General features: G+C 36.4%; 107 protein-coding genes (2 of these 107 running past the window's edge). 63 read left to right on the top strand and 44 right to left on the bottom strand.

The annotated features are described in order from the left end of the window. From D0817_RS04625 to D0817_RS04600, 6 genes are all read left to right on the top strand, one after another. Positions 1-839: the final stretch of an OstA-like protein gene (locus D0817_RS04625; protein ID WP_167470926.1), read on the top strand. It extends 841 nt beyond the left edge of the window; 839 of the gene's 1,680 nt are visible here — the last part of the coding sequence; its start codon lies off the left edge, out of view; the stop codon is at positions 837-839. Between the two features lie 317 nt (positions 840-1,156). Then, a complete protein-coding gene (locus D0817_RS04620; protein ID WP_127337231.1) occupies positions 1,157-2,347 on the top strand; it encodes an aspartate aminotransferase family protein in 1,191 nt (396 codons plus the stop codon). Between the two features lie 161 nt (positions 2,348-2,508). After that, the gene (locus tag D0817_RS04615) at positions 2,509-3,906 is read left to right on the top strand and encodes a tetratricopeptide repeat protein (RefSeq protein ID WP_127337230.1); all 1,398 of its coding nucleotides are present in this window, start codon (positions 2,509-2,511) and stop codon (positions 3,904-3,906) included. Then, entirely contained in the window at positions 3,906-4,655 is a 750-nt protein-coding gene (locus D0817_RS04610; protein WP_127337229.1) for a shikimate dehydrogenase family protein, read from the top strand. Before D0817_RS04615 ends, D0817_RS04610 begins: the two co-directional genes overlap by 1 nt. Before the next feature lie 432 nt (positions 4,656-5,087). Then, positions 5,088-7,079: a DUF349 domain-containing protein gene (locus tag D0817_RS04605; RefSeq protein ID WP_127337228.1), complete on the top strand. Its 1,992-nt coding sequence runs from the start codon at positions 5,088-5,090 to the stop codon at positions 7,077-7,079. Positions 7,080-7,549: 470 nt separating this feature from the next. Further along, complete coding sequence (locus D0817_RS04600) at positions 7,550-7,969, top strand: OsmC family protein (protein ID WP_127337227.1); 420 nt, start codon at positions 7,550-7,552, stop codon at positions 7,967-7,969. A 267-nt stretch (positions 7,970-8,236) separates the two neighbouring features. On the opposite strand, the gene D0817_RS04595 is transcribed toward D0817_RS04600, so the two are convergent. Together D0817_RS04595 and gyrA are read right to left on the bottom strand one after the other, a co-directional pair. Then, positions 8,237-9,505 (bottom strand): tetratricopeptide repeat protein, encoded by a 1,269-nt coding sequence (locus tag D0817_RS04595; RefSeq protein WP_127337226.1) that lies wholly within the window; start codon positions 9,503-9,505, stop codon positions 8,237-8,239. Between the two features lie 46 nt (positions 9,506-9,551). Continuing rightward, the gene (gyrA, locus tag D0817_RS04590; RefSeq protein WP_127337225.1) at positions 9,552-12,191 is read right to left on the bottom strand and encodes a DNA gyrase subunit A; all 2,640 of its coding nucleotides are present in this window, start codon (positions 12,189-12,191) and stop codon (positions 9,552-9,554) included. A 257-nt stretch (positions 12,192-12,448) separates the two neighbouring features. Between gyrA and D0817_RS04585 the strand changes: the two genes are divergently transcribed. The 3 genes from D0817_RS04585 to D0817_RS04575 all read left to right on the top strand — a co-directional run bounded on the left by D0817_RS04585 (position 12,449) and on the right by D0817_RS04575 (position 17,026). Beyond that, on the top strand, positions 12,449-14,995 hold the full coding sequence (locus D0817_RS04585) for an ATP-dependent Clp protease ATP-binding subunit (RefSeq protein ID WP_127337224.1): 2,547 nt from the start codon (positions 12,449-12,451) through the stop codon (positions 14,993-14,995). A gap of 143 nt (positions 14,996-15,138) precedes the next feature. Further along, positions 15,139-16,506: a 30S ribosomal protein S6--L-glutamate ligase gene (gene rimK / locus D0817_RS04580; protein ID WP_127337223.1), complete on the top strand. Its 1,368-nt coding sequence runs from the start codon at positions 15,139-15,141 to the stop codon at positions 16,504-16,506. Positions 16,507-16,510: 4 nt separating this feature from the next. Further along, on the top strand, positions 16,511-17,026 hold the full coding sequence (locus D0817_RS04575) for a DUF421 domain-containing protein (protein WP_127337222.1): 516 nt from the start codon (positions 16,511-16,513) through the stop codon (positions 17,024-17,026). 182 nt (positions 17,027-17,208) lie between these two features. On the opposite strand, the gene D0817_RS04570 is transcribed toward D0817_RS04575, so the two are convergent. From D0817_RS04570 to hutH, 3 genes are read right to left on the bottom strand one after another with little or no spacing between them, the layout of a single operon-like run. Then, positions 17,209-18,543 carry an inorganic phosphate transporter gene (locus tag D0817_RS04570; protein WP_127337221.1) on the bottom strand — a complete coding sequence of 445 codons (1,335 nt, stop codon included), beginning with the start codon at positions 18,541-18,543 and terminating at the stop codon, positions 17,209-17,211. 32 nt (positions 18,544-18,575) lie between these two features. Beyond that, entirely contained in the window at positions 18,576-19,220 is a 645-nt protein-coding gene (locus tag D0817_RS04565; RefSeq protein WP_056250900.1) for a DUF47 domain-containing protein, read from the bottom strand. Positions 19,221-19,268: 48 nt separating this feature from the next. Further along, the gene (gene hutH, locus D0817_RS04560; RefSeq protein ID WP_127337220.1) at positions 19,269-20,783 is read right to left on the bottom strand and encodes a histidine ammonia-lyase; all 1,515 of its coding nucleotides are present in this window, start codon (positions 20,781-20,783) and stop codon (positions 19,269-19,271) included. 632 nt (positions 20,784-21,415) lie between these two features. On the opposite strand from hutH, the gene thrA reads away from it, so the two are divergent. From thrA to D0817_RS04530, 6 genes are all read left to right on the top strand, one after another. Next, positions 21,416-23,863, top strand: coding sequence for a bifunctional aspartate kinase/homoserine dehydrogenase I (gene thrA / locus D0817_RS04555; protein ID WP_127337219.1), 2,448 nt, complete (start codon positions 21,416-21,418; stop codon positions 23,861-23,863). A 141-nt stretch (positions 23,864-24,004) separates the two neighbouring features. Next, on the top strand, positions 24,005-24,940 hold the full coding sequence (locus tag D0817_RS04550) for a homoserine kinase (protein WP_127337218.1): 936 nt from the start codon (positions 24,005-24,007) through the stop codon (positions 24,938-24,940). 286 nt (positions 24,941-25,226) lie between these two features. After that, complete coding sequence (thrC, locus tag D0817_RS04545) at positions 25,227-26,516, top strand: threonine synthase (protein ID WP_127337217.1); 1,290 nt, start codon at positions 25,227-25,229, stop codon at positions 26,514-26,516. Positions 26,517-26,653: 137 nt separating this feature from the next. After that, complete coding sequence (locus D0817_RS04540; protein WP_127337216.1) at positions 26,654-27,715, top strand: DUF4062 domain-containing protein; 1,062 nt, start codon at positions 26,654-26,656, stop codon at positions 27,713-27,715. A gap of 8 nt (positions 27,716-27,723) precedes the next feature. Continuing rightward, the gene (locus tag D0817_RS04535) at positions 27,724-28,131 is read left to right on the top strand and encodes a toll/interleukin-1 receptor domain-containing protein (protein ID WP_262708212.1); all 408 of its coding nucleotides are present in this window, start codon (positions 27,724-27,726) and stop codon (positions 28,129-28,131) included. A 193-nt stretch (positions 28,132-28,324) separates the two neighbouring features. Beyond that, positions 28,325-28,996 (top strand): hypothetical protein, encoded by a 672-nt coding sequence (locus D0817_RS04530; RefSeq protein WP_153188210.1) that lies wholly within the window; start codon positions 28,325-28,327, stop codon positions 28,994-28,996. 164 nt (positions 28,997-29,160) lie between these two features. Here the strand turns inward: D0817_RS04530 and D0817_RS04525 are convergent, their stop codons facing one another. Further along, positions 29,161-29,631, bottom strand: coding sequence for a JAB domain-containing protein (locus D0817_RS04525; protein WP_127337213.1), 471 nt, complete (start codon positions 29,629-29,631; stop codon positions 29,161-29,163). A gap of 471 nt (positions 29,632-30,102) precedes the next feature. Between D0817_RS04525 and D0817_RS04520 the strand changes: the two genes are divergently transcribed. Together D0817_RS04520 and D0817_RS04515 are read left to right on the top strand one after the other, a co-directional pair. Next, complete coding sequence (locus D0817_RS04520) at positions 30,103-30,654, top strand: HutD family protein (RefSeq protein WP_127337212.1); 552 nt, start codon at positions 30,103-30,105, stop codon at positions 30,652-30,654. 98 nt (positions 30,655-30,752) lie between these two features. Continuing rightward, positions 30,753-31,259, top strand: coding sequence for a GNAT family N-acetyltransferase (locus D0817_RS04515; RefSeq protein WP_127337211.1), 507 nt, complete (start codon positions 30,753-30,755; stop codon positions 31,257-31,259). A gap of 246 nt (positions 31,260-31,505) precedes the next feature. On the opposite strand, the gene D0817_RS04510 is transcribed toward D0817_RS04515, so the two are convergent. Further along, positions 31,506-32,075, bottom strand: coding sequence for a Crp/Fnr family transcriptional regulator (locus D0817_RS04510; protein ID WP_127337210.1), 570 nt, complete (start codon positions 32,073-32,075; stop codon positions 31,506-31,508). A gap of 229 nt (positions 32,076-32,304) precedes the next feature. On the opposite strand from D0817_RS04510, the gene D0817_RS04505 reads away from it, so the two are divergent. Further along, a complete protein-coding gene (locus tag D0817_RS04505; RefSeq protein WP_127337209.1) occupies positions 32,305-33,411 on the top strand; it encodes a pectate lyase family protein in 1,107 nt (368 codons plus the stop codon). 387 nt (positions 33,412-33,798) lie between these two features. On the opposite strand, the gene D0817_RS04495 is transcribed toward D0817_RS04505, so the two are convergent. From D0817_RS04495 to D0817_RS04485, 3 genes are all read right to left on the bottom strand, one after another. Next, positions 33,799-34,182, bottom strand: coding sequence for a DUF3037 domain-containing protein (locus D0817_RS04495; RefSeq protein ID WP_127337208.1), 384 nt, complete (start codon positions 34,180-34,182; stop codon positions 33,799-33,801). Further along, positions 34,172-34,954, bottom strand: a complete 783-nt coding sequence (locus D0817_RS04490) for a HipA family kinase (protein WP_127337207.1) — start codon at positions 34,952-34,954, stop codon at positions 34,172-34,174. Before D0817_RS04490 ends, D0817_RS04495 begins: the two co-directional genes overlap by 11 nt. A 69-nt stretch (positions 34,955-35,023) precedes the next feature. Further along, entirely contained in the window at positions 35,024-35,872 is an 849-nt protein-coding gene (locus D0817_RS04485) for an NAD(P)H-hydrate dehydratase (protein ID WP_127337206.1), read from the bottom strand. A 234-nt stretch (positions 35,873-36,106) separates the two neighbouring features. Between D0817_RS04485 and gcvT the strand changes: the two genes are divergently transcribed. The 3 genes from gcvT to D0817_RS04470 all read left to right on the top strand — a co-directional run bounded on the left by gcvT (position 36,107) and on the right by D0817_RS04470 (position 40,459). Then, positions 36,107-37,189 carry a glycine cleavage system aminomethyltransferase GcvT gene (gene gcvT, locus D0817_RS04480; protein ID WP_127337205.1) on the top strand — a complete coding sequence of 361 codons (1,083 nt, stop codon included), beginning with the start codon at positions 36,107-36,109 and terminating at the stop codon, positions 37,187-37,189. A 217-nt stretch (positions 37,190-37,406) separates the two neighbouring features. Continuing rightward, entirely contained in the window at positions 37,407-39,437 is a 2,031-nt protein-coding gene (locus D0817_RS04475; protein ID WP_127337204.1) for a S41 family peptidase, read from the top strand. Between the two features lie 308 nt (positions 39,438-39,745). Next, entirely contained in the window at positions 39,746-40,459 is a 714-nt protein-coding gene (locus D0817_RS04470; RefSeq protein ID WP_007811539.1) for a YebC/PmpR family DNA-binding transcriptional regulator, read from the top strand. 286 nt (positions 40,460-40,745) lie between these two features. Here D0817_RS04470 and D0817_RS04465 read toward each other — a convergent pair whose 3' ends face one another. From D0817_RS04465 to D0817_RS04455, 3 genes are all read right to left on the bottom strand, one after another. Next, positions 40,746-41,657: a LamG domain-containing protein gene (locus D0817_RS04465; RefSeq protein WP_127337203.1), complete on the bottom strand. Its 912-nt coding sequence runs from the start codon at positions 41,655-41,657 to the stop codon at positions 40,746-40,748. A gap of 631 nt (positions 41,658-42,288) precedes the next feature. Beyond that, the gene (gene capA / locus D0817_RS04460; RefSeq protein WP_127337202.1) at positions 42,289-43,329 is read right to left on the bottom strand and encodes a cysteate synthase; all 1,041 of its coding nucleotides are present in this window, start codon (positions 43,327-43,329) and stop codon (positions 42,289-42,291) included. 70 nt (positions 43,330-43,399) lie between these two features. Next, positions 43,400-45,460 (bottom strand): S9 family peptidase, encoded by a 2,061-nt coding sequence (locus tag D0817_RS04455; RefSeq protein ID WP_127337201.1) that lies wholly within the window; start codon positions 45,458-45,460, stop codon positions 43,400-43,402. A 143-nt stretch (positions 45,461-45,603) separates the two neighbouring features. Between D0817_RS04455 and D0817_RS04450 the strand changes: the two genes are divergently transcribed. Next, a complete protein-coding gene (locus D0817_RS04450) occupies positions 45,604-45,924 on the top strand; it encodes a YbaB/EbfC family nucleoid-associated protein (protein ID WP_127337200.1) in 321 nt (106 codons plus the stop codon). A gap of 145 nt (positions 45,925-46,069) precedes the next feature. Here the strand turns inward: D0817_RS04450 and D0817_RS04445 are convergent, their stop codons facing one another. Beyond that, positions 46,070-47,089 (bottom strand): threonine aldolase family protein, encoded by a 1,020-nt coding sequence (locus D0817_RS04445; RefSeq protein ID WP_127337199.1) that lies wholly within the window; start codon positions 47,087-47,089, stop codon positions 46,070-46,072. Between the two features lie 150 nt (positions 47,090-47,239). On the opposite strand from D0817_RS04445, the gene prfB reads away from it, so the two are divergent. The 8 genes from prfB (at position 47,240) to hemN (ending at position 55,413) form a co-directional block, all read left to right on the top strand. Further along, positions 47,240-48,338, top strand: a protein-coding gene (gene prfB, locus D0817_RS04440) for a peptide chain release factor 2 (protein WP_127337198.1) whose coding sequence is annotated in 2 segments (ribosomal slippage) — positions 47,240-47,302 and positions 47,304-48,338 — 1,098 coding nt in all. Because the reading frame shifts where the segments join, the coding sequence is not laid out codon by codon here. Positions 48,339-48,449: 111 nt separating this feature from the next. Beyond that, the gene (gene msrB, locus D0817_RS04435) at positions 48,450-48,896 is read left to right on the top strand and encodes a peptide-methionine (R)-S-oxide reductase MsrB (RefSeq protein ID WP_127337197.1); all 447 of its coding nucleotides are present in this window, start codon (positions 48,450-48,452) and stop codon (positions 48,894-48,896) included. 645 nt (positions 48,897-49,541) lie between these two features. Then, complete coding sequence (gene lpxD, locus D0817_RS04430; RefSeq protein ID WP_127337196.1) at positions 49,542-50,540, top strand: UDP-3-O-(3-hydroxymyristoyl)glucosamine N-acyltransferase; 999 nt, start codon at positions 49,542-49,544, stop codon at positions 50,538-50,540. Between the two features lie 166 nt (positions 50,541-50,706). Next, entirely contained in the window at positions 50,707-52,335 is a 1,629-nt protein-coding gene (locus D0817_RS04425) for an acyl-CoA carboxylase subunit beta (RefSeq protein WP_127337195.1), read from the top strand. A 120-nt stretch (positions 52,336-52,455) separates the two neighbouring features. Then, entirely contained in the window at positions 52,456-52,878 is a 423-nt protein-coding gene (locus tag D0817_RS04420) for a DoxX family protein (RefSeq protein WP_127337194.1), read from the top strand. Positions 52,879-52,999: 121 nt separating this feature from the next. Next, complete coding sequence (locus D0817_RS04415) at positions 53,000-53,347, top strand: hypothetical protein (protein ID WP_127337279.1); 348 nt, start codon at positions 53,000-53,002, stop codon at positions 53,345-53,347. Between the two features lie 104 nt (positions 53,348-53,451). Beyond that, positions 53,452-53,922 (top strand): hypothetical protein, encoded by a 471-nt coding sequence (locus D0817_RS04410; protein WP_127337193.1) that lies wholly within the window; start codon positions 53,452-53,454, stop codon positions 53,920-53,922. Between the two features lie 126 nt (positions 53,923-54,048). Further along, on the top strand, positions 54,049-55,413 hold the full coding sequence (gene hemN / locus D0817_RS04405; RefSeq protein ID WP_127337192.1) for an oxygen-independent coproporphyrinogen III oxidase: 1,365 nt from the start codon (positions 54,049-54,051) through the stop codon (positions 55,411-55,413). Positions 55,414-55,425: 12 nt separating this feature from the next. Here hemN and D0817_RS04400 read toward each other — a convergent pair whose 3' ends face one another. The 8 genes from D0817_RS04400 to D0817_RS04365 all read right to left on the bottom strand — a co-directional run bounded on the left by D0817_RS04400 (position 55,426) and on the right by D0817_RS04365 (position 64,050). Further along, entirely contained in the window at positions 55,426-56,127 is a 702-nt protein-coding gene (locus tag D0817_RS04400; protein ID WP_127337191.1) for a sulfite exporter TauE/SafE family protein, read from the bottom strand. Positions 56,128-56,139: 12 nt separating this feature from the next. Beyond that, a complete protein-coding gene (locus D0817_RS04395; protein WP_127337190.1) occupies positions 56,140-56,589 on the bottom strand; it encodes a FixH family protein in 450 nt (149 codons plus the stop codon). Between the two features lie 12 nt (positions 56,590-56,601). After that, the gene (gene ccoG / locus D0817_RS04390; RefSeq protein ID WP_127337189.1) at positions 56,602-58,020 is read right to left on the bottom strand and encodes a cytochrome c oxidase accessory protein CcoG; all 1,419 of its coding nucleotides are present in this window, start codon (positions 58,018-58,020) and stop codon (positions 56,602-56,604) included. 8 nt (positions 58,021-58,028) lie between these two features. Beyond that, the gene (locus D0817_RS04385; protein ID WP_127337188.1) at positions 58,029-58,964 is read right to left on the bottom strand and encodes a cbb3-type cytochrome c oxidase N-terminal domain-containing protein; all 936 of its coding nucleotides are present in this window, start codon (positions 58,962-58,964) and stop codon (positions 58,029-58,031) included. Positions 58,965-58,982: 18 nt separating this feature from the next. Then, positions 58,983-59,159 carry a CcoQ/FixQ family Cbb3-type cytochrome c oxidase assembly chaperone gene (locus D0817_RS04380; RefSeq protein ID WP_127337187.1) on the bottom strand — a complete coding sequence of 59 codons (177 nt, stop codon included), beginning with the start codon at positions 59,157-59,159 and terminating at the stop codon, positions 58,983-58,985. Positions 59,160-59,171: 12 nt separating this feature from the next. Beyond that, positions 59,172-61,355: a cytochrome-c oxidase, cbb3-type subunit I gene (gene ccoN / locus D0817_RS04375; RefSeq protein ID WP_127337186.1), complete on the bottom strand. Its 2,184-nt coding sequence runs from the start codon at positions 61,353-61,355 to the stop codon at positions 59,172-59,174. 2 nt (positions 61,356-61,357) lie between these two features. Continuing rightward, positions 61,358-61,549 (bottom strand): cbb3-type cytochrome oxidase assembly protein CcoS, encoded by a 192-nt coding sequence (gene ccoS / locus D0817_RS04370; protein WP_127337185.1) that lies wholly within the window; start codon positions 61,547-61,549, stop codon positions 61,358-61,360. A 113-nt stretch (positions 61,550-61,662) separates the two neighbouring features. After that, positions 61,663-64,050, bottom strand: a complete 2,388-nt coding sequence (locus tag D0817_RS04365; RefSeq protein ID WP_127337184.1) for a heavy metal translocating P-type ATPase — start codon at positions 64,048-64,050, stop codon at positions 61,663-61,665. Between the two features lie 202 nt (positions 64,051-64,252). On the opposite strand from D0817_RS04365, the gene D0817_RS04360 reads away from it, so the two are divergent. After that, entirely contained in the window at positions 64,253-64,933 is a 681-nt protein-coding gene (locus D0817_RS04360; RefSeq protein ID WP_127337183.1) for a Crp/Fnr family transcriptional regulator, read from the top strand. Here the strand turns inward: D0817_RS04360 and mazG are convergent, their stop codons facing one another. The 3 genes from mazG to def form a co-directional block, all read right to left on the bottom strand. Continuing rightward, positions 64,934-65,704, bottom strand: a complete 771-nt coding sequence (mazG, locus tag D0817_RS04355) for a nucleoside triphosphate pyrophosphohydrolase (RefSeq protein ID WP_127337182.1) — start codon at positions 65,702-65,704, stop codon at positions 64,934-64,936. Between the two features lie 103 nt (positions 65,705-65,807). Then, positions 65,808-66,308, bottom strand: a complete 501-nt coding sequence (locus D0817_RS04350) for a DUF5606 family protein (RefSeq protein WP_127337181.1) — start codon at positions 66,306-66,308, stop codon at positions 65,808-65,810. A gap of 61 nt (positions 66,309-66,369) precedes the next feature. Continuing rightward, entirely contained in the window at positions 66,370-66,960 is a 591-nt protein-coding gene (gene def, locus D0817_RS04345; protein WP_127337180.1) for a peptide deformylase, read from the bottom strand. Positions 66,961-67,158: 198 nt separating this feature from the next. Here def and D0817_RS04340 point away from each other — a divergent pair, with 198 nt between their 5' ends. After that, entirely contained in the window at positions 67,159-69,381 is a 2,223-nt protein-coding gene (locus D0817_RS04340; protein ID WP_127337179.1) for an FUSC family protein, read from the top strand. Between the two features lie 39 nt (positions 69,382-69,420). Here D0817_RS04340 and D0817_RS04335 read toward each other — a convergent pair whose 3' ends face one another. The 3 genes from D0817_RS04335 to D0817_RS04325 all read right to left on the bottom strand — a co-directional run bounded on the left by D0817_RS04335 (position 69,421) and on the right by D0817_RS04325 (position 72,213). Next, entirely contained in the window at positions 69,421-70,917 is a 1,497-nt protein-coding gene (locus tag D0817_RS04335) for a malate:quinone oxidoreductase (protein WP_127337178.1), read from the bottom strand. Between the two features lie 125 nt (positions 70,918-71,042). After that, positions 71,043-71,459, bottom strand: a complete 417-nt coding sequence (gene ruvX / locus D0817_RS04330; protein ID WP_127337177.1) for a Holliday junction resolvase RuvX — start codon at positions 71,457-71,459, stop codon at positions 71,043-71,045. A gap of 133 nt (positions 71,460-71,592) precedes the next feature. Further along, positions 71,593-72,213 carry a PAS domain-containing protein gene (locus D0817_RS04325; RefSeq protein WP_127337176.1) on the bottom strand — a complete coding sequence of 207 codons (621 nt, stop codon included), beginning with the start codon at positions 72,211-72,213 and terminating at the stop codon, positions 71,593-71,595. Positions 72,214-72,502: 289 nt separating this feature from the next. On the opposite strand from D0817_RS04325, the gene D0817_RS04320 reads away from it, so the two are divergent. Beyond that, on the top strand, positions 72,503-73,318 hold the full coding sequence (locus D0817_RS04320; RefSeq protein WP_127337175.1) for a 2,3,4,5-tetrahydropyridine-2,6-dicarboxylate N-succinyltransferase: 816 nt from the start codon (positions 72,503-72,505) through the stop codon (positions 73,316-73,318). 91 nt (positions 73,319-73,409) lie between these two features. Here the strand turns inward: D0817_RS04320 and D0817_RS04315 are convergent, their stop codons facing one another. Continuing rightward, entirely contained in the window at positions 73,410-74,156 is a 747-nt protein-coding gene (locus tag D0817_RS04315) for a glycosyltransferase family 2 protein (protein WP_127337174.1), read from the bottom strand. Between the two features lie 127 nt (positions 74,157-74,283). On the opposite strand from D0817_RS04315, the gene D0817_RS04310 reads away from it, so the two are divergent. Both D0817_RS04310 and D0817_RS04305 read left to right on the top strand, forming a co-directional pair. Then, positions 74,284-75,360 (top strand): glycosyltransferase family 9 protein, encoded by a 1,077-nt coding sequence (locus tag D0817_RS04310; RefSeq protein ID WP_127337173.1) that lies wholly within the window; start codon positions 74,284-74,286, stop codon positions 75,358-75,360. Between the two features lie 10 nt (positions 75,361-75,370). After that, positions 75,371-76,150, top strand: coding sequence for a glycosyltransferase family 2 protein (locus tag D0817_RS04305; RefSeq protein WP_127337172.1), 780 nt, complete (start codon positions 75,371-75,373; stop codon positions 76,148-76,150). On the opposite strand, the gene D0817_RS04300 is transcribed toward D0817_RS04305, so the two are convergent. Further along, positions 76,131-76,895 (bottom strand): lipopolysaccharide kinase InaA family protein, encoded by a 765-nt coding sequence (locus tag D0817_RS04300; RefSeq protein ID WP_127337171.1) that lies wholly within the window; start codon positions 76,893-76,895, stop codon positions 76,131-76,133. The genes D0817_RS04305 and D0817_RS04300 overlap by 20 nt on opposite strands. A gap of 80 nt (positions 76,896-76,975) precedes the next feature. Here D0817_RS04300 and D0817_RS04295 point away from each other — a divergent pair, with 80 nt between their 5' ends. The 4 genes from D0817_RS04295 to D0817_RS04280 all read left to right on the top strand — a co-directional run bounded on the left by D0817_RS04295 (position 76,976) and on the right by D0817_RS04280 (position 80,942). Next, positions 76,976-78,052 (top strand): glycosyltransferase family 4 protein, encoded by a 1,077-nt coding sequence (locus D0817_RS04295; RefSeq protein WP_127337170.1) that lies wholly within the window; start codon positions 76,976-76,978, stop codon positions 78,050-78,052. A 133-nt stretch (positions 78,053-78,185) separates the two neighbouring features. After that, entirely contained in the window at positions 78,186-79,148 is a 963-nt protein-coding gene (locus D0817_RS04290) for a WaaS/CpsH family glycosyltransferase (RefSeq protein WP_127337169.1), read from the top strand. Positions 79,149-79,150: 2 nt separating this feature from the next. Then, positions 79,151-80,116: a hypothetical protein gene (locus tag D0817_RS04285; protein ID WP_127337168.1), complete on the top strand. Its 966-nt coding sequence runs from the start codon at positions 79,151-79,153 to the stop codon at positions 80,114-80,116. A gap of 10 nt (positions 80,117-80,126) precedes the next feature. Continuing rightward, entirely contained in the window at positions 80,127-80,942 is an 816-nt protein-coding gene (locus tag D0817_RS04280) for a glycosyltransferase (protein ID WP_127337167.1), read from the top strand. Positions 80,943-80,994: 52 nt separating this feature from the next. Here D0817_RS04280 and D0817_RS04275 read toward each other — a convergent pair whose 3' ends face one another. The 6 genes from D0817_RS04275 to D0817_RS04250 are packed head-to-tail and all read right to left on the bottom strand — an operon-like array spanning position 80,995 to position 85,764. Beyond that, on the bottom strand, positions 80,995-81,630 hold the full coding sequence (locus D0817_RS04275) for a PglD-related sugar-binding protein (protein WP_127337166.1): 636 nt from the start codon (positions 81,628-81,630) through the stop codon (positions 80,995-80,997). Further along, positions 81,630-82,640: a ketoacyl-ACP synthase III gene (locus D0817_RS04270; protein ID WP_127337165.1), complete on the bottom strand. Its 1,011-nt coding sequence runs from the start codon at positions 82,638-82,640 to the stop codon at positions 81,630-81,632. The genes D0817_RS04275 and D0817_RS04270 overlap by 1 nt, the downstream gene beginning before the upstream one ends. Before the next feature lie 7 nt (positions 82,641-82,647). Then, positions 82,648-83,391, bottom strand: coding sequence for an SDR family NAD(P)-dependent oxidoreductase (locus tag D0817_RS04265; RefSeq protein WP_127337164.1), 744 nt, complete (start codon positions 83,389-83,391; stop codon positions 82,648-82,650). Next, a complete protein-coding gene (locus D0817_RS04260; RefSeq protein ID WP_127337163.1) occupies positions 83,391-84,476 on the bottom strand; it encodes an aromatic ring-hydroxylating oxygenase subunit alpha in 1,086 nt (361 codons plus the stop codon). The genes D0817_RS04265 and D0817_RS04260 overlap by 1 nt, the downstream gene beginning before the upstream one ends. Next, positions 84,473-85,528 carry a 3-oxoacyl-ACP synthase III family protein gene (locus D0817_RS04255; protein WP_127337162.1) on the bottom strand — a complete coding sequence of 352 codons (1,056 nt, stop codon included), beginning with the start codon at positions 85,526-85,528 and terminating at the stop codon, positions 84,473-84,475. The genes D0817_RS04260 and D0817_RS04255 overlap by 4 nt, the downstream gene beginning before the upstream one ends. Before the next feature lie 5 nt (positions 85,529-85,533). After that, positions 85,534-85,764, bottom strand: coding sequence for a phosphopantetheine-binding protein (locus D0817_RS04250; protein WP_127337161.1), 231 nt, complete (start codon positions 85,762-85,764; stop codon positions 85,534-85,536). A 256-nt stretch (positions 85,765-86,020) separates the two neighbouring features. Between D0817_RS04250 and D0817_RS04245 the strand changes: the two genes are divergently transcribed. Both D0817_RS04245 and D0817_RS04240 read left to right on the top strand, forming a co-directional pair. Beyond that, the gene (locus tag D0817_RS04245) at positions 86,021-87,097 is read left to right on the top strand and encodes a DegT/DnrJ/EryC1/StrS family aminotransferase (RefSeq protein WP_127337160.1); all 1,077 of its coding nucleotides are present in this window, start codon (positions 86,021-86,023) and stop codon (positions 87,095-87,097) included. Positions 87,098-87,142: 45 nt separating this feature from the next. After that, positions 87,143-87,715 (top strand): L-threonylcarbamoyladenylate synthase, encoded by a 573-nt coding sequence (locus D0817_RS04240; RefSeq protein WP_127337159.1) that lies wholly within the window; start codon positions 87,143-87,145, stop codon positions 87,713-87,715. A 209-nt stretch (positions 87,716-87,924) separates the two neighbouring features. Here D0817_RS04240 and D0817_RS04235 read toward each other — a convergent pair whose 3' ends face one another. Continuing rightward, the gene (locus D0817_RS04235) at positions 87,925-89,049 is read right to left on the bottom strand and encodes a cysteine desulfurase family protein (RefSeq protein ID WP_127337158.1); all 1,125 of its coding nucleotides are present in this window, start codon (positions 89,047-89,049) and stop codon (positions 87,925-87,927) included. An 83-nt stretch (positions 89,050-89,132) separates the two neighbouring features. Between D0817_RS04235 and D0817_RS04230 the strand changes: the two genes are divergently transcribed. Beyond that, on the top strand, positions 89,133-90,125 hold the full coding sequence (locus tag D0817_RS04230) for a hypothetical protein (protein WP_127337157.1): 993 nt from the start codon (positions 89,133-89,135) through the stop codon (positions 90,123-90,125). Positions 90,126-90,279: 154 nt separating this feature from the next. Here the strand turns inward: D0817_RS04230 and D0817_RS04225 are convergent, their stop codons facing one another. After that, on the bottom strand, positions 90,280-90,831 hold the full coding sequence (locus tag D0817_RS04225; protein ID WP_127337156.1) for a DUF8465 domain-containing protein: 552 nt from the start codon (positions 90,829-90,831) through the stop codon (positions 90,280-90,282). Continuing rightward, the gene (locus D0817_RS04220) at positions 90,821-91,006 is read right to left on the bottom strand and encodes a hypothetical protein (RefSeq protein WP_127337155.1); all 186 of its coding nucleotides are present in this window, start codon (positions 91,004-91,006) and stop codon (positions 90,821-90,823) included. Before D0817_RS04220 ends, D0817_RS04225 begins: the two co-directional genes overlap by 11 nt. A gap of 103 nt (positions 91,007-91,109) precedes the next feature. On the opposite strand from D0817_RS04220, the gene D0817_RS04215 reads away from it, so the two are divergent. Further along, positions 91,110-91,388: a DUF2752 domain-containing protein gene (locus D0817_RS04215; RefSeq protein ID WP_127337154.1), complete on the top strand. Its 279-nt coding sequence runs from the start codon at positions 91,110-91,112 to the stop codon at positions 91,386-91,388. A 142-nt stretch (positions 91,389-91,530) separates the two neighbouring features. Here the strand turns inward: D0817_RS04215 and D0817_RS04210 are convergent, their stop codons facing one another. Then, positions 91,531-92,232 carry a DUF1003 domain-containing protein gene (locus tag D0817_RS04210; RefSeq protein WP_127337153.1) on the bottom strand — a complete coding sequence of 234 codons (702 nt, stop codon included), beginning with the start codon at positions 92,230-92,232 and terminating at the stop codon, positions 91,531-91,533. Between the two features lie 191 nt (positions 92,233-92,423). Here D0817_RS04210 and epsC point away from each other — a divergent pair, with 191 nt between their 5' ends. The 4 genes from epsC (at position 92,424) to D0817_RS04190 (ending at position 96,383) form a co-directional block, all read left to right on the top strand. Further along, entirely contained in the window at positions 92,424-93,215 is a 792-nt protein-coding gene (epsC, locus tag D0817_RS04205; protein WP_127337152.1) for a serine O-acetyltransferase EpsC, read from the top strand. Position 93,216: 1 nt separating this feature from the next. Beyond that, positions 93,217-94,104: a cysteine synthase CysM gene (gene cysM / locus D0817_RS04200; protein ID WP_127337151.1), complete on the top strand. Its 888-nt coding sequence runs from the start codon at positions 93,217-93,219 to the stop codon at positions 94,102-94,104. Between the two features lie 376 nt (positions 94,105-94,480). Further along, positions 94,481-95,467, top strand: a complete 987-nt coding sequence (locus D0817_RS04195) for an aldo/keto reductase (protein ID WP_127337150.1) — start codon at positions 94,481-94,483, stop codon at positions 95,465-95,467. A gap of 472 nt (positions 95,468-95,939) precedes the next feature. Continuing rightward, the gene (locus D0817_RS04190) at positions 95,940-96,383 is read left to right on the top strand and encodes a hypothetical protein (protein WP_127337149.1); all 444 of its coding nucleotides are present in this window, start codon (positions 95,940-95,942) and stop codon (positions 96,381-96,383) included. Here the strand turns inward: D0817_RS04190 and D0817_RS04185 are convergent, their stop codons facing one another. Further along, complete coding sequence (locus D0817_RS04185) at positions 96,384-97,214, bottom strand: sensor histidine kinase (protein WP_238160813.1); 831 nt, start codon at positions 97,212-97,214, stop codon at positions 96,384-96,386. It abuts the gene before it with no gap. Positions 97,215-97,590: 376 nt separating this feature from the next. Here D0817_RS04185 and rlmD point away from each other — a divergent pair, with 376 nt between their 5' ends. From rlmD to D0817_RS04170, 3 genes are read left to right on the top strand one after another with little or no spacing between them, the layout of a single operon-like run. Then, the gene (rlmD, locus tag D0817_RS04180) at positions 97,591-99,003 is read left to right on the top strand and encodes a 23S rRNA (uracil(1939)-C(5))-methyltransferase RlmD (RefSeq protein WP_127337147.1); all 1,413 of its coding nucleotides are present in this window, start codon (positions 97,591-97,593) and stop codon (positions 99,001-99,003) included. 12 nt (positions 99,004-99,015) lie between these two features. After that, positions 99,016-99,543, top strand: coding sequence for a DUF6452 family protein (locus D0817_RS04175; RefSeq protein WP_127337146.1), 528 nt, complete (start codon positions 99,016-99,018; stop codon positions 99,541-99,543). Continuing rightward, positions 99,515-100,324, top strand: coding sequence for a DUF6048 family protein (locus tag D0817_RS04170; RefSeq protein ID WP_127337145.1), 810 nt, complete (start codon positions 99,515-99,517; stop codon positions 100,322-100,324). Before D0817_RS04175 ends, D0817_RS04170 begins: the two co-directional genes overlap by 29 nt. 164 nt (positions 100,325-100,488) lie before the next feature. On the opposite strand, the gene D0817_RS04165 is transcribed toward D0817_RS04170, so the two are convergent. Next, on the bottom strand, positions 100,489-100,728 hold the full coding sequence (locus D0817_RS04165) for a hypothetical protein (protein ID WP_127337144.1): 240 nt from the start codon (positions 100,726-100,728) through the stop codon (positions 100,489-100,491). A 183-nt stretch (positions 100,729-100,911) separates the two neighbouring features. Further along, positions 100,912-102,075, bottom strand: a complete 1,164-nt coding sequence (locus D0817_RS04160) for a THUMP domain-containing class I SAM-dependent RNA methyltransferase (protein WP_127337143.1) — start codon at positions 102,073-102,075, stop codon at positions 100,912-100,914. A gap of 159 nt (positions 102,076-102,234) precedes the next feature. Between D0817_RS04160 and D0817_RS04155 the strand changes: the two genes are divergently transcribed. The 13 genes from D0817_RS04155 (at position 102,235) to D0817_RS04095 (ending at position 113,691) form a co-directional block, all read left to right on the top strand. Further along, entirely contained in the window at positions 102,235-102,999 is a 765-nt protein-coding gene (locus D0817_RS04155) for a class I SAM-dependent methyltransferase (RefSeq protein ID WP_127337142.1), read from the top strand. A 92-nt stretch (positions 103,000-103,091) separates the two neighbouring features. Further along, a complete protein-coding gene (locus D0817_RS04150) occupies positions 103,092-103,760 on the top strand; it encodes a ZIP family metal transporter (protein ID WP_127337141.1) in 669 nt (222 codons plus the stop codon). Between the two features lie 206 nt (positions 103,761-103,966). After that, a complete protein-coding gene (gene murQ / locus D0817_RS04145) occupies positions 103,967-104,779 on the top strand; it encodes an N-acetylmuramic acid 6-phosphate etherase (protein WP_127337140.1) in 813 nt (270 codons plus the stop codon). Between the two features lie 75 nt (positions 104,780-104,854). Continuing rightward, positions 104,855-105,076, top strand: coding sequence for a DUF6095 family protein (locus D0817_RS04140; RefSeq protein WP_127337139.1), 222 nt, complete (start codon positions 104,855-104,857; stop codon positions 105,074-105,076). A gap of 27 nt (positions 105,077-105,103) precedes the next feature. Beyond that, a complete protein-coding gene (locus D0817_RS04135; RefSeq protein ID WP_127337138.1) occupies positions 105,104-105,334 on the top strand; it encodes a hypothetical protein in 231 nt (76 codons plus the stop codon). After that, positions 105,319-105,633 (top strand): type II toxin-antitoxin system RelE/ParE family toxin, encoded by a 315-nt coding sequence (locus D0817_RS04130; protein WP_127337137.1) that lies wholly within the window; start codon positions 105,319-105,321, stop codon positions 105,631-105,633. The genes D0817_RS04135 and D0817_RS04130 overlap by 16 nt, the downstream gene beginning before the upstream one ends. Continuing rightward, positions 105,621-106,193 carry a pentapeptide repeat-containing protein gene (locus D0817_RS04125; protein WP_127337136.1) on the top strand — a complete coding sequence of 191 codons (573 nt, stop codon included), beginning with the start codon at positions 105,621-105,623 and terminating at the stop codon, positions 106,191-106,193. The genes D0817_RS04130 and D0817_RS04125 overlap by 13 nt, the downstream gene beginning before the upstream one ends. Before the next feature lie 99 nt (positions 106,194-106,292). Continuing rightward, complete coding sequence (locus D0817_RS04120; RefSeq protein WP_127337135.1) at positions 106,293-106,868, top strand: DUF1572 family protein; 576 nt, start codon at positions 106,293-106,295, stop codon at positions 106,866-106,868. Positions 106,869-107,108: 240 nt separating this feature from the next. Then, positions 107,109-107,480: a DNA topoisomerase IV gene (locus tag D0817_RS04115; protein ID WP_127337278.1), complete on the top strand. Its 372-nt coding sequence runs from the start codon at positions 107,109-107,111 to the stop codon at positions 107,478-107,480. Between the two features lie 154 nt (positions 107,481-107,634). Continuing rightward, positions 107,635-109,554, top strand: a complete 1,920-nt coding sequence (locus tag D0817_RS04110; RefSeq protein ID WP_127337134.1) for a DUF294 nucleotidyltransferase-like domain-containing protein — start codon at positions 107,635-107,637, stop codon at positions 109,552-109,554. Positions 109,555-109,556: 2 nt separating this feature from the next. Further along, complete coding sequence (locus D0817_RS04105; protein ID WP_127337133.1) at positions 109,557-110,183, top strand: 3'-5' exonuclease; 627 nt, start codon at positions 109,557-109,559, stop codon at positions 110,181-110,183. A gap of 162 nt (positions 110,184-110,345) precedes the next feature. Next, on the top strand, positions 110,346-111,830 hold the full coding sequence (locus tag D0817_RS04100) for an alkaline phosphatase PhoX (RefSeq protein ID WP_127337132.1): 1,485 nt from the start codon (positions 110,346-110,348) through the stop codon (positions 111,828-111,830). A 70-nt stretch (positions 111,831-111,900) separates the two neighbouring features. Then, entirely contained in the window at positions 111,901-113,691 is a 1,791-nt protein-coding gene (locus tag D0817_RS04095; protein ID WP_127337131.1) for a cytochrome-c peroxidase, read from the top strand. 1,079 nt (positions 113,692-114,770) lie between these two features. Here the strand turns inward: D0817_RS04095 and D0817_RS04090 are convergent. Next, positions 114,771-115,343, bottom strand: partial view of a JAB domain-containing protein gene (locus tag D0817_RS04090; RefSeq protein ID WP_127337130.1) — the 3' portion only. Its footprint extends 75 nt past the window's final position; only the last 573 of its 648 coding nucleotides appear in the window; the start codon falls outside the window, past its right edge; its stop codon occupies positions 114,771-114,773.

The raw sequence follows: 115,343 nt of genomic DNA, 5'->3' as shown, positions 1-115,343 counted from the left end.
CCATGTTTGTCACCAAAAGAGCTGTTGCTGTGAACTTTGTAGATAATGATTCGGTTTATATTCACGGAAAAAAACTAATGGTTACCGGAAAAACGGGCGAACGAATCCTGAGAGCTTTCAATAATGTGCGTTTTTATAAAACAGATATGAGCGGAAAATGCGATTCGATTCATTCCAATTCGAAAACCGCTTTGACAAAACTGATCGGAAATCCAATCCTATGGAACGGTGAAAGTCAGATTACCGGAGATGTTATGCATCTCATCGGCGATAACAAGACCCGGAAAATAGATTCCTTAAAAGTACTCAACAACACCTTTATCGTCTCGCGGGATACACTCGGAACCGGATTTAATCAGGTCAAGGGCCTCAATTTATTCGGAAAATTCAGGGAAGGCAAATTACACGACGTCGATGTGATCAAAAATACCGAAGTCATTTATTACATGAGGAATGATACGAATGAACTCATCGGTATCAATAAAAATGTGAGCAGTAAAATCAATATGATTTTAGAAAATAATGCCATAGAAACGATTACATTTTTCAATAAAGTCGACGGAGATATTTATCCTGAAGCCGATTTACCCGAAAATGCACGTAAATTAAGAGGTCTGGTCTGGCGTGGTGATGAAAGGATAAAGTCTAAAGATGATATCTTTACCGCCGAAGAAAATGAACTCAATGACAAATTAATCAAAGAAGGAAAAGACGAAGACGCCAAAGAAAACGTCCCGATGAAAGTCAGGAAAGAAACATTGGATTACGATAAAAAGAAACCGGCTGTGAAAACAAGTACAGCTAATCCATCGACTACCAAAGGTACTTCTAAAAAATAGTCGCGGTTTTTAGTCGCAGTCTCAGAATCGCAGTCTCAGAGTCGCAGTTTCAAAGTCGCAGTTTCAAAGTCGCAGTTTTCAGTTTTCAGTTTATAAAGCTCGCTCTTTGCATTTTAATAATCTAAACTTGATTCCAAAATTTGCGAACATTGCGTAAACTTTGCGATCTTTGCGGTTAAATTTAGTCGCAGTTAGACAGTCACAGTTAGACAGTCGCAGTGACGGTTTTCAGTTTTGACTGAGGCTGCAAACTGAAACTGAGACTGAAAAAACTCAGAACCTTAGCCTCTCAGCCACTTAGACCCTTAAGAAAAAAAATGAATTCAGATTTTATAAAATACCAGGCGCAGACTTCCCCATACCCTTTAGGAATGGAAGTTTCACATGCTATTGGTTCTTACATATACGATACCAGCGATAAAAAATATTTAGACTTTGTTGCAGGCGTTTCCGCTTGTACCTTAGGTCACCAGCATCCGAGAGTCAATCAGGCTATAAAAGACCAGTTAGACAAATATTCGCACGTGATGGTGTATGGTGAATATTCACAAAGTCCGGCCGTTCAGTATTGCAAATTACTCGCTTCACTCCTGCCGGAATCCCTGAACAAAACCTATTTGGTCAATTCAGGTACAGAAGCGATCGAAGGAGCCCTTAAACTCGCGAAGCGAACCACAGGCCGTAGTCAGCTTATTTCTTGTCATAATGCCTATCATGGCAATACGATGGGATCTATGAGCGTAATGGGTTTCGAGGAACGTAAAAGGGCTTTTAGGCCATTGCTTCCTGACGTAGATTTTATTACTTTTAACAACGAAGAAGATTTACAGAAAATAACAACCCGAACCGCAGCTATTCTTTTGGAAACTATCCAGGGAGGTGCCGGATTTATTCAGCCTCATGATAATTTTCTTCAGAAAGTGCGCCAACGCTGCGATGAAGTTGGAGCGATGATGATTGTTGATGAAATTCAGCCCGGCTTTGGAAGAACCGGAAAACTTTTCGGCTTTCAGAATTATGATGTTGTTCCTGATATTGTGGTAATGGGAAAAGGCATGGGAGGCGGAATGCCGGTGGGTGCTTTTACGGCTTCGGCGGAAAAAATGGATCTTTTAACCGAAAATCCTAAACTAGGGCATATCACCACTTTTGGAGGTCATCCTGTCATTGCGTCAGCTTGTTTAGCTACTTTGCAGGAATTAACTGAAACAAACTTGATGCAGGAAGCTGTAGAGAAGGAAAAACTGTTCAGATCTCTTTTGGTACATCCTTTGATAAAGGAAGTTAGAGGAAAAGGATTAATGCTTGCCGCAATGACCGAAACTGCCGAAATAACCAATGAGGTTATTTTAACTTGTCAGGACAAAGGGCTTATATTATTCTGGCTGCTGTTTGAAGGATGCGCCATACGAATAACACCGCCATTAACCATTTCTGAAGATGAAATAAAAGAAGGTTGTGCCATAATTTTAAACGTTATGGATGAAATTATGAAAAAAGAATCATAATCAAATTAATCTCTTTTACAATCAAAAGATTAAAACTTAAAACAGTACTAAAATTCTGTCCATATTGTTAATTAAATTGTTCAAAACAATTGATTCCCGTTCCTCTCAACACTAATATGGTTGCCTAATTTTATAACAGGCTAATTTCAAATAAACAAAGTATGCAATTAAGCAACGAAGAAGAAGATTATAACCTATCCTTATCCAAATTTGAGTCTATGTTAAAAACTAACAAAGTACTCTTTTTTGATTCTGAAGAATTTGAAGAAATTATTCTTCATTATTTAGATATAGGCAAGGCTAATTTAGCAAAAAAGGCCTTAAAACTTGCATTAGACCAACATCCGAAATCTACGGGCTTAAAATTAGTACAAGTAGAAATGCTGGTTTACGACGACAAACTCGAGATTGCTGAAAAGCTTTTGAACGAGTTGTATGCAATTGAACCGAACAACGAGGAAATATACATCCAGAAAGCCAATATTTGTTCCAAGAGGGATCAGCACGAAAAAGCGGTAGAATTACTTAAAATCGCCCTGCAATATACAGACGATTACGCCGACGTGTACAACTTAATCGGAATGGAGTATCTTTTCATGGATAACCTCGAGATGGCGAAAGACAGTTTCATCAAATGTCTTGAAGAAGATTTAGAAGATCAGTCTGCCCTGTATAATGTAGTTTACTGTTTTGAATTTTTAGATCAAAATCAGGAAGCTATTTTATATCTTAACGATTACATCAATAAAAACCCGTACAGCGAGATTGCATGGCACCAGCTTGGACGCTTGCATTACGGTGTAAAAGAATATGAAAATGCCATTCGTGCTTTTGATTACGCTACCCTTATTGACGATGAGTTTCTGGGCGCTTTCATGGAAAAAGCAAAAGCTTACGAACGCCTTAAAAAATACACCAAGGCTATCGAAAGCTATAACCGCACCATTGAGTTAGACGATGCGACTTCCTATGCTTTATTGCGTATCGGAAAATGCTACGAAAAACTAGGCAATTCCGCCAAAGCCCTGCAATATTACAATCAGACCGTACATGAAGATCCACTTTTGGATAAAGGATGGATTGCCATCACTGATTTTCACGTTCGCCAGAAAAACTTTCAAAAAGCCTTATTCTTTGTCAACAAAGCATTGGCAATCGATAATCAGAACCGTTTGTACTGGAAACGTTATGCCACGATAAACAAACAAATGAACTTCTTTGAGGAAGCCGAATTTGGATACAGAAAAGCGGTTGAATTTGGCGATTATGCATTAGACACCTGGTTATTCTGGGTAGATATCCTGCAATTTTTAGGTGAATTTGACAGTGCTATTCAGACCTTATTACAGGCATCCGAATATTTTCCTGAGGAAAACGAGATTGAATATCGTCTGGCAGGACTGTATTTCATGATTCAGGACAATACAAAAGCAAAATTTCATTTAAGCAACGGATTACGTTTAAATTTTGACAATTACATTCTGATCGAAGATTTGTTTCCGGTAGTGTGGTCAAAAAAGATGGTGAAAAATTATATTGAAAAACACAGAAAAGAATAATGATTGATATTTTAAAAAGACGTTTTGGCTTACTGGGCCGTAATATTAGCTACTCTTTTTCGAAAGGATATTTTACAGAAAAATTTAATGATGAAGTTTTTGCAGGCAACACCTATGAAAATTTTGACATCTCTGAAATTAACCATTTCTCCGGACTGGTTAAAAATAACCCCGACTTAAAAGGCCTGAATGTTACGATTCCGTACAAAGAACAAGTCATTCCCTTTTTAGATAAACTTTCAAAAAAAGCCACTTTAATCGGTGCTGTCAATACCATTAAATTTACCAAAAAAGGAAAATTAAAAGGATACAATACGGATTATTACGGTTTCAAAAAATCATTAAAACCGCTCTTAGAACCACATCATAAAAAAGCACTTATTTTAGGAACCGGCGGCGCCTCAAAAGGAGTTGCTTTTGCCCTTGATGAACTTGACATTCTCTATACTTTTGTGTCAAGGGAAGCTAAGGAAAACATTATTGATTATGACCTGATCAATGCCACAACTTTTGATAATTTTCAAATTATCATCAACTGTACCCCGGTAGGAACAAGTCCGAATATCGAAGCTTGTCCCAATCTTCCTTATGAGTTTTTTACCAATAAGCATATTGCTTACGATTTAATTTACAATCCGGAAGAAACTCAGTTTCTAAAGAACGCAAAGGCACAGGGAGCCGTTATAAAAAATGGTTATGACATGCTTATTTTCCAAGCCGAAAAAGCCTGGAAGATCTGGAACAAATAAAACAGCCACACAACACAATATAATTACGAATCTTAGAATCTTTAGTGATTTTAAGATTCGTTCTTTTTTATGCGTTTACCGAAATACATGCTGCAAGCAAAGCTCCCGGTTACTGCTGCGCTTTTTGGTACTGTCCTTTTTATTTGAATTAGAAATAAAAAGTATTCTAATTCAAAAATGATTTCTAAATAAAATCAGAATCGAAAGATTAAAAACAATCATTAAATATGATTTTTCTAAAAATTCTGACAAATGAAATTTTATATTAAGTTCAAAAAAAAGGATAAAAAAATCAATATCATATTTGCAAAACAGGGCAATAAATAAGAATTTCATTGCAAAATAGCGTATAAACAAACGATTTATTTTGTATTTAGAAACACCTTTACTATCTTTCGCTCTGTTTAAAACAATAAACCTTATACATTTAAAATGTTAGAAGAAAAGAATGATAACCTGCAGGAAGCAGACGGAAAACCAGGAATCGAATTAAGTGATTCTGTACAGGATGATGCAACTGAAACATCAGATACTGAAACAACAGCGCAGGACACGGTTTCACAAACTGAAACTGAATCTGAAAATACGGCTGAAGCAACAGAAACTGACCATCAGGAAGCACTGGATGCCATAACAAATTCAAATGCGGAAGAGAGTGAAGATGAAACGCTGAAAGAGCGCCATGATATTCCTATGCAGGATTACGATACTTTTTCGTTAGATGCACTTGTTGATGAGTTGAAAGAACTCGTGCACTTAGATAAGGCAATGTCTGTAAAAGATCATATCGAAGAAATCAAAAAGGCATTTTTATTACAATACAACCATCTGATTGAGGAGAAAAAAGAAGAATTTAATGCTTCGAAACAAGATCCGAATGAAGAGTTTGAATACCATTCTCCGTTAAAATCTAAATTTGATGAATACTATAATGTTTTCAGAGAAAAGAGAAACGTTCATTTTAAACACTTACAAACCAATTTAAAATCAAATTTAGACCATCGACTTGCTATTGTCGAAGAGCTAAAAGAACTTATAAACCCGCAGGAAAACATTAAGGACACCCTTAAACATTTTAATGATTTAAGAGAAAGATGGAAAAATGCAGGACCCATTCCAAAAGACAAATACAATCACGTCTGGAATAATTACCATTTTCATGTAGAAAATTTCTATGATTATCTGCATCTGGACCGTGAAGCCAGGGATCTGGATTTCAAATACAACCTGGAGCAAAAGCAAAAAATCATTACCCGCGTTGAGGAATTGGTAAATGAAACGGATATTAGCAAAGCTTTCCGTGAACTACAGGATTTACACCGAATCTGGAAAGAAGATATCGGCCCTGTTTCAAAAGAACACCGTGATACCATCTGGAATAAATTTAGTGAACTGACTAAAAAAATCCACGATAAAAGAGAAGTTTTATTTGAAAGCCAGCGCGCAAACGAGCAGCAAAATCTTGATCTTAAAAAAGAAATTATTGCTAAAATAGAAGTTTTAGGGACTGAAAAAGTAAACTCCCATTCGCAGTGGCTGGTTCAGATTCAAAAAGTAGAAGCTTTACGAAATGAATTCTTTGCTGCAGGAAAAGTTCCTTCTGAAGTAAATGAAGAAACCTGGGCTGCTTTTAAAACTGCCGTTAGAAATTTTAATTCTTTCAAAAATTCATTCTACAAAGATATTAAGAAAGATCAAAACGATAATTTAAACAAAAAAATGGCGCTTGTAGCCAAAGCCAAAGAATTACAGGAAAGTACCGATTTTACTGCCACTACTCCAATCATGAAGCAAATTCAGGATGAATGGAAACAGATTGGCCACGTTCCAAAGAAATATTCAGATAAGATCTGGAAGGAATTTAAGGATGCCTGCAATCATTATTTTGATAAATTAAAAGAACACAAATCCGAAGAAAATGTTGACGAGGTAGCTGCTTTTGACCATAAAAAAGCGTATCTGGATATCCTTAGAGCCTATCAGCTTACCGGAGACCACAAAACAGATTTGGATGCCATAAAATTGCATATTGAAACCTGGAAAGGATTTGGAAAAGTACCATTTGCAAGACGTCATATTGAAGGTAAATTCAATAAAATCCTGGATGCCCTTTTTGAAAAATTAAGTTTGAGTAAAAAAGAAACGGAGATGATGCGTTTTTCTAACCGTATCGATTCCTTATCTGAAAGTAATGACACCCGAAAACTGGATAACGAAAAAATCTTCCTGATGCGTAAGATTGAAGAAGTTCAAAATGAAATTTTCCAATTAGAAAATAACATTCAGTTTTTTACGAATACTAAAAATGCAAAAAAAGAGAATTCAATCGTTCTTGAAGTTCGCAAAAATATTGCTATTCACAAAGAAAGCCTTGAGGTCTGGAAAGATAAACTAAAACAATTACGTAACCTGAACCAGGAATAATAATTGTCCGGTTGACATTCGAAACCATTTAAATATAAAAGCTGTAGTGAAATATTCATTACAGCTTTTTTATGAAATGAGTTGATTTTACCGCAAGAAACGCAAAGGTTTATTTACACCCGAGATCCTAAAACGCAAAGTCCGCAACGCTATATCAATATCAGCCTTGCGGACTTTGCGTTTATAAGCGTAATCAAAAAAACAAAAAAAACTTGCGTACTTTGCGGTTAACTTTTTCACTCCACTTCATTTCAACCTGAAACATGAAACTCGAAATTCGAAACCTCAAACCTGAAACATGGAACTTGAAACCTAAGACCTGAAACCTGAAACTTAAATCCCGAAACCCTAAACTTAACATTTTTCCTCAATTTTCATAAAACAATTCTGTAAAATATTGATTATATTTGATAGTCTATGTTTGAACTAAAATTCAATAATACGATTATTAATTCTAAAAAATTACCGATATGAAATTTACAAGAAAAGCAAATGCCAACTGGAAAGGAACGGGCATGGAGGGAAAAGGAACCATCAGTACGCAAAGTACAACACTTGACAACGCTCAATTATCATTCAAAACGAGATTTGCAGATGGTGTCGGAACAAATCCTGAAGAACTTGTTGCTGCAGCGCATTCCGGCTGTTTTACCATGCAATTAAGTTTTTTACTGAACGAAGGCGGATTTACCGCAGATGATTTGGCTACGGAAGCGACAGTGACTTTTGAAGACGGAACAATAACGTTGATTCATTTGGACCTGAAAGGAAAAGTGCCTTCCATTTCAGCGGAAGAGTTTGAAAAAACAGCTCTTAAAGCAAAGGAAATTTGTCCGATATCCAAACTTTTAAATACTACTATTACACTTTCTGCTACATTAATCAGTTAAGGAACATTATCTTTAAAGATCAAGCTTCAAAAAAAATCCAAATAAAAAATTCCAAATCCCAAAAGATGCTGAGCATAATTGGAATTTGGAATTTTTAATTATTGCAACTTTCATAAATTGTTTGCAGTAACACCTACTCTTCCTAAGCAACAAATTTTGGGAATCATACTGGAAAATCACAATAAAAAAATTCCAAATCCCAAAAGATGCTGAGCATAATTGGAATTTGGAATTTTAAATATTGGAATTTTTAAACTGTAGTCAAAACTACATTGTAGCTTTTAAAGCTTTTGCTTCTGCTGTCATTTCCAACGCTTTATAAACACCTAATAATGTTTTGGCAACGTCTTCATTTTTAGGATCTAATTCGTTTGCTTTTTTAAGGTAAGGAATCACTCCTTTAAAAACAGACTCTCTTTGCGCTTTCAATACATCGTAACGCTTCATATCTTTTGCAGAATTACCCAATTTATTCATTTCATCGATAATTGGTTTTTCAGCTTCTAATTTTAATGCCGCAAGATTCAGGTAAGCATTTGTATAGGCCGGATTAATTTCGATCGCTTTCAAATAGTATTTTTCAGCATCAGCAGGATTTTTAGCATTTCCGCTAATTACTCCAAGATTGAATAAAAGATCAGCATTGTTCGGATCTTTTTGCAAAGCCTCACCAACTAATTTTTTGTAAGTATCGAAATCTTTGGTTTCAAGATATAAATTTGCTTCTGTAAGTAACAAAGAAGAATCTTCCGGGTTTGTTTTTCTTGCATCGGCGATTGCTTTTTTAGCATCTTCGATACGGCCTTTCTGAACTAAAATCAAAGCAAGATTTTTATAAATCTCTCCTCTTTTAGAAGGAATAGTTTCTGTTTTAGGTTTTTCGTGTGTTCCTAATTTTACAGCTAAATCTCTTTCACTGGCAGTGTTAAATCCGTCTTCATTTCCAGACGCTTTATTCAAAGCTGTATAACTAGTCCCTTTTCCTGAATAGTTAAGTTTTTTCAACTCTTCGTACATTGGTAAAGCTGCATCATAATCCTGAGCATTTACAGATGTTGAAGCCGCATAATACAAATTGATTGTATCTTTTTTATCCAACAAATAGGCATCATATAATTTTTTTGCTCCCTCAGCATTTTTGTTCGTCTGAGTATCTGCAATAGCTGAATTAATTAAGTTTCCTTTAATCTGAGCAATTGAAGTAGCGGCCTGAGTAGAATATTTTAACTTCCCGGACTCTTTTTCAAGGTCAATCAGTTTTTTATAACTTTCAGCGGCAAGAGATAAACTTTTACTTTCATCTACTTTTTTAGTAGCCAAATCAAGGTAAGCATTCCCTTTTACAAAATAGTATTGTGCCTGTTCAACATCTTTGGCATTTACTACCAGGTTTTCAGCATCTTTCAATATAGAAATTGCTCCCTGAGCATCTCCGTTTTTTAATGCTTTCTCTGCACTTTTAATCTGATCTTTTTGAGCAAAAGTAGCTACTGAAATCAGTAATGCTGACGCAAGTATTACATATTTACTTTTCATAGTATTCAATTTGTATATTTAATTTTCTTTTTTTGTGACTTTATTTTTATTCTTCAGATTCTTCTTCTTCAGAATCATCTTCCTCTTCTGCTTCTTCTTCAGAATCGTCATCATCATCTTCTACTACAGTATCATCTTCAAGAACTTCAAGATCCGGTTTTACTCGCTCTATAACTGATTCTATAACGTTACCATCTTCGTCAACAATAACTTCTGCTACGTCATCTTTCATAACTTTCGTTACGGCAGCGATAGAATCTTTACCTTTCAGGTTAATCAATCGGACTCCCTGAGTAGCACGACCCATTACACGTAAATCTTCGATAGCCATTCTGATGGTCAATCCTGATTTATTGATAATCATCAAATCATCAGCATCTGTTACTGCATTAATAGAGATTAGTTTTCCTGTTTTCTCCGTGATGTTAAGGGTTTTAACCCCTTTTCCTCCACGATTTGTAATTCTGTACACATCTTCTCCGTCATCATCGACTAATTTGGTACGTTTACCGTATCCGTTTTCGGTAACAACCAAAATTTGTGAATCGTTCACATTTTCTTTATCAACAGTAACCATACCAATTACTTCATCAGTATCGTCTTTTAGCGTAATTCCGCGAACTCCGGAAGCTGTTCTTCCCATTGGACGTGTTTTAGTTTCCTCAAAACGAACTAATTTACCCGATTTAACAGCCAAAATAATCTGACTTTCTCCGTTAGTTAATTTCGCTTCCAGTAATTCATCACCTTCCTTAATAGTAATGGCAGCAACACCATTAACCCTTGGCTTAGAATATTTCTCTAAAGACGTTTTCTTCACCTGACCTTGTTTTGTTACCATTACAAGGTTATGACTGTTGATATAGTCTTTGTCTTTTAGGTCCTGCGTACAGATGAAAGCTTTTACTTTATCATCGCTTTCAATATTTACCAGGTTCTGAATCGCTCTTCCTTTTGCTGTTTTGCTTCCTTCCGGAATTTCATAAACACGCATCCAGAAACATTTTCCTTTTTGCGTAAAGAACATCATGTATTGGTGATTGGTTGCCACGAACATGTGCTCAAGGAAATCCTGATCTCTTGTTCCTGCGCTTTTTTGACCCACTCCACCTCTGTTCTGTGTTTTGTACTCTGTCAAGTTGGTACGTTTGATGTAACCGGCATGCGAAATAGTAATCACCACATTTTCATCGGCAATTAAATCTTCGATACTTACATCTCCACCGGAATATTCAATTTGGGAACGACGGGCATCTCCGTATTTCTCACGAATTTCTTCCAGTTCTTCTTTGATTAAAGCAGTTCTTAAATTAACATCTTCCAATAAAGCTTTTAAGTGCTCGATTAATTTCATTAATTCTTCATACTCCGCTCTTAACTTATCCTGCTCCAGACCTGTTAACTGACGTAAACGCATCTCAACAATGGCACGGGCCTGAATATCGGACAAATTGAATCTTTCGATTAATTTCTCACGGGCTTCTTCTGTATTTTTCGAACCTCTGATAATCGCAATTACTTCATCAATATTATCAGACGCAATGATTAAACCTTCTAAGATGTGCGCTCTTTCCTCTGCTTTACGCAATTCAAAACGGGTTCTTCGAACGACAACATCATGGCGGTGCTCAATAAAGTAGTGAATCATGTCTTTCAGATTCAGCATTTGAGGACGCCCTTTTACTAATGCAATATTATTGACACTAAAAGAAGATTGTAAGGATGTAAATTTATATAAGGTATTCAAAACTACGTTTGGCGTAGCATCACGTTTCAGAATGTAAACGATACGCATACCATTTCTGTCCGATTCGTCACGAATATTCGCGATACCTTCAATTTTTTTATCGTTAACCAGATCAGCCGTACGTTTGATCATTTCGGCTTTGTTGACCTGATATGGAATCTCGGTAACAATGATACATTCTCTTCCGTCCACTTCTTCAAAACCAACTTTGGCACGCATGACAATACGGCCTCTACCGGTTTTAAAAGCTTCACGAACACCTTCATAACCATATATTATACCTCCAGTTGGAAAATCCGGAGCTTTAATATGCGTCATTAATTCGTCAACTTCAATATCGTTATTATCAAGGTAAGCTAAAGTACCATTGATAACCTCTGTTAAATTGTGTGGCGGCATGTTGGTTGCCATACCAACTGCAATACCTGTAGCTCCGTTTACTAGTAAAGTAGGAACTCTTGTCGGCATTACTTTTGGCTCATATAATGTATCGTCAAAGTTTAGTTGAAAATCAACTGTTTCTTTTTCGATATCTGCCATGATGTCTTCTGAAATCTTGCGCATTCTGGCCTCCGTGTAACGCATTGCTGCCGGACTGTCACCATCGACAGAACCAAAGTTACCCTGACCGTCTACTAATAAATAACGCATGCTCCATTCCTGAGCCATACGAACCATTGCATCATACACAGATGTATCTCCGTGCGGGTGATACTTACCCAAAACCTCCCCTACGATTCTCGCAGATTTTTTGTGGGCAGATCTTGAAGTTACTCCTAAGTCATACATTCCATAAAGAACTCTTCGATGTACCGGTTTCAGACCATCTCTGACATCAGGAAGTGCTCTCGATACAATAACCGACATCGAATAGTCGATGTAAGCTGATTTCATTTCATCTTCTATGTTAATAGGAATTAACTTTTCTCCTTCAGACATAAGTTGTTATATTAAATAATTATATTAGTTTCAAAACGTGCCAATATACGCCTTTTTGAAATTTTTATAACGATTTCCCCACACTTATTTCAATGATTTATTAACAACTTTATTTTAAGTTTTAGTTAATAAATTAAGCGTTTTTTAACGCTTTTATTGTCTTTTTTTTTGTCTCTTAGCTGTCATGAGATTCTGAAGGGTATGGTTTTTGTTTTTCATAGAGTAATTCACTAAATTTACAATACAATTAATATATTATGGATGATAATTTTTCACCAAGAGTAAAAGATGTTATTACCTACAGTAAAGAAGAAGCCTTACGTTTGGGTCACGACTTTATTGGTACTGAACATCTTATGCTGGGCATTTTGAGAGATGGAAACGGCAAAGCCATTCATATTCTCAATAACCTTGCTGTTGATTTAGATCATTTACGCAGAAAAGTAGAAGTACTCAGTCCAGCTAATCAAAGCGTTGAAATCAATGCTGAAAAGAAGAATCTTCATCTTACCCGTCAGGCGGAAAGGGCACTGAAGACCACTTTCCTTGAAGCAAAGGTTTTCCAAAGCTCATCGATTAGCACGGCGCATTTGCTGTTATGTATCTTACGAAACGAAAACGATCCAACAACCAAGCTGTTGAATAAACTAAAAATAGATTATGACATAGCTAAAGAACAATATTTAAATATGACTCCAAGCGAAGAAGAATTCTTAGAAAACTTGCCAAGAAACGAATCGTATAATGACGATTCAGGACAAGATGACAGTCTTAAAGAAAGTAGTTTTAATAATCCGGCCAATAAGTCAAACAAAAAATCCAAGACTCCGGTTTTAGATAATTTTGGGAGAGATTTAACAGAAATGGCCGAAGAAGGAAAACTGGATCCGGTAGTAGGACGCGAAAAAGAAATTGAACGTGTTTCTCAGATCCTGAGCCGTAGAAAAAAGAACAACCCGCTTCTTATCGGAGAACCCGGAGTTGGTAAATCTGCCATTGCAGAAGGATTAGCATTACGCATCATTCAGAAAAAAGTATCGCGTATTCTTTTCAACAAACGTGTGGTAACCCTGGACCTGGCCAGTTTAGTAGCCGGAACAAAATACCGCGGTCAGTTTGAAGAAAGAATGAAAGCCGTTATGAACGAGCTTGAAAAAAACGACGACATCATTCTTTTCATTGATGAAATTCATACTATTGTAGGTGCCGGCGGAGCAACAGGCTCCCTTGACGCTTCCAACATGTTCAAACCTGCTTTGGCAAGAGGAGAAATCCAATGTATCGGAGCTACAACTCTTGACGAATACAGACAGTATATTGAGAAAGACGGTGCGTTAGAAAGACGTTTCCAGAAAGTAATTGTGGAACCGACTTCTGTTGAGGAAACGATTGCTATCCTAAACAACATTAAAGACAAATACGAAGATCACCATAATGTAACCTATACGCAGGAAGCCATTGAAGCTTGTGTTAAATTGACCAACAGATATATGTCTGAGCGTTTTTTACCGGACAAAGCTATCGATGCCCTTGATGAGGCTGGTTCCCGTGTACACATTACCAATATCGATGTTCCGAAACAGATTTTAGATCTGGAGCGTCAGTTGGAAGAAGTGCGCGAAAACAAAAATATGGTTGTTAAAAAACAAAAATATGAAGAAGCAGCCAAACTTCGCGATGATGAAAAACGTATCGAAAAAGATTTAGCTGTCGCACAGGAACAATGGGAAGAAGATTCTAAAAACAACAGAATTGAAGTTACCGAAGATAATGTAGCAGATGTTGTTTCTATGATGACCGGAATTCCGGTAAACAGAATTGCACAAACAGAAAGCAACAAACTGGCTAAATTACCTGAATTGATTCAGAACAAAGTAATTGGTCAAAACGAAGCTGTTCTTAAAATTGCACGTTCTATTCAGCGTAACAGAGCCGGACTTAAAGATCCGAACAAACCAATTGGTTCGTTTATTTTCTTAGGGCAGACCGGAGTTGGTAAAACACAGTTAGCAAAAGTTTTAGCAAAAGAATTATTCGATTCTGAAGATGCGTTAGTTCGTATCGACATGAGTGAATACATGGAGAAATTTGCGATCTCCCGTTTAGTGGGAGCGCCTCCGGGATATGTTGGTTACGAAGAAGGTGGTCAGCTGACTGAAAAAGTCCGCAGAAAACCATATTGTGTGGTACTTTTGGATGAGATCGAAAAAGCACACCCGGATGTATTCAACATGATGCTTCAGGTTTTGGATGACGGATATCTGACAGACAGTTTAGGCCGCAAAATCGACTTTAAAAACACGATCATTATCATGACTTCTAACGTTGGTGCACGCCAATTGAAAGATTTCGGACAAGGTGTCGGATTCGGTACTGCTGCTAAAGTAGCCCAGGCTGATGATAATTCAAAAAGCATTATCGAAAATGCATTGAAAAAAACTTTTGCTCCTGAATTCTTAAACAGAATTGATGATGTTATCGTTTTCAATGCATTAGAAAAAGCTGACATTGATTTGATTATCGAAATTGAACTTAAAAAACTATATTCCCGTATTGCTGAATTAGGATACACTTTAAATCTTACCGATAAAGCGAAAGCATTTATCGCTGAGAAAGGTTTTGACAGACAATTTGGTGCGAGACCTCTAAAAAGAGCAATCCAGAAATACGTTGAAGATTTACTGGCAGAAGAAATCATTACTTCAAAAATACATTCCGGTGATGAAATCTTAATGGATCTGAAAGATGATTCTCAGGAACTTTCTGTAGAAATACACAAAGCCGAAGAGCCAACTAATCCATAAATTAGTTTAAATTTATAACAATGTTAATTTACCCGTTACGTTTTCATAACATAACGGGTATTTTTTTTAGATAAATTACTACCTTTAGTAAAAGCAAATAGCTATTTTTGGCTATTAAATACTATAAAAACAAATCATACTATATGCTTCAAAACAAAGTCATTTTAGGTAGCGAAGAGTGGTGCTCATTCCCTGAATTAGGGATCCCAACAATCAAAGCTCGTGTAGATTCCGGTGCCAAAACCTCGGCAATGCACGCTATAAACATAGCTCCTTTTATAAAAAATGATGCCAATTGGGTAAAATTTGATATTAATCCGATTCAGAATAATATCAAAACTATCATACATTGTGAAGCTCCGCTGGTCGATAAAAGAATTGTAAAAAGCTCAAGCGGTTTTAGGGAACATCGCTATGTAATACAGACCAACCTTAAAATTGGTGATGTAAAATGGCCGATAGAAATGACGTTGACCAATCGTGATTCAATGGGTTTCAGAATGCTTTTAGGCCGAGAAGCCATGAGCGGGCGCGTACTTGTTGATCCGGAAGAAAAATATTTATTAGGACAACCCACTACGGAATCATTAAAAGAATTATATCAAAATTCGGAAAAAGCCACTTCCGGTTTACGAATCGGACTTTTAGCCAGTAATCCTGAATTGTACAGCAATAAAAGAATTATGGAGGCCGGTGAAATGCGCGGCCATGAGATGCATTTTCTAAACATTAAGGAATGTTATATGAAACTGGATGCCAAGACTCCTGAAATTCATTACAGAGGCGGAAAAATCCTGAATCAGTTTGACGCTATTATTCCGAGAATCAGACCGAGTATTACCTTTTACGGCTGTGCGTTAACGCGTCAGTTTGAAGCTTTAAAGGTTTTCTGTTTGAATTCTGCTACTGCCATCACACAATCACGCGATAAACTATATTCGCTGCAATTGTTATTAAACAGCGGTGTTGACATTCCAACAACCGGTTTTGCCAATTCTCCTTTAGATACTGACAATCTGATCAAAATGGTGGGCGGCTCTCCGTTAATCGTAAAATTACTGGAAGGAACCCAAGGGAAAGGCGTTGTTTTAGCTGAAACCAAAAAAGCGGCAGAAAGTGTTATTAATGCATTCAAAAGTTTAAATGCAAACATTTTAGTTCAGGAATTCATCAAAGAAGCCAACGGAAAGGATATTCGTTGTTTTGTTATCGACGGAAAAGTAGTTGCTGCCATGCAGCGTGAAGCAATGCCGGGCGAATTCAGAGCCAATATACATCTTGGAGGAACGGCGTCTGTTATAAAAGTAACAGCTGAAGAGAAAAAAATAGCCATAAAAGCCGCAAAAGCAATGGATTTAAAAGTGGCCGGTGTAGACATCATTCGTTCTTCCAAAGGCCCTTTATTGCTTGAAGTAAATTCATCGCCGGGTCTTGAAGGAATCGAAGGTGCAACTAACAAAGATATTGCAGGGGAAATGATCAGAGCGATTGAGAAGAACTTTAAGTTATAATTCAATGACATTATTCCCATATCTTGATATTATTGGCAGAAGTGCGGCGGTCTATTTTTTTATGACCATCGCGCTTCGCATTTTTGGCAAAAAGGAACTTTCCCAGCTCAATACAGCCGATATTATCCTGATTTTACTCATTAGTAATTCGGTTCAGAATGCGATGGTTGGCCCTGATACCAGTCTTTGGGGAGGTTTGGTTGCTGCGCTGGTTCTATTTGTAATCAATTTTATCATCAAAAAACTAACACACAAATACCAGATCCTGAACAATCTTTTGCTAGACAAACCTGAAATTTTAATTCACGACGGAAAATTAGATTTTAAATCATTAAGCAAATTAGACATTTCCAACGACGAATTAAAAGAAGCGATGCGTGAGCATGGATTGGAGCATTTTAACGATGTAAAGCTTTGTATGCTCGAAATTGACGGTACAATTAGTGTAATTTCAAAAAGTAAAGATTTAAAACAGACCCATTACAAACGAAAACACAATCATAAGAATTTCAGGAAATAACAAAATTGAAATTTCAATATTTAAAATTCCAAATTCCAATGCTTGCCGTGTGTTTCATTTTTGGAATTTGGAATTTTAAATATTCGAATTTCACATAAAAAAAAGCTGGTTTCAAATCGAAACCAGCTTTTTTTTTATGTTGACAAAATGCGATTTACATCTCACATTTTACAATAATCATTTTACGAAATAAAGACGCTTAGAATAAAATAAACCAATCCCGCCAATAATGCTGAAATAGGAATAGTCAAGATCCACGCCCAAATCAAACTCACGGTAACTCCCCAGCGAACTGCAGATACACGTTTTGTTAAACCAACCCCGATGATAGAACCTGTAATGGTATGTGTTGTACTTACCGGAATTTTTAAATGCTCTGTAAAATAAAGCGTTAAAGCTCCTGCAGTTTCAGCAGCTACCCCTTCAAATGAAGTTACTTTTGTGATTTTAGATCCCATTGTTTTCACAATCTTCCATCCACCACTCAAAGTTCCGGCTGCAATGGCAGAATAACACGCTAACGGAATCCATCCCGGCATTACTCCTTTTATACCCAAATCATCGTTTGGCAATACAACATCTAACCAGGATGCCATATGAACACCCGGATTAGTGTGGATATATACCGCTACGGCTGCAGCAATAATACCCATTACTTTTTGAGAATCATTTCCACCATGTCCTAAACTAAAGGCCGCAGAAGACAATAATTGCATTTTCTTCAAAGCTGCATCTGCCTGATGTAAATTCAGACTACTGAATATCAAACAAAATGCACTTACGGTTAAGATGATAAAAGCCACCAGAAACCATTTAATATTATGCGGATCGAAAGCTACACTCCAAAAATGGGAGTCGAATCTTGGTTTATCAATTTCAGAATAAGGAACCATTAAGCTGCTTACCAGCCAAACAGTGGCAATCATTAATGCTACTGTAAATATTTTAGGATAGATACTTTTACGAGATGCATTTAACAACCAGATCGAGATCAAATACGAAGCCAGGGCTCCTAATAAGGGTGCTAAAACAATAAAAGCAATAATAATCAAAACTCCCGAAGGCATTCCGCCATCTTTACCAGCTTTATACCAGCTTACAATTTCGTACCAGTAATGTGTAGTTCCATCTTCGCCTGCATAACCCGAAAAACCGTGTACTGCTATAGCATGAGCCACCGCAGCTCCGGCAAAACCACCAATAAGAGTATGTGAAGAGCTGGAAGGAATTCCAAGCCACCAGGTCAATAAATTCCAACAAATTGCTGCAATGACACCGGCCAGGATTACAACCAGGTTAATTTCCATGGTATGCGCTGTTTTTGCAACAGTATCCGCCACACCAAATCCGAAAACCCAGTAAGCCAGGAAGTTAAAAAATGCTGCCCAAAGTACGGCCTGAAAAGGCGTCAATACCTTTGTCGCAACAACTGTAGCAATAGCATTTGCCGCATCATGAAAACCATTGATGTAATCAAAAATTAAAGCTAATACTATAATAATTATAAGTAGCGTCATAAATTATAACTTCAGAATGAAATAAATTGAATTTAAGAATGTTTTACAGAAATAGACTCCAGTATGTTCGCAACGCTCTTACACTTGTCTGTAGCTGATTCTAAAACAGATAAAACTTCTTTATATTTAATAATATTTTTAGCGTCTGTTTCGTTTTCAAAAATTTCAAAAACTGCTTTGTTATAAACGTTATCTGACTTGTTTTCCAGTTTGTTAATTCTGGCACAAGCATCTTTAATGACTTTAAAATTCTTTAAATTTCTCAATTCTTTTACGGCACTATCAATGTTCTGACAAGCTTCAAGATTGATTTCTGTCATTTTTCTGATAGATTTTGTAATCTTGTCTACCTGATACAGTCTCATTCTGCTCGCAGCACCATGCAAATAATCGGCTACGTTATCGATGGAAGTAATTAACGTGTGAATGTCCTCTCTGTCAAACGGAGTAATAAAATTTCTGCTTAATTCCAAATTGGTCTGACGTGTAATGTCTTCTCCCCTTTGCTCTAATTCGTCAATTTTCTGAAAAAGAACTTCTCTTTCTTTTAATGGAAGGTTTACAGCTTCGTGTAAATTAGAAGCTAATTCAATTAAATTGCTTGAAGCCTCTTCAAAAAGTGGAAAGAATTTTTTGTCTTTCGGCACTAAAAATTGGAATATACTGTTTATTGACATTTTTTTATTTTTGATAGTGCAAAATTACTTCAATATTATTTTGCAATGTTAAGCCATTGTTAACAAATCATTTTCAATTTGGAAACTATTGAGGAATTCAACGGTTTTCTGAATGTCATAATGCAGGATTCTGTCTTCCTTAACCAAAGGCACTACTTCCCGGTAACTTCCTAAAAACATTTCAATAAATTCACTTGATTTCAACGGCTCTCTGTAAGCGATAGCCTGAGAAGCATTCATCAATTCAATTGCCAGAATGCGCTCCAGATTATCCATCACACGCAACGCTTTTGTCGCTCCGTTCGCTCCCATACTCACGTGATCTTCCTGACCATTACTGGAAACAATACTATCTACACTGGCTGGCGTTGCCAGTTGTTTGTTCTGGCTTGCTATACTTGCCGCTGTATATTGCGGAATCATAAATCCTGAATTCAATCCCGGATTGTCTACCAGAAATGCCGGAAGATTTCGCAATCCTGAAATCAGCTGATAGGTTCTTCTTTCAGAAATACTTCCCAATTCCGCCAAAGCAATTGCCATAAAATCTAAGGCTAAGGCCAAAGGCTGTCCGTGGAAATTCCCTCCTGAAATAATCTGATCTGCTTCTATAAAAATATTCGGATTATCGGTAACCGAGTTGATTTCTGTTTTGAATACTTTTCGAACATAATCAATGGCATCTTTTGAAGCACCGTGAACCTGCGGCATACAACGGAAAGAATACGGATCCTGAACATGTTTCTTTTCCTGAACAATAATTTCGCTTCCATCCAGAAATTCGTTAATGCGCTGTGCCGTTACAATTTGTCCTTTGTGAGGACGGATATAGTGAATCAATTCGTTGAAGGGTTCTATTCTTCCGTCAAAACCTTCGAGAGAAATGGTTCCGATTAAATCTGCCAGGTACGAATATTTATACGCTTTGAGTAAAATATGCGCTCCGTAAGCACTCATAAATTGTGTTCCGTTTAATAAAGCCAGACCTTCTTTAGACTGTAAAACAATTGGTTCCCAGTTAAAATGTTTTAAAACTTCACCTGAATGTACTTTTCTGCCTTCAAAAAGGACTTCGCCTTCTCCTAATAAAGGCAAAGATAAATGTGCCAACGGAGCTAAATCTCCTGAAGCTCCAAGCGATCCCTGCGTATATATTACAGGTAAGATATCATTGTTATAAAAATCGACTAAACGATTTAAGGTCTGCAACTGAATTCCGGAATGTCCATAGCTTAAGGATTGAATTTTCAGTAACAACATCAATTTTACAATTTCAGCAGGCACTTCTTCCCCGGTTCCGCAAGCATGTGACTTTACCAGGTTTTCCTGAAGTTTTGATAAATTTTCGGAAGAAATTTTTACACTATAAAGTGATCCGAAACCTGTATTGATCCCGTAAATCGGCTCAGAGTGTGTCGCCATCTTTTTATCTAAATAATCACGGCACTTCTGAACATTTACTTTTGCTTCCTCAGATAATTCAAGCGTTTTCTGATTGACGATTATCTCTTGTAAAGCTTCTAAACTTAAGGTTTCTGTACTTATATAGTGGATTTCTCTCATGGTGTTTATAATTTAAGACGCCAAAATTCAGCAAATCAATATTAAAAAGCAACATTTGTTCATAATAATTAAAATTTGGCAGAAACAAATTCTTCTCTTTTATTTATTTCATAATACTAATTATAGACAATAAGTGCTTTTTTACTATAAAACTGAAATAACAAAAAAGCTAAAACGACAATTTCCTATTAGTCTTATAGACTAAACCTGTCTTATTGTCAAACATTTTTATTAAAAATCAACCGGTTAACTTCTTCAAACACCAAATAAAACAAGTCTAAATATACGAATCCATCAATTTATGATATTCAATCCTGACAAATACTCAATATTAATTTCATGAGATTTAAATTATTAAAATATTCGTAAAAAGAAAATTAAGGTTCTTAACTTTTATAAAAAACTGTACTTTTGAAAAACCAAAATGAAAAGTAACAGCGTAAAATATCAATCTGCAATGACAACTCAAACAAGAGTTGCAATTGCTGTTACCACAATTTCTACTACAACAACTACTACCCCTTAGGGGTATACATTTTTACATATAATCCTGGTTATCTATACTTTTTTCTAAAAAGAAGAAAGGTATTGGATACATAAAAATATTTGCATAAAAGAAAAAAAACATCAAAATGAAAGTATTAAAATTTGGCGGAACTTCGGTTGCCAATGCACAAAATATAAAACTCGTTCTCGAAATTATAGACCAGAATTCTAAGCAGGGAAAATTAGTAGTTGTGGTTTCTGCTTTAAGTAAAGTAACTGATTTACTTCAGCTGGCGGCTGCAAAAGCGGCGGCTAATGATGAAAGTTTCCGTGAAATCGTTGCCGAGATCGAAAAAACACACCTCGACACCTTAAAAGAATTGATTCCGGTAAGCGGGCAAAGCAGTTTGCTGAGCCATGTAAAAAGAATCATCAACCACTTAGAAACACTATTAGACGGCTGCTTTTTATTAGGGGAATTATCCCCAAGAACAGCTGACACTATTTTAAGTTTCGGAGAATTGCTTTCGTCCTATATCATTGCACAGGCGTATCAGCAAATCAATAAAAGTGTAGTGTATAAAGACAGCCGCGAAATCATTAAAACAAATGCTGACTTTGGAAAAGCAGTCGTAAACTTTGAAATTTCAAATCAGCTGATTCAGGAATACTTTGCCGAAAATGAAACACAAATCAACATTATACCGGGATTTATCGCTTTAACGCTGGACGGAATTACAACAACTTTAGGCCGTGGCGGTTCTGATTACACTGCTGCTATTATTGCCGGCGCGCTTGATGCCGAACAACTGGAAATCTGGACTGACGTCAACGGAATGTTTACCGCTAACCCGAAAATTGTAAAGCAGGCACAGCCTATTGCCACTATCTCCTATCAGGAAGCAATGGAATTGTCACATTTCGGAGCGAAAGTGCTGTATCCGCCAACCATTCAGCCTGTTTTAAGAAAAAATATTCCCATTTTAATCAAAAATACTTTTGAACCGGAAGCGGAAGGAACTTTAATTTCGAGCCACATTTCGTCAAAAGATACCGTTGTAAAAGGAATCAGTCATATCGACAATATCTCATTAGTAACACTGGAAGGCCCTGGAATGATTGGAGTTGCGGGTTCCTCAAGACGTTTGTTTGAAGTATTATCGCAGGAAAAAATCAATGTTATCTTTATCACTCAGGCGTCTTCTGAGCATTCGATTTGTATCGGAATCTTAAATTCAGATGCAGAAAGTGCCGAAGCAGCCATCAACAGGGCTTTTGAAGTAGAGATTCTTCAAAACAAAATTGATCACGCAATTGTAGAAAAAGACCTTTGTATTATTGCTTTAGTGGGCGAAAACATGAAAAATCACCAGGGATTAAGCGGTAGAATGTTTAGTACTTTAGGTAAAAATAATGTAAACATCCGTGCCATTGCGCAAGGTGCTTCTGAGCGAAATATCTCGACCGTAATTAACGAAAGAGACGTTAAAAAAGCGTTGAATACACTACACGAAAATTTCTTTGAAGAAAACACCAAACAGCTGAATTTATTTGTGATGGGCGTTGGAAATGTGGGTGAAAAATTCATCGAACAAATTCACAACCAGAAAAAATTCCTAAAAGACAACCTGAAGATTAATGTTCGCGTAATTGCGCTATCCAACTCCAGAAAAATGCTATTCGATGAAGACGGAATTTCCTTAAAAGAATGGCAGGCGGATTTAGATAATGGTGAACCAGCTAACAAAGAAGCTTTCATAGAGCGCGCCAAAGAACTGAATTTACGTAACAGCATTTTTGTGGATATTACAGCAAATGCAACTGTTTCTGAAACTTACGAACAGTTTCTGAAACAAAGTATTGCGGTGGTAACTTGTAACAAAATTGCCTGTTCTTCGGCCTATGACAATTACAAAAAACTAAAAAACCTATCACGTCAATATAATGCCCCGTTTTTGTTTGAAACCAATGTTGGAGCGGGTTTACCTATTATTGACACCGTTAAAAACTTAATCGCTTCGGGTGATAAAGTGCATAAAATACAGGCGGTTTTATCCGGAAGTCTGAACTTCATTTTCAACAATTTCGACCAGGATAATTCTTTTCACGATGTGGTGAAAGAAGCCGGAGTTCAGGGATTTACAGAACCTGATCCGAAAATTGACTTAAGCGGAATCGACGTTGCCCGTAAAATCCTGATCCTTATTCGCGAAAGCGGCTACGAAATGGATATTGATGCCATTGCCAACGAATCCTTTTTGCCCGCAGAATGTTTAGCGACAACGAATAACGAAGACTTTTTTGCTTCATTAATCAAACACGCTCCACATTTCGGGGACATCTATGAAGAAGCACTAAATAAAGATTCCAGATTAAAATATGTAGCGAAATTCGAAAACGGAAAAGCAAGCGTTGGCCTGCAATTCATTCCGAAAGATCATCCTTTCTACAATTTGGAAGGAAAAGACAATATCGTATTGTTCTATACAGATCGTTATGTAGATCAGCCGCTGCTTATAAAAGGAGCCGGAGCCGGCGCTGCTGTTACCGCATCCGGGATTTTTGCGGATGTAATTCGAATTGGAAATAATTAATTTGAGGGACAAAGATGCAAAGGGACAAAGGGACAAAGTTAAAATCTTTGAGCCTAGGAAACTTTGCCACTTTGAACCTTTAAATATAGTCGCAAAAGACCTCTGAACCTTTGAGCCTTTGCCACTTTGAACCTATAACAAATGACACAAATTAAACTATTTTGCCCGGCAACTATTGCAAATCTCTCCTGCGGATTTGACGTACTTGGACTTTGCTTAGACAATGCCGGGGATGAAATGATTGTTCGAAAAGTAAATGAAAAAGGAATCCGCATCACAAAAATTACAGGTGCCGATTTGCCTTTAGAAACCGAAAAAAACGTTTCGGGTGTTTCGGCTGTTGCCATGCTGGAAGCCTACGAAAGAGATTTTGAACCCATCACTGTTGGATTTGAGATCGAAATCTACAAACATATCAAAGCCGGAAGTGGTATCGGAAGCAGTGCCGCAAGTTCTGCCGGAGCTGTTTTCGGAATTAATGAATTATTGGGAAAACCTTATTCGCGCAAAGATCTGGTGCAATTTGCCATGCAGGGCGAGAAATTAGCCAGCGGAAACGCGCACGCAGACAACGTTGCTCCTGCCCTTTTAGGAGGTTTTACTTTGGTGAGAAGCTATAGTCCGTTGGATATTATTCTGATTGATAGTCCTGAGGAATTGTTTGCTACAGTAGTTCACCCTCAGATTGAGCTGAAAACTTCGGATGCGCGTTCGGTCCTTAAACAAACTGTTTCCCTAAAAAGCGCTATTATGCAATGGGGAAATGTGGGCGGATTAATCGCCGGCTTATACACCAAAGATTACGATCTGATCGGAAGATCGCTTCATGACGAAATTGTAGAACCTTTGCGAAGTGTTTTGATTCCGGGTTTTGATTTAATCAAACAAACGGCTCTGGAAAACGGTGCTTTAGGATCCGGAATTTCCGGTTCGGGTCCGTCGATTTTTGCTTTAAGCCGCGGAAAAGAAACCGCCGATAAAATTGCAAAAGCGATGAGCGAAGTGTACGAAAAAATGAATTTGCCCTATGAAATTCACGTCTCGAAAATTAATCCGGATGGCGTTAGAATTTTATAATTCTTGAAAGAAATTAAAAATTATGCCCGCGTTTGTCAGACTGAGCGAAGTCGAAGTCCCCGCAAAGTGAGACACAAAGCATAAAAATACAACATAGACATAAAGTTTGTCATTTCGACGAAGGAGAAATCTTCGCAAAATATTTCCATACTGTGAGGAGCTTCTTATGAAGATTTCTCCTTCGTCGAAATGACACAAAACCGAATACTAATTATTGGAATTTGACCGTAAGAAAAGTCTATTTTCTATACTCTATTCTCTTTCTTCTAAAATCTAAAATAAACCAATGAAATACTACAGTTTAAACCACAACGCACCCGAAGTTTCGTTTAAAGAAGCTGTCATACAAGGACTAGCAAGCGATAAAGGATTGTATTTTCCGCAAATAGTTACGCCTTTAAATCCTGCTTTTTTTAATGTAATCGAAAACCTGACCCATCATAATATTGCTTTTGATGTGATTCAGCAATTTGTAGGCGATGATATCCCGGAGGATCATTTAAGAGAAATCATAGCCGACACTTTATCCTTTGATTTTCCGCTGGTGGAAGTGGAAAAAGACATTTATTCGCTGGAATTATTCCACGGACCGACTATGGCTTTTAAAGACGTTGGAGCGCGATTTATGTCCCGTTGCCTGGCGTATTTTAACAAAGACAAAAAAGACAGTAAAAATACGGTTCTGGTAGCGACTTCCGGAGATACGGGCGGAGCTGTTGCGAGCGGATTTTTAGGCGTTGCAGGTGTCGATGTCGTGATTTTATATCCATCCGGAAAAGTGAGTGATATTCAGGAAAAACAATTGACGACTTTAGGCAAAAATATTAAAGCGCTTGAAGTTGACGGTGTTTTTGACGATTGCCAGGATATGGTCAAAAAAGCGTTTTTGGACGAAAGTTTAGCGCATAAAAACCTGACTTCGGCAAATTCGATTAATATTGCGCGCTGGCTGCCGCAAATGTTCTATTTCTTCTTTGCGTATAAAGCACTGAAAAGCCAGAACAAACCCTTGGTTTTCTCTTGCCCAAGTGGAAACTTCGGAAATATCTGCGCCGGAATTATGGCAAAAAAATTAGGTTTGCCTATCGAACATTTTGTAGCGTCTACCAACGTAAACGATACCGTACCAAGATTTTTAGAAAGTGGAAAATACGAGCCAAAACCTTCCAAAGCGACTATCTCAAACGCTATGGACGTTGGAAACCCAAGTAACTTCATCAGAATTCAGGAATTGTATAACAATGACTTAAAAGCTTTCGAAAAAGATTTCTCCTCCTACAGTTATACCGATGAAGAAACGCTTGAAGCCCTAAAACAAATTTACAAAACCGATGGTTATATCGCAGAACCCCATGGTGCTGTTGGCTATTTAGGTTTGAAAAAAGAGTTACAAAAACACGAGAATGCCATTGGCGTTTTCTTAGAAACGGCGCATCCTATTAAGTTTCTGGATGTGGTTGAACCTGCCCTGGGCATTACACTTCCGATTCCGGAACAAATTGAGAGTGTTATGAATGAGGAGAAAGTTAGTGTGAAGATTAAGACTTATGAGGAATTGAAGGCATTTTTGGGGTAAATTACTCTTCTTAAAAAATATTTAAACCACAGATTAAACAGATTTATTGTATACTTAATTTGTAGTTTCTTGATAGGTTAATTGTAAATTAAATTGTTATTTTGGATTAAAAAATAAAACTAACATTCAAACTTAAAATGGCAAATCCTAGAATTTTTATTAGTTCAACTTGTTATGATTTATCGCAAATTAGAGACAATCTTTCTGAATTTATTACAAGTTGCAATTATGAAACTGTTTTAAGCGAAAGGGGAGATATTTTTTATCACCCTGATTTACATACACATGAATGTTGCGTTAATGAAATAGAAAACTGCAATATGTTTATTTTAGTTATTGGAGGCAGATTTGGAGGAAACTATATTTCAGATCCTAAAAAATCGATTACTAATGCAGAATATGAAGCCGCTCGCGTAAAAAATTTACCTGTATTTACTTTCATAAAAAGAGAAGTATATGAAGATCACCGTCTTTATCAAAAAAATAAAGATAATCAAGATATTATCGACAAAATAATTTTTCCATCAATTGAAAATCAAAAGCATGCTAAGAAAATTTTTGAGTTCATAAATACAGTACGACTTTCATCGGTAAATAATGGTTTTTTTCCTTTTGAATTTGCTAGAGAAATTGAATTAAGCTTAAAAAAGCAATGGGCTGGCATGATGTTTAATTTTCTTAATGAAAGACTAAAGCAAAATGAAACAAAAATAGTCTTAAATACTCTCGATAACTTAACATTACTCAATAAAAAATCGGAAGAATTATTAGAAAATATATTGAGAAAAGTTAATCCTGAAGAAGGAAATAATCAGATTGATAAAATTGATAACTCTATTAAAGCATCAAAATTTTATAATCTATTATTTAAAACTTTTAAAGTTAATGTAGAAAAATTGGATTTTAATATAATTTCAGATACAAATCCAGAAGGAAAAATTTGGTATGAGTATGTAGCTAAAATTGATGGTTTTAGAATATCCAATGAAATCTATCAAGAATTAAGCTTCGTAGACTTTGATATTACAGATATGGAAATACTTTTAATTTATAATGATAGTGTTTATTGGAATGTTAAAAATAAAAGCGGATATAAAGATAAGCAAGTAAAATTATTAGAAGAAACTTATCAAAATATAATAGGTTCAAATAAAACTGAAAGATTAAATGCGTTAAATTTAACAGTTCAAGACCGCTAGTTTCCTTCGTGCAAGAGCGGGGAGAACGTAGGGTTTTCATAATATACTCACATTTGGATAAAGAAAAAGTAATGGAAATTGAAAAAGGACTTGTAGATTTTGGTATAAAGGTATTAACTGATTATAATACAATAAACATTGGCGAAAACATTCAAGAAGAGATAAAGAAAAACATACAGAATGTTAATAAAATATTATTAATTACCTCTCAAAATTCTGAAAAATCAGAGTGGATAGAGAATGAGTTAGAAATTGCAAAATCATTAAACAAACAAATATTACCTGTAATATTTGATGATGTAATGCCTTCTAAATTACTTACAGGAATTAAATATATAAAATTAAAAGAAATAAATAGTGATACACTTTATCCGATATACTTATCAATAAAAAAACAATATAATATTACAAATTAAAGTTCCCCTGCTAGGCGAGCGTCTCGCTCGTGAACATAAAGTACATACGAGCGAGACGCTCGCGTTAACAGAAAAGTGACTCATATACCTGCGATTTAATCAACTCTTGTCTTTAATGAAAAAATGTGCATATTGTGATATAAAAACCAAACTTACGAAGGAACATATTTGGCCTAAATGTTTAATTACAAGAATGCCAAACCTAACATTTAGATACATTGGTAGCCAAGATAAATTTGTTACATCGGAACTTGTAATTTCTGATGTTTGTTCAAAATGTAATAACGAAAAACTCTCAAAACTCGATTCTTATTTTTGCTCTCTTTACGATAAATATTTTAAAAACTTTCATGAAGAAAAGAAACAGTTTATTTTTGAATATGATTACGATTTACTTCTAAGAAGTTTATTAAAAACCATTTTTAATTCTTCGAGAACAATCAAGAGTGAAGATAACTATTTTGAAAATTTTAAGCATTTCATTCTTAATGGCAATGAAACTTGGGGAAATGTAATACTAATATTAGACATAATTACTCCTTGGATCACAAATGGTATAAAAATATATCCTACATCTATGAGATGTGGTGCCGTAGACGTAGGAATTAAAAATGAAAATTTCATAATTTGGGCTGTTTCTGTAAACTCCTATTATTTTTATATTCTTATTTCTAAGGAAAAAAAAATATCCGAAACTTTGGTTGAGGAATTGAATAATGTATATAATAGAATTCCTGGAACAATTATTCATCCATACAAAACACAAACATTAATTTCTGATTTTTCTAATCAAAATAGCTACGATGCTCATGTAGAATTTGTTATGAACACGTCTGAAGCCTTTTATAAATTATACAAAAAATAGCAAGTAACTCTCGATAGCAATTAAGAAACTAAAAAAAGAGACCTCATCAAAGGTCTCTTTTCAATTTAATATATCTTCAAACGTTTACTTCCCATTCAATAATTTCTCTGAAAAAATCATAATGGCCACTGCGGAGTAACATTTCAATTAAAACTCATAGATGTTTAGATATTACCATTATCCGCAAAAAAATAATAGCTTTCCGGGCTAATAATTAAATGATCTACAACTTCTATATCCAGAATAATACCTGCTTCCTTTACTTTTTTAGTAATCTGTTTATCGGCAGCAGAAGGGCGTGTTTTACCCGATGGATGATTGTGCAGCATAATCAGAGCGGTAGCATTTGCTTTGAGTGCCGCAGTAAATAATAATCTCAGGTCTACAATAGTTGACGTTATGCCTCCTGTGGATACTTCATAAATCCCCAGCACTCTATTTGACTTATTCAGCAGAAGAATTTTAAACTGCTCTAAAAACTCTATTTTATTAGGATTCCAGGATTTTAAAGCCAGTTTATAAGCTGCTACCGACGAAATGATGTGAGGTCGTTCAGAGGCTTTTATTTTGGTTTTGTAAATCAGTTCAACTTCTGATGCAATTCTCCAATCTTGTTTTTCCTTTATCGTTTCCATAATAATAAAGCTTTACAAATTAATTACAACAGTCTCTCAAAGTTATAAATGACTGTTTTTTTTTTGCAAGTTAAATGTTCCAAACTAGAAAAGCGTGGCTCTATAATACCACACTTTAGATTTTTCTGGAAATTCCAATGATTGTGTGACCTCTTATTTGGGGAAATATTATTAAATTAACGCTTAGCTTTTTTGAATTGCCTCCTGCTTTAGCTGGAGGTCAATAAATGAAATCTCAAAATGGCTTTAGCCAAAAAACTAGCAATTTCGGCTAAAGCCAAACCTGAATATCATAATTTTGTTCCTCCAGCTAAAGCAGGAGGCTATTAAATAAATACAGCATCATATACCATGATTTTGAAACTAACAATACAATATATTCCATCATTAATATTGCAGACGGTTGTCAAGCTCGTGAACGCAAAAAGAGAAACTTTCAAAATCCCGACATTCATTTCAAAATACTAAAAAATGAACCTACGTCTTTTTCCTAAAAAAGAAACTACAGCCTCTGTTTGGAGTGGCGGATTGACATATGAATATATGATATATCCGGAAACAGCAAACTATAGCGATAGGGATTTTGTATTCAGAATAAGCAGTGCTGTAATAGCGGAAGTGCCTTCAGTGTTTACCAAATTTAAGGGCTATCACCGATATCTGGTTATGCTTGATAACTCCTTACCTATTGAGATAAACAAAGAGAAAAAAGTATACGAGAAATATGAAATCATGGAATTTAATTCGGATGATGAAGTAACTTCTTATACAAAAGGGATTGATTTTAACTGGATGGTTTCTAAAAAAATATCGAATCCTAAACTCAAAATAACAGATCGTAATCAGAATTGTAATGCTCAGATCATAGTTTTATTTTCTTTACAAACAACAGTTATTAAAATTAATGACAAGCCGTATTATTTGGAACCTTATGATTTATTAGCTATTGAAAATCAAAAAAAGGAAAATATTACGATTCAATTTTCTAATAAATGCCTCTATGGAATATTGGAATCCCTGTAGTTAATTCGAAAATTTCGGCTAAATCCAATCCTAAATATCCTAATTTTGTTCTTCGCGTTAAGTAAGAACAATTAAATAAATACAGCATAATAATTACCATGATTTCAAAAGCAACCTTACAAGACATTCCGGCATTATTAACCTTAATCAATTCCGCTTACAGAGGTGAAACTTCCAAAAAAGGCTGGACTACCGAAGCCCATTTATTAGAAGGAAAAAGAACCACTGAAGAAGAATTAACTGAAATCGTTTTAAATCCTAAAAATACATTTCTGAAATATACAGCCAACGACAAGATCATCGGTTCGGTTTTACTGGTGGAAAAAGAACATCAATTGTATTTGGGAATGCTGACCGTTTCACCGGAATTGCAAAATGGCGGTATCGGCAAAAAGATGCTGGCTGAAGGCGAAAAACATGCTAAAGCTTTGGGGTTGTCCAGTATTCTTATGACGGTTGTGTCGGTTCGTTCGGAGCTTATTGCGTGGTACAAACGCCACGGTTATGTTGAAACCGGAGAAAGGGAAGCTTTTCCGGCAAGCGATATTCATATTAATATTTCTAATGAGCCTTTGGAGTTTATCTTTTTAGAAAAGAAAATCTAGTAGGGTTTAACCGCAAAGTTCGCAAAGGGTTACGCAAAGATTCGCAAAGTTTTTTTATACTGAATTTTATATTCACGCAAAGACGCAAAGTCGCAAAGTTTTATTTTCTTGGCGGCTTTGCGTCTTTGCGTGATTATTTATCAATACGTTGGATTTCTGTGTGCCTCTATAGTTAGACGCACTGCTGTGCGTCTCTACAGAAAACCTTTGAACCTTTGTGACTCTGTACCTTTGAACCTTAGCACCTTAGCACCTCTTTTTAATCTTCGACAAAAATTCATGTGAAACTCCCAGATAGGAAGACAAATTTCTGTTGTTGATCTTATCTATTTTGTGTGGATACCTATCAATAAACTCCAGATACCTCTGTTTGGAGGTTTTGTTTAACACATCTAAAAGTCTTTGCTGAATCGCAATATTGGCTTTTTCGACCATAATAATATGAAACTGGATTAGCTTGGGCACCTGCTCAAACAATAGTGTTTTATTGGCCTTGCTAATGACCAGGATCTCGCTGTCTTCAATTGCCTTGATGTTGTAGGTGGTAGGCTTTTGATGATAGAAACTTTCGAGATCACACATCCATTCGTTTTCGAAGGAGAAAAAAATAACACTTTCGGTGCCGTTGTCATTCAAAATGTAGGTTTTGAAAGCTCCTTTTAAAATAAAGCCTTCATAGGAACTGTTGGAATCCTGAACTTGCAGGAATTCATTTTTTTTGAGTTTGATAAACTCGGCTTTTTCAACGACAAATTTCCATTCTTCATCTGTTAATGGAATTTTGCGTTCAATACTTAATCTGAGGGGTTTGTACATGTGTTTTTACTTTTATTCTTACTTGGGGCGTAAGTATTGGAATGAATTAAAAAATAATGTAATCGATTACGTAAAAGTACTTTTTTTAGACGTTTTTGTCACTTTCCAATTGTTAAAAAAACGCTTTTTGCAAATATTTTTTCAAAACATTGAACTTGTTCAACTTTTTTAGGTGCAATTATCCGCAGATTTGTACTGTTAAAATATTATAAACCCCCAAACTTAAATTATGAAACTTAAATCAAAAATCTCAATGTTTTTGTTAACATTGGTACTCGGTTTTACAGCCTGTAATACCGAAGAAATTGGTTCATCACAAAATGATGAAAACAGTATTACTGCAACTTCTGCGGGAAGCGGCTTAACAGCGAAAGTAGGAAACTGTGCCCAGGTTCCGGGATGGGCCTCCCAAAATGGGGGAACAACCGGCGGAGGAACTTCGGCAGAAACAACGGTTACCACTTACGCACAATTGAAATCCGCTATAGAAAATGCGGCTGTAAAGGTTATTAAAGTGAGTGGAACGATTACAGTTACGACAAGATTGTCCTTTCAGGATCAGACCGGTAAAACCATTTACGGTGCAAGTGGTGCAAAACTGGTTTCTACGAATCAAACCAAAGATGCTTCCGGAATTATCAATATTAAAAGATGTAAAAATATCATTATCAGAAACCTGATTTTTGAAGGTCCCGGTGCTTATGATACTGACGGTTGGGATAATGCGATTCTTGACGAATGTACAAATGTATGGGTAGACCACTGCGAATTCAGGGATGGTGTTGACGGAAACTTTGACATCAAAAACAAATCCGATTATATTTCAGTAACGTATTCTAAATTTCATTACCTAAAACCACCAAAAGCAGGAGGTTCAGGAGGTTCAGACGATCACAGGTATTCCAACCTGATTGGTTCAAGTGACGGTGCTACGGGAGACCGTGGAAAATTGAGAATTACTTTTGCCCGTTGCTGGTGGGCTCCTGGCTGTAAAGAAAGAATGCCAAGAGTTCGTTTTGGAAAAGTACATATTATCAACAGTTATTTCAACAGCACCGTAAGCAATAAATGTATTGCAGCTGGTTTTGAAGCTGATATCCGAGTAGAAAAGAATGTTTTCGAAGGTGTAAAAACGCCTATTGATCTAATGACCGGATATACAGCGGTTACAGCGGTTGATAACATTTTTACAAGCACAAGCGGAAATACCGCAGGAAGCAAAACCGCTTTCACACCTCCCTACTCTATTGTAACACTGGCTGCATCAGCGGTTAAAGCAGATGTTAGCGGTGGTGCGGGCGCAACATTAGGAGGAAATACCTGCGGTTCGTTTTAATTGAAAGAAATCTTTATTGCCCAATTTCAATCCTATACCTGAAAAATGATGGCAATAAGAATCTGAGTTAGTTAGTTTTAGTTTTAACCACGGATTACACAATCGTAAGGTTATTGTAATTCGTGGTTATTTTTTTAGAAAGAAAACATCCAGTTTTCCTCTTTCCTCTATACTCTTTATTCTATACTCTTTATTCTATACTCTTTATTCTATACTCTTTATTCTATACTCTTTATTCTATACTCTTTATTCTATACTCTTTCCTCTATACTCTTTATTCTATACTCTTTATTCTATACTCTTTATTCTATACTCTTTATTCTATACTCTTTATTCTATACTCTTTATTCTATACTCTTTATTCTATACTCTTTATTCTAAACTCTCCTAAAGCACCAACTCAGCAAACAACCGCTGTATCGTATTTTCCAGATCCTCACAAAGTCCCGGATGCGGCCTCGAAGTCTGAATTGCCGAACTTCTGATAGCCGTTAACCAGCGAAAACGGGATGGAATATCCATTTCTGCAATCGGACCGCCATCTTTGGCTCCGTTGGCGATTTTCGCTAGTGACGTTAAATTACATTCCAGTTGTTCGATATCAAAATCATCCGAAAGTGCTTCAATCTTAGCGGTATTAATGTGAAAAAGTACCTTTATAAATTTAGCTCTTTTGCAGAACAAAATGATCCCGATATTTAGAAATTCTTCGCGCTCCACCCTTGGTACCACACGAATTACGGCATACTCATATAAGTGATTATCTTGCATTTTGAGCCTGGTTTACAAAGATTTCTGAATGATTTAATCGGGTCAGCAAAAACTGTAAATATACATTTCGCAAAGCCTCGGGTGTTTCGTCGGTATCTTCCCATTGCAGCCATTCCAACGGAATTGTATTGGTAATTTCCTCCAGGATTTCCGGAGTCAGCAAGGCTTTATATTCGGCGTCGACTTCCTTTAAAAGTGAAGCCTGCGGTAATAAAACGTGGTCTTTTATCAAAGCAAACGGACTTTTGGCATGCTGTTCCCAATTATTCCAGGAATGATGAAAATACAAACATGCACCGTGATCGATAAGCCATAATTCTTTATGCCAGATCAGCATATTGGTATTTTTAAAAGTACGGTCAACATTGGTAATATAAGCATCCAGCCAGACAATCTGTGACGCTAATTTCGCATCAACAGTAGTTACGACAGGATCAAAAGTAATGGCACCGGATAAAAAATGAAGCGCCAGATTCAGTCCCTGGCTTCCCTGCAGCAAATCCTGAATTTCTTCGTCGGCTTCGGTTCTTCCAAAAGCTTCATCCAGGTTGGCAAAAACCAATTCCGGAAGCTGCAATTTTAAGGCTTTGGCAATTTGTCCACCGACTAGTTCGGCAATCAAAGCTTTCACCCCATGTCCGGCTCCTTTAAATTTCAGGACATATTTAAAATCATCGTCGGCTTCTGCCAAAGCAGGTAAAGAACCGCCTTCACGTAAAGGTGTAATATAACGTGTTACATTTACCGTTCTCAGGTCGAAATTGTTTTTCATAAGCAGTATTTACTGAAATACAAACTTACGAATTTAGATTTCTGATTTTATATTTTAAAAATTCAAGTTTTAAAAATCCAGAGACAAAAAAGCCTTCCCCAGATTTTTAATGATATCTGACGCGATAAAAGACTGATAACCTGTTTCCGGAAGGGCGATATCTGCTGTTAATCCGTGAATAAAAACGCCTAACCGTGCAGCCTGATCCGGTGAATATCCCTGCGCTAAAAAACTGGTAATAATTCCAGTCAGAACATCTCCGCTTCCTGCCGTTGCCAATGCTGCATTTCCCGTTGTATTCTGGTAAATTTTACTTTGATTGATAATAAAGGTCGGTGCGCCTTTCATAACAATAATAATTTTATACTGCTCTGAAAAGGCGATCGTATTTTCGAATTTTTCATTCTCTGATTCCCATTTTCCTATGAGCCTTTCCAATTCTTTCGGATGTGGTGTTAAGATGGTGTTTTCCGGTAATAACTCAAGCCAGGATTTATGGAGTGACAAAATATTTAAGGCATCGGCATCTAAAACCAGCGGACATATATTGGTGCTTAAAAACTCGAAAAATGCTTTTTGCGTTTCTTTCTCCTGCCCCAGACCGGGACCAATTCCAATTGCCTGCGGTTCTGATTCAAAATTTATTCTGGAAATAAAATTTTCACTCTCATCCGTCACTACCATTACTTCAGGATTGCTTATTTGAAGGATGGCATAACCACATTTTGGAATAAAAGCAGTTACCAGCCCACAACCTGATTTCAGACAGGCTCCAGAGGCCAAAACCGCTGCTCCTATCTTTCCGTAACTTCCTCCTACAAGCAGTGCATGGCCCTGAATCCCTTTATGCGTTAGAGGATTTATATGTTTATAAAAAGTTAGGATTTCCTGTTTTGTGATCTGCAGTGGTACTTTCATTTGATTTTCTTTATGCTTTTAAAATTACAAAAAAAAGTAGTAAGAAGAATTTTCTTATATAAAAAAGTTTTACTTATGAGGATAAATGTGTTATACTTTTTCGGTTCAAAAAAAGCGAAAGAAATAGCGAATTACCAATAAATCAGACTTAATCTTTACGAATTTTATAATTTGGACTAGTATATTTCGATATTTTTTAAATAAATTTGCGTCACAATTTTATAAAACAACACAATGAAAAATACTGCGCTTACGCAAATACATGAAGGTTTGGGAGCAAAAATGCTGCCGTTTGCCGGGTATAATATGCCAATTACTTATGAAGGTATTAATGCTGAACATGAGACAGTTCGTAACAGTGTGGGCGTTTTTGACGTTTCACACATGGGCGAATTTCTGCTTACAGGACCGAATGCCCTGGCTTTAATCCAAAAAGTAACTTCAAATGATGCTTCGACTCTAACCATCGGAAGAGCGCAATATTCCTGTCTGCCAAATAATGATGGTGGAATTGTGGATGACCTTATTGTCTATAAAATGAAAGAAGAAGAGTATTTGCTTGTTGTAAATGCTTCTAATATAGAAAAAGACTGGAACTGGATTACCTCACACAATGATTTGGGTGTTGAAATGAAAAACCTTTCTGACGACTATTCCTTATTGGCCATTCAGGGACCAAAAGCCGTTGAAGCCATGCAGTCTCTATCATCTATCGATTTGTCTGCTATCGCTTATTACCATTTTGAAGTAGCGGATTTTGCAGGTTTCAATGATGTCATTATTTCTGCTACAGGTTACACCGGTTCCGGCGGATTTGAAATCTATTGTAAAAATGCTGATGCCGAAGCGATCTGGAATAAAGTTTTTGAAGCCGGAGCAGCTTTCGGAATCAAACCAATCGGACTTGCTGCCCGTGATACGTTGCGTCTTGAAATGGGTTTCTGTTTATACGGAAATGATATTAACGACACGACTTCCCCACTGGAAGCCGGTTTAGGATGGATTACAAAATTCAACAAAGAATTTACCAATTCTGACAACCTGAAAAAACAAAAAGAGGAAGGTGTTACTAAAAAATTAGTAGCTTTTGAAATGCAGGAACGTGCGGTACCAAGACATGACTACGAAATTGTTGATGCATCCGGTGCTGTAATTGGCGTGGTAACTTCGGGAACTATGTCTCCTTCAATGAATAAAGGAATTGGTTTGGGATATGTGACCGTAGACAATAGCGCGGTTGACAACGATATCTTCATCAGAATCAGAAAAAATGATGTGCCTGCCAAAGTGGTAAAATTACCATTTTATAAAAAATAGAATTATTTAAAACTCAAATCTCCACAACTATTTGAGTTTACTATATAAAATGCATTACACTTATGGTGTAATGCATTTTTTTTTATTATAATTCACGTATAGAGGGCTTTAAATGTTCATAATTATCAAATTTGAAAGGTCGCCGATATTTTAAAGAAATTACTGTCTTTTATCAAAAAATAACCGTAATTTTAGTGTAAACGATGACTTTCTCCCTATGAAAAAAATACTATTAGCATTTATATTGACAACAAGTACCTTATTTAGTCAGACCAGCGACAAAACCTGCGAAATACTAAATAAGATAAATGCATTGATTCAGACCGAGCATGTTCGTCCTAAACCGGTAAACGACAGCTTGTCTCTATTTGTTTTTGATAATCTTATTAATGAACTGGATCCTTCCAGAAATATCTTTTTCCTGAGTGAATACAATGAACTGTCTCAAAAATATCGTCTCAATTTAGATGATTTGATTCTGCAGAATGATTGCAGTTTTTTAGCCGATATCACTTCAAAATATAAAGCCGGACTGATCAGAACCAAAACTGTTTTGCAAAAGATCCAGGGGGAACCGATCGATTATACTAAAAAAGATACCATTCGGTTTTACAAAAAAGCATTCGCGTTCTATCTTCAAAAAGAAAACGTAGAAAAAGTATGGCTTAAAAAATTACGCTATCAAATTTTAGATGATGTCGCAGAAACCAGTGATAATTTAGATTCTTTAAACACCAATTTCAAATCCATTGAAACGGCTTCCAAAAACATAATTTTATCTAATGAAATCTGCCGGATAAATACCCTTTTGGAAGAAAAAAGCACACAGGACGAAAAGCTGTTTAATTTCTTCTGTACTTATTTTGATCCTCATACCGCATATTTTAGCGATGATTCCAAGTCAAGTTTTGTTGCTTCCTTATCGAAAGAGCATCTATCGCTTGGAATGACCGTGAATCTGAACGAGAAAAATGAAATCATAATTGATGAAATCGACCCAAATGGCCCGGCTTTTAAAACCGGGCAAATCAAAAAAGGAGATCAGATTGTTTCGGTTTCCAATCAAAAAGAAACGCTGCAGGTTTCCTGTTCTTCTTTAGAATCGGTTTCAACAATGATTTTATCGGAATCGAATAAAAATATCGTCCTTACCTTAAAACGGAATTCCGGTAAAAGCTTTGATGTCTTTATTGAAAAGCAGGTTATGAAAGATGAAGATAATTCTGTTTTTAGTTTTATAATTGGCAAAGACAGTAAAATTGGCTATATCAAAATTCCAAGTTTTTATGCTGATTTAGACGGAAATAGCCGAAAAGGCTGTGCCGACGATGTAGCACGTGAAATAATAAAACTCGAAAAAGACAACATAAAAGGTTTAGTCATTGATTTGATTGACAATGGCGGCGGCTCTATGGAAGAAGCCATAAAATTAGCCGGAATGTTTATTGATTACGGCCCCCTTTCTATTGTGGTTGACAATAAACAAGGCGCATCTGTGATCAATGATCCGTATAAAGGACTTATCTACAAAGGTCCAATCGTAATTTTGGTAAACAGCAATACCGCTTCAGCCAGTGAATTTTTCTCTTCTATTCTACAGGATTACAACCGGGCTTTACTATTAGGCAGTACTACCCTGGGGAAAGCTACCATGCAGACGATCCTTTCGCTTGACGAAAATAAAAACACGGACTACCTGAAAATTACCATCAATAAATTCTACAGGGTTACTGGCAAAAGCCATCAATATGTGGGTGTTACCCCGGATGTAGTGCTCCCGGAATTCTATGAAGATGTCTACCAAAAGGAAAGCGATTTTCCGACTGCCATTAAAAATGACAGCATTGCCCCTTTCTTAAAATACAAAACTTATGTAAAGCGAAACGTCATCGATAAAATTGCGAAAAACAGCTCGATCCGATTGGCCGATAATTATTATTTTAATGACATCAAAAAGATCAACCAGAAAATTGACATGATGATAAATGTTCCCAAAACAGAAATTGCAATGACACTGGATGCTATTTTTGAGCAGAAAAAGGTAATAAACTCCCTTTGGACAGAAATTCATACGTTCAACGATGATAACAATCCATTAGATGTTTATAATTCAACCGTAAATCAATTTTTGCTGGGCGTTTACCCAACCGAAAAAACCATCAATCAATACCAGATAGATAATCTTAAAACGAATCCGTACCTAAATGAAGCCGTGAATATTATTACGGAGTTTAACGGGTCGAAATGATTCTTAGATTCTTAGATTCTTAGATTCTTAGATTCTTAGATTCTTAGATTCTTAGATTCTTAGATTCTTAGATTCTTAGATTCTTAGATTCTTAGATTCTTAGATTCTTAGATTCTTAGATTCTTCCTAAAAAATCCATTCGTTCTACGAATGGATTTTTTATTTTATTGTTTCCCGCAAAACCTGAAACATGAAACCTGAAACTTTTTAATCTATAAACTTCTAACTATCTCCAAAAAAGAATAGTTTTGATTTTGGAAAAATTAAGGAATAACCGTATTTTTGCATCACAAAATAAAAAATCAGTAATGGGAAGAGCGTTCGAATTTAGAAAAGGAAGAAAAATGAAACGTTGGTCTGCAATGGCCAAAACATTTACCCGAATTGGTAAAGACATCGTTATGGCCGTTAAAGAAGGCGGACCTAACCCTGATGCCAATTCCAGATTAAGAGCTGTAATACAAAACGCTAAAGCGGCCAACATGCCTAAAGATAATGTTGAACGCGCTATAAAAAATGCCAGCAATAAAGATACTGCCAACTATAAAGAAATTTTGTTCGAAGGATATGCACCTCACGGAATTGCCATTTTGATTGAAACAGCATCTGACAATAATAACAGAACAGTGGCCAATATCCGAAGCTATTTTAACAAATGCAACGGAACGATGGGGACTCAGGGTTCTGTAGAGTTTATGTTTGACCATACTTGTAATTTCAGAATTGCAAAAGGCAATCTTGATCCTGAAGAATTGGAATTGGAGTTAATTGATTTTGGTGCAGAAGAAGTATTTGAAGACGAAGACGGAATCTTAATCTATGCTCCATTCGGAAGTTTTGGTGCTTTACAAAAAGAACTGGAAAACAGAGGTCTGGAAATTTTATCTTCAGGTTTTGAACGTATTCCTCAAATTACCAAAGAACTTACTGAAGCTCAGATCGCAGATGTCGAGAAATTAATCGAAAAAATCGAAGAAGATGATGACGTAATGAACGTATATCATACGATGAAAGAAGAATAAAAGCACCTGCATAAAAATAAAAAGCCCTGAAATTTCAGGGCTTTTTTTGTTTTACATTGTTTTAATTATGAAAAACCAGATTAACTATTATATTTGCAACAGTCAAAATTCTTTAAATTAAAAACCAATCCAATGAAATCATCAAAATACACCAAATTCGCCGTAATCATTCTGGTAATACTATTTGTAGTGCTTAGTGTAATAAGCTAAAAAAAATCAAATTAAAAAAGTAAAAGCCTTCTGAAGTACAACTTCGGAAGGCTTTTTTACTATAAAACGAACTGATTTATTTTTTCGAGGGATTGTTGGTTATCTTCAGTAAATAAGTCCCTTCGGGCAAATCACCAATATTTGCAGCGTTGCTTCCCATTATTTTTTTGCCCTGTGAAAAAACCTCAATAGTTTTAGAACCACTATTAGCCTCGGTTGTCGGGGTTACTGCGGCTGTTGTTTTTGCCGGAATAACAGGTTTCGTAGTGACAGCAACAGCTTTTTTTACTGTATTGAAAACCGGAGCTGTTTCTGTCACAGCCGGAGCAAGCGCTTTTGAGCTGTTATAAGACTCCATTACCTGTTCATCTGTCATAGCCACACTATATAGCCTAAGATCATCAATATCGGCATTTATAGCAGTCGTCGCGTTTAATTTCCCAAGGTTCAGAATATAGCCTTTTGTCAAACGTGGAATTCCATCTACGGATTTTAATAATTCACCATTTCGGTAAACTTTTGAAGTACTGCCATCGTACGTAATGCTATATTGATACCAAACCTCTTTTGCAAGCGGTACTGAAACGATTACATCATTTCCGGTTCCCCAGCCTGCAAGACTTAAATCAGAATTTCCATTGGAGGAAGATTGTTGCAGTAATCCAAAATATTGCGCTGTTACTGCGCCACCATACCCCAGGATATAATGCGGTGCAGTAATCGCATTAAATTTCACCCAGACAGATATCGACCTGGGTTTATTGCCTTGCGGAAGATCACCAACTACTGCCTGAAAAGATTTGTTAGTCAGCCGGAGAGCACTTTTGGCAACACCCATTCTGTCGTTTACAAAAGTAGCGGTTCCCAAAAAGGAAATCGTATTATCTTTATTATTTAAATTCCCATTGAAATTAAATTCCTGGACAGGATTTTGTGCATTCGTATTTAAAAAACTTACAAACATTAAAGTGAGTAATAATTTTTTCATATTATAAATTTTAAGGGCCTATTTTTAACAGCATTGCTTCCAGTGCCTTAAGCAAATTTTATTCAGTACTAATTTAAAATAATCAAAATTGATAATTTTCAAATAACAATTATATTTATCGATACTTTTTAAAAATTTGTTAAAACTATAAATTTAATTCAATATCACCAAACACTTCTTACATTTAAGTACAGTATTCTCACATAAATAAAAACAAAAAAGCCTTTTGATGTTAAATTTCAAGAGGCTTTTCAATTCAAAATTTAATATTTACTAAAACAACATAAACTAACTATTTCTACTAATCAAAATCTTATACTTAATTGGAAGTGCGTTTTTAAGATTCGTGAATTGGTGTTTGGCAGCAAGGTTCAGAAAATTACAAACAAAAAGGACGAGTAGCGATTTTTAGATTTAGCATATTAAAAACAAGGTGTCATTTTAACATTACTAAACTAAATTATAATACAGCCGGAGAGAAATTTTTCCGTTAACTAACCTAAATAATCGTTTAAATAACCAGAATTGATGATTTAATTAAAAGATAAAATATTTTATGAAATAATTCCAAAAACAAAAAAAAACTCCACCCGCTTCTGCGAATGGAGTTTTATATCTAAAAGTCTTTAAACTATTTTACAAATTCTATTTTCTGAACTTCTTCTTCATTAACACTGTCAAAGAAACCTTGTTCGTTCATCCAGTCATCGCTGAATACTTTACTCATATAACGCGAACCATGATCAGGAAAGATAGCAATAATGTTGCTTTCTTTAGTAAATTCGCCTTCCTCCGCATATTGCTTAATAGCCTGCATTACTGCTCCTGAAGTGTAACCTACAAATAACCCTTCTTTTCTGGTAATTTCTCTTGCAGAGTGGGCACTCTCCTCATCAGTCACCTTTATGAATTTATCAATAATATCAAAATCTGTAGCAGACGGGATCAGGTTTTTACCTAAACCTTCAATTCGATAAGGATAAATTTCTTTGTTGTCGAATTCTCTTGTTTCGTGGTATTTCTTCAATACGGATCCGAAAGCATCGACACCCAGGATTCTAATATTTGGATTTTGTTCTTTTAAGAATTTTGCTGTTCCGGAGATCGTTCCTCCAGTTCCGCTGCAGGCAACAAGATGTGTGATTTGCCCTTTTGTCTGTTCCCAAATTTCAGGACCTGTAGTGTTGTAGTGTGCATCAATATTTAACTGATTAAAATATTGATTGATATAAACCGAACCTTTGGTTTCTTCGTGTAATCGTTTCGCGACATTATAATAAGACCTTTCATCATCTGCAGAAACGTGCGCGGGACAGACATAGACTTTGGCTCCTAAACTTCTTAGCATGTCAATCTTATCTTTCGATGATTTTGAGCTTACTGCCAAAATACAGTTGTAACCTTTTATAATGCTTACCATTGCTAAGCTAAATCCCGTATTTCCAGATGTGGTTTCGATTATGGTGTCTCCGGGAGAAAGAATTCCTTTTTTCTCGGCTTCTTCAATAATATATAACGCTATTCTATCTTTTGAGGAATGTCCCGGATTAAAAGCTTCGACCTTTGCGTAGAAATTTCCTTCTAACTCTTCGGTGATTTTATTTAGCTTAATAAGTGGGGTGTTACCTATTAACTCTAAAACATTATTATAAGCGTTTATTTCTTCTTTCATAAAAAAATAGTTAATCAAAGGTATTTTTAAATAACCTCGATAGGTTGCAAATTTAACAAAAATTTTCTAATTAGCTTTTAATTTTTTCTAAATCTAATAAAAAACTAAATTCCTTTGCTAAGTCTTTTAGTGCTTCAAATCTTCCTGAAGCACCGCCATGTCCGGCGTCCATATTGGTATCTAAAAACAAAAAATTATTATTTGTTTTCAGCTCTCTCAATTTGGCTACCCATTTGGCTGGTTCCCAGTACTGCACCTGTGAATCGTGCAATCCTGTAGAAACGTACATGTTTGGATAATTTTGTGTCTTTACATTGTCATAAGGCGAATAGGACAACATATAGTCATAATATTTTTTGTTGTTTGGGTTACCCCATTCATCATATTCTCCTGTTGTTAACGGAATACTGTCATCAAGCATCGTCGTGATCACATCAACAAAAGGTACCTGAGCAATAACTCCGTTATATAATTCCGGGGCTTCATTTATGATAACTCCCATCAGTAATCCTCCCGCTGATCCTCCTTCTGCATACAAATGTTTCGGAGAAGTAAATTTTTCGTTAATTACAAATTTAGAGCAATCGATGAAATCTGTAAAGGTATTTTTCTTTTTTAACAGTTTCCCGTCTTCATACCATTGTCTTCCTAAGTCCTCTCCTCCCCTGATATGGGCGATTGCGAAAACAAATCCACGATCTAACAAAGAAAGCCTGGTGGACGAAAAATAAGCGTCCATTGTGATTCCGTAGGATCCATAAGCATAAAGCAGTAATGGATTTTTTCCGTTTTTCTCCAGTCCTTTTCTGTAAATCATAGAGATCGGAACTTTTACGCCGTCTCTCGCGGTAGCCCAAATACGCTCTTCAACGTAATTTTCTTTATCAAATTTCCCTCCTAAAACCTCTTGCTCTTTTAAGATCTCTTTGGTTTTGGTTTTCATATTAAAATCAATAACAGAAGAAGGTGTTCCGAGTGATTGATAGCTGTAACGCAGTATATCGGTATCGAAATCTATATTGGTTGTCGTATACGCATTATACGTTTCGCTTCCAAATGGCAGATAAAAATCCGGTTCTCCACTCCAGGGCATAATACGAATATGATTTAATCCGTTGGAACGCTCTTCTACCACTAAATAGTTTCTGAAAATTTCAATATCTTCCAGCAAAACATCCTCACGATGCGGAATAAGATCTACCCAGTGCTTCTTTACTGTTTTATTTTCAGGCGTTTTCATCAACTTAAAGTTCGTAGCCTTGTCTTTATTGGTCAAAATGTAAAAGGAGTCCTCATAATGCGAAATACTGTACTCTAAACCACGTACGCGGGGCTGAAACACTTCAAATTCCCCATCCGGATTATCGGAGTTCAGAATTCTGTATTCAGTTGTCAAAGTGCTTCCTGAGCCTATAACAATGTATTTTCTTGACTTTTCTTTGCTGATGGAAACATTAAAAGTATCATCGGTTTCATTATAAACCAATACATCTTCTTTTGAATCGGTATTTAATTTATGCCTGAAAACCTTATCAGCCCTTAAAGTCACTTCATCCTGCTTGGTATAAAAAATCGTATGGTTGTCATTTGCCCAGACAGATCCTCCTGTGGCATTTTCGATTTTATCTTCCAGTATTTTTCCGGTTTCCAGATTCTTGATCTGAATTGTGTAAATTCTTCTCCCGACGATATCAACACCAAAACTTGCAAATTTATTATCCGGGCTAATGCTCAGACCTCCCAGTTTAAAGTAAGCATGTCCTTTTGCTAATTCATTGCAATTGAATAAAATTTCTTCCGCTGCGGAAAGACTTCCCTTCTTTCTTGAAAAAATCGGATAATCCTGACCGGTTTCAAAACGTGTGATATAAAAATAACCATTATAAAAATACGGAACAGACGAATCATCCTCCTTAATTCTTCCTTTCATTTCCTCATACAACGCATTTTGAATATCTTTTGTATGTGCTGTCATACTTTCGTAATAAGCATTTTCCCTGTTCAGATAATCAATAACTTCAGGATTTTCCCTGTCATTTAGCCAGAAATAATTATCGATTCGGGTTTCTTTATGTTTTTTTAATTTTTTAGGAATTATGTTGGCCTTTGGGGCAATTATATCGTTTGGCATGAATTAAGCATTAGTTTTTATATAAGAAGGAGCAAAAGTACTATAAACACAATAGAACAGAATTAATATTTTCATAAAATATTATATTGATTTCACACAGCAATATACTAATTTTGTATGAAATAATTTAAAAATCAACAAAAATGGATTTAATGGGAATGATGGGTAAACTTAAAGAAACCCAACAAAAAATTGAAGATACAAAAAAACGCCTTGATACTGTCCTAATCGACGAACAAAGCGCTGATGGATTATTGAAGGTAACATTAACCGCTAATAGAAAAGTGACAGCTATTTCTATTGATGACTCTTTATTGGAGGACAAAGAACAACTGGAAGATTACTTAATTGTAACGTTAAATAAAGCGATTGAAAAAGCAACAAGTGTAAACGAAAAAGAACTTGATGCCGTTGCAAAAATGGATATGCCAATGATTCCGGGAATGGATAATCTTTTTAAATAGGGACAAAGGTTCAGAGGAACAAAGGTCCAAAGGTTTTTATTTTGTAAACCTTTTTGAGCTTTCTAAACAAAAAAAAGACGCACAAAGTGCGTCTTTTTTTTAACCCTATGTATCTCTGAACCTTTGCTACTTTGTACCTTTTTTTTTAAATCTTCGAAAGCGTCTCAAGCACATACGTATGCATGACTTCTTTATAATCCAGATGTGTTACAATTCTGAGTTTGTTGTGCCCCATTGAACTGATTAAAATGTTTTTCTGTTTCAGTTTTTCTATTAACAGCTGATCGCTGTAACCTTCGGCCAACGAGAAGATCAAAATATTGGTTTCTACGGGTTCTACCGCCGATACCCAGGATTTTGTACTTAAAATTGCGGCAATTTCTTTCACTCTTCTGTGATCTTCGGCTAATCTTTCGATATTATGTGCCAAAGCATACAAACCCGCCGCAGCCATATAACCCACCTGACGCATTCCTCCACCAAGTATTTTCCTGATCCTCAACGCTCTATGAATATCTCTTTTGCTTCCCAACAAAATAGAACCGATTGGAGCTCCTAATCCTTTGGACAAACAAACTGAAATGGTATCGAAAATAGCTCCAAATTCTTTCGGATTTTGTCTTTTTGCCACTAATGCATTCCAGATTCTCGCGCCATCCAGATGAAATTTCAAATTATTGGCATCACAGACTTTTTTTATTTCTCTCAGGTCTTCTAATTCATAACAGGCACCACCGCCTTTATTAGTGGTGTTTTCCACACAAACCAAACTGGTTAGCGGACTATGATAAGATTCCGGATCATTGATTGCCGCAGCCACCTGAGATGCAGTAATCATTCCACGATGCCCCTCTATCAGGCAGCAGGAAACGCCACTGTTAAAAGATACTCCGCCACCTTCGTAATTGTAAACATGTGCATATTTGTCGGCAATTAATTGCTCACCGGGCTGCGTATGTAATTTGATTGCTGTCTGATTCGCCATAGTTCCAGACGGAAAAAAAAGTCCGGCTTCCATTCCAAAAAATTCCGCTACTCTGGTTTCAAGTTCAATGACTGTAGGGTCTTGCTTGTATACGTCGTCGCCAACCTGGGCATTAAACATATACTGCAACATTTCGAGTGTAGGTTTGGTAATGGTATCGCTAATTAAATTTATTTCCATATTCTAAAAACTATGTCTTATTTTTGTACAACAAAATTACGTATTACTGATAGTTATTCGAGATAAGTTTTAATAAACTTTAACGTGTGAATATCCCAGAACCAAATTAACGTAATATTTATAAAAAACATATAAAACTAGTATTAATTTATGACAACTACCGAACAAATAAAAGGTATTGTGGAGCGCCTTGGTGCGTTGAGGAGGTATCTTTGACGTTGATGCCAAACTAATCGAAATCGCCAACGAAGAAGAAAAAACCTTCGCTCCTGACTTTTGGAACAATGCCAAAGAAGCTGAAATCATTGTAAAAAACCTTCGAAACAAGAAAAAATGGATCGAAGACTACAATAAAGCCATCGAGCTAACAGATGAATTACAGCTTGCTCATGACTTTTATAAGGAAGGGGAACTTTCCGCTGAAGAATTAGATGAGCATTATAACACGACGCAGACGCATATTGAAAACATAGAATTCAAAAATATGCTTTCTGATGAAGGTGACAGCCTGAGTGCTGTCGTTCAGATTACTGCGGGTGCAGGCGGAACTGAAAGTTGCGACTGGGCCGGAATGCTGATGCGTATGTACATCATGTGGGGAGAAAGCTATGGATTCAAAATAAAAGAACTTAACTTTCAGGCTGGCGAGGTAGCAGGGATCAAAACGGTTACTTTAGAGTTTGAAGGAGATTATTCTTTTGGATATCTAAAGGGAGAAAACGGCGTGCACCGTCTCGTGCGAATTTCACCTTTTGACAGTAATGCCAAACGTCATACTTCATTTGCATCTGTCTATGTTTACCCGCTTGTTGATGACAGTATTGAAATTGACATTAACCCGGCTGATATCGAAATTACAACTTCCCGCTCCAGTGGTGCCGGAGGACAAAACGTAAACAAGGTTGAAACCAAGGTACAACTGGTCCATAAACCAACCGGAATTCAGATTCAGTGTTCTGAAACACGTTCACAGCAAGACAACAGGCAACGTGCCATGCAAATGTTACGTTCTCAGTTATATGAAATTGAGTTAAAAAAACAACAGGCACAACGCGCTGATATTGAAGCCGGAAAGATGAAAATCGAATGGGGTTCGCAAATACGAAATTACGTTATGCAGCCTTATAAACTGGTAAAAGATGTCCGTACAGGCTATGAAACCAGCGATGTCGATGGCGTTATGAACGGAAATATCGATCCTTTCCTGAAAGCATTTCTAATGATGATGGGACAAAGGGAGGAGGAATAAGTTTGCAGTCGCTCCCGATAACTATCGGGAGCAGTCACAGTACCGTAAGCGTAAACTGAGACCTGAAACCTGAAACCTCAAACTTGAAACTTGAAACTAAAAAAAAAAGTTATGATAAAATGGGCAGATGTAATTCGTTTTACAAATAAAGGAAATCCCGCTCCTGAAAAAAGAGTGGAGAAAACCGAAGAAGAATGGAAACAGCTTTTAACTCCTGAAGAATATCAGGTAACGCGCTTAAAAGGAACTGAAAGGTCTTTTAGCTCTGAATTATGCAGTTTATTTGATCCGGGAATCTACGAATGTAAATGTTGCGGCACATTACTTTTTGATGCCAGCGAAAAATTTGAGTCGGGAACTGGATGGCCCTCATTTACGCAGCCGATCAAAGAAAGCGCCATTGGTTATCACGCAGACAAATCATACGGAATGATTCGTGTTGAAGTAACCTGTAATACCTGCGATGCACATTTAGGTCATATTTTCCCTGATGGTCCTGAACCAAGCGGATTAAGGTATTGTATCAATGCTATTTCTCTTTCTAAAATTAAAGAGTAATTAATAAATTTAAAAATTCTGAAAAGCGGTCCCTTTTATAAAACGGATCGCTTTTTTCTTTCTACTCTTTACTGTTGAAATCAATACGCAATTTTAAGCACAAATCTTGCCACTGCTGATCGAAAATAAAATAGTTGGTTATCTTTATTTATACTATTAATACTACTATTTTTAAAATAAATTTATAGCTATTATAAAAAAACATAAAATTGATTTTTTTTCGTTTCCTACTAACCCTTAGCGGGTTATAAAAAATAATTAAAAAATTCGTTTTTTAAATTAAAATCAGAAGCCCTAATTTTTAGTCTTTTGCCTCATTGTATGAAAAAGGAATAATTATCCCATCCACAGGTTACTATACAGCCCAAACACTTTTAGCATATAAACATGGTAATCAACAACTAAGATATTATTTTCGCAACAAAATTTCAACTGGAATGATAAAATCAAAGTCAGCTTTAAAATAGACTGGCATTCAACAAATTACATAACATCCAAAAATTTTGTAGTTATTATGTTAAATTTGTAATATTTAAACTATTATTTAAAGAGTAACTTAAAAAACTTCAAAATAAGATTAGGTAATTTAAATCTAATTGATTTTATTTGGCGAAAAATAACCCCCACAATCAATTAATCTATTCTATGAAATCCTACTCAATCCAAGAGATTAACGAAGTAATACAAGGTGTAATCTATGGCACTACATCTCAAAGTGTAACAGCTACAGAGCAATTAGAAAAAGCAACGACTTCTGAAATTTCTTTTATAGGAAATAAAAAATACGAGAAGTTATGGGAAGCCTCAAAAGCTTCAATAGCAGTCGTTAATGAAGATATTTCAATTGAACCGGGTGATAATCGCGCTTTTATTAAAGTAAAGAATGCCGACCTTGCAATGTCACAGATTCTGGCTCTTTTTGCACCACCTACCCCGTTATTTCATAATGACATTCACAAAACAGCAGTAATAGACGAAACAGCTGTTATCGGTGAAGGAAGCAGAATTGGTGCGGGCTGTTATATTGGACCAAAAGTAGAGATTGCAGCAAATGTTACCATCTATCCAAACGTTACTATATTAGACGAATGTACAATTGGCAAAAATACAGTGATTTGGCCTGGAGCAGTGATTCGTGAGCGTTGTCATATTGGAAACGATTGTATTATTCATCCAAATGCAACAATCGGAGCAGATGGTTTCGGATTCCGTCCTTGCAGTGAAAAAGGTCTGGTAAAAATTCCACAAATCGGAAATGTAATTATAGGAAACAGTGTTGAAATTGGAGCAAATACTTGTGTTGACCGTGGAAAATTCAGTTCTACCATTCTAGGTGATGGCTGTAAAATTGATAACTTAGTTCAGATAGGACACAACAGTAAATTAGGTAAATTTTGTATCATGGCAGGAAACAGCGGTCTGGCTGGTTCTGTAACGCTAGGAAACGGAGTAATAATTGGCGGCAGCGCCTCTATCAAAGACCATACGACTATCGGTGACGGAGCCATTGTCGGTGCCGGATCAGGAGTGGTTGGCGATATTCCGGCCGGAAAAACCATGTTGGGATATCCTGCTGTAGAAGCTCGTGACGCCTTAAAACAATGGGCCATCTTAAAAAGAATGGTTTGCGATTCTAAAAAATAATCAAACAATTGAAAAATATATAAAAAACAGAAGTTCGCTTCTGTTTTTTTTTGCCCTAAATTTAAAAAGCGACAAAATTTCAATTGTAAACAATTCAGTTTATTATATTTATTTCAATTGATTTTGTAAATTAGCACACACTATTTTGTAAAAACATCAATATCTTATGGATTTAAACTTCAATAAAAACGAAGATCACAATAAATTGCTACTTTCTGATTTAAAACAAAGATTTGCTAAAGTCAAATTAGGCGGCGGCGAAAAACGAATTGCAAAACTTCATGCCGAGGGCAAAATGACTGCCCGCGAACGTATTGATTATTTATTGGACGATAACGCCAAAAGTATTGAAATCGGAGGATTTGTCGGAGACGGAATGTATGCCGAGCACGGTGGCTGTCCATCCGGAGGAGTTGTGATAAAAATAGGATATATTAAAGGAAAACAATGCATTGTTGTAGCTAATGACGCTACGGTAAAAGCCGGAGCATGGTTTCCTATAACGGGAAAGAAAAACCTGCGTGCCCAGGAAATAGCAATGGAAAACAGATTGCCCATTATATATTTGGTAGACAGTGCAGGAGTTTACCTGCCGCTTCAGGATGAAATTTTCCCGGACAAAGAACATTTTGGCCGCATTTTTAGAAACAATGCTCAAATGAGCAGCATGGGAATCACCCAGATAGCTGCTGTAATGGGCAGTTGTGTTGCCGGTGGAGCCTATCTGCCAATTATGAGTGATGAGGCTTTAATCGTTGATAAAACCGGAAGTATCTTTCTGGCAGGAAGCTATCTGGTCAAAGCAGCCATTGGGGAAACAATTGACAATGAAACTTTAGGCGGGGCAACAACCCATTGCGAAATTTCGGGCGTAACCGATTATAAAGCAAAAGATGATGCAGACGCTTTAGACAAAATAAAAAACATTGTCGACAAAATTGGCGATTTCGATAAGGCCGGCTACAGCAGGATCAAAGCCGAAAAACCAGCTTTGGATCCAAAGGATATTTACGGAATTTTACCAAAGGCCAGAAACGAGCAGTACGACATGATGGAAATCATCAATCGTCTCGTTGACAATTCCGAATTTGAAGCCTACAAAGAAGGATACGGACAATCACTGATTACCGGTTATGCCAGAATTGATGGCTGGGCGGTAGGTATTGTAGCCAACCAAAGAAAAGTGGTAAAAACCAAAAAAGGCGAAATGCAGTTTGGTGGTGTTATTTATTCTGATAGTGCCGACAAAGCCACGCGTTTTATTGCCAATTGCAACCAAAAGAAAATTCCACTGGTTTTTGTGCAGGATGTTACCGGTTTTATGGTCGGATCAAAATCTGAACATGGCGGAATCATCAAAGATGGCGCCAAGATGGTAAATGCGGTAAGCAACTCAGTCGTACCTAAATTCACGGTAATTGTTGGTAATTCTTATGGAGCCGGAAATTATGCCATGTGCGGAAAAGCATATGACCCGAGATTAATTTTCGCCTGGCCAAGTGCAGAACTTGCCGTTATGGGAGGAACTCAGGCCGCAAAAGTACTCGCTCAGATTGAAGCTTCTTCGCTTAAGGCAAAAGGAGAAATTGTAGATGAAGCCAAAGAAGCAGAATTATTTGCAAAAATAAAAGCACGCTACGACGAGCAGACCTCCCCATATTATGCCGCTTCAAGATTATGGACAGATGCTATTATTGATCCTTTAGACACCAGAACCTGGATTTCAATGGGTATTGAAGCAGCCAATCACGCTCCTATTCAAAAACCATTTAATCTGGGTGTGATTCAGGTATAATTTTTAAGGGATTCTTAAAATGCGTTAATTAAAAAGTAAAAAACTTATTTTCAGGTACTTAAAAATACATATATGATTAAAAATTAGTAACTTAGTGTACAATTTTAATCACGTAGTATCATGGAAAATGTAAAAAGCTTAAATAAATGGGCCAATGCGCACACTTATTTACCAGTTGATTTAGTACGTATTGTATTGGGTGTTTTTTTATTTATGAAGGGGATTTCATTTGTAACCAACGTTCAGTATCTGCATGATTTAATTTCTCCTATAGACCAATTTGGCGGCGGAATGTTCCTTTTACATTACATTGCGCCAGCCCATATGATTGGAGGAATTATGATCTTCTTCGGATTACTGACCCGCTGGGCGATTGCAGCACAGCTACCGATATTATTCGGAGCTGTTCTGGTTAACTCTTTGGGACATATGCACTCAGAAAGTTTAATTTTAGCCGTAGTTGTGTTGCTGGCTTGTATTTTCTTTTTATTTTATGGTGGAGGAAAACACTCCGCCGATTATTATTTCAAAATGCAACAATAACATTGTTTTATCTTCAATCGTATCAAAAAACGGTTGAGGATAAGATAATAAAGTCTCATTTAAACGTTAATTAATGCTGCAGAATTTCTTTAATTGTCTTTTATGCATTAATTTCGCCGCTATGAACTGGATTCGTAAAACCGTTATTTTTATTTCACTTTTGCTTATAGCTTTCTTCGCTTCCCAGGCGAATGATATTGCCGTAGAAAAAAACGAAAGTCAAAAAACGGATACAGCTTTTTCTGTTGATACACCAGACTCTTTAGCCTTTATACAACCTCAGGCAAGTTATCAATTTGCTGCAAATGTCAAAACCAGCTACACTGGAGTAGCGAAATGGTTTGACGCTATTTTGATGACCACTCCTGGTCATCAGGCTGTAAAATCAGTAACAAACTTTGCCAATCAGCACTTAAACCAGAGTAAAAGAGTATTACTTCTGCTCTTTCCATTCCATTATTTTTGGTAATTATTTTTTTGAATTCTTAATCGGAAGAATCCTTTCTTCTCAAATCATTAAACTGTTTTCAAAACGAAAACTGTTTATTATTTCATTCAATTAATAAAACAAAAATGGATACAAGTGTAACTATAATTGGTATTGTGATTGCGGTCATAGTAGCCATCCCGGTATATTTTTCTGCACGTACAAGTGCCGTTAATAAAGCAAAAATTCTAGACATCAAAAAAAGATTCAATCCAAATCACCCACAGGATTTTGATTTAACAGAATCGCAAAGCAACAAAACGCTTGTCCTGGATCAGAAAAACAGAAAATTCATACTGATGAATTTCAATCCCAATCAACAGGAATCAGTCTATGTTGATTTGAAAACAGTTTCCTCCTGTAAGCTGGTTTTAACTTCTGACTCAAATTCAGATACTATCCTGAAAATTGATTTTGAATTTCAGGAAAAAGAAAGCCAAAAGAAAATTGTAATTCCTTTTTATGATTTCGATGACGACCGCATCAAACAAATAAGTGCTTATCAAGATCATATGTTTGCCAAAAAATGGCTTAAAATTATTCAGGATTCTATTTAATGTTAGTTATTTAATTCACCCGAGAGACCCAATTATGGGTCTCTTTTTTTATACTGCTAATATGACAATTATCATTTTATCTGTTAACCTCAACAACTAATTTTGACAGATTCAAAATCCACTTTTATGAAAATTTCCCTCACTCAAAAATACAACGTTCCTGGCCCTAGATATACCAGTTATCCAACAGTTCCGTATTGGGATGAAAGCAATTTTACAGAACAAAAATGGAAAGAATCCTTTCAGAAAACATTTTCAGAAAGCAATTCTGAAAACGGAATAAGCTTATACATCCATTTGCCATTTTGCGAAAGCATGTGTACCTTTTGCGGTTGCAATAAACGAATTACAAAAAATCATGCTGTTGAGGAAACGTATATAAAAGCCCTTTTAAAAGAATGGAGTTTATATTGCAGATTACTTCCGGAAAGGCCATTTATAAAAGAAATACATTTAGGCGGAGGTACTCCTACGTTTTTTTCTTCAAATAATTTAGAGCATCTTATCAATGGCATTTTTTGCTTTGCCAATAAAGCGGCGCATTATGAATTTAGTTTTGAAGGCCATCCTAATAATACGACGTACGAACAACTTAAAAAATTATATGAACTCGGTTTCCGTCGTGTAAGTTTTGGTGTTCAGGATTATGCCGAAAAAGTTCAGAAAGCGATTCATAGAATACAGCCTTTTCACAATGTGGCGAAAGTAACTTTTTGGGCAAAAGAAATTGGATATACTTCTATCGGGCATGATCTGATTTTTGGTTTGCCTTTTCAGAATATCGAAAATATAGTGGATACCGTGGAGAAAACAAATTCCTTAAAACCGGATCGACTGGCTTTTTACAGCTACGCCCATGTACCCTGGATAAAGGGAAACGGTCAGCGTGGTTTTAATGACGAAAACCTTCCAAAAGATGCCGAAAAACGAAAACTTTATGAAATTGGAAAACAATTGCTTACGAAAAACGGCTATCACGAAATTGGAATGGATCATTTTGCCTTAACTTCTGATAGTTTATACAAAGCCTCACAAAACAATAAGCTGCATAGAAATTTTATGGGTTATAGTGCTTCTAAAACTAAGCTTATGATCGGATTAGGAGTTTCTTCTATTAGTGACAGCTGGTACAGTTTTGCGCAAAACACTAAAAATATAGAAGATTATTATCAATTACTGGAATGGGATAAATTGCCTGTTGTAAAAGGTCATATCCTTACTGATGAAGATCTGATTATTAGAAAACACATCTTAAATTTAACTTGTGAATTTGAAACCTCCTGGACGGACGAAAACCTTTATTTTAATGAACTTCCGGATGTTTTACTGAATTTGAAAGAAATAGAAAAAGATAATTTAATTTGCATTGAAGAAAATAAAATCACAATTACGGAAGCCGGAAGACCTTTTGTCCGTAATATTTGTATGGCATTTGATTTACATTTAAAAAGAAAATCACCGGAAACTAATTTGTTTTCGATGACTGTCTAAATACAATTATTTTTAATGGCAATTTGGAGTCTGTTGCACAAATAAACTCATATTTGACGGGGATAAATAAGGAATTCCGAGTCCTAAACCCCTTAATATAAACAGCACTCCAATGACCACCGCTACATAAGGAATTACTTTTTGAATTCTATTCCTAAACGATGCTTTTATAACTGAATTGATGTATAAAACGATTGTCATTAATGGCACCGTTCCTAGTCCGAATAAAAGCATATATAAAATTCCAAAGCCGGCACTTTGCATTGCTACAGCCCCGAATAGAGCTACGTACACCATTCCGCAAGGGAGAAATCCATTTAGCAGGCCAATTATGAAAAGTGATTTATAACTCCTGTTTTTAAAATGAGCTCCTAAACCTGATTTTATTTTTGAAATAACTTTATATACCGGTTTTGAAAAGTTGTATTTTGAAAATGTTTTTTCCGGAATCAAAACCACGAGTATCATGGCCAAACCGATAAAAATGGACAGTTTTTGTTGTAATCCTGCCAGAAAAAAAACTCTTCCCAACAATCCAAAAATTAATCCGATAGTTGAATAAGCCGTTAATCTTCCCAAATGATAGGTTACAATCTGAGTTACCTTCTTTGCCTCATTGTGACGGTCGACAGGCAACATCATAGCAATAGGGCCACACATTCCAATGCAGTGAAAACTACTAATCAGTCCGAATATAAAAGCCGAATACAACATTTTTGCCCTTTATTAATTTACATAAATTACTTCCTTAGACAAATATTTTATTCCATTGTACTGCCATTCCATACTGACATCCCAGCGTCCTTTAATTAATTTTGTCTGAGGAATCAGCAGAGAATTACCGCCTAATACAATTGAGGTATTAAAATCAAATTTTTTGTTTGATGGACGATACAGCAATACGTTACCTTTTATTTTTTCACTTACGAATGTATCAGGGAATGTAATCAACAGTCCTTCAGCTGTATAATACATAGAAGGTCTTTCCTTTAAATCGTGTGCATTTTGAATTCGTGCCATTTCGTCCTGAAAATGCGAATCATGTTTGTAGTATTCTTCGACAACCAGATCGTTATCATATTTACTATTCGATTGCACTTCAAAAACAAAATACAGAATAAAGGTCATAAATAATCCAAAAGCGATTACTACTCCTGTTCCCCAGTTAATTTTCATGGTATTTTTATTTTAATTAAAACTCCTTGGTCCCAGAAAATTTGTTGTAGATGTTTCCAGCAACTGTTTTCCGTTGTAAATTCCAATTTTCACTTTGGTTTTATCACTTTCTAAGAGAACCTGATCGATTTCTATGAAAAGAGTTCCTTGCGAAATCCCTTCTTTCAACACTTTAAAATGTTGATTTCCCACGTTTTGAATAGTCCCTTTTTGTCCGATTAATTCAAAATGGATATCATGGTAGTCTTTCATTGTTTTATTGACAATCTTATACGTATACACATTGCTGATTTTCTCTCCTTTGTGTTGGAAAAGTTGCCCTGGTAAACGTAAAATAATGGCCTGAACATCTGTTCTTAAAAACAACATCCCCACAAAAACACTTAACAAAATGAACAAAACTGCTGTATAGCCCTTCATTCTGGCAGTGAATTTGAAAGGTTCTTTTTTCTCGATTTCATCTTCAGAAGCATACCGGATAAGACCTTTTGGTAAACCCACATTTTCCATAATGGCATCGCATTCATCCATACAGGCGGTACAATTGGTACATTCTAACTGTGTCCCGTTTCTTATGTCAATTCCCATTGGACAAACGTGTACACATTGGTGGCAGTCGATACAATCTCCTTTTCCTGTTGACGCACGGTCTTCTTTTTTATTGAATTTTGCCCGGCCTACTTCTTTTTCACCCCGAACAAAATCGTAGGCAACGTTTATTGACTTATTATCTAAAAGTACACCTTGTAATCGACCATAAGGACAAGCAATAATACACACCTGTTCCCTGAACCACACAAAAACAAAATAGAAAACAGCTGTAAAAATAAGCAGGGCAATAAAATTACTTGCCTGTGCTATTGGCCCCTGTTCCATCATCAGGAATAACGTATCACTTCCGACGAGATAAGCCAAAAAGACATTGGCGATTCCGAATGAAATCAAAAAAAATGTCAGCCATTTTAATAGTCTTTTACGAATTTTTTCGGTGTCCCATTTTTGTCTGGATAATCGTAATTGTGAGCCACGATCTCCGTCAATCCAATATTCAATTCTTCGAAAAACCATTTCCAAAAATATAGTTTGGGGACAAATCCATCCGCAAAAAATTCTTCCAAAAACAACTGTAAATAAGATAACAAAAACCACTCCCACCAACATCGATATCACAAAAAGATAAAAATCCTGTGGCCAAAATGGGAACCCGAAAATATTAAACCGACGTTCCAGAACATTGAACATCATGAACTGGTTACCGTTTACTTTTATAAATGGGTTAGCAATTAATATGGCAAGCAATACATAACTAACCCATTTTCTGTATTCATAAAATTTACCAGACGGTTTTTTGGGAAAAATAAATTTCCGCTTACCACCTTCATCAATGGTTCCAATGGTATCTCTAAATGCTTCGTCTGGTAAATTTGACATTTTTTTTGTTATTTAACTTCGGTACTATCTACCGTTTTATTTGCTGCCGCATCCTTTTTTGGCGCATTTTCATCCATCCAAATTTCACCTTCAGATTCTTTTGGATCTTTTGGATTGCTTCCCTGCAGAGACAAAATATAACTTGCCACTTTTTGAATTTCTTTTGGCTTTAAAGTCCCCTTCCAGGAAATCATTCCTTTTCCATCACGGCCACCATTGGTTATGGTATGAAATAAATTCTTAATTCCGCCACCTAAGATCCAGCGATCATCCGTCAGATTGGGTCCAATTTGCCCGCCTGCATCAGCACGGTGACACGCTGCGCAATTGGTGGTAAAAATTTCCTTTCCTGCTTCTAGACTTGGTGCATCCGTTAATAAAACTACCGTTTTTTCATCCATTAAATCCGGTGCAGTCTTTAGATATTCTTCGACATCCATTTTTGCCTGAGCCATTTCTTTTCTGAGTTCCATTTCCTGATCATCTCCTCCGAAAATCTCATAACGCGCCACGTAAACCACTCCGAAAACAATACAGATATAGAATAGATAGACCCACCATGGTGGCAAATTGTTGTCTAATTCTTTAATTCCATCATAATCATGATCCATCAACAAATCACCTTCTCTTTCGATTGGCTGTGTCTTCGTCAGTTTTTGCATCAGGTTTTTATACCAGCTGCTTTCCTTAAAAGGCAAGCTATTTTCATACGCTTCTTTTGCCCTTTCTTCTGCTGTCATCAATTGGTACATCACACGATTAACGGCACTTAACGTAATCTCTATCGCAATAAGAATAAATAGGAATACAAATAAAAAGACCGAAACCATAGGGTATTTTATAAATGCAGCCCTGTCACCGGAGTCTATAAAATACTCTAACAAAGCAAAGACTATGAAGAAAATTACAGGGACTCTTACATATACCGGGAAATATTTTTTCATTTTATTTATGTTTTGAAATTAAACTAATCCTTCATCCAAAGGGATTTCACTCATTTCCTGTATTTTTTCTTTTTTATAAGAGAATACCCAAAAGGCCAGGCCTACAAAAAAGAAAAAGAATATCAGAAGGGAAAGAATCGGGTAAATTTCTATACCCTTGATATTCTCCATATTGTGTTTTATTTGTTCGAACATAACCCTTATTTTTTAGCGGTTTCTTTTACTTTTAATATCTGTACCAAGTCTTTGTATATAAGCGATCAGAGCAACAATCTCTCTTTCATTCATCGGTGTAAATTTCTCCCCTTTGGCAGCTGCTTTTTTCTTACTATCCTCATAACTTTTCACAAAATCAGGATCACTTTCTAAGCTTTTCTCTATAGCGATTGCCTGAGTTCTCAATGTTTGTTGTGCGTTTGCCACTTCGATGGCTGTATAAGGAACCCCAAGTGAAACCATTGCTTGCATTTTTCTTTGAGTTAATGAAATATCCATTGGCTCATTGTCAAACAACCATTTGTAACCCGGCATAATTGAGCCTGCAGAAGTACTTTGCGGATTCCAGAAGTGATTAAAATGCCAGTTATCATTATATTTCCCTCCAACTCTTAATAAATCAGGACCGGTACGTTTTGATCCCCAAAGGAACGGGTGGTCGTAAACAAATTCACCTGCTTTAGATTGTGGACCGTAACGTTCTACCTCACTTCTAAACGGACGAACGGATTGTGAGTGACAGCCAACACAGCCTTCACGGATGTATAAATCACGTCCTTCGAGTTCTAATGGTGTATACGGTTTTACACTTGAAATTGTTGGAATATTAGATTTGACCATAATTGTAGGTACGATCTGAATTACACCTCCAATTAAAATAGCTATTGTTGCTAAAATCGTCAACTGAATTGGTCTTCTTTCTAACCAGGTATGGAATTTTTCCCCGTTAAGTCTGTTAGTACTGATGCGTTGTAAAGCGGGAGCCTGAGCTAATTCGTCTTCTACCGGTTCACCGGCTCTTACTGTCATTATGATATTATAAACCAATACAAGCATACCAACCAAATACAAAGTACCTCCAATAGCTCTCATCCAGTACATTGGCATGATCTGAGTTACTGTTTCAAGGAAATTTCCGTACGTTAAAGTACCATCGGGATTAAATTGTTTCCACATAGATGCCTGAAGAAAACCAGCCACATACATTGGTAAAGCATAGAGTATAATTCCCAAAGTTCCGATCCAGAAATGAAAATTAGCCAGTTTATTTGAGAACAATTTACTTTTGGTCATTCTGGGCACTAACCAGTAAATAATACCAAATGACATGAATCCATTCCAGGCCAGGGCTCCAACGTGTACGTGAGCAATAATCCAGTCGGTATAATGGGCAATAGCATTTACATTTTTTAAAGAAAGCATTGGTCCTTCAAAAGTGGCCATTCCGTATCCGGTAATCGCTACTACAAAGAATTTTAAAACAGGTTCTTCACGAACTTTATCCCATGCTCCTCTCAACGTTAAAAGACCATTAATCATACCTCCCCAGGACGGAGCGATAAGCATTACAGAAAATGCTACTCCCAGATTCTGAGCCCAATTGGGTAAAGCAGAATACAATAAGTGGTGTGGTCCCGCCCAGATATAAATAAAAATTAAGGACCAGAAATGTATAATCGATAAACGATAAGAATAAACAGGTCTGTTGGCTACCTTAGGAACAAAATAATACATCAGACCTAAAAATGGTGTGGTCAGGAAAAAAGCAACTGCATTATGGCCGTACCACCACTGCACCAGGGCATCCTGAACTCCGGCGTAAACGGAATAGCTTTTTAAAGCTGAAACAGGCAATTCGATGTTATTAAAAATATGCAAAACAGCAACAGTAACAAATGTGGCAAGATAAAACCAGATAGCCACATATAAATGGCGCTCACGGCGACGCAACATGGTACCGATCATATTGATCCCCATTACCACCCAAATCAGCGCGATTGCAATATCAATCGGCCATTCCAGTTCTGCATATTCTTTTGAAGAAGTATACCCTAAAGGCAATGTAATTGCAGCGGCCACGATAATAAGCTGCCATCCCCAAAAATGAACATTACTCAGAAAATCGCTAAACATTCTGGCTTTTAGCAAGCGCTGCAACGAATAGTATAAACCTGCAAAAAAGGCATTCCCTACAAAGGCGAAAATTACAGCATTGGTGTGCAAAGGTCTCAATCGGCCGTAGCTTAACCACGATATTCCGTCTGTCATGTTAGGAAAGAGATACATAACTGCTAACGTGAGCCCCACCAACATTCCGACGACTCCAAAAAGGATCGTAGCGTAAATGAATTTTTTTACAATTTTGTTGTCATAATAAAACTGTTCCATTTCCATAATTAGATTTGTTTTTCTTCGTTTATTGATTTATTTTTTTTTGGAGTAATTCTGGTTTCGTCGTCAAAAAGCATTCTGACCGAAGGCGTATAATCGTCATCATATTGTCCCGATTTGACAGCGATAATGAAAGCAATAAAAAATCCTATTGCAACGAAAATACTTACTGTGATTAATAGATAGATAACACTCATACCTTAAAGTTTATGTTAGCAAAATTATCAGCTTAAAGCCAGATAAAATATGATAATTGTCATGACAAATGATAAATGTTAATTACCTGTAACGACTATCATTTTATTTATAATCACCTTAAATTTCTATTGCTAAAATAGTTAGACATCAGGGTTACAAAACTCACAATTGTGATTGTGCTTAAGGGCATGATGATAGCGGCTACCAACGGAAGAAGGTTACCTGTTACGGCAAAAGACAGACCAACTACATTATAAATCAAGGATAAAGCAAAACTCATTTTGATGATCAGGATTGATTTATGGGAAAGTTTTAAAAAATAGTCTAAGCGCGAAAACTCGCTCGCATCTAAGATTGCATCACAGGCCGGTGAAAAAACATTGACATTTTCAGAGATGGAAATTCCGACATTACTTTGTGCCAGAGCTCCCGCATCATTCAGACCATCCCCAACCATCATTACATTCTGTCCCTTTTCCTGCAGCCTTTTGATAAACTCCAGTTTTTGTTCCGGTTTCTGGTTGAAAATTAGTTCGGTATTTTTGGGAAGTATGGCTTCGAGATTACTCCTTTCACCGTCATTATCACCTGAAAGTACTTTTATCTGATACTTTTTGCTTAAAGACAGAAACAGTTTTTCAAGACCATCCCGATATTGATTCCGAAAGACAAACCTACCGTAATACATGCTATCTATACGAATGTGCAGGGACGTTTTTTCTATTTCCGATGTTTCAAAAATTGGTGCCTCAACAAATTCTGAAGAGCCAATACGGATTACTTTATTAGCAACAGAACCCTGGATTCCCTTTCCTGTTATTTCCTGAAAGTCATCTGTTTTTATCTTTTCAGCTTCTTGCAAGAAGTCATAAAGCATCCTGCTTAACGGATGATTTGATGCGCGAAGTACATTTTTTATAAGGATATGATTTTCAGCAGAAATTGCACTTCCTTCATAATTGATAGTTGCCTTTTTATTGGTTGTAATTGTTCCTGTCTTATCGAAAACTATCGTATCTACTTTTGCTAACTGCTCAATAACTAAAGCATTTTTCAGGTATAATTTCTGTTTTCCTAAAATCCTCAGAATATTTCCAAAAGTAAAAGGTGCCGTTAAGGCCAATGCGCACGGGCACGCTACAATAAGTACAGCCGTGAAAACATTAAAAGCGGTATTGGCATCCATAAATATCCAGTATCCAAAACCGGTAAATGCGATTAATAATAATATCGGAGTAAAATAACGGCTAATAGCATCTGTAATTGTTTTATGTTTCTGCTGTACATTTTTTTGAAAAATCTCATTACTCCATAATTGTGTCAGGTAACTTTGGGAAACAGAATGCAAAACTTCCATTTCGATCACTTTGCCAATTTGTTTTCCTCCGGCAAAAACTTTATCTCCGGATTTCTTGGTAATCGGAACGGCTTCCCCTGTCACAAAGCTATAGTCAATTTCAGCCTTTTCGCTCATTAAAATACCATCAACCGGGATTAATTCCTGATTTCGGATGATTAACCTGTCTCCTTTTATGATATCGTACACCGGGACACTTTCTTCCGATGCATTTGGATTAATACGCGTAACAGCAATAGGAAAATACGATTTAAAATCTCTTTCAAAACTTAAAAAACTATAGGTTTTAATCTGAAACATTTTCCCGAGCAGCATAAAGAAAACAAGACCTGTCAAACTATCAAAAAAGCCGGGACCGTAATCCATTGCAATATCGAAAGTACTTCGGACAAACATCACAATGATCCCCAAGGCGATTGGAATATCAATATTCAGCATTTTTGCCTTTATACTTTTGTAAGCTGAAACATAATAACCGCTTGCCGAATATAAAAAACTGGGCAGTGACAAGATCAGAATCAGGGCCCTGAAAAAGGGTTTGTAATTATCCAGCCAAAATTCCTTAATTTCAAAATATTCAGGAAACGACAATAGCATGATATTTCCAAAACAGAAAAACGCAACTCCTAATTTATATGTAAGCGTACGGTTTACATTATTTTTTCCTGTTTCATAATTTTCTAAGCTAATATAGGGCTCATACCCTATTGAACTTAACATATAAACAATTGTTTTAAGGGAAACAATCTCAGAATCAAAGGTAATCCTGACTGTCTTCTCCGGAAAATTAACCTGTGAAATATTTATTCCCGGTTGAATTTTATTAAGGTTTTCCAAAATCCAAATACAGGAACTGCAATGGATGTATGGGATATTTAGGGAAACAATAGCGGTTTTTCCTTCCTGAAATTCCAGTACTTTGGATAGTATCGTTTCATTTTCCAGAAAGTCATATTTACCCTGAATATCCTGCGGAGTAGCACCGGGTGATTTTTCAAAATCATAATACGAGGTTAAATTATGAAGGCTAAAAATTTCGTAAACCGTTTTACAGCCGTTACAGCAAAACTTTTTTTCATCAAAATTGACTTCTTCATTTTTGGTCATGGTTAACCCGCAATGAAAACAACCTTGCTCGCTCATAATTTGTTTTTTTTAACTTATGCAAAGTTTATAAATTGCTAAAGGTTTTAAATATGACATTTATCATGCGCTACTAAATTATAATTTCAAACCCGGGAAAAGGAAAAGGAAAAGACAGCTATAAATTATTTCCTGCATTTTCTGCAATAAGTAGGTTATAGAAGCCGAATAATGGTTAATTTTGCAGTAAATACTATTTGCCATGAATAAATGTGATCAATGCATCGTAAGACAGCTTACCTCTCTGAAAGCTTTGAATAAAGAGGAAGTTATTAAATTGGCTAACAGCAAAACAACCTACAGTATAAAAAAAGGGGAAGCCATTTTTGAGGAAGGCGAAATCACTAATGGTGTTTTTTGTGTAAAAGACGGTATTGGAAAACTTTCAAAATTAAGCGCCAACGGAAAAGACCAGATTGTAAAACTGGTTAAATCGGGAGAGCTTTTAGGTCAGCGGTCCATGATTAGTAATGAACCGGCTAATTTATCTGCAAAAGCTGTTGCCGACATGGAAGTTTGTTTTATTCCAAAAGCAGAAATTATTCATTTTTTCAACAATAATAATCAGTTTTCAATGAACCTGATGCAAACGGTTTGTGAAGATTTGAAAGAATCTGAAAACGATAAGATTGCGCTGGCCCAAAAGACCGTAAAACAAAGGCTGGCCGAAACATTATTATATTTGCATGCCACTTTTGGCGAGAATACAGACAAAACTTTAAAGGTTCAGCTTACGAGAGAAGAACTGGCCGGAATGATTGGTACTGCAACCGAAAGCTGCATTCGATTATTATCAGATTTCAATAAGCTTGAACTTATTGAATTAATAGGTAAAAAGATTGTGCTTAAAAATGAAAAAGCCTTAAAAAAACTGGCTGAATAATCATAGTTTTTTTGCTTCGTTCCAAAATACATCCATTTCTGCTAAGGTCATATCCATCAGGGGTTTTCCGAGTTCGCCCGCTTTACTTTCCAGGTATTGAAAACGTTTGATAAACTTTTTATTAGTACGCTCCAGGGCATCTTCCGGGTTAACGTTTAAAAATCGGGCATAATTAATCATAGAGAATAGTACATCTCCAAATTCGGCTTCAATCTTATCCTGATCTCCTGCTTTTACTTCTTCCTGCAGTTCTTCTAATTCTTCCTGTACTTTATCCCAAACCTGATGTGGCTCTTCCCAGTCAAAACCTACACCTTTTACTTTATCCTGAATTCTGCTTGCTTTTACCAAAGCCGGTAAACTTCTCGGAACTCCTTCCAGCACCGATTTTTTCCCTTCTTTAAGTTTCAGTTTTTCCCAGTTTTGCTTGACTTCTTCTTCATCTTTTACCACTGTATCACTATAAATATGAGGGTGACGGTGAATCAGTTTTTCGCAAATTTCATTACAGACATCAGCAATATCAAAATCGTTGGTTTCGCTGCCTATTTTAGCATAAAAAACGATATGCAACAATAAGTCTCCGAGTTCTTTTTTAACTTCATTTAAATCATTATCCAGAATGGCATCTCCTAATTCATAGGTTTCCTCAATTGTAAGGTGCCTCAGCGTTTGCAAAGTCTGTTTTTTATCCCACGGGCATTGCTCACGAAGTTCATCCATGATAATTAATAATCTTTCGAAAGCCTGAAGTTGAAGTTCTTTACTCATTTTTGAAATGTTTTTTTGGTGATATAACCGAATGTTGTAAAAGTAAAAAATCCTGCCAAGAAAACATCTTAACAGGATTATTATATTTTGAATGTAAAGTATACTATTCGTCTTTTTTAGCAGCTGCTTTTTTTGCAGGAGCTTTTTTAGCTGCAGGAGCTTTTTTTGGCTTTTCTTCTGCCACCGGAGCTTCTTCTTTATCTTCTGCCGGAGCGGGAGCAGCATCCGTCACTAATCCCTTTGCCTGAAGTGTATTGTACCAGTTTAATACTTTTTTAATATCAGACGGATACACTCTTTCTTCATCATAATCAGGTAAAATTTCTTTAAAATACGCCGCCAAAGTTGCATTATCTTCTTTATGGGAAATCGCCTGACCTTTGTTTTCTTTAGCAGCAATACGCTGCATTACTTCAGTCAGCGGTTTTTCACCATCCTGGGTATAAATTGAAATTTCAGACAATAAACTTACGTTACTTTTTAAGCTTACAGTGATTTTTTTTCCATCTGTCAATGATTCAGCTACAAATCCTGTACGAGTCTGTACTTTTAAAGCATATAAACCTGGTTTCCCGGAAACAGCTAATATTTTTTCTAAATTCATGTTTATTATAATTTGTATTAAGAATTTCGTTTATTTTTTATGGTCTATTTTTTCAAAAGTATTATCTCCCTTTTTTAGCCGCGGCAAATTTCATTTTATAATCCTGAAACGTTTTGCCTTCCGTAATATTTTTTAATTTCTTCTGAATCAAACGCTTTTTTAAAGAAGATATTTTATCTGTAAACAAAACGCCTTCTATATGGTCGTATTCGTGTTGAATAACTCTTGCAATTAAACCGTCAAAAACTTCTGTTTTCATCACGAAGTCTTCTTCACAATATTCAATTGTAACCGTTGGTTTTCTGTAAACATCCTCTCTAACATCAGGAATACTCAGACAGCCCTCGTTAAAACTCCACTCTTCCCCTTCTTCTTTAACGATTTTGGCATTGATAAAAGTTTTTTTGAAACCTTTCAGTTTATTTTGTTCTTCTGCTGATAAATCTTCATCATCACTAAAAGGATTTGTATCAATTACGAACAAACGAATTGCCATCCCTACCTGTGGCGCGGCAAGACCAACACCATAAGCATTATACATGGTTTCATACATGTTTGCTAATATCTCTTTTAAGTTTGGATACTCCGGCGTAATTGCCTCACCCACTTTTCTTAAAACCGGATCACCGTATCCTACAATTGGTAAAATCATTTGTATTATTTTATGTATTATCTACTGAAAACACTGAATTTTATTCTCATAATTCAGCTGGCAAAAATAGTAAAAAATAGTCAATGAATAATTCTAAACAACATATAAATATCAATTTTACATGCTTATTAAAAACTCATCTATAATTGTGCCAAAATAATTCGTACAATTCTTACCTTTGCTGGTAAACCTCAATATATGTTTGATCGTATCGCGAAATTCACCAACAGCACCTCTTTTCTAAATGCTTCAAAAGTAACGATTGCCTCGGTTGTTCCTGTTTTAATTTTAAATTTCCTGGGACATTTTGAAATCGGTTTCACCATTGCTTTAGGGGCTTTTTATACCTATCCGAGTGATATACCGAGCACTTTGGTGCATAAGATAAAAGGCCTTATTGTGGCTTCGCTTATCGTTTCGGGAGTAAATTTACTCGTAAATCTTGCTTATCCGTTTCCGTTCTTATTTTATCCGTTTTTAGGATTATTGTTGTTTTTATGCTGTATGATTTCTGTTTATGGCCAACGCGCCACTTTAGTATCATTTTCTGCTTTACTTTCTATTTCGCTCTCTTTTGGTCATTTGCATGAAGGCTGGGATGCTGTTGAATATTCGGGTTTTATATTTGTCGGCGGTATTTTATATCTGATTGTATCTCTTGTATTTCATTTTGTACAGCCTTATAAATATGTTGAATTACAAATTGCCGAAGGCATAAAGTTAACGGCCAAATATTTAAAATTAAGAGGTGATTTATGGAGCCCTGAAGCCAATCGCGAAAAGATAACAGAGAAACAACTGGCCCTTCAGGTGGAGTTAAATCTAATCAATGAGGACCTGAGAAAGGTTTTAATTGGCAACCAGAGTACCTCTGCCGCCACAAGCCAGAATCGCAAAATGCTGCTTGTCTTTATTACTTTGATTGAAATTCAGGAACTCGCTTTATATACTTCATTTGACCATAACAGGCTACTTGAGAAATTTGACAAACATCCCGAAGTTTTGAGAACGTATCAGAATGTTGCCTATAAACTGGCTTCGACCTTAAAAAAACTTTCTAAAAATGTCAATCATATTGCTGCTTATGTAGATAAAAATGATTTGAAAAATGAAATAGACGCTCTTGAATTTGCCATTTTTGACTATGAAAAAAGCTTAGGAAAAGAGGAAGCCAGCGAAGGTGTACTGATGCTGACGAATATGCTGAAATATGCTAAAAACCAGGTCGGAAAAATTAAGATTATCCAAAGGGCTTTCTCACTTGCCATGCAGTCTTATAAATTAAAAGACAAGGACAAAGAGCTGGAAAAATTTCTGACCCCGCAATACTATCCGTTGCGGACACTTATTGAGAATATGAGTTTTTCTTCCTCTATTTTCAGGCATTCGCTTCGGTTGACGATTACGATTCTGATTGGTTTTTTTATTGGAAAATTTCTGCCTTTCCAGAATGTGTACTGGATCTTACTGACCATCGTTGTCATTATGCGCCCGGGGTACGGACTGACAAAAGAGCGCTCTTACAATAGAATCTTCGGAACTGTATTGGGCGGTTTACTGGCATTCGGAATTGTATCCCTGGTTCAGAACCATGTCGCCCTGAGTATATTTTCTATTGTCTGCATGCTGCTTGGTATCTCTTTTACACAGATTAATTATAAAATAAGCGCCACTTTCGTAACGATGTATGTGGTTTTTATTTATGGGATTCTGACTCCCAATATTGTAGAAGTAATTCAGTTCAGAATACTGGATTCGCTTACCGGAGCCATTCTGGCTTTTCTTGCCAACCAGTTTTTATGGCCTGCATGGGAGTTTATAAATACTCCGATTCATATTGAAAATTCGATTCGGGCCAACAGGAATTATCTGAAGGAAATTGCTGATTTTTATAATAAAAAAGGAGAAACACCTACTTCTTACCGTTTGTCAAGAAAAAATGCCTTTGTAGAAATTGGTAATTTAATGACCTCTTTTCAGCGTATGATGCAGGAACCGAAATCGAAGCAGAAAACGCTGCCCCTTGTCAATAAACTGGTGGTATTGAATCATTCGCTGCTTTCGGCACTGGCTTCCCTGTCGACTTATATTCAGTCACATCAGACTACATCTGCGTCGGAATCATTCAATTATATTATTAAAACGATTCTATTGAATTTAGATCATTCGATTTCAGTTTTAAAAAACGAAACTATTTTAACCGATACTTTTTTTGATAAAGAGGATGTGACGCTGCAATTTGAAGAACTGAAACGTATTAATTTCACTCGTCTGGCAACAGATGACGAACTCGATAAAGAAACCCGTCAGGCGAAGATGCAGGAAGCCCAGATGGTTATTGAACAACTGATCTGGATGAGTAACCTGGCAGAAAAAATATTGAAAATCACGAAAGAACTAAAAGCAACAAATCCAGATTAATTCATCTGGATTTGTTATTTATATAGCTGAGATCTGAATCTAATTAGTAAGCTTTAAAACTTCAGCAGTATGTTTTCTGGTTGCTGCTAACAGTTCCGGATTATCATTTAAGGTTTTACCGTAAGAGGGAACCATATTTTTCATTTTCGCTTCCCATTCCGGTGTTTTCATTTGATTAGTAAAACATCTGCTCACTAAATCTATCATAATGGAAACTGCTGTTGAAGCCCCTGGAGAAGCGCCTAACAAAACTGCTAAAGTTCCGTCATGGGTATTGATTACTTCTGTTCCAAATTCTAACACTCCGCCTTCTTTTTCATCTTTTTTGATCACCTGAACACGTTGTCCTGCTCTTTCCAGTTTCCAGTCTTTGGAACGTGCTGTTGGCAAATATTCACGAAGTGCTGCCATTCTGTCTTTTGGGGACTGACGCACCTGCTCAATTAAATATTTCGTCAACGGTATATTATGGAATCCCGCTGATAACATCGGAATTAAGTTAGTTGCTTTTATGGATAATGGCAAATCAAGGTACGATCCGTTCTTTAGGAAACGTGTCGAAAATCCGGCGAAAGGTCCGAAAAGAAGTGCTTTTTCACCATCAATTACACGTGTATCTATATGTGGAACAGACATTGGAGGTGCCCCAACGCTTGCTTTTCCGTACACTTTTGCCTGATGTTTTGCGATTACTTCCGGATTGGTACATTTCAACCATTGCCCGCTTACCGGGAAACCGCCGTAACCATTTCCTTCGGGAACATTTGCTTTTTCCAGTAATGGCAGTGAACCACCTCCTGCTCCGATAAAGACGAATTTGGTATAGGCTTTTCTTTTTTGGCCTGTAGACAAATCGGTAATTTTAATTCTCCATGATTTATCTTCGCGCTGATTTAATTTTTTAACCTCGTGATTAAAATATAAAGAAACACCATCCAGTTTTTCCAGATAATTAAACATGCTTCTGGTCAGTGCACCGAAATTCACATCGGTACCGATAGGCATGTGTGTAGCAGCTAGTTTTTCGTTATTTTCCCTGCCTTCCATCACAAGCGGCATCCATTGTTTTAATTGTTCAAAATCTGTACTGAAAGACATTTGAGCAAAAATCGGATTGCTTTGTAAAGCTTCGAAACGTGTTTTAAGGTATTCGACGTTTTTATCTCCCCAGACAAAACTCATGTGGGGAACGCTTTTGATGAAATTTTCCGGAGACGGAACTTTATTTTGCTGCACCAGGTACGACCAAAACTGACGGGAAACTTCAAATGATTCTGCTATACTGATTGCTTTTTTAGGATCAATACTTCCGTCAGCCTTTTCGGGAGTGTAATTTAACTCACAAAAGGCAGAATGTCCGGTTCCCGCATTATTCCATGCATCAGAGCTTTCGGCTGCTGCAACATCTAATCTTTCGTAAATTTCAATTTTAATATCGGGTTGTAACTCCTTCAAAATTAATCCGAGAGTTGCACTCATAATTCCAGCTCCAATAAGCACTACTTCACTATTGGAACGTATTGTATTGTCAGGCATAACAGTAATTTGTTTTTAAAGTGCAAAGGTACTTTTTTCAATCGCAAAAAAAAACTAATTTTTACATGATAAAAGTTAGAAAATTATAATTTTTTCCTAAAAAGTAAAATTAAATCCAATTATACCTAAAAACGTTTAGAAGAAAGATAGTCCTGCAGCATAATGGTGGCTGAAATTTCGTCAATCAAACCTTTATTCTGGCGTTGTTTTTTACTTAATCCGCTATCTATCATGGTCTGAAATGCCATTTTCGACGTAAATCTTTCATCGACGCGAACGACTTTCATCTCCGGAAAAATATTAGAAAAATGGGTCACAAATCCCTTGATTACAGAGGCGCTTTCAGACGGAAGCCCGTTCATTTGTTTGGGTTCGCCAATTAGTACAGCTTCGACTTTTTCTTTGGAAAAATAGTCTTTCAGAAAATCTATTAAAGTGCTCGTCGGAATTGTTGTTAACCCTGAAGCTATAATCTGCATTTCATCGGTAACGGCAATTCCGGTACGTTTTTGTCCGTAATCTAAGGATAGGATTCTTGGCATTTTGTAATTTTTATCAAAGATAGAAAGGAAAATGCACAAACGGGAAAAGAAAATATTTCATTTTACAAAAAAAAATCCGCTTTGATTTCTCAAAACGGACTCTTCCAACGTTTAAAACCTAAAAAAAGTGGGATTATCTACCAAATAAACGACCAAAAAAACCTCTCTCGTCTTCCTCCTCCACTTCGTCGTGATGAGCAGATTTTGATTGTGTTTTTTCATGTTCCAAGATCAATTCTTTGATATATTCAATATAAGTTCTTTTCTTTTCTTCTAAGAAACCAATCAGGTATTTTTCACTAAATTCTACTCCGCTTGCGGCTTCAATCTGTAATAATTTTTTATACAAAGGCTCAATGTGCATGGCGACAACTTCCTGAGGAACCGCCTGTCTTCTTCCGAAATAATTTACGATTACACCATTTTCATCTTTGGCAATTTCAAAATCAGTAATTACCCAATAGTATCTTCCTGATTTTGCCAGGTTTTTTACAATGGCATGAAAGTTTTTACCTGCCTTCAGATTTTCCCAAAGCACCTTAAAAATTACTTTTGGCATATCGGGATGCCTGATAATATTATGTGGCTGTCCCATAAGCTCGTAGTCTTCGTATCCGCAGACATCTATAAAGACTTCGTTTGCATATTCGATAATACCAAAGGCATTTGTTTTACTCATAATAACCTGGGTTTTATCCCAAGAGACTTCTTTATCAATAATGGTTCGACCCTGAAGCTGATTTTCCTGATTCATATCTTAGCTGATTAATTTGTTTGTTTGGACTGGTAATTGGTATTTGATAATTCCGCTTGTAAGACCTGAATTATGGCGCAAAACTAATGAGAAGTAAAAACTCAAAATCTGACTTTTATCATATTTTGTCAGCTAAAAAACATTTATCATACGTTGGGTTCATTGCTTTTTCTTTCTCCAAAATTTATTTATCAAATTAAAAACAAAATGTTACGCCTGTAACATTTTCAAATGGTTTTACTTTTTTGCTTTTGGCCAAATACGCTATCTTTGCAAAAAATTAAAACTTATGAATTCTTTACAGACGATCATTGAACAAGCTTGGGAAAACAGAGCTTTATTACAGGAAACTACTACCACTGATGCTATCAGAGAAGTTATAGAACTATTAGACGCAGGAAAATTACGTGTTGCTGAACCGGTTGGTGAAGGATGGCAGGTAAATGAATGGGTAAAAAAAGCAGTTGTAATGTATTTCCCAATTCAAAAAATGGAAACATTGGAATCCGGTATTTTCGAATATCACGATAAAATGTTACTAAAAAGAGGTTACGCTGAAAAAGGAATTCGTGTAGTACCCAATGCTGTGGCACGTTACGGGGCTTACATTTCAAGCGGTGTTATTTTAATGCCAAGTTATGTAAACATCGGAGCTTATGTAGATGAAGGAACAATGGTGGACACCTGGGCCACTGTTGGTAGTTGTGCACAGATTGGTAAAAATGTTCACTTAAGCGGTGGTGTTGGTATTGGCGGGGTTTTAGAGCCGTTACAGGCTGCTCCGGTAATTATTGAAGACGGTGCTTTTGTGGGTTCCCGTTGTATTGTTGTTGAAGGTGTTCACGTTGGTAAGGAAGCAGTTCTTGGAGCCAATGTATGTCTTACTGCCTCTACTAAAATTATAGATGTTACGGGTGATGAACCAGTTGAAATGAAAGGTTATGTTCCTGCACGTTCTGTTGTAATTCCGGGAAGTTATACTAAGAAATTTGCTGCCGGAGAATTTCAGGTTCCTTGTGCACTGATCATTGGTACACGTAAACCTTCTACAGATTTGAAAACTTCACTGAATAATGCTTTACGCGAATATGATGTAGCAGTATAGTTTTAAAATTCCAAATAAAAAAAATCCAAATTCCAATACTTATCAATTGGAATTTGGAATTTTTTTATTGGAATTTCTTGTTTTCTTGTTTTTATTGTTTTTTCTGAAGCTTTAATAGCTTGGCATATTTCATATACGAAAAAAAACTCTGGATCATGGCGATTGACAATCCTTCGATACCATTGAATATTCCTTTCTTAAAAAAGTAGCAGCGAATAAAAGCTACTGTACCGTTCAGAACGGGTTTGAAAGCATTGATTCTCTTCCCCTGATCAAACAATTGTTGTGCATGCCAGCCTGAATATTGATTTTTCTTCGCAATAATCTGATCTAAGGAATCCCAGCCGTAGTGCAAAATATGTACAGCTACTTTTTTCTCGTTTTGTGTTATGATTTTCTGATGTACGATAGAATCTGAAGGTCTTGCTGTTTGTTTATTGAAAAAACGAACTTTATGGTCCGGATACCAGCCCGAAAAATCGATAAGTTTATTTCCTAAAAAGTTTTTAACCCTGAAGCTGAAAGCATCGTAATTTCCTTCCAGATATTTTTCTTTGAGTATAAATTCCTCGGCATCCCTGTCAAGAAATTCATCTGCATCAAGATTCAGGATCCAGTCATTTTTACAATAAGGCAAACCGTGGGTGCGTTGTGGTCCATCTCCTAAAAAAGACTGTTGTACTACTACAGCTCCTTTTTCTTTTGCAATTTCAACCGTGCGGTCTTTACTGAACGAATCTACAATAATTACTTCATCGCAAACTTTTTGCAAAGCATCAATGCATTTACCAATGTTTTTCTCTTCATTAAAAGTAATAACCAAACCGCTAATCTTCATTGTAAAATTTAATTTATGAGCTACAAAAATATAACTTTTTTAATTTAGTTTGGCCTTATTGTCGCGATACGGTTGCACACTTTATAAAATAGTTTGTAATTTAGCCTGCAAATTGAATTTTAAATAAATGAGAATATTAGTCATTCAGCAAAAAAGAATTGGAGACGTGCTAACCAGTACCATAATCTGTAACAACCTTAAAACAAAGTTTCCGGAAGCTGCAATTGATTATATGTGCTATCCCAATTCTGTTGATGTACTGAAAGAAAATCCAAATATTGACACTATTATTCCGTTAACAAATAAGGTAAGAAAATCTATTCCTTCCTTATTTAAATTTATTTTCCAGATTCGTAGAAAAAAATACGATGCTGTCATTGATGTGTACTCTAAATTAGAGACCAACCTGATTACCTTATTTTCAGGGGCAAAATATAAAGTTTCGTATCGTAAATGGTATACCAAAATATTCTATAATTATACGTACGAACGTTTTGATGCCGTAGAATCCGAACACGGACTGGCCATTGAAAACAGGTTATTACTTCTGAAACCTTTTATTTCTGAAAAAATTACAGATGTCAAACCGAAAATTTTCTTAAAAGATTCTGAAATTGAAGAAGCCAAAAACCTCCTGAAAAAGTACAACATCCAGACGGAAGAGACTCCGCTGATTATGTTTGGGATTTTAGGAAGCGAAGTGTACAAAACCTATCCTCTGGAAGGAATGGCAAAAATTATTGATTTTACGGTGGCCAAAACCAATGCTAAAATTATCTTTAATTATATCCCGGACCAAAAAGAATTGGCTTTGGAAGTTTATAATAATTGCAGCGAAGCAACCAAAAAACACATTATTTTTGATTTATACTGTACCGAATTACGACCGTTTCTGGCGTTACTTTCACAATGTGATATGCTGATCGGAAATGAAGGCGGTGCCGTAAATATGGCGAAAGCCCTTGACATTCCTACCTTCTCTATTTTTACGCCTTCCGTACGAAAGGAAACCTGGCAATTGTTTGAAAATGAAGCCAAACACTCTTCTATTCACCTGAAGGATTTAAAACCGGAAATATACGAGCAGCACACCGAACAATATATTAAAGAGCATACTTTTGAGTATTATGCCGAATATCCTTTAGAGCTCATGCTTGAAAAACTGGAGACTTATTTTCAGGAATATAAAAATGAAGAACAGTAAAAATCATTAGATGAATACTACTTCTGAAAAGCAAAAGTTATCCGTTTTGATTATTACTCTTAACGAAGAATTGCATATAAAATCCCTACTGGAGGATATCGATTTTGCTGACGAAATTATTGTAGTAGATTCTTACAGTACCGATCAGACCGTGCCTGTAATTGAATCTTTTAAAAACGTCCGTTTAATTCAGCATCAATTCATTAATTATACTTCACAACGTAATTTTGCATTAGATCAGGCCAGTAATGAATGGATATTGTTTATTGATGCCGATGAGCGTTTAACAGCTGACCTTAAAACTGAAATTATCGCTACCATCAATAATGGCAGTCCGGACAGTGCTTATCTAATCTATCGTACTTTTATGTTCAAAAACAAGAAGTTGCGCTTTAGCGGCTGGCAAACAGATAAAATCTTCAGGCTTTTTAATAAAACCAAATGCCGGTATACCGAAGACCGAATGGTTCATGAGAAGCTGATTGTAGAGGGACCTATTTCTGTTTTAAAAAACAAACTGATTCATTTTTCATATTCGAATTACGGGGATTACAAAAACAAAATGTATCTGTACGGTATTTTAAAGGCTAATGAAAAACTAAAAAAAGGACAGCAATCATCGCGTTTACTAATGATTTTCCATCCTGTTTATACTTTTTTGTATCAGTTTTTAATTCGTCTTGGATTTCTGGACGGCTTAAAAGGAGTTACGATATGTTACCTGAATGCTTATAGTATTTTTATACGTTACAAAGAATTGCAGAAACTCACTACTTCTTCCAGAATTTAAGTTTCTTTTTGAGACGTTTTTTTCTGTAGAATTGTTCCTGAAAGTCAGCGGTATACTTCCATAAAGTATCGAATGTCTTTTGCTCCGGTTCTCCGTACAATCTGGCGTATTCGTTACTCATTACAGCCACCATTTCTTTTACGGGAGTCAGTCGGCACAGATTTTTCATTCGCATTTCAAAGCTCATGGTGTCATGAAACTCCATTCTGTTCAGATCCACCAGAAAAAAGTCATAGGTATCTTCCCCAATTTTTTTAATTAAGGTATTTCCGGGGGAATGATCGAGGAACTCAATTCCTTTTTCATGAAGGTCAAAACTAAATCGGGTAAATTGCCTTAATATATTTTCATGGTCCGGATAATCCGGAATTTCGACCAGTTCTCTGTACGTCAGTTCCGTTACCAGATGTTCACTCACATAATAACTGTCCCTCAGCCCAAGCCAGTTGAAATTTTCAAGAAATGCGATGGGTTGCGGCGTTCCGATCCCTTTTTCGAGCAAAATCGTAGCATATTCAAAAGAGCGCCTTGCCTTTGATTTTCTAAAATACTTATACGCTATTTTATTGATTACATTTGGAATTTTAAACGACTTTATATTGATCGTTTTATGATTGAATTCAAATAGTTTTATAATGTTACGTTGTCCATTACCAAAGATCGTTCCTGAGGTATTAAATGCTTTAATAATAGCAAGTATCGATGTAGTTTCGTCAGCAAAAATCGGATTTATTTTAAAATTCATTGGGTCTGGTTATAAACGAACAAAAGTACGTATACAATTTAATTCTTCAAATTAATATTGTATTTTCGTAAAAAAAAATAATGCCACATCACAAGAGTGTTTTTTTAGAAACTCATAATATCAATAACAGAGCGGGCGGTTTAGGTACTTTTAACTACGAGTTAATCAAGGGATTGTCAGCATTGAATTTTGAAAATATGAAGTTAACACTCAATGCGAAAGATGTAAAACTTCTTGAAAGTGAATTTGGTGAGAAATTTGATTACCACAAATATACAAGTTTATCCAGATTAGGCTTCTTCAGAACACGAACTAAATATGATTTATGGCATTCTGTAAATCAAAATACAAAAGTGGAACCTTTTCATTGCAACAAATATTTACTTACTGTTCATGATATCCATTTTATAGAAGAAGGATCTTCCGATTACAATCAGGAGTTAAGTAAACTTTTTGAAGCTAAATTAAAAAAAGCGACTGCGATTACGTACATTTCTGAATTTGCGAAGAAACAAACCCATGCTTTTTTTGATGTGCCCAATGTTTCCGAGTATGTTATTTATAATGGTAATCCGATTTCGGCACTTTTAAATACCGATTCTTATGTACCGAATGTTCCTGTAGACAAACCTTTTTTCTATACTATTGGGGATTTTATAGAGCGAAAAAATTACGAATCCATCATTAACATGATGAAATTTATTAAAGATTTTAATTTAATCATATCGGGAAACAACAATAAAAAATACGGTGAGGAAATTAAAAAACTGATTGTGGATCAAGGCTTATCCAATCAGGTTTTTTTAACAGGAAAAGTATCTGATGAGGGCAAGCAATTTTACATGAAAAACTGTACCGCTTTTCTTTTTCCATCCATACGCGAAGGTTTTGGCCTTCCTCCTATTGAAGCCATGAGTTTTGGAAAGCCTACATTTTTATCAGACCGGACTTCTCTTCCTGAAATTGGCGGAAGCGAATCTAATTACTGGATCAATTTTGATCCGGAATACATGAAAACAGTTTTATTTACGGGTTTAGAGGAACATGAACACAATAAACCGGAAAAAGAAACGCTCCTCAAAAAAAGAGCTGCAAGTTTTAAATGGGAAACAGCTGCCAGCGAATATTTTAATATTTATAAAAAAATATTATACTAAGAATACCACAATACTGGTGTGATTTTTGTGTTTCGAAAACAGAAACAAAATAAAAGTCCAAACAAAATCACAATCCACCTTTTATTGTTAAATTTTTCTTAATTTCGCGTCATCGTTCCAACAACTATACATTATGCACATAACCTTAATAAGCCTTGATAATTGGGGATTCAATAATCATATCGCTACTGCCTTAGAAAAACAGGGCCATAATGTACACCACATTAATTTTAATAAATACGAGTACAAATATTCCAGTATACTATACAGAGCATATAATTTTTTCCTGAAAACGTTCCTTAAGAAAAACCTTAAGACTATGTATTTCGGTAAAAAAATAATTGAAAACCTAAAAGAGATTGATAAAATCCAGGATTTAATTGTAGTGATCAAAGGTGATTTTATTGATCCGAAAAGTGTAGCAGAATTAAAAAAATACGGAAAAAAAACAATTGCTTATTTTAACGACAACACGCATCGATGTCCAAAAATAATTCGTGTCATTCCGCATTTTGATGAAGTTTATTCTTTTGAAAAAGAAGACTGCAAAAAATACAATTTAAAATTCGGCACCAACTGGATTTACAACTCCGTTTGTGTTACAAACGAAAAGCCATTTGAATACCAGGTTTTTAATATTATATCACAGGATAAAAGGCTTTCCATTCTTTCTAAAATTGCCAGTGATTTAAAAGCAAAAAATATTAGTCACAAATTTTTTGTGTATAACAAAAAGTTTCAGAGAAGGACGTCAACGATTGAATTTATTACCAATCATATTCCCTTATCAGAAATAAATGAATATATAAGCCGCTCTCAGGTTTTACTTGATATCAACCGGAAAAAACAAATCGGATTAACATTCCGTGTATTTGAAAGTATCGGACTTCAGAAAAAGTTAATTACTACCAACTCGGATATTGTAAATTATGATTTTTACAACCCGAATAACATTTTGGTAATTGATGAAAAAAATCCGGATATTCCGGTTTCGTTTTTCGAAAAAGAATATCAAAAAATACCTGAAGAAATTTTTAATAAATACACTTTAGAAGGCTGGATTAAAAATGTAGTTTATAATAATATCTCCAAATAACGATGTCACAAAATATATATATCATCTGTCCTCCCAAAAAAGCTACCGGAGGGCCGGAAGCATTGCACCAGTTGGGTTATATTCTGAATACACTGGGATATAATGCAAAAATGTTATACACCAAATACAAAAAGGACCCTGTTCACCCTTTTTACAAAAATTACAATGTTCCTTACGTAAGAAGAATAAAAGACAGCGCAGACAATGTGATCATTATACCGGAATCAATGACCAACCTGATTGCTAAATATCCTTTGTCGGAGAAGAAAGTATGGTGGCTAAGCCTTGATTTTTATGAGGTGCTGATGAACAGCAGAGAAAAGAAAAAAAACTGGATCAGAAAGATTTTTGTGCCTTATAAACATACCGAATATCGCTTTGAGCCTAATAAAACGGTAACACACTGGTACCAGTCCCAAAGAACAAAAGAGTTTTTGCTGACCAAAAAACTGGACAATGAAATCGCTTACTTATGCGACTATGTTACGGAACTTTTCTTTGACAATCTTCCTGAAAAGTTTACAAAAGAAAATATCATTACTTACAATCCTAAAAAAGGACTGGATAAGATCGAGAAATACATGGAACTTCTTCCGCAATACCAGTGGACACCATTGTCAGGTATGACGAGAGAGCAAATGAGAGATACGCTGCGAAAAACCAAACTTCATATTGACTTTGGTTATTTTCCCGGCCGCGATAAAATTCCGAGGGAAGGACTAGTCTCCGGTGTTTGTTTGTTAACAGGCCGTGACGGAACCTCAGCCTTTAAAGAAGATCTGGGAATACCCGAAAAATACAAATTACATAGCGATGACAGGCAGCCTGAAAAAGTAGTTGAATTAATTAATCATACCATGAATAATTATGAAGAGGTTTTTCAGGAATTTTCAGTTTTCAGAACGTTTGTGATGAATGAAAAAAGCAGGATGATCGAAGACGTAAAAAAACTTTTTAATAAAAACTAACTTGAATACTATGTTTGTAAGTGTTGTAATGATTACCTATAATCACTCGGCGTATATTAAGCAGGCCATAGAAAGTATCTTGTCTCAGCATACTGATTTTGAATTTGAACTTGTGATCTCTAATGATAAATCAACAGATGATACAGATGCCATCATTAAAGAAACAATTGCCAGCAATCCTAACGGCCATAAGGTAAAGTATTATAATAACGAGACTAACCTCGGAATGATGCCTAATTCTGTTGCTGCCCTAGAGAAAGCTTCAGGAAAATATATCGCTTTATGCGAAGGAGACGATTACTGGTGCGACGATCAAAAACTAAGAATACAGGTTGAATTTTTAGAAGCCAATCCTGATTTTAGTATTTGCTTTCATAACGTGTATTTGCTGACCGATACGGAAATGAAAGAAGACAATCCGAGAAAGCGAATTCCCGAGGTTTCCACGATTAAGGAGCTTGCCAAAAACAATTATATTCACACCCCAAGTGTTGTGTACCGCAACAATCTTTTTGGCGAATTGCCACAGTATTTCAGTGAAGCCCCTATCGGCGATTATTTTCTGCACATGCTGAATGCCCAGCATGGAAAAATAAAGTACATCGATAAACCGATGTCTGTTTATCGTATTCACAACACCTCCTACTGGTCTTCAAAAAAGGATGCCGAGCAAAGAGTGATTATGATTAATTTCCTGACGAAACTGAAAACCTATTTTGATACTGACGTTCAGAAAATACTAAACAGGCAGATTTTAAAGATTCGTTCAAAAGATGCTTCATTTTTTGAAAAACTAAATTATAAGATAAAGGCTCTGTTGCAATAACAGACCCTTTATATTATAGTCGTACTTTTACATTTCACATTTACAAAAAAACTTAAAAGTCCAGTTTTTTAGCAGGAACTCCAAAAACAGTAATGCCTTCTTTTACATTTTTAATGACCAGGCTTGATGCTCCGACTGTAGCGCCTTTTCGAACAATTACGTGCGGTAAAACAGTAGCTCTGGTATTTAGGAGTACTTCCTCTTCCAATACTACGAAACCTCCTGTAAAGCTATAAGCGCTTAAATGCGACCATTTATCGATCCTTGTATCGTGTCCCAAACCTACATACCCCTGTATAGTCACAAAATCGCCAATGGTGCAATCGTTACTGATATTCGAATTCATAAAAACAATCAGGCCGACACCCACGACAGCATTGGTGTTGAGAGTTGTTGAGGGATGAATTAAATTGATAAACTGGGCTCCTTTATTCAGGATTAGTTCTGTATAATGTTTCTTCCATTTGATACTGCCTAAGGCGCAAACAAAAACGTCATTTTCTACAATTTCATAATCTTCCACTGATCCAATAATTTCAGGATAATTTTCGAAACCTGCCAAAGCATCTGCTTTATCATCCAAAAAACCCTTAACCACGTATTCTATATTGAATCCGGCACATTGAATGGCCAGATCATATACCTCACGTCCGAAACCTCTTGCTCCTATTATGATTAAATTCTTCATTATTCCACTATTAAATTACAGGCCGCCCAGGAATATCCGACACCAAATCCTGCCAGTATTACATTTTTGCAGTTATTTACTTTTCCTTGTTTCTGCGCTTCATATAAGGCTATCGGAATGGTGGAGGAAACCGTATTTCCGCATTCTTCCATAGCGATAAAGAATTTCTCTTCGGGGATTTTTATTTTTTTCCTTAAATGGTTCAGCATGTATTTATTCGCCTGGTGAAAAACAAATAAGTCAATATCTTCTTTGGCTAAATTTGACTTTTCTAAAATGGCTTCTGTCAGCTGTGGAACAAATTCTCCGGTGAAATTGAAGATTTCGGTTCCGTTCATAAACAGGTTTTTATCATTTCGGACATTTCCAAATTCATCCACTATATCTTCATTTTTATCGGAAACCGGAAAACGCATTCCGCCCTGTTTTACAATCAGGTTTTCAGCCCCTTTCCCGTCTGTTCCGAAAACAAAATTACCCAGCGTACAAAATCCTTTTTCACTGCTAATCAAAGTTGCAGCGGCGGCGTCGCCAAAAATAGTTTTATTGCTTTTGTCTTTGGGATGAATAAATTTTGAGTACGTTTCTGAAGTGATCAGCAATACATTTTTTGCCATTTCTCCGGCGATCAGTCCTTTGGCCAGACTTAAACCATAGACAAAACCGGAGCATCCTAAATTAAAATCCAGCGCACCAATGGTGGTTTCAAGGCCTAATTTTTCCTGAATGATACAAGCCGTAGTGGGCAAAAAATAATCAGGGCTCTGCGTGCAAAACAATAAAAAATCAATTTCTGATTTGTCGATGTTATGTTCAGCGAATAATTTTTCGGCCGCCTTAACTGCCATGTCGGATGAAAACTCATCTTTGGCACTGATATGCCGGGCATTGATTCCGGTTTTTGCACTGATCTTTTCAATACCCCATTCCGGAAATTCCTGATTTATCAGATCATTTGTCAGCACTGATTCAGGTAAATAATACGAAATGGCTTTTATATTGGCTTTCATTGTAAATTTATATCGTTGAAGTTCTTCCTCCGTCTAAAACTATATTTTGTCCCGTGATCCAGCTGCTGGCTTCCGATAGTAAAAACACAATCGGATTGGCCACCTGAACCGGGTCACCATATCCTAAAGGGTATTTTTTTTCATCCTGCTGAATGACTTCCAAAGATAAATCTTCAATAGATCTTGCTGTTATTTCTGTTTTTACCATTCCCGGCGAAACACAATTGACACGTGTTTTACTGTTGGCAAACTCGCTTGCCCAAACTTTTGAAATCGCAATTAAGGCCCCTTTTCCGGCGGCATAAATTCCGTTTCCTTTCATTCCGAACAAACCTGCAATCGACGAAACCAAAACAATGGAACTTCCCTTGTTTATTTTTTTCTTTTTGAAAATCAGGTTTACCAGATATACAACGGAGTCAAAATTTATCGATCTCATCTCGTTCATTAATTCTTCTGTGTAGAACTTCACCGGTGCTAAGGATACAATTCCAGCCGAATGCACAATTCCGTCAATATTTTCAATCGTTTCTACAATAGCCTTAATGTCTTCCATTTTAGATAAGTCGGCAGCGATAAAACTATTTTCAGTTCCACATTCTTCAATTAATTTTTCGAGAAAATCACGGCGTCTGGCGATCGCTATAAAGGTTCCTCCCTGTCTTGTAATGGCCAGACAGGTTTCGTAACCAATGCCCGAAGAAGCTCCCGTTACTAGTATTTTTTTTCCTGATAAATCAAATGGATTCATTATATATCGTTTAATTCTTTTTTATTAAAATAGTCGTAGAATTTTAAAATCCTGAACTCTTCATCACCGAATATCGGCGAACTGTCTTTAAAATGCTCCAGATTGGTCTGAATATTTTCGACTATCTTTTTGTCTTCATTCAAAACCAAATCCAGTGATTCGTTGGAACTGTTGTTAATGAAGTCAATAATATTCTGTTGCGATTCGCTTAGTTCTTTTTCGAATTTAGGAGCGAAATAACGAACTCTTAAATTGGTTTTTGAAGGTGATTCCGGAAACATAAATCCGAAATAAAATCCTTTTCCTTCTACCGAACTTATAAAGGCATTGGGATAACTGTAAAAATGCAGATAGCCCTGCGTTTTGAAAGTTCTGTCGGCTAATGATTTTTCGATGATTTTATTTGGCTTTACATCATCTCCTTTTGGAAATTCACACCAGCTGTGCGCTTCGAAAAAATCAAACTTTTCCGGAGCTACTGATCCAAATCCCATTTTTGCAAATGAATTTTCATGAACCGAAGTACAATGGTAACATTCCAGAACATTTTCTACCAAAAGTTTCCAGTTGACTTTATGTTCAATCGTATAATCAATGGTTTTGGCACCAAAATGCCGACTGATTTCTGCTAACGAAGCAAATACGTTTCCTAAATAATCGTTTAAACTTCTGTCGAGCTGATCGTTTAATTTTATGAAAACAAAATCGCCGCAATAATCAATTTCATATTCTTTTAGCCTTAATGCGCTGATGTTATCTTTTTCGAATGAATTTCGGCACATCAATCCGATTACATTTCCTTTTTTGCCATAAGTCCAGTTATGGTATAAACAGGAAGAAACCCTGTTTCCGTAAGGTTCCTCATGAATGGTATTGAACCGGTGCAGACAAACATTCTGAAAAGATTTCAGGGTACCGTTATAGTTTTGGATAAATATCTTATTTCCAAAATACTCTAAAGTAACAAAATCATTGTTGTTTGCCAGTTCATTCTTATGCGCAACTAATATCCAGGACTCCTTAAAAAACAAAGATTTTTCTTTTAGAAAAACGGTTTCATCTATGTAATTTAAATTTTTTATCATAGTTCAATTAAATCTGAAATTACAGCATTGTTCAGTGTTATTTTTGCTGTTCCCCAGGATAAACCTACTCCGAATCCGCAAAGGATTAAATCCTGATCTGCGTTATTCAGCTTGTCTTGTAAAGCTGTTACGATGGTCAACGGAATGGTTGTAGAAGACGTGTTTCCGAATTCTTTTAGTGAATATGGCACTTTTTCGACCGGTAATTTTAATTTTTTAACGATCATTTTATTCATCATTAAATTGGCCTGATGAAAAACAAAATGATCAATTGCTTCCTTATCGATCTCAAACTTTTCAATCAGTTTGTTGACCGTTTTCGGGGCTTGTGATATTCCGAAGCTAAAAACGTCCATTCCGTCCAGGATCAGCTGGCAGGCGTTTCTTTCGATTCCGGGTGAAATTGTATGATAGGTTAGTGAATCCGAATTAATTCTGTTTCTGGATCCGCCGTCGTTTACAATTATGGTTTTGTAGCCCGAACCATCAGTTCCTAAGTCAAAAAGTAAATCTGATGCATTTTCATCAAATTCAAATGCTGTGGCACTTCCTCCGTCTCCAAAAAGCGGAACAGTGCTTTTATCTGATTTAGAAAGCAGTTTACTGCTCGTATCTCCGGCCAGAAGCAAGCCTTTTTTTAAACCGGTTGCTTTCATCATACCCGCTATGATTGACATTCCGTACACATATCCGGAACATCCCAGAGGAACATCAAAAGCGATACAGTTGGTCGACAATCCCAATCTGTCCTGAAGTATGGCCGCAGAAACGGGTAAAATATAATCGGCCGTCTGCGAAACAAAAACCAGGATTTCTATTTCGTCTTTTTGCCAGTTCAGGTCTTTGATTAATTTTTCAGCAGCTTCAGCGCACAAATCAGAAGTACAGATTTCTTTGGTTGCAATACGTCTTTCTTCCACTCCGGTTGCATCAATAAATCTCTGAATTTCTTCCTCTGTCAATATATCTAAATCAATATTGCGCTCCAGATTTTTTGGAACGCAACACGATATACCTTTTATTGCAATATTATTTACTGAAAAAGTAGCCATTTCAATTACCCTTTATTTTTTATTATTTCGAAGATGTCGTTTAATGAATTGGAAGATTTAATATCATCTCCGGTCAGTTTTACTGAATATTCTTCATCAGCCATAGCGATCAGTGACAAAGCGGTCAGCGAATCCCATTCTTCCAGATCTCTGAAAACAGTTTCTTGTTTAATTAATGTTGCATCCGTATCATCTAAAAGATCTGCAAAATTTTGCAAAAAAGTGTTGATTTCCATAGTAGTCCTAAATTTATTTTGTTTTTATTCTATTTCCGATTTTTATAAAAACCCAAAAGGGAAGTTATTTATTTATCCCGCGAAAACCATTCCTAAAAACTTGTTTTTCAAAGCGTCAGGCCTGCCAGATAATGCTTCTGTTTTTTATAATTCCCGCTTATGCTGATAAATCAGCATTCTTTTGTTATTTTTACCCCGCAAATATAACAATAGTTTACCCTTAAAGGTTAATTAAACTTACTAAATACATAATTAAATGATTCCAGTAACCAAAACTTTTCTACCTCCGCAGGAAGAATACAATTCTTATGTAAAACGGGCGTGGGATAAAGTTTGGCTCACAAATCGCGGTGAACTGACAATAGAATTGGAAGATAAACTTAAAAATTATCTGAATGTTCCTCATATTACTATTACTAATAACGGTACGATACCTTTACAAATTGCCTTAAAGCTTTTTGGAAAAGGAGGAGAAATCATCACAACTCCGTTTTCGTATGTGGCTACTTCGGCTGCCATTGTATGGGAAAATTGCACTCCCGTTTTTGTTGATATAAATCCGGAATACCTAACGATAGACGAAACCAAAATCGAAGCGGCCATTACTTCCAAAACAACGGCAATTCTGGCGACTCACGTTTTTGGAAATCCATGTGCTATCGAAGCGATCGCCGCTATCGCCGAAAAACACAATCTGAAAGTGATTTATGATGCCGCACATTGTTTTGGGGTAACTTATAATAACGAATCGATATTTCAATTTGGGGATGTAAGCACCTGCAGTTTTCACGCTACCAAATTGTTTCATACCGGAGAAGGCGGTGCTATGTTCTGCAAAGATGAAGAAACACAACATACTTTATTTTACAGTCATAATTTCGGACATAACGGCCCTCTGGCATTTCACGGACTTGGCATCAATGCTAAAATCTCAGAACTGCAGTCAGCTATGGGACTGGCGCTTTTTCCTTATATGGAACATATTATTGCCGAAAGAAAAAAGGTAACTGATTTTTACAATGCCAATCTGAATTTCAAAAACCTTAAAAACATAAAAATCAGGGAAAATACCGAATGGAATTATAGCTATTACCCGGTAATTTTTGAATCTGAAGCGATTTTACTGGAAGTTCAGGAAGCACTGGCAAAGGAAAACATACAGCCAAGACGTTATTTTTATCCTTCTTTAAACACGATACCTTACACCAATGGTGCTGAAATGCCCGTATCGGAATCTATCGCTTCAAGAGTAATGTGCCTGCCCTTATATGTTGGCCTTCCTACCCTTGATTTAGAAAAAATTACTGCCATTATCAATACAATAACCTCTTAAAAAGTAAAAAAACATTAGGTTGTTTTAAAATAAAATTCTTCTATTATGAGTCAGGATATCAATCAGGAAATCATCAACGCTTACGAAGTGATTAAAGAAGGCGGAATCATTCTTTACCCTACAGATACCGTTTGGGGAATTGGCTGTGATGCTACAAACCCGGAAGCAGTTGCCAAAATATACAAACTCAAACAACGTGCGGAAACGCAAAGCATGATTGTATTGATGAACGGTGAAAAAATGATGTACAACGTCTTTAAAAATATTCCTGAAGTCGCCTGGCAGTTGTTGGATTTATCCGAAAAACCTACTACATTAATTTTAGACGAACCCAGAAATGTGGCACCAAATATCATTGCAGCCGATAATTCGCTTGGCATACGTTTGGTAAAAGAACCTTTTTGCTTCAAATTACTGGAACGAATGAAAAAACCGCTGGTTTCTACTTCAGCCAATATTTCCGGCCAGCCCACTCCAATTGCTTTCAAGGATATCAATCCCGAAATTGTAAAAGGTGTGGATTATGTTGTAAAATTAAACCAGGATAAAGTTGCCGGAAAACCATCGACCATCATCAAATTAACGAATGATTCGCAGGTGAAGGTGATTCGGAAGTAAGTTAGTTTTTTTTGTTTCAGGTTTCAGGTTTCAGGTTTCAAGTTTCAGGTTTCAGGTTTCAAGTTAACCCATTGGGATTTGGAATTTTCATAATTGGAATTTGTTTCAAGTTTCAAGTTTCAGGTTTAATCCTTTGGAATTTGGAATTTCCATAAATTGGAATTTTAACTTCAGCACCTTTGCCACTCTGAACCTTTGAACCTTAAAAATTAAACCATTTTCAAACTTTCCACAAGCCAGTCAATGTCTTCTTTGGTGTTGTAATGACTGAATGAAATTCGAAGATTCGGTAATTTTAAATCTTCCTCAGAAAGCATTTCTTTTAGAACATGCGAAGGTTTTATGCTTCCGGACTGACAGGCGCTTCCTCTGGAGACCGCGATTCCTTTCATATCCAGGCTAAACAAAAGCATTGAAGTTTTATCCGAAGAAAAAGGAAGAATGATATTGATGATATTATAAAAGTCCTCTTTTTTACCATTGATTCTAAAACCCGGAAGATGAATTCCAAGCTGATCAATAAGATAGGTTTTCAAATCCGAAATGTAGTTTCTTTCCTCATCCAGATTTTCGTAGGAAAGCGACAGCGCTTTTGCCATTCCGGCAATCTGATGTACGGCTTCCGTCCCTGCACGAAGTCCTTTTTCCTGTTCTCCACCAAATAGCAAAGGCTGTAAACCTGTATTTTTTCTAATAAAAGCAAAACCCACACCTTTTGGCCCATGAAACTTATGTGCACTGGCCACAATAAAGTCAACGGAGGTCTTTTGCAGGTCAATTTCTGTTTTCCCTACAGACTGTACCGTATCAGAGTGAAACAAGGCGTTATATTGCCTGCAAATAACGGCTACCCGGTCCAGATCGAGAATCGTACCGGTTTCGTTATTGACATGCATCAAACTCACAATTGTTTTTTTCTCCTGGGCCAGCAAATTCGAGAGATGCGTCAGATCAATGGATCCGTCAGGGTGTATATTCACATAATCTACCTGAATATTATAATCGGACTGTAAAGCCAGGACACTATACAAAACAGCATGATGTTCTGTTTTAGCCGTAATAATGCGTTCTGTTTTCAGGTCTTCTACTGCTGAACGAAGAATCCAGTTATCAGCTTCTGTTCCACCGGAAGTAAAAATAATTTCCTGCGCTGTGCAGTTTAATTGTTTCGCAATACTTTTTCTGGAAAGTTCCAGAATAGTCTTCCCGTTTCGGCCAAAACTATGGGTAGAAGAAGGATTACCAAAATCCTCAGTCATCACTTTCGTAATTTCCTGAATCACTTCAGGACGCATTGCAGTAGTAGAGGCGTTATCGAGATATACTTTTTTCATTACGGCAAAGTTATGAAATATCAATTGTGAATTCTTAAATATCAATTGCCAAATTTTTCACTATTTTTGACCCAAATAAAATCATGATGAGAAAATATGCATACCTCCTGTTATTAGCCCTTTTATTAAACGGATGTGATGATGGTGATATAACTGTTGAGACCGTAGACTTTAAAGATGTTACTGCTGACGCCTGTAACCTTACAACGAATGAGCTAATTTACAAACTAAAAAGCCAGGAATCACTGCTATTGCAGCTGGCACCGGGTACGCTGCTTAACGAACCAACACCTGTCGGTGATCCCAGAGAATTCAGCATTAATAATGATGGTAATTTCAGACTTGTTTACAGAAGTTATGACGGAGTTGTGGCCAAAACTAATATTTGCAGCCTGATTCCGCCAACAACACCAAATATCATTAACGAATGGTATGCCAAGTCGGGAATCATTGAAATTACCACTACCGCACAAAAGACAACAAACGAAACTACTGGTGCTATCACTATTACGGGATATACTCATAATATCATCATTAAAAACCTTACGTATTCGATAGCCAGTTTAGATGTTACGCAGCCTCAAGTCATTTTCGGTGATTTTAAAACGACTATAGCGGAAACTGACAAACTGAACCTGACTTTCACTAAACAAGTTAAACAATGTGCAAGTGCCGGACAAGTTTATACCTACAACGACAATTCAGCCATGACCATTGACAATATTGATCCTACGCTAATTCAGAATGTTGTAACCCCGGTAAATGCTCCGCGAACAGGATTAATTGGTCCGGATGTCAACAAACTTCTATTTAAGGTTTACACAGGCAGCGCCCTTAACGATAGTTATTTCTGTACCGCAACACCACCAACGACAGCAGTATTAAAAGAGACCTGGGCGGGAGTTGCAGGTGTAGCCAATACCAGCGGAATTATTGAGGTAACCACAACAACCGATGTAGCCAATACATTTAAACACACGATAAGACTTAGAAATACGACGCTGCAAAAAACAACGAATACTGTTAATTTAGGTACCAGTTATGTATTGGGTGACATCTATACCACAACGAATTAACCCGGTTTAATTTCCCTTTTTCAGAAATTTTACCAAGTGTTTTATTCCTACAAAAAAACATCCGTTTTCATTCTAATTTTAAAGTAAGATTAGTGTTGAAAACGGATGTTTTTTTTATGTTTCAATTGAAGCTGTTTCGGACAGCAAAAATGGTTTATTTATTATTTTGCCTGAAATAAACTTCTGTTGCTCCCAGTCCATATTTTTGATAATTGGCATCCTGAAAATCAATTCCGTCATAACGCCCCAGTAAAAAGTCAAGTTCTGCTTTCAGAATTCCTTCGCCAACACCGTGAATAAAAACAATCTTCGGGATACGGTTTCTGATCGCAAATTCAATATGCCTTTTTGCCGTTTCGGTCTGCAGCGTTAAGATGTCATAATTGGACATTCCGCGTTTGTTGGGAATCAGTTTTTCGATATGCAAATCAAACTCAGGTGCTGCAATTTCACGTTTATCTTTCTTTTCTTTTACGAAACTCCTTGGTTTAGGCTCTGTTTTCTCCTTCGAAATTTCATCTATATCAATTCTTTTAATAGAATTCATTAAATTACTGGAATCCTGAATCTTAATCAATTCATTGACAAAAAATGTCATCGTAAATCCGTCTTCCGTTTCAATTAAAACTTCGTTATTTTTAACGGAAACCACTACTCCGTTTATGGCTTCATCCAAAACCGAAACCTTATCCCCTTTAGTTAACATCCTCTTCCTCTTTTTCCTGATTCTTACTCGGTGTTTTTGCACTCAACTGCATCATTCCATACATGAAAACTGCCATTGCAATGACCATAATATAGATATTTTTTTCTGCTGATACCTGCTCATAAAGTGCCACAGCAATGGCAAGTATCATTATTAAAATTTTAAAAGCTTTCATATTTTTAAGTCTAAAGATCCAAAAGTAAGAAACTTTAAAATAGTACTTCTTAACTTCCTGAAATGTTGTTTCTTTTTTTCGTAAATTGTAAAAATTATAACCCGTGAATCTGGAGAAATTTATGCTGCCCTGTTTATTCAAAACACTGTTTGGAATCGAGTGTTTGGGATGTGGTTTCCAGCGCGCTTTATTCTTACTTTTTCAGGGTGAGTTTTCAGCTGCTTTTCAAATGTATCCGGCGCTCTATTCTACACTTATTTTTCTGGGTTTTGTCGGTTTATATTTTTTAGATAAATCTAAAAATTACAGCAGATTACTTTGGATTTCCGGAATCATAAATGCCGTTTTTATGGTGGGCGGCTATTGGTACAAACACTTTTAAACTTCGACTGATTCTGTTTTTTTTTTGCCACGGATTGCACAGATTTGCGCTGATTTTTTTTGTAAATCTTTGACTTTTTTTCACGCAGATTTTGCAGATAGTGCAGATTTTTCTCTGATACGTATGAGCTGTTTTGCTAAAATCATTTTTTGATTTGATTCAGAATGTCGTTCATCATTTCGATCTGGACTTTCTGAATTTCGATTAGTTCCTGTTGCTGGTGCATAATCAGGTGATCTATTTTATCGTGAATCATCCTGATTTCCAATTCCGATTTCAGGTTAATCATATAATCTTTCTTAGCACGTGTACGGTCTTTTTCTTCCTGGCGGTTCTGACTCATCATAATGACCGGAGCCTGCAATGCAGCGATACAGGATAAAATCAAATTCAGCAGAATAAAAGGATACGGATCAAAACCTTTATTGACCAAAATCAGGACATTCGCACTACTCCAGATCACGATAAAAAGTAAAAATGAAATTATAAAAGTCCAGCTTCCGCCAAAATCAGCCACCTTATCGGCTATCTTTTGTCCAAAACTTCTGGTTTCTTCTTCATCTTCCAGAATGCTGACGATTGATTTATCTTCCTTTAGTGATTCAACGACGTTTTTTTCAAGTTCAGAAAGTGCCCCGATTTCCGTAGACAAATAGTTTGAGATGTATTTCTGGCGATACGCATTTAATTCTTTAACAGCAATATAATCAGTATCGCAAAAAGAAGGATGATCTTCTACAATAAGTCCTAAGATAGGATCGTGAATAGATTTTCCTGAAATTTTTTCTTTTGCAGGAAAAGACAGGTTAGAAATAGCACTTTTAAAAGTCGGATTATTTTTCATTATGAATGTATTTTCCCTGCTAATTTAAGCATTTAACTTCTTATGAATCATATAAATTCTTTCTGTTTCCAATTCTTTTATTTATCACAAATACAATTCACAAAACGAAATTTCTTTAAGTTAATCGTGCTTTTATTTACAAAAAACACCTTACTTTTAACGCTTCAAAACATTCATTCAATTCTACAATTGTGTCAAAAGATCTTATCATACAAAATATAAAAGCTTTAAAAAGCCATTCAAACATCAACTACGGAATCAAAACGAAGACTGAAGATTTTACCGAAAAGCTTTTTTATACCCTTTTTGATTCGAATGCCGCTTTAGATGCAAGTATCGATGAACTCGAAATACGATTTAAGGAAATTGCCGTTCTGGCCTGCAAAAAGCCTGAAAATTTATGCGAATCGATCTGGGACCGCTTCCTTGAAAAATTGCCCGGTGTTCTGGAAAAACTGAATCAGGATGCCGAATATATCCTGGAAAATGATCCTGCCTCCAACAGTATCAGTGAAGTGTATTTAGGGTATCCAGGGTTTTATGCAATAGCGATTTACAGGCTGAGTCACGAATTATACCTGCTCGATTTATTGCTTTTTTCAAGGCTAATGAGCGAATATGCCCATCGGATTACCGGAACCGATATCCACGCAGGCGCCCGGATAGCTTCACCATTTTTTATTGATCACGCCACAGGAATTGTAATTGGTGAAACGGCTGTAATCGAAAAACATGTAAAAATTTACCAGGGGGTTACTTTAGGTGCTTTGAGCGTGAGTAAGGAAATGAAAAATGAAAAACGACATCCTACCGTTGAGCAAAATGTCTGCATTTATGCGAATGCTACAATTTTGGGTGGAGAAACCGTTATTGGCAAAAACAGTATTGTTGGCGGAAATGCCTGGATCACCAAATCGATTCCGGAAGATTCTATTGTACTCAATACCACTACTACAGAAGTTAAAATAAAAGAGAAAAAATAACATGGGTCCACAGAAACTGTTAAACCTAATTGGAAATACACCCCTGATGGAAACAGTCCATTTGGTGAAAAATAAAAACGTAAAACTTTTACTGAAACTGGAAGGAAACAATCCCGGAGGAAGCGTAAAAGACAGGGCAGCCTACAATATGATCGCTTCGGCACTGGAAAGAGGCGACATTAAAAAAGGAGATAAACTTATTGAAGCCACCAGTGGTAATACCGGAATTGCCCTTGCCATGATTGCAAAATTGTTCCAGATAGAAATAGAATTGATTTTACCCGAAGATTCTACGAAAGAACGAACCCAAACCATGCGTGCTTATGGCGCTACGGTTATTTTAACGCCCGCAAGTGAAGGAATCATCGGTTCGCGTGACTATGCCGACAAAAAAGTCGCTGAAGGCGGGTACCTGATGCTAAACCAGTTTGCAAACGAAGACAACTGGAAAGCACATTATAAAACCACAGGACCTGAAATCTGGAACGATACCGAAGGAACCGTAACCCATTTTGTTTCGGCCATGGGGACAACGGGAACGATTATCGGAACTTCGACGTACTTAAAAGAAAAAAATCCAACTATTCAGATTATAGGCGCACAGCCAAGCGACGGTTCCCAAATTCCCGGAATCAGAAAATGGCCAAAGGAATATCTGCCTAAAATCTTCGATGCCTCGAAAGTTGATACTGTTATTGACGTAAGCGAAGAAGAAGCCCGCGAAATGACCAAACGTTTAGCCCTTGAAGAAGGTGTTTTTGCCGGAATGAGCAGCGGAGGTTCTGTTGCCGTAGCTTTAAAAATCGCAGAACAGCTGGAATCCGGAGTGATTGTAGCCATTATCTGCGATCGCGGCGACCGTTATCTTTCTTCTGATTTGTTTGATTGATCATAAAAGGTTCAAAGTAGCAAAGGTTCAGAGGTACAAAGTTTTTTAAAATGTACAGCCAGAACCTTTGTCGCTTTGAATCTCTAAACCTTGCTAACTAAAAAAAAAAAATGAATTACAGTAAAATTTTATTTGATTGAAAAAAGGTTTTAAGTAGCAAAGGCTCAGAGGTACAAAGTTTTCTAAAACATACAGCTAAGACCTTTGTCGCTTTGAACCTCTGAACCTTTCTAACTAAAAAAAATGAATTACAGTAAAATTTTATTTGATTAAAAAAAGGTCCAAAATGGTAAAAGCTCAGAAGTACACAGTTTTCTAAAACGTCCAGCTAGGCCTTTGCAACTTTGTACCTCTGAACCTTTGTAACTTAAAAAAAATGAACTACCGCAAACTAGGCAAAACCAACTTTAATATCTCGGAAATTTCCCGTGGCACCTGGCAGGTTGGAGGAAAATGGGGTTCCGCTTTTGACAATACAACTGCTGACGAACTTCTCAATACTGCTATTGATCATGGCGTTAATTTTATTGACACTGCCGATGTGTATGAAAATGGACTGAGTGAAACTGCCGCGGGAAGAGTCATTCGTTCGCGTTCTGAACGTATTTATGTAGCTACGAAATGCGGACGCCATATTAATCCGCATGTCAGTGAAGGGTACCAGCCTAAAGTCCTGCAGAAATTTGTGGAAGACAGTTTAAAAAGAATGGGACTTGAAACAATTGACCTGATTCAGCTGCACTGCCCTCCTACTGAAGTTTTCTACAGACCTGAAATTTTCGAAATGTTTGACCGTTTAAAGGATCAGGGGAAAATCTTAAATTTGGGAGTAAGCGTCGAAAAAGTCGAAGAAGCCCTGAAAGCAATCGAATTTTCGAATGTAACCACGGTTCAGATTATTTTCAACTTGTTTCGTCAGCGTCCTTCGCAATTATTTTTCTCTGAAGCCAGAAAGAAAGACATTGGAATAATTGCCAGAGTTCCCTTAGCAAGCGGACTTTTAACCGGTTTATTTGATTCGAAAACTACTTTCGAGCCTCAGGATCACCGCAACTTTAATCGTAACGGAGAAGCTTTCGATAAAGGCGAAACCTTTTCGGGAATTGATTACGATCTGGGACTTAAAGCGGTACAGGAATTAAAGTCCTTATTTCCGGAAGCGTCCAATCTGGCGCCTTACGCTTTACAATGGATTTTGAGTTTTGAAGACATCAGCTGTATTATTCCGGGCGCGTCAAAAACCAGTCATGTCCTGTCGAATTTATCCGTGTACGATTTACCAAAACTTACTCCTGATAAAATTGCAGCGATGAATGCTATTTATGAAAAATACATCAAATCCCCGGTTCATCATCTGTGGTAGGTTTTAAAAAGTTTCAAAGGGACAAAGGTGCAGAGGAACAAAGGTTTTCTAACCTTAAAGAAAGGTTCAAAGGAACAAAGCCTTTTATAAACTTTCCCTGCTAAAAACCTTTACCACTTTGTAAATTTACCTCTCTGAACCTTCAAAAAAAGGTGCAAAGGGACAAAGGTGCAGAGGGACAAAGGTTTTCTAACCTTAAAGATATGTTCAAAGGGAAAAAGCCTTTTATAGACTTTCCCTGCTAAAAACTTTTACCACTTTGTAACTTTACCTCTCTGAACCTTCAAAAAAAGGTGCAGAGGGACAAGGGTTTTCTAACCTTAAAGAAAGGTTCAAAGGGAAAAAGCCTTTATAAACTTTCCCTACTAAAAACCTCTCTGAAACTTCCAAAAAAAGGTTCAAAGGTTTTATGAACTTCCCTGCAAAAAACCTTTGTTCCTTTGTAACTTTGCCTCTCTGAACCTTCAAAAAAATGCTTACAAAATCAAATTTCAAAGAGTGGTTTAACCGATATAAATATGCTGAACTGGCGAGTACAACAGCAGCATTGCTGACTTCACTTTTCAGTAAAATTTACAGCGGACTTACAACAGCCTATCTGATTACTTTTGCAGAATATCTGGCTTTTTACGGGGTTATTCTGATTTCTTCTTACAGAAAGATGGCGCTGCAGCACAAAACTGAAAACAAAGCAACAGGTTTTAGGGAAATCCTATCGCTGGTCAAAAATCTGGTTTTGGAATTTGGGTATCCGGCAATTTTAGACTTTTTAGTCGTTCGTCCGTTTTGTATGTACTGGATGCCGATTTTGTGCGGGAATTATTTTTTCGGAATTATTCTGGGTAAAATCACAGCAGATTCCTGCTTCTATTTTTTCACGATTATCAATTATGAGATTATCAAGAAAAGATCCTGATTAGAGTTCAAAAACTAACTTAAACTCTGCCCCTTTATTTTTTCCTTCACTGGCAGCACTTAATTCACCTCTGTTTCTTTCTATAATTTTCTTGCACAGGTACAAACCAATTCCGGTTGAGGATTCTTTCGCGGTACCTAATCGGCTCATGGGAGTGAATTTCTTGAACAATTCGTCGATCTGATCTTTGTTGAAACCAATTCCTTTGTCGGTAACCGTGATTACTAATTTTTCCTTTTCAAAGTAAATCCGAACCTTGACTTCACTGTCAAAATAAGAGAATTTAATGGCGTTACTAATCAGGTTCACCAGAACCTGAACCAGCAAACCTTCATCGATTCTCAGCCTGGCTTCATTTAATTCTAAACTCAGAGACAGTTTTATATTTTTATCAATCAGGCGTTGTTCTACCTGCTCGTTGATAAAGGGCAGAATATTAGGGAATATGATCGTCTTTACTTCCTGGTTGATTTTTGCAATCTGATCCTGCTCATTCAGTAATTTAATAAAATTTTCAATGTAGCGAAACTGCAGATTGGTTGATTCGCAAATTAATCCTGCCAGATTTTTTACGGAATCTGACGGATTTTCACTTATAATCAGATTGGCCAGTCCCTGAGGATTTCCTGCAAAATTTTTTAAATCGTGCGACAGCATATAAATTAAATCCTGTTTTTCATTGATATAACTTTCGGCTTCATAAATAGACTCCTGGATATTGCACATTAAAAGACCTGCCTCATCGGTGTATTCGGTTGGCAGGACAGACAATCTTCTGTTATTACGGTAATCATCCAGAGATTTGGAAGCAATTGCAATTGGTTTTATCAACTGCTTTAAAACTACAAGTGTAATTAAAGTAGCCAACAATGTCATTATCAGCGAAAAAATTAAAATAGAAGACGGTGAAACAGCAGTTTCAAAATAAAGTACAAAAAATAAAATTCCGATTAAAGGGATGTGTATACCTATGAAAGCAACAAACAAAAATTTGAAGGCATAACTTTTTTTCAAAAAGCCAATTTGTGAAAGATTGTGATACAACTTCATAAAAAAATAACAAATCGATAGGTTAAAAATGCAGCATTTGGGATTTTGCTAAAACAAAGTTACTTTTTAAACTCAATTAAACTAACAATTTAAAAAAAATGGTAAAATATTTTAAAAATTAAATTTATAAAAGTTTACAAACCCTTATTTTTGCGCTATGGGAAGAAAAATTACAGACAAAGTTGTCTTTCATCAAATTCAGGTTCTTGACGCCGGAGCAAAGGGAGTATCAGTAGCAAAGGCTCCTGACGGAAAAGTTATCTTTATTCCGAATGTAATACCGGGTGATGTGGTTGATGTGCAAACTTTTAAAAAGAGAAAAGCCTATTATGAAGGCAAAGCCGTAAAATTTCACGAATTTTCAGAACACCGCATTGAACCTATCTGCGAGCATTTTGGAGTTTGTGGAGGATGTAAATGGCAAAACATGAAATACAGCCAGCAGTTGTATTACAAACAAAACGAAGTAAAAAACCATTTGCAGCGTATTGGAAAAGTTGAACTTCCTGAATTCGAAACTATTTTGGGTTCAGACAAACAGTTTTTCTACAGAAATAAAATGGAATTTTCATTTTCCAACAGCCGCTGGTTAACTGAAAAAGAAATCGACAGTACCGAAGATTTAGGAAACAGAAATGCCTTAGGTTTTCACATTCCGAAAATGTGGGATAAAATTCTTGACATCACCAAATGTCATTTGCAGGAAGATCCTTCCAACGCCATCAGAAACGAAATCAGGGATTTTGCAAACGAGCATAACTTAGCCTTTTTTAACCCGAGGGAACAGTCCGGTCTACTTCGTACTTTTATGATTCGTACGGCTTCTACAGGTGAAATAATGGTTTTGATTCAATTTTTCGAAAATGACAAAAAGAATCGTGAGCTTCTTTTGGATCATTTGTATGAAAAATTCCCTCAGATTACCTCGTTACAATATGTCGTAAATTCAAAACAAAACGATACCATTTACGATCAGAATATTAAACTATATAAAGGAAGGGATTACATCCTGGAAGAAATGGAAGGTTTGAAATTCAGTATTAATGCCAAGTCATTCTACCAGACCAACTCTGATCAGGCCTATGAATTGTATAAAATAACACGGGATTTCGCGGGACTTTCCGGGAATGAAACGGTTTATGACCTGTACACAGGAACAGGAACGATTGCACAGTTCGTTTCTAAAAAAGCAAAAAAAGTAATTGGTGTAGAAAGTGTTCCGGAAGCAATTTTAGATGCCAAAGCCAATGCAGAACGCAATAATATTACCAATTGTGAGTTTTTTGTTGGAGACATGAAAGTTGTATTCAATGAAAGCTTTATCGCTCAGCACGGCAAACCTGACGTGATTATCACAGATCCGCCAAGAGACGGTATGCACGCTGCGGTTATTGATCAGATTTTGAAAATTGCACCTGAAAAAATAGTATACGTAAGTTGTAATTCGGCTACACAGGCACGTGATCTGGCTTTGATGGATGAAAAATACAAAGTAACACGCGTTCGCCCTGTAGATATGTTTCCGCAAACGCATCATGTTGAAAATGTTGTACTTTTAGAACTTCGATAACAAAAATTATACATGAAAAAAATAATCTCGTTTTTATTAATTTTTGCTTTTGGCCTGTCCAGTTGCGAGAAAGATGATATTTGTGATCCCGACACTCCGACAACGCCAAGATTAGTAATCACTTTTTACGATATAAACAATTCGACAGTAAGGAAAAGGGTAACCAATCTTATGGTTATTGGCAAGGATCAGAAGGAAGCAATCGTATTTAATAAAACGGCCACAGATGATACAAGATTCTTAACCAGCGGAGATTCTATAGCTATTCCTCTTAGAACTGATGCAGATACCACTACGTATAAATTTACCATAAATTCGGGCAATCCAAATGCTTCGCTGATTAATTCTGATGAAATAACTTTTGTGCATTCCCGTCAGAACTCTTACGTTTCACGAGCCTGCGGCTTTAAAACCATCTTTAACCTAAGTGCTTTTCAAAGAGCAGATCCTGCCGGAGACAGCGTTTGGATGCAGGATATTTTTATCATAAACCCTAACATTGAATACGAAAATGAAACACATGTTAAAGTATTTTTTTAGTATTCCGCTATTGTTTTCAATGTTTTTGGTTCACGCTCAGGAAACTGCCAAACCAAAAGAAACTGTTCAGGAAAAACAAAAGGCAGAAATTCAAAAACCAATGGCTCAGGAAGCCGTTACAGATACGATTCTTCCCAAAACAAACCGATACGGACTTCGCGTTGGTGTTGATTTGTACAAACTGACACGCGGTTTTTACGATAAAGATTATAAAGGAGTAGAATTTGTGGGAGATTTTCGTTTAACGAAAAAGTACTATCTGGCCGCTGAACTTGGTTTTGAAGATAAAACCACAGATGACGACCGATTAAACTCAACAGCAACAGGAACGTATATTAAAGGAGGTTTTGATTACAATACCTACCAGAACTGGCTGGACATGGAAAACCTGATAACCATAGGTTTACGCGGAGGTTTCAGTACTTTTAGCCAACAATTGAACACCTACAAGATCTACAATGCAAATCCGTACTGGGGACAGCAAGCTCCGCTTGTTTCGGGAGAAAAATACAATGGCCTTACAGCGGCCTGGCTTGAAGTTGCGGTGGGTATGAAGGCAAAAGTTTTTAATAACGTATTCGTAGGTTTCGGAGTTCAGTTAAAACTTTTAGTAAGCAATAAAGAACCCGGCAATTTCGAAAACCTATACATTCCCGGTTTCAACAGAACCTACGACGGAAATTTCGGAGTAGGCTTTAATTATACCGTTTCGTACTTTATTCCGCTTTACAAGAAAAAAGTAATTGTTCCGGAACTGAAAAATGTCTCTCCAAAAAAGTAGCTTTTTTTAAGGTACTGAGATGCTAAGACGCTAAGGTTCTGAGGTTTCTTATTGAGTGAAAAACAAATTAAAAGCCACAAATTCATATCTGAATTTGTGGCTTTTAATTTTAATTATTATTTACAGCTTTTTTAAGCCTTAGACCCTTAGTATCTAAGCACCTCTTAAGAACCTATTTCCCTGATGCCTTTTATAAAAATCCATTTCATGAATAGCTTTTCACCGTCTTTAGTTTTCACAGCCTGAAATTTAGGCGAAATCAAAGTAGCAGCAATAAAAGCTGTCATTGGAATCCAAAGTCCTGTTAATCCGGTATAAGTCGCGACCACATATCTTGCTGCAATAAACAAGATAGCAAAACATCCTAACTGATATAAAAAACCTCTTACTTGTAGTTTTGTCATTTTTTTTAAAGTTGCTAAGGTTCTGAGAGGCTAAGGTGCTAAGTTTTTTTTTAAAATTTTAGCAGCTTAAATCTTACACCCTAAAGTTTATATTTTTTTATGCCAGGTTTTCGTAATTAAAAAGCTGCCAGGTAAAAAAACCTTAGCAACTTAGAATCTTAGATACTCAGACACTCAGAACCTTTATTCATTAACCTGAAACTTCGTTCTCTTACTTCCCTCGTACATCTCGTACTTAACCAGACGCGCTTCCAAACTTGCATTAAAAAGTTTGATTTTTCTGGAAGGTTTCAGGCCTACGAATTTCAGGGCTTCAAGATTGGCCGTGATAAACCAGGCATTCGTTCCCGGATAGCTTTTCTTTAAAGTGTCTCCAATATTTTTGTAGAACTCTTCCATATGAATGTCCAGACGTTCGTCATAAGGCGGATTGAAAACCATGTGTAACTTTCCTTCTACCGCTTTTTCGCTTTCAAAAAAGTTGTCTTCAGAAATAGTCACATAATCCTCCAGATTGGCATTCTTTATGTTGTCTTTGGCTTTGTTTACAGCACTTGGTGCTTTATCAAAACCTTTTATCGTATAATGAAATTCCTTTGTCTTTTTCATCAGGCTGTTGACAATATTGTCAAACAAATCATTGTCCCAGTCTTTCCATTTCTCAAATGCAAATTCCTTACGGTTGATGTTTGCCGGGATATTGCAGGCAATCATCGCTGCTTCTGCCAGAAAAGTCCCTGATCCGCACATTGGATCCAGAAAATGGCTCTGCCCTTCCCAACCTGATAACAATAAAATTCCTGCTGCCAGGACTTCGTTAATCGGAGCAATATTCGTAGCTGTTCTGTAACCACGCTGATGCAGTGAATTTCCTGAAGTATCCAAAGCAAGCGAGACCTGATCTTTATCGATATGCACATTAATCCTTAAATCTGGAAACGCTTTATCAATACTCGGACGCTGTCCCGTTCTTTCTCTGAACTGGTCTACAATAGCATCTTTACATTTCTGGGAAACAAACTCGGAATGGTTAAAATAAGTCGAATGCACAGTGGCATCAATTACAAAAGTCTGATTGGCATTCAGTAATTTAGACCAGTTTACGCCTGAAATTCCCTTATAAAGGGCCTGCTCATTATTAGCTCTGAAAGAATAAATCGGTTTCAGGACCTTAAGTGCGGTACGCAACGATAAATTGGCTTTGTACATAAAACCCTTATCTCCTTTAAAGCTTACCATTCGCACTCCTTTTTCTACATCCTGAGCACCAAGCGCACGCAATTCATTCTCTAATATTTCTTCAAAACCAAAAAAACATTTGGCTATCATTCTAAAATTTTCTTCCATTTTCTTATTTGAATTAAAACAGATTTCCGGTCAAAACCGAATCTGCAATAAAAACTTTCCCTTAAACACAACGATTCATGAGGTATCGTTGCGAAATAGTTATTTTTCGGCAAAAATACACTAAATTTGCGGGACTTTGAATTAATTGAAATAGAATAAATGTCTGACGCATCGAACTCCTCAACACCGAATCAGGAACGTAACACCGAAAATTGGTTTACTTCATGGTTTGACACTCCGTATTACCACATTCTTTATAAGGACAGAAACTACAGGGAAGCCCAGATTTTTATGGACAACCTGACTCATTATCTGAACTTGCCCGAAAAAGCAAAAGTACTGGATCTTGCCTGCGGAAAAGGACGCCATTCGATTTATTTAAATCAATTGGGTTTTAATGTCTTAGGTGCCGATTTATCAGAGAACAGCATTGCCGAAGCCAGTAAAAACAGCAACGAAACCCTTCACTTTAAGGTACACGATATGCGTGAACCGTTCGAAGAAAAATTTGATGCCATATTCAATTTGTTTACCAGTTTTGGTTATTTCGAAAGCGATGAAGACAATCTTACCACCCTGAAAGCCATCAAAGACAGCTTATCCGAATATGGTTTTGCGGTAATTGACTTTATGAATGTAAATCAGGTGATTGAAACGCTGGTGCCCGAGGAAGTAAAAACCGTTGACGGTATCGATTTTAAAATCAAAAGATATGTGCAGGATGGTCACATTATTAAAGAAATAGACTTTGAAGATCAGGGAAGACATTTTCATTTCACCGAAAAAGTAAAAGCCCTGACGCTGAAAGATTTTGAAGACTTAATGGCCGAAGCGGGTATTTTCCTGTTGGATATTTTTGGGGATTATAAACTGAAAAAATTCCACAAAACCGAAAGCGAACGATTAATCATGATTTTTAAATAAAATTGTTAGTCGTTTAATTGTGTAACCGTTTATTCGCTTAGACAAAAAAACAATGAAACGATAAAACGAATCACCGATTAAACAAAATACAAATGAACTATTTATTACCCTTATTTTCTGTACTTCTAGGTTATTTTGTGGCTTTGTTTCTAAAACCAAAAAGCAAAACCAATCTAAAACTTTTATTAGCTTTTAGTGGTTCGTTTTTATTATCCCTGACGGTAATGCATTTGTTGCCGGAAGTTTACGAATCCCACAATCACTATATCGGACTCTTCATCATGATCGGGATTTTATTTCAGATCATTCTTGAATTTTTCTCCAAAGGAGCCGAACACGGTCACGTACACGGACATGCACAAATGTCCCAGATTCCGTGGCTGCTTTTTATCAGTTTGTGTATTCACGCCTTCCTCGAAGGTTTTCCTGTGAGCCATCATCATGATTTAGCCCTCGGAATTGCGATACATCACTTACCGATTGCTATTATCTTAACAACATTTTTCATCAATGCGAATTTAAACAAGAAAGCCATTTTTGTGTTCATGCTTACCTTTGCCGTTATGACTCCGCTGGGCACAATCGCATCCGATTATCTGCCTGTTTTAAATGACTATTACACCGAGATTACCGCTATCGTAATCGGAATCTTATTTCATATTTCCTCTACCATCATTTTCGAAAGCAGCGAAGGACACAAGTTCAATGTCGCCAAAGTATCCATGATCGTAGTCGGAATCGTTCTCGCCTTTTTCCTGTAATCAGGGCGTGCCCCCATTTACTAAAGGCGCATGTAACAAACCGCTGATAATGCGCCTTTAGTAAATGCGGCCGGGCTATCCGCACTACTTCGGTAGTAACTCCTATCCCTCACGCAAAAAACTCCGTCATTCCCATATATTTCGTTGTCAGAAGCCTTAAAACTTTGTAACTTTGAGACCTTGCAACTCACAACCCGAAAAACACAATGACTTTTACTAAAACCACAGAACAGGCATCCAAATACGAACATTTAGAAAAAATGTCCGTTCACGAACTGCTTACCAATATCAATAACGAAGACAAAACCGTTCCGCATGCTGTGGAGAAAGCGTTACCACAAATTGAAGCCCTTGTGGCACAGGTGGTCAACCAGTTAAAACTAGGCGGACGATTATTTTATATCGGTGCCGGAACCTCAGGACGCCTGGGTGTTGTAGATGCCTCTGAATGCCCTCCGACTTTTGGAGTTCCGTTTGATCTCGTAAACGGAATTATTGCAGGCGGCGACACAGCCATTCGTCGTGCGGTAGAAAATGCCGAAGACAATGCCACTCAAGCCTGGATTGATTTACAAGCGCATAATATTAACAAAAACGATGTTGTTATAGGCATCGCAGCTTCCGGAACTACTCCGTATGTTATTGGAGGACTGGAAAGCTGTAATCAGAATAATATTGTAACGGGGTCTATTAGCTGTAATGCCGGAAGCCCGTTGTCTTTAACAGCTCAGTTTCCTATTGACGTTGTCGTCGGACCGGAATTTGTTACCGGAAGCTCCAGAATGAAAGCCGGAACAGCCCAGAAATTAGTTTTAAATATGATTTCGACTGCAGCCATGATTCAGCTTGGAAAAGTAAAAGGCAACAAAATGGTTGATATGCAATTAAGCAATGTCAAATTGGTCGATCGCGGTGTGAAGATGATTATGGGAGAAATTCCGGTTTCCTATGAAGAAGCGTCTGATCTGCTGAAAAAACACGGAAGCGTACGAAAAGCGGTAGACAATTATAATTTATAACATAAAACGGACTCTTTCAATAAACCGCAAAGTTCGCAACCTGAGACCTGAAACTTCAAACCTGAAACAAAAAAAATGGCAACAAATAAAGAATTACTGGGAAAAGGCGTGAAATATCTAACGGGTTCCTTACCTCTCTTGTTTATTGGTCCTTCGTTGATTTACAATGCATTTATGAATCAGCATACCAACTGGCACTATCTGGTTTTGGGAATCGGAATTGTAGCTTGTCTGAGTGCCATGTTTTTAATTTTTTACGGATTGAAAACCATGATGAGAGGTTTGTTTAATGACTAATTTGTATCTTTACTAAAATTCACCATTATGGATATTCAAGCAGAATTAAACTGGATTCATCAGGAAATTGATAAAGTAAAAGATCCCTCTTTTGTAGAAAAAATGAAACATCTTTTACAATCCATCAACAACTCTACTGTTGATTCTGATGCAGCATACAATTTAGATATCGAAAATGCTTTGGAAAACATTAAAAAAGGGAATGTTTACACTGAAGATGAAGCCAGGGAAATTGCAAAAAAATGGGGAAGAAAATAATTTGGGCAAGCGATGCTTTGAACCAATTAGAAGACATTCATTTTTACATTTTCTTTGAAAGCAAATCAATTACTATTGCTGATAAAGTGGTTAATACTATTTTCGAAAGCATCGAAATACTAAAAACGCAGCCGGAGATTTATAAACCCGATAAACAAAAAACAGGCAACGACGGTACTTTCAGAGTCTATTCAGTTTATGATTATGCTGTTTCTTACCAAATAACTGAGGAGATTATTTATATTCTTCGAGTACGTCACAACGCCAGAAAATCCAAAAAACATTCATGGAAAGTTTAATACACATTCAGAAAACATTCGACAAAGTCATTTATATTGACAAAAAAATAAACAACCGGGAGTTTGAAGATTGTGTCTTTAAAAACTGTGATTTTTCCAACAGCAACTTTGCCTACAATACTTTTTTGGATTGCGAATTTATCGACTGCAACCTGTCCATGACCAGTTTGGCCGGAACGAGTTTAAAAAACGTGACTTTCAAAAACTGTAAACTCCTGGGAATTGCCTTTAGTGAATGTGACGATTTTTTATTTCAGGTGTATTTTGAGGAAAGCGCTTTAGACTATGCCATTTTTTCGAACAAAAAGATGCCCAAAACCAAATTTATCAATTGTTCGGTAAGGGAAGTTACTTTTATCGGAACCAACCTGACCAGTTCGCTTTTTGATCAGTGTAATCTGGAAGGCGCCATTTTTAATGAAACCCAGTTAGCTGCTGTGGATTTCAGAACGGCTTATAATTATAAAATTGACCCCGAATTTAATCCGATGCGAAAAGCACAATTCTCTACTCAGGGAATTGAAGGGCTTTTGGATAAATATGATATTAAAATTGTATAAAAAAGACAACACGTATTTTCGATTTTCATTTCAGCAAGAAACAATTAATAATTTTAATTCGTGAAAATTCGTGAAATTCGTGGCCAAAAAAAAATAATCATGGAAGCAATCGACTCGTATTTAGAAAGCCTTAAAAAGCAATTTTTATACTATAAAACATTAGGCGAAAAAGCAATGGCCCAACTGGAACCCGAGCAGCTTTTTACCGCCGTAAATGAAGATACGAACAGTATTGCCACTATTGTAAAACACGTTTCGGGAAATATGTTATCCCGATGGACTGATTTCTTAACGACCGATGGTGAAAAAGAATGGCGCAACCGTGATGCCGAATTTGAAAACGACTTACTGTCCAAAGAAGAAGTTTTCGCACTTTGGAATAAAGGCTGGGATTGTTTCCTCAATACGCTGAACAGTTTAAAAACAGAACAGCTTTCTGAAATAATTTACATCCGAAACGAAGGCCATACGGTTATAGAAGCGATCAACCGGCAGCTGGCACATTATCCGTATCACGTAGGACAAATCGTTTTTTATGCCAAGCAATTAAAAAAAGACAATTGGGAAAGTTTATCAATCCCGAAAAATAAATCAGGAAATTACAACGCTGAAAAGTTCGCCAGGGAAAAAGAAATTAAGAACTTTACGGACGAGGAATTAAAAAAGTTCAAATAATTAGTTTTGTCCGTCTGAGCGAAGTCGAAGACTACGAGGACCTGTCAGAGCAATTTGTCTGTCTGAGCGAAGTCGAAGACCTAATGAAACGAAAAATTCCATGGCCTTCAATCAGGCGAAATGAAAACAAAAGTCCCAGCCCTGATTGTAATGGAAATCCTTTTCATTTTTTTCTTTAAAAAATGAAAAGATTGAAATGGAAAGCAGGAATTAGCTCCTTAAAAAATAACTTACATGAAAATGAAAAAAATTATATTCTTGTTACCATTACTGGCTTTAGTATCCTGCTACGATGCGGAACACAACTGCAAAGACTTTAAAACCGGAAAATTCAAATTTGAATTCGAAGTAAACGGTGTAAAAAAAACAACCGTTTTTGAGCGTAAAGACGATATTGAAATTGAAACTTTTGAGGGTAAAACCGATACTTCTGCCATTCGTTGGGTAAGTGACTGCGAATATATCCTGCAGAAAAAACACCCGAAAAACATGGCCGAAGAAAAAGCAATCAGCATGAAGATCCTGACTACTTCTAAAGATTCTTATACTTTTGAGTTTGGTATGGTAGGTTCTGATGAGAAACAACGCGGAACTGTTTTTAAAATTGACTAAATTTTCGCATTACATATATTAGAAAAGTTCCTTAGGAGCTTTTTTTTATATACTTTTCTGAAAAATAAACTTGGGCTTTAAAGCTCAGAAAAAGTTAAAGGTGTTTCTTTTACATTTCTATTTTTAGTACTACATTACAACCTAAATCTGAAGCATGAAAAATACCATTTCGCATAGAGTTGCCGACTTCCTGAAAAATTATCCGCCCTTTAGTTTTTTGCATCAGGCCGATCTTGAAAAACTATCCGAACAAATTTCTATTGTTTATAAGGAGAAGGATGCCGTAATTTTTGCTGAAAATGAAAAAACCCACGATTCTTTTTATGTGGTGCATAAAGGAGCGGTGGCTTTAAAGAAAAACCTAAAAAACGTTGTGCTCGACATGTGTGACGAAGGTGATATTTTTGGACTGCGTCCGCTTTTGGCACAGGAAAACTATATCATGGAAGCTGTTGCCCACGAAGAAAGCATACTATATGCCATTCCGATAGCCGTTTTTAAACCGTACGCACTCGAAAACAGAATCGTGGGGAATTTCCTCATTGAAAGTTATGCTTCCAATACGCGAAATCCGTATTCTGACATTCATAAAGACAAACTTTACGGCGACGATCTGGTTCCCGAATCCATGCATTCCGAAAGCCATTCCTTTGACTTACAGCCCATAAAATATTCAAAGAAAATTGTGACCTGCAGCCCGTCAACAACAGCCAGGGATGTTGCGAAAATCATGAATAAAAAGAAAGTCGGAGCGATATTGATTGTCGATGAAATGGTTCCGATCGGGATTATTACAGATAAAGATCTTCGAAATAAAATTGTGACAGGCGACTATTCGATCCTGACCACCGCAGAAACCATCATGACCAAACCGGTTGTCACCTATCCTAAAAAAATGACGGTTACCGAGGCGCAGATGGCCATGATGAAAAGCAATATCAGTTATTTATGCCTGACCAAAGACGGGACCAACAATACAAAAGCGGTCGGAATCCTGTCGAAACATGATGTTATGGTAGCCCTTGGCAATAATCCGGCTGTTTTGATAAAAGCCCTGAAAAGAGCTAAAAAACCCAAAGACATTAAACCCATTCGTGCCCGCATCATGCAGTTGCTTCAGGGATATCTGGATCAGAATATTCCAATGACGCTGATTTCAAAAATCATCACCGGATTAAATGAAGCCTGTACCAGCCGCGTTATCGAAATGTCAATCGAAAAAATGAGCAGTCCGCCGCCTGTAAAATTTGCCTGGCTGGCTTTGGGAAGTCAGGGCCGAAGCGAACAAATGCTGCATACCGATCAGGACAATGCTATTGTGTATGAAAATGTTTCTGAAGTTTTCAGGGAAGAAACTAAAGTATATTTCCTGAAATTTGCCGCACTGGTGAACAAAGGCCTTTTTGAAATTGGTTACGATTATTGTCCTGCCGATATGATGGCTTCAAGTCCAAAATGGTGCATGAGCCTGGACGAATGGAAAAATCAGGTGCATCACTGGATTACGAATCCGGGAAAAAATGAGGTTTTGTTGTCTTTTATCTTTTTTGATTACAGTGTCACCTATGGTGATGCTGAAATAGCCAATGAACTTTCGGATGCTATTTTTGAAAACATCAAAGCAAATCCTGTTTTTTATGTACATCTGGTGAGCGGTGCTTTGCAAAGTCCTTCCCCAACCGGCTTTTTCAGGCAGTTTTTGGTCGAACAGGATGGTGCCAACAAAGACAATTTCGATATTAAAAGAAGAGCCTTAATGCCGCTGACGGATGCAGCGCGGGTTTTGATTTTATCCCATTCCGTAAAATCCATAAGTAATACGGCGGAACGTTTTGAAAAACTGGCCGATCTCGAACCGAATAACAGGGAACTGTATCTTTCCTGTTCGTATTCGTTTAAAGCGTTATTAAAATTCAGAACCAAACAAGGGCTTCTGCACAATGATTCCGGGCAGTTTATCGCTTTGGAATCTTTATCGAAAATGGAGAAAATAAAACTCAAAAGAACTTTTAAAACCATAAAGGAACTTCAGGAACTGATCAGCGTCCGTTTTAATATTTCAAATATCGTATAAGCATGGGTTTATTTAATTTTTGGAAGAAGGAAGAAAATTTATTCGACGAAACGGTTACGATTGAAGAAACCCGCTTTGTGGTTTTAGATACCGAAACGACAGGTTTTGATTATGAAACCGACCGGATATTGTGCATTGGCGCGTTGGTGCTTCAAAATGGAATTATCAATATTCAGGACAGTTTCGAAATGTATATCGAGCAGGATCATTACGACAAAGCAACGGCTCAGATTCATGGCATTTTGAAAGCCTTCGTCGTTCAGCGCCCGACGGAATTAGAAGCTTTACAGCAGTTTCTGGCATTTCTGGGAGATTCGGTTATCATTGCCCATCACACTATTTTTGATGTGACCATGATCAATCGCGCTTTAGAAAGAAATGGCCTGCCCCTGCTAACCAATCTCACTTTAGACACTGCCATTTTATATAAAAAGACCTTAATCAAATCGCATCTATTTGAACGAAAAGACCATTATACTTTAGACGATCTTGCCGATAAATTTGATATTTCGAAAAAAGACCGGCATACGGCTTTGGGTGATGCTTATATTACTGCTATTGCCTTTTTGAAGATTGTTAAGAAACTGAAAGAAAAGAAAGTCATTAATCTGAACTCCCTTTTCAAATAAATATTTTAAGCTTTTTTTATAAAACTAAAATTTACAATTAACCACCCGTATTTACAATTTAGTAATACATACCTTATTATTTGTTAGCAATTATAAAAAATTACCATAACATACATTTTGTTTTTGAAAGATAGCTTTGTAAAAATAAAAAAACAAAACACTATGAAATTTAATTTTTTAAAATCAATGGCATTGCTGGGTATTACAGGTCTTTCTGTAATCAGTTGTCAGGATGATGACAACAAGACGCCGTCTAACGAGGTAAACGCTGAAATCGATTTTACATCACATTCAAAAGTTCCTCCTTTTGTATTCGCAATGAATGGTTTCGAAAGTCTTAAAATCAGTACACTTATCAGTAGTACCGATGTGTTGCCGCAATCACCTGCATTTGTTTACGGAGCTCAGCCAGATGGTGCCGGATTTATGAAAAATCCAAATGGAGAAGGGTACATTTTGATTACCAATCACGAGATATTACAATCGGTTTCCAGAGTTTATCTGGATAAAACGTTCAAACCGGTAAAAGGAGATTACCTGGTAGACGGAATTGGAGGATTAACCCGTTTGTGTTCTGCAACTTTGGCAACACCGGAAATTCACGGATTTGGCCCGATTTTCTTAACTGCAGGAGAAAGCGGTCAGGAAAGTATGGTACACGGAATTAATCCGCTGGGATTATCTTCTGACAAAAGCAAAACCGACAGGGTTTTACCTGCTTTAGGAAAAGCAAGTATGGAAAACGCAGTTCCGTTACCAAAAGAAGCATATCCGGGTAAAACTATTATTTTGATCGGAGAAGATCAGTCGTATGCCACTTCACACGTAAGCGCGGGACAATTGATTATGTACATGAGCAATACCGTAGGTGATTTATCAAACGGAAAATTATACGCTTTAAAAAGAACAGACGGAAATCAGGTAGAAACTGCAATGACTTTAAACAATTCATACCCGGTTTCATTTGTTGAAATCCCGGATGCCAAAAACCTGACAGGAGCCGTTATCAATACTACAGTAAATGCATTGGGAGCCATTCGTTTTTCAAGAGTCGAAGATGTCGATTACAGAAAAGGAAGCGCCAGCAACAACAGAGAAGTTTATTTTACTGCCACAGGACAGGCGACATCAAACGCTCCTGTTGACGGGTACACCATGTGGGGAAGAGTTTATAAATTGAAAATGGATGCTGCTGATCCATTGAAAGGAACTTTAGAATTAGCCGTTGAAGGGGACAGTACACCCGGAACCGGAATCATCAATCCTGATAATCTTTGTGTAACTGAAAACTACGTTTACATTCAGGAAGATGGTGACAGTTATTATGCAGATGCTAAACACGATTCTTATATCTGGCAATATAGCATTGCTTCAAAGCAAAACAAACCATGGCTTAACATGAACCACAAAAGAACCGATACGGCCTGGAACGCTTTATACAACCAGACTGGTGAAATGAGATTCGGAAGCTGGGAATTTGGTGCCATGCAGGATATTTCAGATCTAATTGGTGTTCCAAATACTTTTACGGTAAATATTCACCCGCATACCTGGCAGCTTGACGCGTTTAAAAATGCGGACGGTTCGGGTATCAACACTAATAAAGAAGGTGGACAAACTGTTATTATCAGAGACGTACAGCGATAATAATTTCAAACTAAAATAAAATTTATGGCCCTTATTTTTTCAATAAGGGTTATTTTCTTTTTAAGTATATATGATACAATTAAAACATTTTACTTCCCTTTTTGTATTGCTTTGCCTGATTTCGTGCAAAGACAATCCCACTTCTCAGACGACTGTTAAACAGGATTTAATCATTGATTTAAACAAATTAGATAATGAAATCATACAATTTCAAAAACTGGTTGTTGAAAACAAATCACAGGCAGCAATTGTAGCACAGTTTAAAAAATCCCGTCTGGCGTATAAAAAAACAGAATGGGCGATTGAATATTTCATTCCCGAAACGGCCCGTTTTATGAATGGCCCGGCGTTGGATGAAATGGAACTGGAAGAAAACAGGTCTTTTGAACCGCATGGTTTTCAGGTCATGGAAGAACTTATTTACCCCGAATACGATACCAAAAACAAAGAAGATTTAGTTCGGGAACTGAAGATTTTTATGTCGAACATCAAGCAGGTAAAAAGCACTTTTGAAGTCATTGCCATCAGTAATGATTATGTCCTGGACGGTATTCAGCAAAACGTGTTCAGGGTGATTGCTTTGGGAATTACCGGTTTTGACAGCCCGATTCTGCAGTCTTCTGTTCCTGAAGCGGGCGAAAGCTTAATTGGCATTCCGAAAGCACTCGAAAAAATCAATGCAGCCAATACCACACTGCCGGACTTAAAAAAACTGACACAGGAAGCCCAAAAATATTGTACGCAAAACGATAATTTCAACTCCTTCAACAGAGCCGTTTTTATAACAGAATACCTGAATCCGATTTCCAAAAAGATAAAAGCTTTTCAAAAGGAAGAAAAAATCAAAAATGTAAAGAAAAGCAGCCCGTTAAAGCCCACCGCAATAACGTTGTTTGATAAAGATGCTTTTGATGTGAACGGATTTGTATTGTCTGAAGATTATAACTTTACAACTGATAAAGCCGCTTTGGGAGAAAAATTATTTTATGACAACAGCCTGTCCAAAAATAGTGACCGAAGCTGTGCCTCCTGCCATCATCCCGAAAAAGCTTTTACCGATGGACTGAAAACAAATCTATCGCTAAACGGCAGCAACCTAATGAGAAACACGCCTACCCTAACTTACGCTTCCCTGCAGAATGCCCAATTTTGGGACATGCGCCAATTGGATTTAGAAAAACAAAGTGTTGATGTCATCGAAAATACAGACGAAATGCATGGTTCCCTGAAAAATATTCACGCTCAGGTTTTACTGGACGATGCTTACATTAAACTTTTCAAAAAAGCGTATCCCAAAACAGCCAAACCGGAAGCCTGGCAAATTCAGAATGCCATTGCCAGTTATGTAAGATCGCTAAACTCCTTTGATTCTAAATTTGACGATTATATGAGAGGCCAGAAAAACAAACTGACTGATCAGGAAATCGAAGGAATGAATCTTTTTATGGGAAAGGCAAAATGCGCCACCTGTCACTTTACGCCTTTATTTAACGGAACGGTTCCTCCAAATTATTCCAAAACCGAACATGAAGTGATCGGAACTCCGAAAGACGCCTCCGGAAAAGCACTTAGTCCGGATACGGGACGCTATTTATACAACAAAATGCCGCAGCTAATTGGAGCTTTCAAAACACCAACCGTTCGAAATAGTGCTGTTACAGGACCTTACATGCACAATGGTGTTTTTAAGACTCTTGAAGAAGTAGTTGATTTTTATAATAAAGGCGGAGGAAAAGGTTTGGGATATGCCGTAGACAACCAAACGCTGCCTTTTGATGAACTAAAACTAAATAAAAAAGAGGAACAATCCCTGGTTGCTTTCATGAAAACACTAACGGATAAAAGGTATCAGAAGAATTAATTTTTTCTCGCAGATTGAGCAGATCTGGCAGATTTTTTTTAAAAACAGATCCGCTGAATCCTGCAAAAGCTGCGGGAGACTTTAATCGCAAAGTGAAAACAATGACTAATTTTTTCCCGCAGATTTAGCAGATCTGGCAGATTTTTTTTAAAATAGATCCGCTGAATCTGCGAGAGACTTTTAATCGCTAGGATTTTGAATAGCCTCCAGCTTCAGCTGGAGGTATTGTAATAAAGAGAATCGGGCTTTAGCCGAACAATACGTGATTTTTGGCTAAAGCCTTTCTATTAAAACCTGTTTGAAACCTACAGCTGAAGCTGGAAGCTATTGAATTTATTTTAAAGCTAATTTTCCCCGCGGATTGAGCAGATCTGGCAGATTTTTTTTTAAATAGATCCGCTGAATCCTGCAAAAGCTGCGGGAGACTTTAATCGCAAAGTGAAAACAATGACTAATTTTTTCCCGCAGATTTAGCAGATCTGGCAGATTTTTTTTAAAATAGATCCGCTGAATCTGCGAGAGACTTTTAATCGCTAGGATTTTGAATAGCCTCCAGCTTCAGCTGGAGGTATTGTATTAAAGAGAATCGGGCTTTAGCCAAAAAAATACGTGATTTTTGGCTAAAGCCTTTTCATTAAAACCTATTTGAAACCTACAGCTGAAGCTGGAGGCTATTGAATTTATTTTAAAGATAATTTTTTCCCGCAGATTAGGCAGATTAGGCAGATTTTTTTTTTAAATAGATCCGCTGAATCTGCTAAATCTGCGAAAGACTTTTAATTGCTAGGATTTTGAATAGCCTCCAGCTTCAGCTGGAGGTATTGTATTAAAGAGAATCGGGCTTTAGCCGAACAATACGTACTTTTTGGCTAAAGCCTTTCTATTAAAACCTATTTGAACCTACAGCTGAAGCTGGAGGCTATTGAATTTATTTTAAAGCTAATTTTTTTCCCGCAGATTTAGCAGATCTGGCAGATTTTTTTTTAAAATAGATCCGCTGAATCTGCTAAATCTGCGAGAGATTTTTAATCATAAAGATTTTGAATTACCTCTGCTTTAGCTGTAGGTATGGATTTATTTTAAAGCTTTTTGCTGATTTTCTCTACTTCTTTTGAACTAGTATTCAAAATAGACGCTATTTCCTCAATAGTCATTTTCTTCTTTAATAAATTAATTATAGTGGTTTCTTTAAATTTATCCGTTTTTTGCTTTTCTTTTTTAAGTTCCTGTTCCTGCTTTTTTTTAATTTCGACAATTCGTTGCTCTATTAGATAAGGAGGAACATATTTTAGGCTTTTTTCTAATTGCGCCATCAATCCGGTATTTAGAAAACTCATGTACTTTTCGGTCGTAATAATAAGGTGGTCTGTAAGTTTTATATCCAGAATTCTGCCCACTTGTATCAATCGGTCTGTGGCATCTTTATCTTCTTCAGACGGAGTCAGACTGCCACTCGGATGATTATGAAGTGCTATTACACTTGTTGCGCCTTTAAGCACCGCAACCCTGAATACATTCATGGGTTCTACTTGTGTCGATTTCACACTCCCCATACTCACTAATTCTATATACAGGATGATGTTTGCCATGTTTAGCCCTATCATCCAGAAATGTTCTTTTTCGCGATCTATTTTATTATCGCGCAAAAGAAT

Origin of the sequence: Flavobacterium cupreum (assembly GCF_003996965.1) — a bacterium.
In the GTDB taxonomy this organism is placed as follows: domain Bacteria; phylum Bacteroidota; class Bacteroidia; order Flavobacteriales; family Flavobacteriaceae; genus Flavobacterium; species Flavobacterium cupreum.
Note: the sequence above shows the minus strand (reverse complement) of the source record. Positions and strands in the feature narration are given on the sequence as shown.

Coding starts and splice junctions, on each gene's coding strand:
- D0817_RS04300 (WP_127337171.1), bottom strand. CDS start 76,895: ATGAATTTTAAAATAAATCCGATTTTTGCTGACGAAACTACATCGATA.
- D0817_RS04540 (WP_127337216.1), top strand. CDS start 26,654: ATGGCAAATCCTAGAATTTTTATTAGTTCAACTTGTTATGATTTATCG.
- D0817_RS04120 (WP_127337135.1), top strand. CDS start 106,293: ATGGAAGCAATCGACTCGTATTTAGAAAGCCTTAAAAAGCAATTTTTA.
- murQ (WP_127337140.1), top strand. CDS start 103,967: ATGACTTTTACTAAAACCACAGAACAGGCATCCAAATACGAACATTTA.
- D0817_RS04105 (WP_127337133.1), top strand. CDS start 109,557: ATGGGTTTATTTAATTTTTGGAAGAAGGAAGAAAATTTATTCGACGAA.
- D0817_RS04110 (WP_127337134.1), top strand. CDS start 107,635: ATGAAAAATACCATTTCGCATAGAGTTGCCGACTTCCTGAAAAATTAT.
- D0817_RS04365 (WP_127337184.1), bottom strand. CDS start 64,050: ATGAGCGAGCAAGGTTGTTTTCATTGCGGGTTAACCATGACCAAAAAT.
- D0817_RS04505 (WP_127337209.1), top strand. CDS start 32,305: ATGAAACTTAAATCAAAAATCTCAATGTTTTTGTTAACATTGGTACTC.
- D0817_RS04235 (WP_127337158.1), bottom strand. CDS start 89,049: ATGAAAAAAGTATATCTCGATAACGCCTCTACTACTGCAATGCGTCCT.
- D0817_RS04400 (WP_127337191.1), bottom strand. CDS start 56,127: ATGTTGTATTCGGCTTTTATATTCGGACTGATTAGTAGTTTTCACTGC.
- D0817_RS04550 (WP_127337218.1), top strand. CDS start 24,005: ATGACACAAATTAAACTATTTTGCCCGGCAACTATTGCAAATCTCTCC.
- D0817_RS04140 (WP_127337139.1), top strand. CDS start 104,855: ATGGCAACAAATAAAGAATTACTGGGAAAAGGCGTGAAATATCTAACG.
- D0817_RS04240 (WP_127337159.1), top strand. CDS start 87,143: ATGAGTCAGGATATCAATCAGGAAATCATCAACGCTTACGAAGTGATT.
- D0817_RS04130 (WP_127337137.1), top strand. CDS start 105,319: ATGGGGAAGAAAATAATTTGGGCAAGCGATGCTTTGAACCAATTAGAA.
- D0817_RS04160 (WP_127337143.1), bottom strand. CDS start 102,075: ATGGAAGAAAATTTTAGAATGATAGCCAAATGTTTTTTTGGTTTTGAA.
- D0817_RS04385 (WP_127337188.1), bottom strand. CDS start 58,964: ATGAAAAAATATTTCCCGGTATATGTAAGAGTCCCTGTAATTTTCTTC.
- D0817_RS04150 (WP_127337141.1), top strand. CDS start 103,092: ATGAACTATTTATTACCCTTATTTTCTGTACTTCTAGGTTATTTTGTG.
- D0817_RS04135 (WP_127337138.1), top strand. CDS start 105,104: ATGGATATTCAAGCAGAATTAAACTGGATTCATCAGGAAATTGATAAA.
- D0817_RS04335 (WP_127337178.1), bottom strand. CDS start 70,917: ATGCCTGACAATACAATACGTTCCAATAGTGAAGTAGTGCTTATTGGA.
- capA (WP_127337202.1), bottom strand. CDS start 43,329: ATGAAAGAAGAAATAAACGCTTATAATAATGTTTTAGAGTTAATAGGT.
- D0817_RS04425 (WP_127337195.1), top strand. CDS start 50,707: ATGGATTTAAACTTCAATAAAAACGAAGATCACAATAAATTGCTACTT.
- D0817_RS04175 (WP_127337146.1), top strand. CDS start 99,016: ATGAAAAAAATAATCTCGTTTTTATTAATTTTTGCTTTTGGCCTGTCC.
- D0817_RS04420 (WP_127337194.1), top strand. CDS start 52,456: ATGGAAAATGTAAAAAGCTTAAATAAATGGGCCAATGCGCACACTTAT.
- D0817_RS04310 (WP_127337173.1), top strand. CDS start 74,284: ATGAGAATATTAGTCATTCAGCAAAAAAGAATTGGAGACGTGCTAACC.
- D0817_RS04620 (WP_127337231.1), top strand. CDS start 1,157: ATGAATTCAGATTTTATAAAATACCAGGCGCAGACTTCCCCATACCCT.
- D0817_RS04495 (WP_127337208.1), bottom strand. CDS start 34,182: ATGCAAGATAATCACTTATATGAGTATGCCGTAATTCGTGTGGTACCA.
- D0817_RS04245 (WP_127337160.1), top strand. CDS start 86,021: ATGATTCCAGTAACCAAAACTTTTCTACCTCCGCAGGAAGAATACAAT.
- ccoG (WP_127337189.1), bottom strand. CDS start 58,020: ATGTCAAATTTACCAGACGAAGCATTTAGAGATACCATTGGAACCATT.
- D0817_RS04220 (WP_127337155.1), bottom strand. CDS start 91,006: ATGAAAGCTTTTAAAATTTTAATAATGATACTTGCCATTGCTGTGGCA.
- D0817_RS04155 (WP_127337142.1), top strand. CDS start 102,235: ATGTCTGACGCATCGAACTCCTCAACACCGAATCAGGAACGTAACACC.
- ruvX (WP_127337177.1), bottom strand. CDS start 71,459: ATGCCAAGAATCCTATCCTTAGATTACGGACAAAAACGTACCGGAATT.
- D0817_RS04170 (WP_127337145.1), top strand. CDS start 99,515: ATGAAACACATGTTAAAGTATTTTTTTAGTATTCCGCTATTGTTTTCA.
- D0817_RS04230 (WP_127337157.1), top strand. CDS start 89,133: ATGATGAGAAAATATGCATACCTCCTGTTATTAGCCCTTTTATTAAAC.
- D0817_RS04340 (WP_127337179.1), top strand. CDS start 67,159: ATGTTTGATCGTATCGCGAAATTCACCAACAGCACCTCTTTTCTAAAT.
- D0817_RS04255 (WP_127337162.1), bottom strand. CDS start 85,528: ATGGCTACTTTTTCAGTAAATAATATTGCAATAAAAGGTATATCGTGT.
- D0817_RS04260 (WP_127337163.1), bottom strand. CDS start 84,476: ATGATAAAAAATTTAAATTACATAGATGAAACCGTTTTTCTAAAAGAA.
- D0817_RS04350 (WP_127337181.1), bottom strand. CDS start 66,308: ATGAATTTAGAAAAAATATTAGCTGTTTCCGGGAAACCAGGTTTATAT.
- D0817_RS04470 (WP_007811539.1), top strand. CDS start 39,746: ATGGGAAGAGCGTTCGAATTTAGAAAAGGAAGAAAAATGAAACGTTGG.
- D0817_RS04465 (WP_127337203.1), bottom strand. CDS start 41,657: ATGAAAAAATTATTACTCACTTTAATGTTTGTAAGTTTTTTAAATACG.
- D0817_RS04570 (WP_127337221.1), bottom strand. CDS start 18,543: ATGACGCTACTTATAATTATTATAGTATTAGCTTTAATTTTTGATTAC.
- def (WP_127337180.1), bottom strand. CDS start 66,960: ATGATTTTACCAATTGTAGGATACGGTGATCCGGTTTTAAGAAAAGTG.
- D0817_RS04285 (WP_127337168.1), top strand. CDS start 79,151: ATGTCACAAAATATATATATCATCTGTCCTCCCAAAAAAGCTACCGGA.
- D0817_RS04610 (WP_127337229.1), top strand. CDS start 3,906: ATGATTGATATTTTAAAAAGACGTTTTGGCTTACTGGGCCGTAATATT.
- gcvT (WP_127337205.1), top strand. CDS start 36,107: ATGAAAAATACTGCGCTTACGCAAATACATGAAGGTTTGGGAGCAAAA.
- D0817_RS04325 (WP_127337176.1), bottom strand. CDS start 72,213: ATGAATCAGGAAAATCAGCTTCAGGGTCGAACCATTATTGATAAAGAA.
- rimK (WP_127337223.1), top strand. CDS start 15,139: ATGCTTCAAAACAAAGTCATTTTAGGTAGCGAAGAGTGGTGCTCATTC.
- D0817_RS04115 (WP_127337278.1), top strand. CDS start 107,109: ATGAAAAAAATTATATTCTTGTTACCATTACTGGCTTTAGTATCCTGC.
- D0817_RS04445 (WP_127337199.1), bottom strand. CDS start 47,089: ATGGAAATAAATTTAATTAGCGATACCATTACCAAACCTACACTCGAA.
- D0817_RS04190 (WP_127337149.1), top strand. CDS start 95,940: ATGCTTACAAAATCAAATTTCAAAGAGTGGTTTAACCGATATAAATAT.
- hemN (WP_127337192.1), top strand. CDS start 54,049: ATGAAAATTTCCCTCACTCAAAAATACAACGTTCCTGGCCCTAGATAT.
- thrA (WP_127337219.1), top strand. CDS start 21,416: ATGAAAGTATTAAAATTTGGCGGAACTTCGGTTGCCAATGCACAAAAT.
- D0817_RS04525 (WP_127337213.1), bottom strand. CDS start 29,631: ATGGAAACGATAAAGGAAAAACAAGATTGGAGAATTGCATCAGAAGTT.
- D0817_RS04290 (WP_127337169.1), top strand. CDS start 78,186: ATGCACATAACCTTAATAAGCCTTGATAATTGGGGATTCAATAATCAT.
- ccoN (WP_127337186.1), bottom strand. CDS start 61,355: ATGGAAATGGAACAGTTTTATTATGACAACAAAATTGTAAAAAAATTC.
- D0817_RS04225 (WP_127337156.1), bottom strand. CDS start 90,831: ATGTTAACTAAAGGGGATAAGGTTTCGGTTTTGGATGAAGCCATAAAC.
- D0817_RS04605 (WP_127337228.1), top strand. CDS start 5,088: ATGTTAGAAGAAAAGAATGATAACCTGCAGGAAGCAGACGGAAAACCA.
- D0817_RS04270 (WP_127337165.1), bottom strand. CDS start 82,640: ATGAAAGCCAATATAAAAGCCATTTCGTATTATTTACCTGAATCAGTG.
- D0817_RS04165 (WP_127337144.1), bottom strand. CDS start 100,728: ATGACAAAACTACAAGTAAGAGGTTTTTTATATCAGTTAGGATGTTTT.
- D0817_RS04510 (WP_127337210.1), bottom strand. CDS start 32,075: ATGTACAAACCCCTCAGATTAAGTATTGAACGCAAAATTCCATTAACA.
- D0817_RS04485 (WP_127337206.1), bottom strand. CDS start 35,872: ATGAAAGTACCACTGCAGATCACAAAACAGGAAATCCTAACTTTTTAT.
- D0817_RS04125 (WP_127337136.1), top strand. CDS start 105,621: ATGGAAAGTTTAATACACATTCAGAAAACATTCGACAAAGTCATTTAT.
- gyrA (WP_127337225.1), bottom strand. CDS start 12,191: ATGTCTGAAGGAGAAAAGTTAATTCCTATTAACATAGAAGATGAAATG.
- D0817_RS04305 (WP_127337172.1), top strand. CDS start 75,371: ATGAATACTACTTCTGAAAAGCAAAAGTTATCCGTTTTGATTATTACT.
- D0817_RS04210 (WP_127337153.1), bottom strand. CDS start 92,232: ATGAAAAATAATCCGACTTTTAAAAGTGCTATTTCTAACCTGTCTTTT.
- D0817_RS04415 (WP_127337279.1), top strand. CDS start 53,000: ATGAACTGGATTCGTAAAACCGTTATTTTTATTTCACTTTTGCTTATA.
- D0817_RS04250 (WP_127337161.1), bottom strand. CDS start 85,764: ATGGAAATCAACACTTTTTTGCAAAATTTTGCAGATCTTTTAGATGAT.
- D0817_RS04410 (WP_127337193.1), top strand. CDS start 53,452: ATGGATACAAGTGTAACTATAATTGGTATTGTGATTGCGGTCATAGTA.
- D0817_RS04095 (WP_127337131.1), top strand. CDS start 111,901: ATGATACAATTAAAACATTTTACTTCCCTTTTTGTATTGCTTTGCCTG.
- rlmD (WP_127337147.1), top strand. CDS start 97,591: ATGGGAAGAAAAATTACAGACAAAGTTGTCTTTCATCAAATTCAGGTT.
- D0817_RS04395 (WP_127337190.1), bottom strand. CDS start 56,589: ATGAAAATTAACTGGGGAACAGGAGTAGTAATCGCTTTTGGATTATTT.
- D0817_RS04360 (WP_127337183.1), top strand. CDS start 64,253: ATGAATAAATGTGATCAATGCATCGTAAGACAGCTTACCTCTCTGAAA.
- D0817_RS04475 (WP_127337204.1), top strand. CDS start 37,407: ATGAAAAAAATACTATTAGCATTTATATTGACAACAAGTACCTTATTT.
- D0817_RS04100 (WP_127337132.1), top strand. CDS start 110,346: ATGAAATTTAATTTTTTAAAATCAATGGCATTGCTGGGTATTACAGGT.
- D0817_RS04280 (WP_127337167.1), top strand. CDS start 80,127: ATGTTTGTAAGTGTTGTAATGATTACCTATAATCACTCGGCGTATATT.
- D0817_RS04515 (WP_127337211.1), top strand. CDS start 30,753: ATGATTTCAAAAGCAACCTTACAAGACATTCCGGCATTATTAACCTTA.
- D0817_RS04450 (WP_127337200.1), top strand. CDS start 45,604: ATGGATTTAATGGGAATGATGGGTAAACTTAAAGAAACCCAACAAAAA.
- D0817_RS04295 (WP_127337170.1), top strand. CDS start 76,976: ATGCCACATCACAAGAGTGTTTTTTTAGAAACTCATAATATCAATAAC.
- D0817_RS04600 (WP_127337227.1), top strand. CDS start 7,550: ATGAAATTTACAAGAAAAGCAAATGCCAACTGGAAAGGAACGGGCATG.
- lpxD (WP_127337196.1), top strand. CDS start 49,542: ATGAAATCCTACTCAATCCAAGAGATTAACGAAGTAATACAAGGTGTA.
- D0817_RS04585 (WP_127337224.1), top strand. CDS start 12,449: ATGGATGATAATTTTTCACCAAGAGTAAAAGATGTTATTACCTACAGT.
- D0817_RS04320 (WP_127337175.1), top strand. CDS start 72,503: ATGAATTCTTTACAGACGATCATTGAACAAGCTTGGGAAAACAGAGCT.
- D0817_RS04595 (WP_127337226.1), bottom strand. CDS start 9,505: ATGAAAAGTAAATATGTAATACTTGCGTCAGCATTACTGATTTCAGTA.
- D0817_RS04315 (WP_127337174.1), bottom strand. CDS start 74,156: ATGAAGATTAGCGGTTTGGTTATTACTTTTAATGAAGAGAAAAACATT.
- D0817_RS04265 (WP_127337164.1), bottom strand. CDS start 83,391: ATGAATCCATTTGATTTATCAGGAAAAAAAATACTAGTAACGGGAGCT.
- D0817_RS04490 (WP_127337207.1), bottom strand. CDS start 34,954: ATGAAAAACAATTTCGACCTGAGAACGGTAAATGTAACACGTTATATT.
- D0817_RS04565 (WP_056250900.1), bottom strand. CDS start 19,220: ATGTCAATAAACAGTATATTCCAATTTTTAGTGCCGAAAGACAAAAAA.
- D0817_RS04615 (WP_127337230.1), top strand. CDS start 2,509: ATGCAATTAAGCAACGAAGAAGAAGATTATAACCTATCCTTATCCAAA.
- cysM (WP_127337151.1), top strand. CDS start 93,217: ATGGGTCCACAGAAACTGTTAAACCTAATTGGAAATACACCCCTGATG.
- D0817_RS04455 (WP_127337201.1), bottom strand. CDS start 45,460: ATGCCAAACGATATAATTGCCCCAAAGGCCAACATAATTCCTAAAAAA.
- msrB (WP_127337197.1), top strand. CDS start 48,450: ATGATAAAATGGGCAGATGTAATTCGTTTTACAAATAAAGGAAATCCC.
- hutH (WP_127337220.1), bottom strand. CDS start 20,783: ATGAGAGAAATCCACTATATAAGTACAGAAACCTTAAGTTTAGAAGCT.
- D0817_RS04195 (WP_127337150.1), top strand. CDS start 94,481: ATGAACTACCGCAAACTAGGCAAAACCAACTTTAATATCTCGGAAATT.
- D0817_RS04520 (WP_127337212.1), top strand. CDS start 30,103: ATGAACCTACGTCTTTTTCCTAAAAAAGAAACTACAGCCTCTGTTTGG.
- thrC (WP_127337217.1), top strand. CDS start 25,227: ATGAAATACTACAGTTTAAACCACAACGCACCCGAAGTTTCGTTTAAA.
- mazG (WP_127337182.1), bottom strand. CDS start 65,704: ATGAGTAAAGAACTTCAACTTCAGGCTTTCGAAAGATTATTAATTATC.
- D0817_RS04575 (WP_127337222.1), top strand. CDS start 16,511: ATGACATTATTCCCATATCTTGATATTATTGGCAGAAGTGCGGCGGTC.
- ccoS (WP_127337185.1), bottom strand. CDS start 61,549: ATGAGTGTTATCTATCTATTAATCACAGTAAGTATTTTCGTTGCAATA.
- D0817_RS04380 (WP_127337187.1), bottom strand. CDS start 59,159: ATGTTCGAACAAATAAAACACAATATGGAGAATATCAAGGGTATAGAA.
- D0817_RS04275 (WP_127337166.1), bottom strand. CDS start 81,630: ATGAAGAATTTAATCATAATAGGAGCAAGAGGTTTCGGACGTGAGGTA.
- D0817_RS04530 (WP_153188210.1), top strand. CDS start 28,325: ATGCCAAACCTAACATTTAGATACATTGGTAGCCAAGATAAATTTGTT.